Annotated in this window: 111 protein-coding genes and 2 tRNA genes (2 of these 113 only partly in view); 68 read left to right on the top strand and 45 right to left on the bottom strand. The window is 66.2% G+C overall.

Going from position 1 to position 112,768, the window contains the following annotated elements; genetic code table 11:
- Positions 1-67 carry the 3' end of a recombination mediator RecR gene (recR, locus tag CUREI_RS00570; protein WP_038609181.1) on the top strand. Its footprint begins 560 nt before the window's first position, so the window shows 67 of its 627 coding nt (coding positions 561-627); its start codon lies off the left edge, out of view; the stop codon is at positions 65-67.
- Here recR and CUREI_RS00575 read toward each other — a convergent pair.
- From CUREI_RS00575 to CUREI_RS00600, 6 genes are all read right to left on the bottom strand, one after another.
- On the bottom strand, positions 64-786 hold the full coding sequence (locus tag CUREI_RS00575; RefSeq protein ID WP_236627231.1) for a cyclase family protein: 723 nt from the start codon (positions 784-786) through the stop codon (positions 64-66). The two genes, recR and CUREI_RS00575, sit on opposite strands and share 4 nt — an antisense overlap.
- A gap of 21 nt (positions 787-807) precedes the next feature.
- A complete protein-coding gene (locus CUREI_RS00580) occupies positions 808-1,524 on the bottom strand; it encodes a type 1 glutamine amidotransferase (RefSeq protein ID WP_038609184.1) in 717 nt (238 codons plus the stop codon).
- The gene (locus tag CUREI_RS00585; RefSeq protein ID WP_038609186.1) at positions 1,517-2,803 is read right to left on the bottom strand and encodes a Mur ligase family protein; all 1,287 of its coding nucleotides are present in this window, start codon (positions 2,801-2,803) and stop codon (positions 1,517-1,519) included. The genes CUREI_RS00580 and CUREI_RS00585 overlap by 8 nt, the downstream gene beginning before the upstream one ends.
- A 10-nt stretch (positions 2,804-2,813) precedes the next feature.
- On the bottom strand, positions 2,814-3,788 hold the full coding sequence (locus CUREI_RS00590; RefSeq protein WP_038609188.1) for an exonuclease domain-containing protein: 975 nt from the start codon (positions 3,786-3,788) through the stop codon (positions 2,814-2,816).
- Between the two features lie 27 nt (positions 3,789-3,815).
- Positions 3,816-5,642 carry a 2-isopropylmalate synthase gene (leuA, locus tag CUREI_RS00595; protein WP_038609191.1) on the bottom strand — a complete coding sequence of 609 codons (1,827 nt, stop codon included), beginning with the start codon at positions 5,640-5,642 and terminating at the stop codon, positions 3,816-3,818.
- Between the two features lie 141 nt (positions 5,643-5,783).
- Positions 5,784-6,635, bottom strand: a complete 852-nt coding sequence (locus CUREI_RS00600; protein ID WP_069202871.1) for a DMT family transporter — start codon at positions 6,633-6,635, stop codon at positions 5,784-5,786.
- Between the two features lie 91 nt (positions 6,636-6,726).
- Between CUREI_RS00600 and CUREI_RS00605 the strand changes: the two genes are divergently transcribed.
- The 4 genes from CUREI_RS00605 to CUREI_RS00620 all read left to right on the top strand — a co-directional run bounded on the left by CUREI_RS00605 (position 6,727) and on the right by CUREI_RS00620 (position 11,104).
- Positions 6,727-7,992 (top strand): aspartate kinase, encoded by a 1,266-nt coding sequence (locus tag CUREI_RS00605; protein WP_038609197.1) that lies wholly within the window; start codon positions 6,727-6,729, stop codon positions 7,990-7,992.
- A gap of 13 nt (positions 7,993-8,005) precedes the next feature.
- Positions 8,006-9,031, top strand: coding sequence for an aspartate-semialdehyde dehydrogenase (locus CUREI_RS00610; RefSeq protein ID WP_038609200.1), 1,026 nt, complete (start codon positions 8,006-8,008; stop codon positions 9,029-9,031).
- Between the two features lie 139 nt (positions 9,032-9,170).
- Positions 9,171-10,088, top strand: a complete 918-nt coding sequence (locus CUREI_RS00615) for a hypothetical protein (protein WP_038609203.1) — start codon at positions 9,171-9,173, stop codon at positions 10,086-10,088.
- Positions 10,085-11,104 carry an IS3 family transposase gene (locus tag CUREI_RS00620; protein WP_236627269.1) on the top strand — a complete coding sequence of 340 codons (1,020 nt, stop codon included), beginning with the start codon at positions 10,085-10,087 and terminating at the stop codon, positions 11,102-11,104. The genes CUREI_RS00615 and CUREI_RS00620 overlap by 4 nt, the downstream gene beginning before the upstream one ends.
- Positions 11,105-11,180: 76 nt before the next feature.
- On the opposite strand, the gene CUREI_RS00625 is transcribed toward CUREI_RS00620, so the two are convergent.
- From CUREI_RS00625 to CUREI_RS00665, 9 genes are read right to left on the bottom strand one after another with little or no spacing between them, the layout of a single operon-like run.
- Positions 11,181-12,665, bottom strand: a complete 1,485-nt coding sequence (locus CUREI_RS00625; protein ID WP_069202872.1) for a YkvI family membrane protein — start codon at positions 12,663-12,665, stop codon at positions 11,181-11,183.
- Between the two features lie 25 nt (positions 12,666-12,690).
- Positions 12,691-13,248, bottom strand: a complete 558-nt coding sequence (locus CUREI_RS00630; protein WP_038609206.1) for a YdhK family protein — start codon at positions 13,246-13,248, stop codon at positions 12,691-12,693.
- A 24-nt stretch (positions 13,249-13,272) separates the two neighbouring features.
- Positions 13,273-13,812 carry an RNA polymerase sigma factor gene (locus CUREI_RS00635; protein ID WP_038609209.1) on the bottom strand — a complete coding sequence of 180 codons (540 nt, stop codon included), beginning with the start codon at positions 13,810-13,812 and terminating at the stop codon, positions 13,273-13,275.
- Positions 13,813-13,824: 12 nt separating this feature from the next.
- Positions 13,825-14,160 carry a Na+/H+ antiporter subunit G gene (locus CUREI_RS00640; RefSeq protein ID WP_038609212.1) on the bottom strand — a complete coding sequence of 112 codons (336 nt, stop codon included), beginning with the start codon at positions 14,158-14,160 and terminating at the stop codon, positions 13,825-13,827.
- 1 nt (position 14,161) lies between these two features.
- Positions 14,162-14,428: a cation:proton antiporter gene (locus CUREI_RS00645; RefSeq protein ID WP_038609214.1), complete on the bottom strand. Its 267-nt coding sequence runs from the start codon at positions 14,426-14,428 to the stop codon at positions 14,162-14,164.
- Between the two features lie 3 nt (positions 14,429-14,431).
- On the bottom strand, positions 14,432-14,869 hold the full coding sequence (locus CUREI_RS00650; RefSeq protein WP_051952102.1) for a monovalent cation/H+ antiporter subunit E: 438 nt from the start codon (positions 14,867-14,869) through the stop codon (positions 14,432-14,434).
- The gene (locus tag CUREI_RS00655; protein WP_038609220.1) at positions 14,869-16,401 is read right to left on the bottom strand and encodes a monovalent cation/H+ antiporter subunit D family protein; all 1,533 of its coding nucleotides are present in this window, start codon (positions 16,399-16,401) and stop codon (positions 14,869-14,871) included. Before CUREI_RS00655 ends, CUREI_RS00650 begins: the two co-directional genes overlap by 1 nt.
- A complete protein-coding gene (locus CUREI_RS00660; RefSeq protein WP_038613592.1) occupies positions 16,401-16,862 on the bottom strand; it encodes a sodium:proton antiporter in 462 nt (153 codons plus the stop codon). Before CUREI_RS00660 ends, CUREI_RS00655 begins: the two co-directional genes overlap by 1 nt.
- Positions 16,863-16,865: 3 nt before the next feature.
- Positions 16,866-19,775, bottom strand: coding sequence for a DUF4040 family protein (locus CUREI_RS00665; RefSeq protein ID WP_051952103.1), 2,910 nt, complete (start codon positions 19,773-19,775; stop codon positions 16,866-16,868).
- A gap of 138 nt (positions 19,776-19,913) precedes the next feature.
- Between CUREI_RS00665 and CUREI_RS00670 the strand changes: the two genes are divergently transcribed.
- Complete coding sequence (locus CUREI_RS00670) at positions 19,914-21,311, top strand: YhgE/Pip domain-containing protein (RefSeq protein ID WP_051952104.1); 1,398 nt, start codon at positions 19,914-19,916, stop codon at positions 21,309-21,311.
- An 85-nt stretch (positions 21,312-21,396) separates the two neighbouring features.
- On the top strand, positions 21,397-24,576 hold the full coding sequence (locus CUREI_RS00675; RefSeq protein ID WP_038609230.1) for an alkaline phosphatase: 3,180 nt from the start codon (positions 21,397-21,399) through the stop codon (positions 24,574-24,576).
- 330 nt (positions 24,577-24,906) lie between these two features.
- Here CUREI_RS00675 and CUREI_RS00680 read toward each other — a convergent pair.
- Both CUREI_RS00680 and CUREI_RS00685 read right to left on the bottom strand, forming a co-directional pair.
- Positions 24,907-24,983: transfer RNA gene (locus CUREI_RS00680), tRNA-Pro, on the bottom strand.
- 95 nt (positions 24,984-25,078) lie between these two features.
- Positions 25,079-25,981, bottom strand: a complete 903-nt coding sequence (locus CUREI_RS00685; protein WP_407919147.1) for a metallophosphoesterase — start codon at positions 25,979-25,981, stop codon at positions 25,079-25,081.
- Positions 25,982-25,996: 15 nt separating this feature from the next.
- Here CUREI_RS00685 and CUREI_RS00690 point away from each other — a divergent pair, with 15 nt between their 5' ends.
- On the top strand, positions 25,997-26,449 hold the full coding sequence (locus CUREI_RS00690; protein WP_038609242.1) for a GatB/YqeY domain-containing protein: 453 nt from the start codon (positions 25,997-25,999) through the stop codon (positions 26,447-26,449).
- Here the strand turns inward: CUREI_RS00690 and CUREI_RS00695 are convergent.
- Entirely contained in the window at positions 26,446-28,818 is a 2,373-nt protein-coding gene (locus tag CUREI_RS00695; RefSeq protein ID WP_038609246.1) for a penicillin-binding protein, read from the bottom strand. The genes CUREI_RS00690 and CUREI_RS00695 overlap by 4 nt on opposite strands.
- Before the next feature lie 151 nt (positions 28,819-28,969).
- Between CUREI_RS00695 and CUREI_RS00700 the strand changes: the two genes are divergently transcribed.
- The 4 genes from CUREI_RS00700 to CUREI_RS00710 are packed head-to-tail and all read left to right on the top strand — an operon-like array spanning position 28,970 to position 30,809.
- Positions 28,970-29,329 carry a WhiB family transcriptional regulator gene (locus CUREI_RS00700; protein ID WP_038609249.1) on the top strand — a complete coding sequence of 120 codons (360 nt, stop codon included), beginning with the start codon at positions 28,970-28,972 and terminating at the stop codon, positions 29,327-29,329.
- A 15-nt stretch (positions 29,330-29,344) separates the two neighbouring features.
- Complete coding sequence (locus CUREI_RS12150) at positions 29,345-29,500, top strand: DUF4177 domain-containing protein (RefSeq protein ID WP_162472647.1); 156 nt, start codon at positions 29,345-29,347, stop codon at positions 29,498-29,500.
- Positions 29,501-29,956, top strand: a complete 456-nt coding sequence (locus tag CUREI_RS00705; RefSeq protein WP_038609252.1) for a RidA family protein — start codon at positions 29,501-29,503, stop codon at positions 29,954-29,956. It abuts the gene before it with no gap.
- Between the two features lie 40 nt (positions 29,957-29,996).
- The gene (locus CUREI_RS00710) at positions 29,997-30,809 is read left to right on the top strand and encodes an MBL fold metallo-hydrolase (protein ID WP_038609254.1); all 813 of its coding nucleotides are present in this window, start codon (positions 29,997-29,999) and stop codon (positions 30,807-30,809) included.
- 1 nt (position 30,810) lies between these two features.
- On the opposite strand, the gene glxR is transcribed toward CUREI_RS00710, so the two are convergent.
- Positions 30,811-31,494 (bottom strand): CRP-like cAMP-activated global transcriptional regulator GlxR, encoded by a 684-nt coding sequence (glxR, locus tag CUREI_RS00715; RefSeq protein ID WP_038609260.1) that lies wholly within the window; start codon positions 31,492-31,494, stop codon positions 30,811-30,813.
- Positions 31,495-31,756: 262 nt separating this feature from the next.
- On the opposite strand from glxR, the gene nth reads away from it, so the two are divergent.
- From nth to CUREI_RS00735, 4 genes are read left to right on the top strand one after another with little or no spacing between them, the layout of a single operon-like run.
- A complete protein-coding gene (nth, locus tag CUREI_RS00720) occupies positions 31,757-32,530 on the top strand; it encodes an endonuclease III (RefSeq protein WP_084768400.1) in 774 nt (257 codons plus the stop codon).
- Positions 32,527-33,060, top strand: coding sequence for a TlpA family protein disulfide reductase (locus CUREI_RS12155; protein ID WP_038609270.1), 534 nt, complete (start codon positions 32,527-32,529; stop codon positions 33,058-33,060). The genes nth and CUREI_RS12155 overlap by 4 nt, the downstream gene beginning before the upstream one ends.
- A complete protein-coding gene (locus CUREI_RS12160; protein WP_038609275.1) occupies positions 33,061-33,759 on the top strand; it encodes an NUDIX hydrolase in 699 nt (232 codons plus the stop codon).
- A gap of 10 nt (positions 33,760-33,769) precedes the next feature.
- Entirely contained in the window at positions 33,770-34,957 is a 1,188-nt protein-coding gene (locus CUREI_RS00735) for a MarP family serine protease (protein WP_038609279.1), read from the top strand.
- On the opposite strand, the gene CUREI_RS00740 is transcribed toward CUREI_RS00735, so the two are convergent.
- Positions 34,947-35,504 (bottom strand): phage holin family protein, encoded by a 558-nt coding sequence (locus CUREI_RS00740; RefSeq protein WP_038609285.1) that lies wholly within the window; start codon positions 35,502-35,504, stop codon positions 34,947-34,949. The two genes, CUREI_RS00735 and CUREI_RS00740, sit on opposite strands and share 11 nt — an antisense overlap.
- A gap of 115 nt (positions 35,505-35,619) precedes the next feature.
- Positions 35,620-36,441 carry an HAD family hydrolase gene (locus CUREI_RS00745; protein ID WP_038609288.1) on the bottom strand — a complete coding sequence of 274 codons (822 nt, stop codon included), beginning with the start codon at positions 36,439-36,441 and terminating at the stop codon, positions 35,620-35,622.
- A 178-nt stretch (positions 36,442-36,619) separates the two neighbouring features.
- Here CUREI_RS00745 and ssd point away from each other — a divergent pair, with 178 nt between their 5' ends.
- The 7 genes from ssd (at position 36,620) to CUREI_RS00780 (ending at position 40,867) form a co-directional block, all read left to right on the top strand.
- Complete coding sequence (gene ssd / locus CUREI_RS00750) at positions 36,620-37,636, top strand: septum site-determining protein Ssd (protein WP_038609291.1); 1,017 nt, start codon at positions 36,620-36,622, stop codon at positions 37,634-37,636.
- Complete coding sequence (locus CUREI_RS00755) at positions 37,637-38,758, top strand: TadA family conjugal transfer-associated ATPase (protein ID WP_038609294.1); 1,122 nt, start codon at positions 37,637-37,639, stop codon at positions 38,756-38,758.
- Entirely contained in the window at positions 38,755-39,501 is a 747-nt protein-coding gene (locus CUREI_RS00760; RefSeq protein ID WP_038609297.1) for a type II secretion system F family protein, read from the top strand. The genes CUREI_RS00755 and CUREI_RS00760 overlap by 4 nt, the downstream gene beginning before the upstream one ends.
- The gene (locus CUREI_RS00765; protein WP_038609300.1) at positions 39,498-40,049 is read left to right on the top strand and encodes a type II secretion system F family protein; all 552 of its coding nucleotides are present in this window, start codon (positions 39,498-39,500) and stop codon (positions 40,047-40,049) included. The genes CUREI_RS00760 and CUREI_RS00765 overlap by 4 nt, the downstream gene beginning before the upstream one ends.
- Positions 40,050-40,116: 67 nt before the next feature.
- Positions 40,117-40,284 (top strand): DUF4244 domain-containing protein, encoded by a 168-nt coding sequence (locus tag CUREI_RS00770; RefSeq protein WP_038613594.1) that lies wholly within the window; start codon positions 40,117-40,119, stop codon positions 40,282-40,284.
- Positions 40,284-40,553: a hypothetical protein gene (locus tag CUREI_RS00775; RefSeq protein ID WP_038609303.1), complete on the top strand. Its 270-nt coding sequence runs from the start codon at positions 40,284-40,286 to the stop codon at positions 40,551-40,553. Before CUREI_RS00770 ends, CUREI_RS00775 begins: the two co-directional genes overlap by 1 nt.
- Positions 40,553-40,867, top strand: coding sequence for an Rv3654c family TadE-like protein (locus CUREI_RS00780; RefSeq protein WP_038609307.1), 315 nt, complete (start codon positions 40,553-40,555; stop codon positions 40,865-40,867). The genes CUREI_RS00775 and CUREI_RS00780 overlap by 1 nt, the downstream gene beginning before the upstream one ends.
- 3 nt (positions 40,868-40,870) lie before the next feature.
- Here CUREI_RS00780 and CUREI_RS00785 read toward each other — a convergent pair whose 3' ends face one another.
- Positions 40,871-43,216: a DEAD/DEAH box helicase gene (locus CUREI_RS00785; protein ID WP_038613596.1), complete on the bottom strand. Its 2,346-nt coding sequence runs from the start codon at positions 43,214-43,216 to the stop codon at positions 40,871-40,873.
- Between the two features lie 181 nt (positions 43,217-43,397).
- Between CUREI_RS00785 and CUREI_RS00790 the strand changes: the two genes are divergently transcribed.
- A complete protein-coding gene (locus tag CUREI_RS00790) occupies positions 43,398-43,601 on the top strand; it encodes a cold-shock protein (protein WP_038609309.1) in 204 nt (67 codons plus the stop codon).
- 54 nt (positions 43,602-43,655) lie between these two features.
- Here CUREI_RS00790 and CUREI_RS00795 read toward each other — a convergent pair whose 3' ends face one another.
- Positions 43,656-44,282, bottom strand: a complete 627-nt coding sequence (locus CUREI_RS00795) for a DedA family protein (protein WP_038609312.1) — start codon at positions 44,280-44,282, stop codon at positions 43,656-43,658.
- Between the two features lie 113 nt (positions 44,283-44,395).
- On the opposite strand from CUREI_RS00795, the gene topA reads away from it, so the two are divergent.
- A complete protein-coding gene (gene topA, locus CUREI_RS00800) occupies positions 44,396-47,302 on the top strand; it encodes a type I DNA topoisomerase (protein WP_236627232.1) in 2,907 nt (968 codons plus the stop codon).
- Here the strand turns inward: topA and CUREI_RS00805 are convergent.
- Entirely contained in the window at positions 47,299-48,822 is a 1,524-nt protein-coding gene (locus CUREI_RS00805; RefSeq protein ID WP_038609315.1) for an adenylate/guanylate cyclase domain-containing protein, read from the bottom strand. The two genes, topA and CUREI_RS00805, sit on opposite strands and share 4 nt — an antisense overlap.
- 37 nt (positions 48,823-48,859) lie before the next feature.
- On the opposite strand from CUREI_RS00805, the gene CUREI_RS00810 reads away from it, so the two are divergent.
- Both CUREI_RS00810 and CUREI_RS00815 read left to right on the top strand, forming a co-directional pair.
- The gene (locus tag CUREI_RS00810) at positions 48,860-50,059 is read left to right on the top strand and encodes a DNA polymerase III subunit delta' (protein WP_038609318.1); all 1,200 of its coding nucleotides are present in this window, start codon (positions 48,860-48,862) and stop codon (positions 50,057-50,059) included.
- A 65-nt stretch (positions 50,060-50,124) separates the two neighbouring features.
- Positions 50,125-50,197 (top strand) — tRNA-Thr (locus CUREI_RS00815).
- Here CUREI_RS00815 and CUREI_RS00820 read toward each other — a convergent pair.
- Entirely contained in the window at positions 50,197-51,837 is a 1,641-nt protein-coding gene (locus CUREI_RS00820; protein ID WP_038609321.1) for an AMP-binding protein, read from the bottom strand. The two genes, CUREI_RS00815 and CUREI_RS00820, sit on opposite strands and share 1 nt — an antisense overlap.
- A gap of 51 nt (positions 51,838-51,888) precedes the next feature.
- Between CUREI_RS00820 and CUREI_RS00825 the strand changes: the two genes are divergently transcribed.
- Both CUREI_RS00825 and CUREI_RS00830 read left to right on the top strand, forming a co-directional pair.
- A complete protein-coding gene (locus CUREI_RS00825) occupies positions 51,889-52,986 on the top strand; it encodes an S-(hydroxymethyl)mycothiol dehydrogenase (RefSeq protein WP_038609324.1) in 1,098 nt (365 codons plus the stop codon).
- Positions 52,986-53,606 (top strand): MBL fold metallo-hydrolase, encoded by a 621-nt coding sequence (locus CUREI_RS00830; protein WP_038609327.1) that lies wholly within the window; start codon positions 52,986-52,988, stop codon positions 53,604-53,606. The genes CUREI_RS00825 and CUREI_RS00830 overlap by 1 nt, the downstream gene beginning before the upstream one ends.
- On the opposite strand, the gene CUREI_RS00835 is transcribed toward CUREI_RS00830, so the two are convergent.
- The 10 genes from CUREI_RS00835 to CUREI_RS00880 all read right to left on the bottom strand — a co-directional run bounded on the left by CUREI_RS00835 (position 53,603) and on the right by CUREI_RS00880 (position 64,324).
- Positions 53,603-53,953: a DUF2304 domain-containing protein gene (locus CUREI_RS00835; RefSeq protein WP_038609330.1), complete on the bottom strand. Its 351-nt coding sequence runs from the start codon at positions 53,951-53,953 to the stop codon at positions 53,603-53,605. The genes CUREI_RS00830 and CUREI_RS00835 overlap by 4 nt on opposite strands.
- On the bottom strand, positions 53,950-54,639 hold the full coding sequence (locus tag CUREI_RS00840; RefSeq protein ID WP_038609333.1) for a glycosyltransferase family 2 protein: 690 nt from the start codon (positions 54,637-54,639) through the stop codon (positions 53,950-53,952). Before CUREI_RS00840 ends, CUREI_RS00835 begins: the two co-directional genes overlap by 4 nt.
- A 13-nt stretch (positions 54,640-54,652) precedes the next feature.
- A complete protein-coding gene (locus tag CUREI_RS00845) occupies positions 54,653-55,450 on the bottom strand; it encodes a glycosyltransferase (RefSeq protein WP_038609336.1) in 798 nt (265 codons plus the stop codon).
- Between the two features lie 3 nt (positions 55,451-55,453).
- Positions 55,454-56,317, bottom strand: a complete 864-nt coding sequence (gene rfbA, locus CUREI_RS00850; RefSeq protein WP_038609338.1) for a glucose-1-phosphate thymidylyltransferase RfbA — start codon at positions 56,315-56,317, stop codon at positions 55,454-55,456.
- A 112-nt stretch (positions 56,318-56,429) separates the two neighbouring features.
- On the bottom strand, positions 56,430-57,872 hold the full coding sequence (locus CUREI_RS00855; RefSeq protein ID WP_201773347.1) for an ATP-binding protein: 1,443 nt from the start codon (positions 57,870-57,872) through the stop codon (positions 56,430-56,432).
- Between the two features lie 62 nt (positions 57,873-57,934).
- Entirely contained in the window at positions 57,935-59,263 is a 1,329-nt protein-coding gene (locus CUREI_RS00860) for a sugar nucleotide-binding protein (protein ID WP_201773332.1), read from the bottom strand.
- 1 nt (position 59,264) lies between these two features.
- Positions 59,265-60,239, bottom strand: coding sequence for a dTDP-glucose 4,6-dehydratase (gene rfbB / locus CUREI_RS00865; protein WP_038609344.1), 975 nt, complete (start codon positions 60,237-60,239; stop codon positions 59,265-59,267).
- A 19-nt stretch (positions 60,240-60,258) separates the two neighbouring features.
- The gene (locus CUREI_RS00870) at positions 60,259-61,446 is read right to left on the bottom strand and encodes a hypothetical protein (protein WP_038613605.1); all 1,188 of its coding nucleotides are present in this window, start codon (positions 61,444-61,446) and stop codon (positions 60,259-60,261) included.
- Positions 61,443-62,690, bottom strand: coding sequence for a M1 family metallopeptidase (locus CUREI_RS00875; RefSeq protein WP_038609347.1), 1,248 nt, complete (start codon positions 62,688-62,690; stop codon positions 61,443-61,445). Before CUREI_RS00875 ends, CUREI_RS00870 begins: the two co-directional genes overlap by 4 nt.
- 431 nt (positions 62,691-63,121) lie before the next feature.
- Positions 63,122-64,324, bottom strand: coding sequence for an alpha/beta hydrolase (locus tag CUREI_RS00880; protein ID WP_038609349.1), 1,203 nt, complete (start codon positions 64,322-64,324; stop codon positions 63,122-63,124).
- A 79-nt stretch (positions 64,325-64,403) separates the two neighbouring features.
- Between CUREI_RS00880 and lpdA the strand changes: the two genes are divergently transcribed.
- Positions 64,404-65,816: a dihydrolipoyl dehydrogenase gene (gene lpdA / locus CUREI_RS00885; RefSeq protein ID WP_038609352.1), complete on the top strand. Its 1,413-nt coding sequence runs from the start codon at positions 64,404-64,406 to the stop codon at positions 65,814-65,816.
- 430 nt (positions 65,817-66,246) lie between these two features.
- On the opposite strand, the gene CUREI_RS00890 is transcribed toward lpdA, so the two are convergent.
- The gene (locus CUREI_RS00890; protein WP_038609355.1) at positions 66,247-66,711 is read right to left on the bottom strand and encodes an SRPBCC family protein; all 465 of its coding nucleotides are present in this window, start codon (positions 66,709-66,711) and stop codon (positions 66,247-66,249) included.
- 255 nt (positions 66,712-66,966) lie between these two features.
- On the opposite strand from CUREI_RS00890, the gene CUREI_RS00895 reads away from it, so the two are divergent.
- From CUREI_RS00895 to CUREI_RS00935, 8 genes are all read left to right on the top strand, one after another.
- The gene (locus tag CUREI_RS00895; RefSeq protein WP_038609358.1) at positions 66,967-67,740 is read left to right on the top strand and encodes a succinate dehydrogenase cytochrome b subunit; all 774 of its coding nucleotides are present in this window, start codon (positions 66,967-66,969) and stop codon (positions 67,738-67,740) included.
- Positions 67,741-67,761: 21 nt separating this feature from the next.
- Positions 67,762-69,840, top strand: a complete 2,079-nt coding sequence (locus tag CUREI_RS00900; protein WP_038609360.1) for a fumarate reductase/succinate dehydrogenase flavoprotein subunit — start codon at positions 67,762-67,764, stop codon at positions 69,838-69,840.
- Positions 69,840-70,589 carry a succinate dehydrogenase/fumarate reductase iron-sulfur subunit gene (locus CUREI_RS00905; RefSeq protein ID WP_038609363.1) on the top strand — a complete coding sequence of 250 codons (750 nt, stop codon included), beginning with the start codon at positions 69,840-69,842 and terminating at the stop codon, positions 70,587-70,589. Before CUREI_RS00900 ends, CUREI_RS00905 begins: the two co-directional genes overlap by 1 nt.
- 55 nt (positions 70,590-70,644) lie before the next feature.
- Complete coding sequence (locus CUREI_RS00910; RefSeq protein WP_038609365.1) at positions 70,645-71,013, top strand: hypothetical protein; 369 nt, start codon at positions 70,645-70,647, stop codon at positions 71,011-71,013.
- Between the two features lie 109 nt (positions 71,014-71,122).
- Positions 71,123-72,465 (top strand): IS3 family transposase gene (locus CUREI_RS11860; RefSeq protein ID WP_236627221.1). Its coding sequence is split into 2 segments (ribosomal slippage): positions 71,123-71,564 and positions 71,564-72,465, totalling 1,344 coding nucleotides; the frame shifts between segments, so codons are not numbered across the junction.
- 90 nt (positions 72,466-72,555) lie between these two features.
- Positions 72,556-73,839 (top strand): DUF445 domain-containing protein, encoded by a 1,284-nt coding sequence (locus CUREI_RS00925; protein ID WP_038609368.1) that lies wholly within the window; start codon positions 72,556-72,558, stop codon positions 73,837-73,839.
- Positions 73,840-73,854: 15 nt separating this feature from the next.
- Complete coding sequence (locus CUREI_RS00930; RefSeq protein WP_038609370.1) at positions 73,855-74,400, top strand: CGLAU_01105 family protein; 546 nt, start codon at positions 73,855-73,857, stop codon at positions 74,398-74,400.
- 41 nt (positions 74,401-74,441) lie between these two features.
- Positions 74,442-74,720 carry a DUF2516 family protein gene (locus CUREI_RS00935; protein ID WP_038613607.1) on the top strand — a complete coding sequence of 93 codons (279 nt, stop codon included), beginning with the start codon at positions 74,442-74,444 and terminating at the stop codon, positions 74,718-74,720.
- Here the strand turns inward: CUREI_RS00935 and CUREI_RS00940 are convergent.
- Genes CUREI_RS00940 through CUREI_RS00950 form a run of 3 tightly spaced genes read right to left on the bottom strand, consistent with a single transcriptional unit; the run spans position 74,708 to position 76,780 of the window.
- Positions 74,708-75,472, bottom strand: a complete 765-nt coding sequence (locus CUREI_RS00940; RefSeq protein ID WP_038609373.1) for an LmeA family phospholipid-binding protein — start codon at positions 75,470-75,472, stop codon at positions 74,708-74,710. The genes CUREI_RS00935 and CUREI_RS00940 overlap by 13 nt on opposite strands.
- 10 nt (positions 75,473-75,482) lie before the next feature.
- Complete coding sequence (locus CUREI_RS00945; RefSeq protein WP_236627233.1) at positions 75,483-76,235, bottom strand: class I SAM-dependent methyltransferase; 753 nt, start codon at positions 76,233-76,235, stop codon at positions 75,483-75,485.
- A 53-nt stretch (positions 76,236-76,288) separates the two neighbouring features.
- The gene (locus CUREI_RS00950; protein WP_038609379.1) at positions 76,289-76,780 is read right to left on the bottom strand and encodes a DUF2505 domain-containing protein; all 492 of its coding nucleotides are present in this window, start codon (positions 76,778-76,780) and stop codon (positions 76,289-76,291) included.
- Between CUREI_RS00950 and CUREI_RS00955 the strand changes: the two genes are divergently transcribed.
- A complete protein-coding gene (locus CUREI_RS00955) occupies positions 76,742-77,806 on the top strand; it encodes a UDP-N-acetylmuramate dehydrogenase (protein WP_051952368.1) in 1,065 nt (354 codons plus the stop codon). The genes CUREI_RS00950 and CUREI_RS00955 overlap by 39 nt on opposite strands.
- Positions 77,807-77,912: 106 nt before the next feature.
- Here CUREI_RS00955 and CUREI_RS00960 read toward each other — a convergent pair whose 3' ends face one another.
- Entirely contained in the window at positions 77,913-79,649 is a 1,737-nt protein-coding gene (locus tag CUREI_RS00960) for a long-chain-fatty-acid--CoA ligase (RefSeq protein WP_038609381.1), read from the bottom strand.
- Between the two features lie 39 nt (positions 79,650-79,688).
- Positions 79,689-81,377, bottom strand: coding sequence for a long-chain-fatty-acid--CoA ligase (locus CUREI_RS00965; RefSeq protein WP_038609384.1), 1,689 nt, complete (start codon positions 81,375-81,377; stop codon positions 79,689-79,691).
- Between the two features lie 157 nt (positions 81,378-81,534).
- Between CUREI_RS00965 and CUREI_RS00970 the strand changes: the two genes are divergently transcribed.
- Both CUREI_RS00970 and mshA read left to right on the top strand, forming a co-directional pair.
- Positions 81,535-82,536 (top strand): MinD/ParA family ATP-binding protein, encoded by a 1,002-nt coding sequence (locus CUREI_RS00970; protein ID WP_407919148.1) that lies wholly within the window; start codon positions 81,535-81,537, stop codon positions 82,534-82,536.
- Positions 82,537-82,579: 43 nt separating this feature from the next.
- Positions 82,580-83,842 carry a D-inositol-3-phosphate glycosyltransferase gene (gene mshA, locus CUREI_RS00975; protein ID WP_038609387.1) on the top strand — a complete coding sequence of 421 codons (1,263 nt, stop codon included), beginning with the start codon at positions 82,580-82,582 and terminating at the stop codon, positions 83,840-83,842.
- A gap of 11 nt (positions 83,843-83,853) precedes the next feature.
- Here mshA and CUREI_RS00980 read toward each other — a convergent pair whose 3' ends face one another.
- Entirely contained in the window at positions 83,854-85,002 is a 1,149-nt protein-coding gene (locus CUREI_RS00980) for a chymotrypsin family serine protease (RefSeq protein WP_051952106.1), read from the bottom strand.
- 123 nt (positions 85,003-85,125) lie between these two features.
- Here CUREI_RS00980 and CUREI_RS00985 point away from each other — a divergent pair, with 123 nt between their 5' ends.
- From CUREI_RS00985 to CUREI_RS00995, 3 genes are read left to right on the top strand one after another with little or no spacing between them, the layout of a single operon-like run.
- A complete protein-coding gene (locus CUREI_RS00985) occupies positions 85,126-85,872 on the top strand; it encodes a phosphoglyceromutase (RefSeq protein ID WP_038613615.1) in 747 nt (248 codons plus the stop codon).
- Between the two features lie 27 nt (positions 85,873-85,899).
- A complete protein-coding gene (locus CUREI_RS00990; RefSeq protein WP_038609390.1) occupies positions 85,900-87,069 on the top strand; it encodes a sensor histidine kinase in 1,170 nt (389 codons plus the stop codon).
- A gap of 1 nt (position 87,070) precedes the next feature.
- On the top strand, positions 87,071-87,760 hold the full coding sequence (locus CUREI_RS00995) for a response regulator transcription factor (protein WP_038609393.1): 690 nt from the start codon (positions 87,071-87,073) through the stop codon (positions 87,758-87,760).
- 6 nt (positions 87,761-87,766) lie between these two features.
- On the opposite strand, the gene CUREI_RS01000 is transcribed toward CUREI_RS00995, so the two are convergent.
- Positions 87,767-88,675, bottom strand: coding sequence for a hypothetical protein (locus CUREI_RS01000; RefSeq protein ID WP_038609396.1), 909 nt, complete (start codon positions 88,673-88,675; stop codon positions 87,767-87,769).
- A 33-nt stretch (positions 88,676-88,708) separates the two neighbouring features.
- Here CUREI_RS01000 and CUREI_RS01005 point away from each other — a divergent pair, with 33 nt between their 5' ends.
- The 6 genes from CUREI_RS01005 (at position 88,709) to CUREI_RS01025 (ending at position 92,643) form a co-directional block, all read left to right on the top strand.
- The gene (locus tag CUREI_RS01005) at positions 88,709-89,674 is read left to right on the top strand and encodes a Ppx/GppA phosphatase family protein (protein ID WP_038613617.1); all 966 of its coding nucleotides are present in this window, start codon (positions 88,709-88,711) and stop codon (positions 89,672-89,674) included.
- Positions 89,674-90,444, top strand: coding sequence for a hypothetical protein (locus CUREI_RS01010; protein ID WP_038609399.1), 771 nt, complete (start codon positions 89,674-89,676; stop codon positions 90,442-90,444). Before CUREI_RS01005 ends, CUREI_RS01010 begins: the two co-directional genes overlap by 1 nt.
- A 7-nt stretch (positions 90,445-90,451) precedes the next feature.
- Complete coding sequence (proC, locus tag CUREI_RS01015; protein ID WP_038609402.1) at positions 90,452-91,264, top strand: pyrroline-5-carboxylate reductase; 813 nt, start codon at positions 90,452-90,454, stop codon at positions 91,262-91,264.
- 172 nt (positions 91,265-91,436) lie between these two features.
- Positions 91,437-91,628, top strand: a complete 192-nt coding sequence (locus tag CUREI_RS01020; RefSeq protein ID WP_038609405.1) for a helix-turn-helix domain-containing protein — start codon at positions 91,437-91,439, stop codon at positions 91,626-91,628.
- A gap of 215 nt (positions 91,629-91,843) precedes the next feature.
- Complete coding sequence (locus CUREI_RS11865) at positions 91,844-91,945, top strand: 30S ribosomal protein bS22 (protein ID WP_003855542.1); 102 nt, start codon at positions 91,844-91,846, stop codon at positions 91,943-91,945.
- 227 nt (positions 91,946-92,172) lie between these two features.
- On the top strand, positions 92,173-92,643 hold the full coding sequence (locus tag CUREI_RS01025) for an ASCH domain-containing protein (RefSeq protein ID WP_038609408.1): 471 nt from the start codon (positions 92,173-92,175) through the stop codon (positions 92,641-92,643).
- A 27-nt stretch (positions 92,644-92,670) separates the two neighbouring features.
- Here the strand turns inward: CUREI_RS01025 and CUREI_RS01030 are convergent, their stop codons facing one another.
- A complete protein-coding gene (locus CUREI_RS01030; RefSeq protein WP_038609411.1) occupies positions 92,671-93,714 on the bottom strand; it encodes an HAD family hydrolase in 1,044 nt (347 codons plus the stop codon).
- A 102-nt stretch (positions 93,715-93,816) separates the two neighbouring features.
- Between CUREI_RS01030 and CUREI_RS01035 the strand changes: the two genes are divergently transcribed.
- From CUREI_RS01035 to CUREI_RS12405, 13 genes are all read left to right on the top strand, one after another.
- A complete protein-coding gene (locus CUREI_RS01035) occupies positions 93,817-94,053 on the top strand; it encodes a glutaredoxin family protein (protein WP_038609413.1) in 237 nt (78 codons plus the stop codon).
- 43 nt (positions 94,054-94,096) lie between these two features.
- The gene (locus tag CUREI_RS01040; RefSeq protein WP_269077727.1) at positions 94,097-95,422 is read left to right on the top strand and encodes a glutamyl-tRNA reductase; all 1,326 of its coding nucleotides are present in this window, start codon (positions 94,097-94,099) and stop codon (positions 95,420-95,422) included.
- Positions 95,423-96,304 (top strand): hydroxymethylbilane synthase, encoded by an 882-nt coding sequence (gene hemC / locus CUREI_RS01045; protein ID WP_038609419.1) that lies wholly within the window; start codon positions 95,423-95,425, stop codon positions 96,302-96,304.
- A gap of 211 nt (positions 96,305-96,515) precedes the next feature.
- Entirely contained in the window at positions 96,516-98,267 is a 1,752-nt protein-coding gene (locus CUREI_RS01050; RefSeq protein WP_038609423.1) for a uroporphyrinogen-III synthase, read from the top strand.
- A 49-nt stretch (positions 98,268-98,316) separates the two neighbouring features.
- Positions 98,317-99,318 (top strand): porphobilinogen synthase, encoded by a 1,002-nt coding sequence (gene hemB / locus CUREI_RS01055; RefSeq protein WP_038609426.1) that lies wholly within the window; start codon positions 98,317-98,319, stop codon positions 99,316-99,318.
- A complete protein-coding gene (locus tag CUREI_RS01060; protein ID WP_144242381.1) occupies positions 99,311-99,925 on the top strand; it encodes a hypothetical protein in 615 nt (204 codons plus the stop codon). The genes hemB and CUREI_RS01060 overlap by 8 nt, the downstream gene beginning before the upstream one ends.
- Before the next feature lie 12 nt (positions 99,926-99,937).
- Positions 99,938-100,450, top strand: coding sequence for a hypothetical protein (locus tag CUREI_RS01065; RefSeq protein WP_051952108.1), 513 nt, complete (start codon positions 99,938-99,940; stop codon positions 100,448-100,450).
- On the top strand, positions 100,447-103,038 hold the full coding sequence (locus CUREI_RS01070) for a heavy metal translocating P-type ATPase (protein WP_084768081.1): 2,592 nt from the start codon (positions 100,447-100,449) through the stop codon (positions 103,036-103,038). The genes CUREI_RS01065 and CUREI_RS01070 overlap by 4 nt, the downstream gene beginning before the upstream one ends.
- A 26-nt stretch (positions 103,039-103,064) precedes the next feature.
- Entirely contained in the window at positions 103,065-104,117 is a 1,053-nt protein-coding gene (hemE, locus tag CUREI_RS01075; RefSeq protein WP_038613627.1) for a uroporphyrinogen decarboxylase, read from the top strand.
- The gene (locus tag CUREI_RS01080; RefSeq protein ID WP_038609432.1) at positions 104,114-105,526 is read left to right on the top strand and encodes a protoporphyrinogen oxidase; all 1,413 of its coding nucleotides are present in this window, start codon (positions 104,114-104,116) and stop codon (positions 105,524-105,526) included. The genes hemE and CUREI_RS01080 overlap by 4 nt, the downstream gene beginning before the upstream one ends.
- A gap of 19 nt (positions 105,527-105,545) precedes the next feature.
- A complete protein-coding gene (locus tag CUREI_RS01085) occupies positions 105,546-106,292 on the top strand; it encodes a DedA family protein (protein WP_051952109.1) in 747 nt (248 codons plus the stop codon).
- A gap of 387 nt (positions 106,293-106,679) precedes the next feature.
- Entirely contained in the window at positions 106,680-106,844 is a 165-nt protein-coding gene (locus CUREI_RS12400) for a hypothetical protein (protein WP_158407436.1), read from the top strand.
- A 63-nt stretch (positions 106,845-106,907) separates the two neighbouring features.
- A complete protein-coding gene (locus tag CUREI_RS12405) occupies positions 106,908-107,069 on the top strand; it encodes a hypothetical protein (protein ID WP_158407437.1) in 162 nt (53 codons plus the stop codon).
- Between the two features lie 79 nt (positions 107,070-107,148).
- On the opposite strand, the gene CUREI_RS01090 is transcribed toward CUREI_RS12405, so the two are convergent.
- Positions 107,149-107,985 (bottom strand): NAD(P)-dependent oxidoreductase, encoded by an 837-nt coding sequence (locus tag CUREI_RS01090; RefSeq protein WP_038609435.1) that lies wholly within the window; start codon positions 107,983-107,985, stop codon positions 107,149-107,151.
- A gap of 20 nt (positions 107,986-108,005) precedes the next feature.
- On the opposite strand from CUREI_RS01090, the gene hemL reads away from it, so the two are divergent.
- The 5 genes in view from hemL to CUREI_RS01115 are tightly spaced (at most 8 nt apart) and all read left to right on the top strand, a layout consistent with a single transcriptional unit that may run on beyond the window.
- Positions 108,006-109,331 (top strand): glutamate-1-semialdehyde 2,1-aminomutase, encoded by a 1,326-nt coding sequence (hemL, locus tag CUREI_RS01095; protein WP_038609438.1) that lies wholly within the window; start codon positions 108,006-108,008, stop codon positions 109,329-109,331.
- Positions 109,332-109,934 carry a histidine phosphatase family protein gene (locus tag CUREI_RS01100; protein WP_038609440.1) on the top strand — a complete coding sequence of 201 codons (603 nt, stop codon included), beginning with the start codon at positions 109,332-109,334 and terminating at the stop codon, positions 109,932-109,934.
- A gap of 8 nt (positions 109,935-109,942) precedes the next feature.
- Positions 109,943-110,515 (top strand): TlpA family protein disulfide reductase, encoded by a 573-nt coding sequence (locus tag CUREI_RS01105; protein WP_038609443.1) that lies wholly within the window; start codon positions 109,943-109,945, stop codon positions 110,513-110,515.
- Positions 110,516-111,289, top strand: coding sequence for a cytochrome c biogenesis CcdA family protein (locus CUREI_RS01110; RefSeq protein WP_038609446.1), 774 nt, complete (start codon positions 110,516-110,518; stop codon positions 111,287-111,289).
- Positions 111,290-112,768 carry the 5' portion of a cytochrome c biogenesis protein ResB gene (locus CUREI_RS01115; RefSeq protein ID WP_038609449.1) on the top strand. The gene runs 186 nt beyond the window's last position, so only the first 1,479 of its 1,665 coding nucleotides appear in the window; the start codon lies at positions 111,290-111,292; its stop codon lies beyond the right edge, outside the window.

Below are 112,768 nucleotides of genomic sequence, written 5' to 3' on the forward strand. Positions count from 1 at the left end.
CGGGGACTTGGAGTTTGTGGACGAGCTGACGCTCTCCCGGGCGCTGACCGGCCGCCTGCGGCTTTAGGCGTTTTCGTCCTCATCCTCGTCGAGGAAGTCCAGGTCGTTGAGAAACGCCGTGACGTTCACCTGCGAGGAATCCACGCCCTTGATGCGCAGGCCGCCGAGGGTGAGAAAGTCGATCCACTTGTCGCCCACCGGTGCAAGCGACAGGTCCTCGATGGCAGTGATGAAGCGGTCGCGGTAGTAACCCAGCAGCTGGCGGTGCGCCTCGGTGCCGAGATCGTTCCACGGCGCGCCCACCGAGACCAAGTCCATGCCGACGCACTCCACGCCGGTCTCCTCGGCCAGCCAGCGGCACAGCTCCGGATCGAGGCAGGGCCCCTCGTTCATGTACGTCTCCGGATTCTCAGACCGGTAGCGCTCGAAACCGGTGCGGATGAGCAGGAGGCGGATGCCGGGGAGGTCGGGGGCGTAGCGCTGGACGTCGTCGAGCGTAACGAGCGTGCGGGGTTCCTTAGGCACGTCGATGAGCAGGATCTCGTCGCCGTCGAAGTTGAACCGCTCCACGGGCAGCTCCGCGAACGTCAGGCCGTTCGGCACGAAGTGCCGCGGGGCATCCATATGGGTGCCAAAGTGGTTGGGCAGACGGGAGATGCAGTCGTTGGAGTCGCTGCCCTGGCCGATGACGCTGTTGCGCTCGACGCTGAGCACGGGCGAAGTGGGGTAGTGGGGGCCGTCGGGGTCGAGAATGTGGCTGAGGTGCACGAACATGGTCGCCATCATGCCTTCCGACGGCACCCTGCGCTACCGCAGACGCTCTTGTCGCAGCTGGGTCACGACGTCGAGCTCCAGGGGCTCCAAATCTGCGAGCGGGATGTCTAACGCCCGCGCGATGAGCAGGTCCGCCAGCTGCGGGTTGCGGGCGAGCGCCGGGCCGTGCATGTAGGTGGCAATCACGCTGCCCTGCACGACGCCGTCGACGCGCTCGTTGCCGCCGTTACCCACGCCGCGGGTCACGCGCCCCAGGGCGGACGCGTCCGGGCCCAGCGCGGTCGCACCCATGTGGTTTTCAAAGCCGGTGAGGGGCTGAGACAGCTCGGCGGTCACTCCGGCGCGCGTGGGCTCGGAGACCAGCTCGCCCGTGGCGCGGCGCTCGAGCGGCGCGGTGGTCACGTCCAGAAGTCCGACACCCTCGACCTCGTTGCCGTGCGCCCGGAACGTGTGGCCGAGTACCTGCAGGCCGGCGCACACCGCGAAGATCGGTGCGCCGTCGGCGGCCGCGGCCTGCAGCCCCGGCGACGCGCTCAACCGGGCCGCGGCAATGAGCTGGGCGGAATCTTCGCCGCCTCCGAGGGTGTAGAGGTCGCAGGTGGACGGGACGTCGTCGTCAAGCAAGATGCGCTCGACGGCGACCTCGATGCCGCGGCGGCGCGCGCGTTCGCGCAGGACCAGCGCGTTGCCGTCGTCGCCGTACGTGCCCAGCACGTCGGGCAGGACCAGGCCGATCGTGAGCTTAGGCACGGTAGTCCTCCTCCTTGGTCAGCGCGCGGCGCAGGTTGAGCAGCGCGGTGTAGTTGGCCAGCACCTCCACCCGCCCGGGCGGGCAGGCGCGGATGGCGTCGATGGGGTCGTGGACACGTTCGTGCCCGATGTTTGCGTAGGTCAAGCGCACTGCGAGGTCGGTTGCTCGCTCGCCCGCGGCGACGACGTGGGTGTCTCCGAAGTCCTCGAATTTCACGTCCCAGAGCCAGGAGACGTCCTCGCCGTCGCCCTGCTGCGCGTTGACGGCGATGACGACGCCGTCGGCGTCGCGGTCCACCATGGAGAGCGCCTCTTGCCAACCCGCCGGGTTCTTGGCCAGCAGCAGGTGGACGTCGTGCTCGCCGAGGTGGACGGTGGTGTAGCGCCCGGCGACGTTGTCTACCTCGGACGTGGCGCGCACGGCCGCCTCGAGGGGGACATCGAACGCCTCCACGGCTGCGGCGATGGCCTGGGCAGCGTTGCCCAGGTTCGCCCGCCCCGGCAGCTTCAGCTCGAGCGGGACGGCGCCCTCCGGGCCGACCAGCGTCTCGCCCTCTACCGCGTAGGTGGGTGTGGGGCGGCGGAACTCGCGGCCGTCGGGGAGCGGCTCGACGGCGTACCAGTCCGTTTCTTCGTCGTGCGTGACGGAGGAACGCACGACGTGGCCACCGGAGCGGGGGTTGGTCACGGAATCGCCCAGCCAGCCGGCACCGGCAGCGACCCACACCACGTTGGGGTGGTCGTAGGCGATGGAGGTGATCAGCACGTCGTCGCAGTTCGCGATGACGGTGGCGTCCGGGTGCGCCATCACGGCGCCTCGCAGTGCGCGCTCGATGGAGTTGATCTCGCCCACGCGGTCGAGCTGATCGCGCGTGAGGTTGAGCAGGACGAACGCGGCGGGGTTCAAGCGCTCGGCGACCTTGGGCACGTGGAGTTCGTCGACCTCCAGCACGATCGCGTCGGCGTCCTTGCCGGCGAGGAGGGCGGAGATGATGCCGGCGTCCATGTTGTCGCCGCCGTCGTTGGTGGCCACGCGGTGCTTGGCGCCGACTGCGCCGGCGAGCATGCGGGTGGTGGTGGACTTGCCGTTGGTGCCGGTGACCAGCGCCACCGGTCGTCCGCCGCCGAGGTTGGCCATGATGTTCGGGTCGATCGCGCCAGCCACCAGGCCGCCGATCATGCCGCCGGCGCCGCGGCCGGTGGCGCGCGACGCGGTGGTGGCCAGGTTCGCGGCCGTCGTTGCTACCGCAGAGCGAATGCGGGAGATGGGTCCTTGCATGCGGACTAGGCTACTCCGCCGGCTCCATCCGGCCGACAAGCCGCGCGAACTCCTCACCGGAAACGACGGGGATGTTCTTACGGTGGGCGTGCATGGCCTTGCCCCGCAGTTGCGCGCCGCGCTCCACCGCGTCCGAGACGGCCACGGACGTCTCGCGGGTGAGCTTCTCGCGGTAGGTTAGGCCGGCGCGCACGCCGGCGTCGATGAGCTCGTCCGGGTCGAGGGCGATGTCGTCGGAAACCACAAACTCCATGCCGCGCAGCAACCCGCCCTTGCCCAGCAACCCCGGGTTGGCCGCGATCGCCGGCGCTTTCTCCGCGTCCACACGCAGCGCGGAGCGCTGCAGCCCGAACTGGTCCGGCGCGAGGTCCGCAGGATCGACCCGCGAGACGCCGCCGGGGGCGAGCTGCAGGTACATCGCCACCAGCTTGAGCGTCTGCCCACGGGAGAAATCCGCCTCGGCCTCGCCAATGCGCTCGGGCGAGGCGACTCCCACCAGGTTCGCGACCGCGTTGATGCGCGTGTCCGCCGGCACGTGCCCCTGCCGGCGCGCGCTGGCCAGCAGGTCCACGATCGCCTCCGGCTTGGGCACGTGGCCCACGCGTTGGCGGCGCTTGTTGCCGCGGCCGCGCCGGGAGCGGTTCGCGCGCGCCGCGGCGTTCATGGCCCGGCGCGCCTCTGAGACCACGAAGCCCCAGGTGACGGGGGAATCGTGGGTGACCAGTACGCGGCCGTCGATAAGCTTGTCCAGCGTGCGCAGGTACCGAGAGAACCGCGGGGCCTGCGCGAAGTCGTGCGGGGTCAGCCCGTGGGTGTGCGCGGGGCCGGGGTCGGTGCCGGGGTTGAGCACCGCGTGGAACTCCTCGCCCACGCGCCCGGCGGCGTCGAACGTGACCGCGTCGAGGGTGAGCAGCCGCCCCGTCGACGGGTGTATCCCCGTAGCCTGCGTAAACAGCGCCACGTAGGGGTAGTCGTTCTCAGTCATTACTCCAACGTAGCGTACGGGCTGCGCTTAGTTTGCTGCGGTGGAGCGGTTGACCGCGGAGACGATCGCCTCCAGCGACGCGCGCGTGGTCGAGCCCGCGATGCCCACGCCCCACGCGGACGTGCCGTCCACGTCGGCGTAGATGTAGCAGGCCGCGTCGGCATCGTCGCCCGCGGTGCGAGCGCGCTGGGAGTAGTCCTGCACCTCGAAGTCGATGCCGATCTGCTCGAGGGCGTTGGCGAACGCCGCGATCGGGCCGTTGCCCGCGCCTTCGATCTCCCGCTGGGTGCCCTCGTAGGTCACCGTCGCGGCGACGCGGGTGTCCTGGTCCTCGGCCTCGGCGGCGTCGATGTGGTAGTTGCCCAGCTCCAGCGGGGTATCCAGATCCAGGTAGGTGGAGGCGAAGATGTCCCACATGTTCTTGGAGTTGACCTCGCCGCCCTCGCTGTCGGTGATGTTCTGCACGACGGCGGAGAACTCCGGTTGCATGGCCTTGGGCATGTTGATGCCGTGGTCCGTCTTCATGATGTACGCCACGCCGCCCTTGCCGGACTGCGAGTTCACGCGGATCACGGCCTCGTAGGTGCGGCCGATGTCCTTCGGGTCGATGGGCAGGTAGGGCACCTCCCACGTGGTCTCGCGCAGCTCCTCCCAGGAGACCTCGGAGCTCACCGCGTCCGGGCGAACATTCTGCGCCAGCGCGTCCAGGCCCTTGTTGATCGCGTCCTGGTGCGAACCGGAGAACGCCGTGAACACCAGGTCGCCTCCGTAGGGGTGGCGCTCCGGCACACGCAGCTGGTTGCAGTACTCCACCACCTCGCGGATGCGGGTGATGTCAGAGAAGTCGATCTGCGGGTCCACGCCTTGAGTGAGCATGTTCAGCCCAAGGGTGACCAGGTCGACGTTGCCGGTGCGCTCGCCGTTGCCGAACAGGCATCCCTCGATGCGGTCGCCGCCGGCCAGGAAGCCCAGCTCCGCCGCCGCCACGCCCGTGCCGCGGTCGTTGTGCGGGTGCAGGGAGAGGATGATGCTCTCGCGGTTGTTCAGGTTGCGGTGCATCCACTCGATGGAGTCCGCGTAGACGTTCGGCGTGATCATTTCCACCGTTGCGGGCAGGTTGATGATGATCGGGTTGTCCGGCGTCGGCGCGACGACGTCCACGACCGCGTCGCAGACCTCCTTGGCAAACTCCAGCTCGGTGCCGGTGAAGGACTCCGGGGAGTACTCCCAGCGCCAGTTGGTGTCCGGGTAGTCTTGCGCAATGTCGGTGATCAGCTCCGCAGCGTCCGTGGCCAGCTTCTTAATCGCGTCGCGGTCCTTGCGGAACACCACGCGGCGCTGCAGCTTGGAGGTGGAGTTGTAGAAGTGCACGATCACGTTCTTCGCGCCCGCGCATGCCTCGAAGGTGCGACGGATCAGGTGCTCGCGCGCCTGCACCAGCACCTGGATGGTCACGTCGTCCGGGATCATGTCGTGTTCAATGATCTCGCGCACGAAGTCGAAGTCCGTCTGGGAGGCGGACGGGAAGCCGACCTCGATCTCCTTGAAGCCCATCTGCACCAGCAGGTTGAACATGCGGCGCTTGCGCTCGGGGCTCATCGGGTCGATCAGGGCCTGGTTGCCGTCGCGCAGGTCCACGGCGCACCACTGCGGCGCGTGTGTGATCTTCTTGTCGGGCCAGGTGCGGTCCGGCAGCTGGATGTTCTCCACCTCTTCGGCAAAGGTGAGGTAGCGCTCCACCGGCAGCTGCGAGCCGCGCTGCTTGTTCCACGCGGGTTGGCCGTCACGCCGCGGGCCGGAGGGGGTCTGGATCTCGCGGGGGGCGAAAAAGTCGGATTGCTTCTCGGGGCTCATCTGGGTTCTCCTTTGTGTAGCGGGGGTTCCACGGCCGGCCAACAGAAACTCCGCGACGGGGTGCCGGCCGTGTTAGTTGGCCTGATTCCCGCCGCGGCGTAGAAGGAGAAGCGCCCTGTGCGACATGTGGCACACCTTACATCACCGAACCGAGACGCGTGTGAGCATTGCCGCAGAAATAAGCATCGCGCCTATCGACGTCCCTACGGCTACCCACCCCAGCACCGATTCCACGCGGAACGTCTCGCCCAGCAGGAGGATGCCTAGCGCAAACGCCACCAGCGGCTCGACAATCTTCGAGGCGGGCAGCGACGTGGCCAGGTTGCCTGCGGCGAAGGCGTACTGCTGCACGAGCGTGCCGGCGGTGGCGGCGAGCAGCATGGCCCACAGCTGCCAGGAGGTGACAAGCCCGAGCACGCCGCCGCGGACGAAGTCGTCCACCGCAACCTTGGAAAACACGGCCTGGTAGCCGTACATGGCGCCGCAGGCGATGCCGAAGATGAGGGCTTTGCCGGCCGGAGGGCGTCGAGAGGCAAGGGCGAACGCCGCAGCGATGATGGCCACCGCGGTGGCCACGACGGTGACCCACTCCCAGGTGGCCGGGTCGCGCTCGCCGGGCAGCGGGTGGCCAAGGACCACGACCCCGCCCACGGAAGCGGTGAGCACGATGGCCCAAAACGCCTCCGCCGTCTGCATGTGGCGCTTCGCGGCCCACGCCGAAAACAGCAGCGTGAGCATCAGCGAGAGCGCTAGGACGGGCTGCACCACCAGCAGGGAACCGAACGCCAGCGCCGCAGCCTGGAAGCCGTACGCCACGAACGCCAGGCCCATCGATGCCCACCAGGCGGGCTGCTTGATGGAGCGCATCGGCGAATCGTTGTTCTCGCCTTCTGGGGCGCCGGCACGCATGATGCGGTGGCGCCACACGGTCCCCGCCGCCATGGTCGCGGCCGAGACGAGTGCGAACGCGACGGCGAGAAAATTGTTGTGCACGGTGAATGATATTAACGCGGGTGTCCATTTCAGCAGTTTTTGGACGCTATTCTTGACCGTTGGAATGCACGCAGATCCGCGGAGGTTTGAGATGGCACTGATCGTCCAGAAATATGGGGGATCGTCCCTGGAAAGCGCGGAGCGGATTCGGGCTGTGGCTCAGCGAGTGGTGGAAACCCGCAGGGCAGGCAACGACGTTGTGGTGGTCTGCTCGGCCATGGGCGACACCACCGACGAGCTGCTCGATCTTGCGGGTAAGGTCAACCCCACCCCGCCCGCGCGCGAGATGGACATGCTGCTCACGGCAGGCGAGCGCATCTCCAACTCGCTGGTGGCCATGGCGGTGCATGCGCTCGGCGAAGAGGTGCAGTCGTTCACCGGCTCGCAGGCAGGCGTGATCACCACCGAGCGCCACGGCAACGCGCGCATCCTGGAAGTCACCCCGGGGCGCGTGCAGGAGGCGGTGGACGCCGGCAAAATTGCCATCGTCGCCGGCTTCCAGGGCGTGAACCGTGAGACCAAAGACGTGACCACGCTCGGCCGCGGCGGCTCCGACACCACCGCGGTCGCGCTCGCGGCCGCGATGGGCGCCGACGAGTGCGAGATCTACTCCGACGTCGACGGCGTCTACACCGCCGACCCGCGCATCGTCCCGGACGCGAAGAAGCTGGACACCCTCTGCTTCGAGGAGATGCTGGAGCTGGCGGCAAGCGGTTCCAAGATCCTGGTCCTGCGCAGCGTGGAGTACGCCCGCGCGTTCAACGTCCCGCTGCGAGTCCGTTCGTCGTACAGCACAGAAACCGGCACCCTCGTTGCCGGAGCATTGGAGGATATCCCCATGGAAGAAGCAGTTCTCACCGGCGTTGCCACCGATGACTCGGAGGCCAAGATCACCATCTTGGGCATCACCGACTCTGTGGGCGAGGCCGCCAAGGTCTTCCGCGCACTGGCGGACGCGGAGGTGAACATCGACATGGTCATCCAGAACATCTCTAGCGCGGAGGACAACAAGACCGACATCACCTTCACCCTGCCCAAGGCTGACGGCGCACGCACGATGGAGAAGCTGCGCACCATGCAGGCCGCCGAGGGCTGGGACGACCTGACCTACGACGACGAGATTGGCAAGGTCTCCCTCGTCGGCGCCGGCATGAAGTCCCACCCGGGCGTGACCGCGGACTTCTGCGACGCGCTGCGCGACGCCGGCATCAACATCGAGATGATCACTACCTCTGAAATCCGCATCACCGCCGTGGTGCGCCAGGCAGACGTCGCGGAGGCGGCGCGCGCCATCCACACCAAGTTCGACCTTGGCGGCGACGAGCCGGCCGTGGTCTACGCAGGCACCGGACGCTAAAAGGAGGCACCCAATGACCACACTTGCAGTTGTCGGCGCCACCGGCCAGGTCGGCCGCGTGATGCGCGACATCCTCATCGAGCGCAACTTCCCGGCAGACAAGGTCCGCTTCTTCGCCTCCCCGCGCTCCGCCGGCACGCAGCTGGAGTTCCGCGGCGAGGCGATCGAGGTCGAGGATCTCACCCAGGTGACCGAGGAATCCGTCGCCGACGTGGACATCGCCCTGTTTTCCGCGGGCGGCTCCACCTCCCGCGAGTGGGCGCCGGTCTTCGCCGCCGCGGGCGCGACCGTGGTGGACAACTCCTCGGCGTGGCGCAAGGACGACGAGGTCCCGCTGATCGTCTCCGAGGTCAACCCGGAGGCCGCACGCAACCTGCCCAAGGGCATCATCGCCAACCCCAACTGCACCACTATGGCGGCGATGCCGGTGCTCAAGCCGCTTCACGACGCCTTCGGCCTGACCACCCTCCGGGTCGCCTCCTACCAGGCAGTCTCCGGCTCCGGCCTCGCCGGCGTTGAGGCGCTGGCCACCCAGGTGGAGCAGATCGAGGACCCGCGAGCGCTGGTCCGCGAGGACGTCGCGAAGCCCAGCGATCTGGGGCCGTACGTGGAGCCCATCGCGTTCAACGCGCTGCCGCTCGCAGGCTCGATTGTCGACGACGGCTCCGCCGAGACCGACGAAGAGCAGAAGCTGCGCAACGAGTCGCGCAAGATCCTGGGCATCCCCGAGCTGAAGGTGGCGGGCACCTGCGTGCGCGTGCCGGTGTTCACCGGCCACACGATGGTCGTTCACGCCGAATTCGCCGAGGCCGTGACCCCGGAGCGTGCCGAGGAGATCTTGGCCGCCGCGCCGGGCGTGCGCGTTGTCGACGTGCCCACGCCGCGCGCCGCAACCGGCATCGACGACTCGCTGGTGGGCCGCATCCGCCAAGACCAGACTGTCGACGGCGGCCGCGGCCTGGTGCTCGTGGTCTCGGGTGACAACCTGCGCAAGGGCGCGGCGCTCAACACGATCCAGATTGCCGAGCTGCTGGTCTAGCGGGTTCCGCGCCCCCGCGCGGGTGATCTTTGACAAATTCCGCCGCGGGCTTGCGGCCACCACGCGCAATGAAGCCCCTCTGACACATTCCCTTAGTGCCAGGGTGGTTGTGAACGACGAACCGTAGGAGGTTTTGTTCATGACCGATTCGCAGTTGCCTCAGTTGGTGCCGTCGGTGTTGACGTCGGCTCCGGCTGTTGAGGTCCCGGTGGTTGCCCGGAAGGTCAAGCCTAAGACGTCGCGTGAGGAAGTCGAGGAGATCTTGGCGATGCCGCCGCGTGTGCTGGCGGTGGGGGAAGTGCTCGATGATGAGACGTTAGCGTCGCCTGAGTCGGTGGCGTTCGTGTTCTCCCCGTACCGCACGACCGGTTCCGGTAGTTGGTTTCATCCAGCACAGCAGCGGCAGATGATCACGATTTACAACGTGTTGCCCTATGGGACGAAGGGCCTGTGGTGTGCTCGGCAGGGAATCCAATACCTCAATATCAAGCGTTGGGCCCGCGCATTGCAGAAATCGAAAACCACTGATGACGGCCTTGGCGGTGCCGAGCGTGCCAAACACTTGGCGGATGCTGCCTACCTGGGCAAACCTAGTGCGGAATACATCCGTGAGGTGGTTGTCGAGTACGGGTTAGTACCACATGGCCAGAAAGAAGCGTGGTTGGTTGCGCATGGACTTGGCTCTCACACCGTGCGACGCTGGACAGCAATGGTGGCGGACGGTGATCTGCCGACACGCACAAGGCCAAGGAGGGTTGGAACGTTGACGATGGATGAATGCGCTGAAATTCAGCAGCTGCGCAAGGAAATTTCCGCGCTAACGCAGGACAAGCGCAAGCTGGAACTCGACGCGAAACGCCGGGAAGAAGCAATGCAGCGTGCCCTGGATAAGGCGACGGAAAGGGCAGAGCGGGCTGAGTTGGCCACTGACGTGTTGGGAAAAGCTTTAGCGTCCATGCCAGGAGCACCTGGCGTGGACTCAGACGCGGAGGAAAAGTCCTCACCGACGCCCAACAACGCCTCTACGAGCAAGGACGGCAAGCGGAAGAAACGCTGATCAACCAGCTTGTTTCCGTCGGTTACTCCAAAACGAAAGCAATGGGCATTATCGGCGTGTCGCGCAGCCGGGTCTTCTACGAAACCAATCCGCGCCCACGCACCGACAACCCGATTCCGCATCACCAACGCCGGATCAACCGGTTGCCGGATGCCACTGTGAAACGCATCGTAGAAATACTAGATGGCAATCCGCATTGCGGGGTGGACCAGGTGTTTTACGCCGCGTTGAACAACGGGATCTATCTGGCGAGTCTGCGCAGCTTTTACCGAGTGGCCAAAGCCCATGGCAAACTGTTGCACCAACGCCACAACACCAAAGCCAGACAAGCTACACGCCGCCACACCGCCGCGCCGCCGCATGTGCACGCCACCGCCCCCGGACAGGTGTTGTGCTGGGACATTACGTTTTTGCCTGGCCAGTACTACGGGCAAACCTTCGCGTTGCACATGGTGATCGATCTGTACTCGCGTGCCATCGTCGGGTTCGTCGTCGCCGAACGAGAAAACAGCCAACTTGCAGCAGCGATGTTCGCCGACATCTTCACTCGTTTTCCCGATGTGCACACCGTGCACTCCGACAACGGTGCTGCGATGACCAGCAAACGACTCGGCAAACTGTTCGCCGAACACGGTGTGGCCCGCTCGTTGAACCGGCCGCACACCAGCAACGACAACCCGCACGCCGAGTCGGTGTTTCACACCCTAAAGACCAGGACTTACTATCCGAAAACCTTTACCACGCTGAGCGAAGCCAACGCCTGGGTCAGCGCTTGGGTGCCGGTCTACAACGCCACCCCGCACAGCGGGATCAACTACTACCCACCACAAGCAGTCCTCGACGGCACCTGGATACAACTGCAGCACAAACGTGAAGAAGCGATGCGAACCGCACTGAGCGAAGGCGCCATCACACAACTACCGGACACCAAAGCCAGCACAAGCCTTCCAACAGAAGTCAGCATCATCCGCACCACCACCCAAACCGCCCCACCCCCACAACCCATCACGATCTAACACCCAAACCCGTTCACAACCACTTGACACAAAGCGATTCTGGCGGAATCTGTCAGAGGGGCTTTGGGGTTGGCGGCTACAGCTTGGTGGATCCGGTGCCGTCGGTGGCGGTTTTGTCGCTGAGCGCGGTGGAGCCGCCCAGGCTGGTGTCCGGGCCCGCAGCGGCCTCCTCGGCCTCCTCTGCGGCGATGAGGTCGTCGACGGTGTGGTCGTTCCACGGCTCGTCGGGGTTTGCCGCGTACTCCTCGGCCGTCACCGGCTCGGTGTAGGAGACGTAAACCACCTCGGAGGGGTTCTCCAGATCCTCGAGCTCGAAATCGCTCTCCTCGTCCTCCGCGAGTTCCTGGGCGACCTCCTCTTCCAGCGCCTCTGACAGCTCCTCGTTGTCCACGTTGGACTTCTCGGTGATGTACTCCAGCTCGCGCTCGTCGTTCTTGGTGAAGCGCTCGGCGGGGTCCATCTTCTTGCGGGTCAGCTCCAGCGCGCGGCGCCGGCGGTCGCCCTCCTTGCGCAGCTTCGGAATGCCGCGGACCCACGCCAGCGTCATCACGACGATGAGCAGGATGCCCAAGTAACCCAGGATCGGGTATACGGTGGACACCAGCTGCTGGAAGCCGACGAAGGACAGCACAAAGCCGATCACGCAGGCGGCGATGAAGATCACGCGGAACTTGTCCTCGCGGCCGCGTGACAGGCGCTTGCCCAGGGCGAAAAACATACCCAGGGAGGTGGCGAAGATCATGCCGAAGATGACCAGGGACATGATCAGGCCCATGGTCGGGTTGATGTCCGTGATCAGGGTCAAAAGCGGCATGTCCTGGCCGGACACGGTGTCGATCTTCACCAGCAACGCCAGTGCCAGCAGCATCAGCATGACCAGGTAGCCCAGGCCGCCGAAGAGGCCGCCGAGGCCGGCCGCGCGGGTGTCCAGCTGGTTGCCGCCGATGACCAGCGCCATGGACACCACACACATGACGTTCAGGCCGGTGTAGTTCAGCGCCGAGATCCACCAGTTGGGCAGGGATGTCTCCACGTTCGCAGCCGCCGCGTTCAGCGCGTCCCAGTCCGGGTGCGCGTTGATCAGCGTCCAGCTGCAGCCGACGATGACAAAGACGAGCAGGAACGGCGTCAGCGCGCCAATTGCCCCGGTGACCTTGTCCACGTCCAGCATGCCGAAGCCGATGGTCAGGGCCAGCATGAGCACCGCGCCGATCCAGACGGGCAGCCCAAATTGCTGGTTCAGGTTGGCGCCCGCACCGGCGAACATGACAAAGCCGATGGAAAACAGGGTGACAATGGTGGCGATGTCCAGAACCCAGCCAATCACATTCGTCGAGATGGAGCCGAGCACTTCCATGTGCTCCTTGGCCTGGAAGAACGATCCAAGCTGCAGGATGGTCACGCCGGCGATGAGCATGAGGACCGAGCCGAGGACCGCGCCCCACATGCCCTGCGTGCCGAAGGCGGAGAAGTACAGCATGGCTTCCTGGCCGGAGGCGAAGCCTGCGCCCACAACGGTGCCGATAAAGGCAAACGAAATTAAGAGTGCATTTTTCAACATAACGAGATCAGTCTAATCCGGGAGCCTATTTCGGCTGGATTTCGCTTTCGACGACCCATTTGTGCCGCTTCATGGTCATGTCCGGCGAGTCGATGTCCACCATGTAGACCGTCTCATCGGTGGAAGCATCGACCGTTGCCTCCGCGCCCTGCATGCCGGGCATGTGGTCCGCAGTCATCACAGCGGTGTCGCCGGGGGCCAGCTCTTCGTCGCCGACGCCTTCGAGCTCTTCTTGCACGACCCACTTGTGGTTCGTCACCGGGTCGCCGCCGTCTGTCGGCGTGTAGGACACGGCGTACGCGGTGGTGTCGAAGGCGCCGGAGATGGTCGCGGTGGCGCCGTCCATGCCAGGCATGTGGTCGGCGGTGAGCGTGACCTCCGTACCCACGGGATAGGTCGGGTCCGTCGCCTCGGCGATGCCGGCGGGCGCGGGGCCGCCGTCGGCCGGGTGCTCGTGCTCGCTGCGCACAGCGTGGTCAGCGTGGTCGGCGGGGGCGTCGTCGCTTTCCGACGCGCACCCAGCCACCGCCAGCGCCGCTACAGCCGCAAGTGTGGTCAGGGCCAATGGTTGTGAAATACGCATGGGGACAACCTTAGCTTTACCGGCCTATTTACTCCCGGCAACAAGATCCCGCCGGGCCCGGGCCACGCGCGAACGGATGGTGCCCACGCGCACCCCGGCGATCTTCGCCGCTTCCTCGTAGGTGTAGCCCAGCACTTGGGTGAGGACGAGGGCTTCGCGGCGCTCGGGCGCCAGCTCGTCGAGAAGCGAGCGTGCGTCGATGACGTCGCTCCACGTGTTGGGGTTGTCCGGGCTCGGGTTCGCGGCGGCGACGTCTTCGTACTCGGCGGCGGACTTTCTGGGTCGCGCCATGTCGTGGCGCACGGAGTCGACCCAGGCGCGCCGCGCCAGCGACAGCAACCAGGTGCGGGCAGTGGAGCGGCCCTGGAAACGGGGCAGCGACCCGAGGACGCGCAGGTACGTCTCCTGCGCGAGGTCGTCGGCGTGTTGCGGCCCGGCCAGATGGGCGAGCAGGCGCCACACGTCGTCCTGGGTGAGGCGGATAAATTCGGTGAGCGCGCCCTTATCGCCGCGGCCCGCGCGCAGCGCCAGGTCGGTGACGTACGCGTCGTCGCTCCTGCTCACAAGCCCACTACGTTAGCGGTTACGTGGCTGGGCAAGCGGCGTTTTGTCGGAGACGGTCACGCCGTAGATGGAGCGGCCCATGATGAAGGACGCCACGGAGCCGACGATCCATACCGCGAGCACGGCGATGACGGCGCGGATGAAGTCGTTGAGGTCGAAGCCGGTGGTGGTCCAGGACCGGATCAGCTTCGCCACAATCAGGATGGGGAACGCGATGACCACCAGCGGGCCCAGCAGGTTCACCCGCGTAAGCGCGTCCGGCGCGCGCAACTGCAGGATGGTGGTGGCGACCACACAGATGGTGGCGAGCACCACGAGGACGGTAACGATGATTTCGGCGATGGTCATGTCAGCGGCGTCCTCTCGAGATGATGCGGGCCATGGAAATTGTCGGAATCACGCCGCACACAAGGCCGGCGAGGATCGGAATTTCGTAACCGATGGCGGACGAGTTCCACAGCGTCCACACCAGGAAGATCGCGACCATGCCGTAAAAAATCACGTCCGCCATCACGGCGCGGGACAGCTCGTCCTTGGTCAGGATCACTGCAGCGAGCGAGACGAGCAGGCTCACCGACATCACGATGATGCAGACCTGCATGACAGTGGTGAACATGCCTTAATCCATCCTTTCCGCTGGCGGCACGTGCGCGCCCTTGTTGTCCGGGCCGTAGTCGACGTAGGGTTCCCACGCCACTGTGGCTGTGTCAATGGGGCGTTCGCGTAACGACGGCCGAAGGTGTTCCTCCATATCCGCCAAGCCCGCGATCACGTCCTCCGGGTCCGAACCGAACGCTGCCTGCACTAACAGGGTGATCGGGCCGCCGGGTGTGACCGGGTGGCGCAGGCCCATGGACAAGGTGCCCGGGGTGGCGGTGATCGAGGTGGTAAACCAGAACACCTCCCAGTCCGTATGCACGCGTAGCGGGTAGTAGATGACGATAGGCTCAAGCTGCGCGCGTGGGTTGAATGCGGCGGCGACCGCGCCGAAGCCGGCCACGAAAATTTCCTTAATGATCCAGGCGGCGTAGCGCACGCCGTGGAAGAAGCCTCGCATTAGTTCTCCCCTCCGAAGGTGTCGCCGGGTGTGGGGACGCCGACGGGGTCATCGCCCAGGACAGCCGACGTGTACGCGTCCACGTTAAGCAGGTCGTCGACCGCAGTGGTGGTGATCTCCCACATTTCGCCCCCGAAGATGAACATGCACAGCGACATGACCATCAGCACCGCGGACGGCAGCATGAAGCCCACGCGCACGTTGAGTGCCTCGGGGTAGTTCTGCATCGGGCGGCCCCAGAACACGCGCTGCCACATGCGCATCATGGACAGCAGCGCGCCGAACGACGCCACGATGATGGCGGTAATCGCCACCCACGACCGCCAGTCGCCCGCCGTTGCCGCGGCCATCACCACGGTAACCTTGCCGAAGAGGCCAGAAAACGGCGGGAAGCCCACGATGGAGAACGCGCCGGCGACAAAGACGGCCGATGTCCACGGGTCGCGCCGGGCGATGCCGGACAGCTTGGCCATGGTGCCGGTGCCGTACGTCTCCTCGATCGCGCCGGAGTTCAGCACCAACGCGGCGATAGTGATCATGTGGTGCAGGGTGTAGAGCAGGCCCGCGGCGAGGGCGTAGCGGGCGTCGTCCTGTGTGAACGCGAGCATGATCAGGATGAACGGCATGCCGTTGACCATCTGGTAAGCAAGCACCCGGCGCATGGTGGATTCTGCCAGGCCCGCGTAGCCGCCGATGATCATGGAGATGACCATGACCACAATCAGCAAGGTGTTCCAGCGCGGATCCATGTCGAACAGAACCACCCAGATGCGGAACAGCATGTAGACCGCGACCTTGGTGTGTAGGCCGGAGAACAGGCCCATCACCGCGGCGGACGTGGACGGGTACGTGCGCGGCAGCCAGGTGTAGACGGGGAAGACACCCGCCTTGGCGGCGATGGCGATGACAACGATGCCGGCGGCCACGGTTGCAGGGCCCCCGCCGGCGGCGACGCCCTGCAATGCGGCGAGGTTCACCGCACCGGTGACGGCGTAGAGGTAGCCCACACCCAGCACGAGCATGGTGGATGCGGCGAGGTTGACCAGCACGAACATGCGCGCTGACAGGAGGCGGTGGCGGGTGCCCGTCATGGCGATCAGGCCGTAGGAGGGCAGGAGCATGACCTCGATCATGACGAAGAAGTTGAATAGATCCGCCGTGAGCAGCGCGCCGGAGACGCCGGTGACGAGCACGAGCGACAGCGGCGCGTAGTAGCGCGACTGCGTCTCGCCCACCACGATGGCGAACCAGTTAGACATCAGTGCCACGATCATGGTGGTCACGATCATCACAGCGGAGAACGCGTCCGCCACGAAGGAAATGCCTACGCCGCCCTGGTACAGGCCGATGACGTGGCTGATGGTGCCATTGTCGCGGGTGTACCCGTAGAGCCATACGCCCATGAGCAGGTTGATGGCGGGGATGATGACCGCGAGGGCATCATTGAGCCACTTCCACGGGCTCAGCGCGGTGACCGCCGAGACGATCAGCGGCAGCGCCACAAAGACGGGCAGGATTGCGTCTACAGCCATTAGTCGGTCACCTTCAGGCTTTCGTTGTCAACGTGGCTGATCTCGCGAGCGCGGATCTCCTCCAGCTTCTTCTGGTTCAGGCGCGCGTTGCGGCCCGCGGTGGACAGCGCGGAGGGGCTGAGCCACATCTTGGAGTAACCGGCGTCGGTGCCCGTGGGCTGCTCCGCGGTGTCGTCGTTGCGCCCGAGCGAGGACAGCATGAGCAGGATCGTCGTGGTCGCCATCGCGATCACGATCGCGGTGAGCACGAATGCCTGGGGCAGGGGATCTCCCATGTCTTCGAATGGCACGCGGGAGGGGAACGCCTCTCCGCGCCACGCACCCACACCGCCGGCCAGCAGGGTGAGGTTCGTGGCGTGGCCGAACAGCGACATGCCGAAGACGATGCGCACCATGCCGCGCTGCAACACCAGGTACACGGATCCCGCGACGAGAACCGCGATGGTAAGTGCCATGACCATGGGTTAAATCTCCTTCGTGATAACCGGTTGCGGGTCGTGCGCCGGGTTGATCGGCTCGGGGTGCGCGTCCACAGGATTCTCCGGCAACTCCGGCTCCGGGACGCTGGGCAGAGGGTTCTCCGCCTCATCGCGTGTGTAGTCCAAGTCGGACACGTCCATGCCCGGGCGCAGGTAGCCGCCGAGCGCGTTGATCGCGGCGGTGACCATGCCCAGCACGGCGAGGTAGATGCCGAAGTCGAAAATGAGCGAGGTGGTCAGGTGCTCGCCGGCGATTTCACCGTGGATGGCGTACATGAACCCGCCCTCGATGAAGCCGAGGAAGCCGGAGGAGATGGCGATGATGATGCCCCAGCCGGTGAGACGGATCGGGGTAAAGCTCTTCACCACCTCCGCGTCCGCACCGCGGGAGAGGTAATTGATGGCGAATGCCGTGGCCAACACCAAGGCCGCGACGAAGCCGCCGCCCGGGGCGGTGTGGCCGCGGAAGAAGATCAGCACGGACAGCACCACGAGGACCGGCGCTACCAGCGCGGCCGCCTTGCGCAGCGGGATAGAGTTGAGCTGCGACTGGCCAAACGGGCGCGGGCGGGTGCCGGCCTCGAAGAGGTGGCGCGGCATGGAGCTGACTACCGCGGCGATGACCACGGCCGCCATGCCGAGCACTGACAGCTCACCCAAGGTATCGAAGCCACGGAACTCGACGATGATCACGGCGACGATGTTGTCCGCGCCTGTGACATCGCCGCCCTCGGTGAGGTACCACTGCGCGAGCTCGGAACGCTCGCGCCGACCGGTCAGGCCGTAGACACCGAAGAAGGTGACCACGCTGGCGGCCAGGGCGAACACGGAGGCCAGCACCTTGCGGCGGCGCTTCGTTTCCGGGAACATCCGCGGCTGGAACCGCAGGACCACCAGGATGACCACCACTGTGAGCGCCTCAACCAGGAACTGCGTCAATGCGACGTCCGGGGCGCCCAGCATGAGCATCTGCAGCGTCATGCCCACGCCCACAGTGCCCAGCAGGACGGCGGACGCGAGGCGGGAGCGGGTGAATACCATGCCCAGCACGGACATGGCGATGATGGCGAACGGGATGAGGTCCCACCACACGTCGAGGCCCTCGGCACGCGGGGCCGGGGTGACGCCGTCGACGCCGTCGGTCAGCAGGATGACGGTCAGGCCCATGCCCACCACGGATGCGAGCAGCGGGAACAGGTGGCGCGACGGGTTGAAACCGTCGGCGAGTGAGCCGAGCTGTTTGCCAAAGTCGGACAGGCCGCGGGTGGTCCACGACAGCACCTCGGTGCCGTCTGCGGGCAACAATTCCTTGTTTCGCAGCGCGGCGAAGACCGGCTTGCGGAAGAACAGGACAAACACCACGCCGGCCGCCACCACGAGCATGGAGACAATGAACGGGGGCGTGACGCCGTGCCACAGGGCGAGGTGGGTGGCGAAGCTGTCGTCGCCAGTAATGGCCCGCACGCCTGCGGAAACCGGGCTGTCCACCCAGAACAGCACAAACGGCAGGACGGCAGACGCGAGGCCGGGCAACGCCGCCGGCAGCCAGAGGGCGACGGGAGCTTCGTGGACGTCGGGGAGGTCCCTCGGCCCGTCGATAAACGCCCCGAACACGATCTTCGCGGAGTACACGAAGGTGAGGAAGGCGGCGATGCCGGCGGTGACCAGCAGGAGCTTGCCGTACGGTGCCTCGTGGAGCGCATCCAGGATGGACTCCTTGGACACGAAGCCGAACAACGGCGGGATCGCAGCCATCGACGCCGCGGCGATGACGGTGGAGGCGAACGTGAACGGCATTTGGTTGTAGATGGGGCCGAGGCGGCGCATGTCGCGCGTGCCGGCTTCATGGTCCACAACGCCGATGAGCATGAACAGCGAGGATTTGAACAGCGCGTGCGCCAGGGTGTGCGTGAGCGCCGCGGCCATGGCGATGGGAGAGCCGACGCCGATGGCCGCCACGATCCATCCCAGGTGGGAGACGGTGGAGTAGGCGGTGAGGTGCTTCAAGTCCGTCTTCGTGATGGCGAACAGGCCAGACATGAGCGCCGTGAACAGCCCCGTGATCACCAGCAGGTAGTTCCACGCTGCGACGTCGCTGAAGATGGTGGAAAAACGCAGCAGCAGGTACACGCCGGCCTTGACCACGGCCGCCGCGTGCAGGAAGGCGGACACCGGCGTAGCCGCGGCCATGGCCTCCGGCAGCCAGAAGTGGAAGGGGAACTGCGCGGCCTTGGTAAACGCCGAGAATGCGATCAGCATGGCCACCACCACGGTGACGCGGTTGTCGCCCCACACGTCGGAGGCGAGGATTGCCTCCAGGCGCGTCGTGCCCGTCTGTACCGCGGCAACAGCCAGGCCAGCCAGCAGGGTCAGGCCGCCGAAGAAGGTGAGAATCAGGGTGCGGTAGGACCCGGCCTCACCCGAAGAGCCCGAGCGCGCGATGAGCAGGAACGACGCGATAGAGACGAGCTCCCAGGCGATGAACAGCAGCACGGCGTCGTCTGCGAGCACCAGCAGCAGCACGGACAGCGTGAACGCCGTCATGATGGTGTAGAAGCTCGTGTTGCCGTCCCGGTCTGGCAGGTAGGCGGCAGAGTAGAGGAACACCACCGCGCCGATGACCAGTGCAAGCAGCGCAAAGAAGATGCCCAGCCCGTCGGCGCGGAGCGCGAACTCGATTGACGTGCCCGACCCCATCACGTCGCGCGCCCACTGCCTCGACCACGTCAGGTCGGTGCCGCGGGAGACGTCGGTGAACTTGGAGCCCAGCACGGCCGCGGCGGCGAACAACAGGGCCGCGAGCGGGTAACCGGCCTTCTTGTCCATGACTCGCACCAGCGGTGGGGAGAGCACCACCGTTGCCGCTACGAGCCCAATGACAAGGGGAAGAGTCATGGTGAACCCATTTCAATGCATGGTTTTGGCAAGAACCCTTACGACAGTATCAATTCAACCGACACGGCTCTAACGGCGAGCTTTCACAGGCGGTGCGCCTCCCGCAGCCGGGTGGCGGCGGGTGCTATGAACAGTCCCATGAAATCGGGCAACGCTTTGCGGTTGATGTGTGCACTTTTGGCGCTGGTGGCGGGTGCGCTGTTGCCCATGAAACCTGCGGACACATGGGCAAACGTCGCTCGCGACTCGGAAGTCTCCGGCGCCCCGCAGGTTGGACCGGACAACCTTGGGGACGCGCGACGCGCCGCCGGTGAGGCGGGGCAGCAGGCCAAGGTGCTCGAGGAGGGCGCGGGCCAGCTTGCCGCCGGCATCGAAGGTGCGCAGGGACAAACGCAGCAGCTTATCGACGCCATCGCGGCCGCCCAGACCGGTTCCCAGCAGCTTTCGGACGGCATGGTCGAACTGCAGGCCGGCACGGGCCAACTCGGCGCAGGCGCCACGCAGTTGGCAGATTCCATCGGCGAGGTGGTGAACCAGGTCACCGGCTTCGAAGCAGTGCGCGGCCAAGTCGTCGCCGCCATCGACCGCACCTTGGAGGAGCTCAAAGACGCGAAAGAACCCGAGGTGGTGCAGGCCCGCGAATCGCTGCAGGGGCTGCGCGAGCAGGTGCAGACCGCCCAGTTGCCCTCGGATGTGGTGTCGAAGATGAACCAGCTGCGCGACGGGTCCCGGGACCTGGCCAACCAGCTCGCGGTGCCGGGCTACGGTTTCCACGACGGTATATATACAGCCACCAACGGCTCTGCCGAGCTGGCCCGCGGTCTCGCTGAGCTGCAGGCGCAGACCGGAGAGGCCACCGGCGGTATCGACGAGCTTGTCGAGGGTGTGGAGAAGATCAACCAGATGGCGGGTATGAACGCCGACAAGGTCGCTGCGGTGCGCGCGGCCCTGCCGGTGCCTGCGGTCGCGCCGGACGCGGACGCCGGCGAGTCTGCGCCTGCTGGCCCGACGCTTGCGCCCGTGGCCGCGATGTTGCTCGCTGCGATGTCGGTGCTGGGCGGGACAGCGCTCGCTGCAGCCGCGTGGTACGCCACCCGCGGACGGTGGTGGATCCTCGGTTTCGGCTCCGCCGCCCTCGCCGCAGCAGGCACGATTCTCGCCGGTGTCCTTGGCTCGGGCTTCGGGGCGCGGGAGTACGCGGTCGTGTTGCTTGGTCTGGTGTCGGGCACTGCCGCGTCGGCAGGCTTGGCCACCGTGCTCAGTCGTTGGCTCGGCGCCGGGTTCGGGTTCAGCGTGGCCGGGGCCCTCGCGGTGGCGCAGACCGGCTTGGTCGGCTGGGTGTGGCGCACCGCGACGACGGCGAGCGTGGACCCCGTGTGGGAAGCAGTATCGCAGGTAGCGCCCATGCACTGGGCGTCCACTGCGGTTTCTGCGGCCGGTAACGGCGGCGACTACCCGGGCATCGTGTCCGCCATTTTGCTCAGCGCGCTGCTGGCGGTGGCCGGTCTCGCAGGGGCGAGGAGAACCGCAACCTAAAATTCACCTGAGTGTCTCCTGCTGGAAACGTGGCGGGCGTAGCTTCCAAAATGGCAAACACCCGCTCGTTTTTAAGGAACCTCACATGCGTTTCCCATTTCAGGCAGCCGCCGCGGTGGTCAGCGTCTCGGCTCTGGCTCTGGCCAATCTGCCTACCGCTGCCGCCGACACCCCGGCGGAGCAGAACTTCAACGGCAAAGAGTCGTGCATCACGATCGACTCCGAGGGCAACGTGCGCGCTCCGCAGCCCGGCGACTGCACCCAGTTTGGCAAGGGGGGTCAGGGCAACACCGGCGCCCAGGCCCGCAACGTCATTTTCATCCTCGGCGACGGCATGGGCCACCAGGAAATCACCGCGGCCCGCAACTACCTCAAGGGCGCGAACGGCCGCTTCGAGGGCCTGGATGAGCTGACCGCGTCGGGCGCCTACACCACGTTCGCGGTGGGCAAGGATGGCAAGCGCCAGTACGTGACCGATTCGGCTGCGTCCGCGACCGGCTGGTCCACCGGTGCTAAGACCTACAATGGTGCGCTCTCCGTGGACATCGAGGGCAAGCCGCACGAGAACCTCCTGGAGATGGCCAAGAACGCCGGCATGCGCACCGGCAACGTGTCCACCGCGGAGATCCAGGACGCGACCCCCGGCGCGATGCACTCCCACATCTCCCAGCGCAGCTACTACGCGCCGTCGGGTACCGCAAAGCCGGTGGAGGGAGATGAAGCGCGCGAGAACGGCGGCCTAGGCTCCATCTCCGAACAGATCATCGACACCCGTGCCGACGTCACGCTCGGCGGCGGCCGCAAGTACTTCAACGCCAAGGTGCAGGAAGGCGGCGAGAACCGCAACCCGTTCCTGACCGACAAGAACGACGGGGGCGCCGACTGGGAGGCCGGCAAGTCCGTCCGCGAGAACGCCGAGGTCAAGGGCTACACGGTGGTGGACGATAAAGAGGGCCTGGACGGCATCACCAAGGCCGACCAGGAGCACCCAGTGCTGGGCCTGTTCAACGACGGCAACATGACGCGCCGCTACGAGCCCACCGTGCCGGGCCACGCTAAGGACCAGCAGCCGCAGAAGTGCGAGCTGCAGGACACCGGCGACGAGCCGACGGCCGCGGAGATGACCAAGAAGGCCATCGAGCTGCTGGATGACAAGAGCGCAGAGAAGGGCTTCTTCCTGCAGGTTGAGTCCGCCTCCATCGACAAGGCGGACCACGCCGCCGATGCCTGCGGCATGATCGGCGAGACCGAGCAGATCGACGAGGTGATCAAGGAGGCGCTTGACTTTGCCAAGGAGGACAAGAACACCTTGATCGTGGTCACCGCCGACCACGCTCACACCGCTGAGATCGTGCCGGATGGTGAAGAGTCTGTCTCCGCCATTACCCGTCTGGAGTCGCCCAAGGACGGCGGCGCGATCATGTCCGTGGGCTTCGGCACCCAGCCGTGGTCTATCGACGCGGAGGGCAATCTGCAAACCAAGTCCATGCAGCACACCGGCACCCAGGTGCGCATCGCGGGTTACGGCCCCGGCTCCGAAAACGTCAACGGCCAACTGGACCAGACCGACGCCTTCTACGTCATGGCCAACGCGCTGCGCCTCAACGGCGGCACCCAGGGCGGCCAGGAGCAGTGGGAGATCAACAAGGGCAACGAGGTGCAATCGCTGGCGAGCCGTCGTCAAGCAAAATCCGGCGACGAGTTGTGCTACCTGGTGTCCGAAGGGACCGCGCCCAAGGTGGGCGAGTGCGCCCAGTTCGGCACCGAGGGCCAGCAGGTGGACGAGGCGAAGGCCAAGAACGTCGTGCTGCTGATCGGTGACGGCACCGGTGACTCCGAGATCACCGCCGCCCGCAACTACCTCAAGGGCTCCGCCGGCCGCTTCGAGGGCCTGGACAACCTGGACTACACCGGCTACCAGACCACCTGGGCGCTGGATAAGGAGACCGGCCTACCTAACTACGTCACCGACTCCGCCGCCTCCGGCACCGGCTGGAACTCCGGCGTGAAGACGTACAACGGCGCCATCGGCGTCGACAACGCGGGCCAGCCGGTGGCCACGATCGGCGAGCTGGCCAAGGCCAAGGGCATGAAGATCGGTAACGTCTCCACCGCCGAGATCCAGGACGCCACCCCGGCCGCCTTCGCCGCGCACGCCCTGAACCGTTCCTACTACGCACCGTCCGGCGACGCTAAGCCGGCGAAGGGGGACCAGCTCCGCGAAAACGGCGGCCTTGGCTCCATCTCCGAGCAGATTGTCGACCTGCGCGCAGACGTCACCCTGGGTGGCGGCCGCAAGTACTTCGATGCCGAGGTGGTCAAGGGCGGCAAATGGGGCGAGGACGGCAACACCTGGACCGCAGGCAAGTCCGTGCTGGAGAACGCCAAGGACAACGGCTACCAGGTGGTCACCTCCGCTTCCGAGCTGGACGGCATCGCTGAGGCGAACGCGGACAAGCCGGTGCTGGGCCTGTTCTCTGAGGGAAACATGCCGCGTGTGTTGAACCAGACCATCCCGACCACCGACGGTGAGAAGGAGCCGGCGACGTGCGTGGCCAACCCTGAGTTCACCGCAGAGACCCCGCGCCTGGCGGCCATGACTACCAAGGCGCTGGAGTTGCTGCAAAACGATAACGGCTTCCTGCTCCAGGTCGAGTCCGCCTCCCCGGACAAAGCTGACCACCAGGCGGACGCCTGTGGCCTGATCGGTGAGGTAGGCCAGCTCGACGAGGCTGTCCAGGCCGTGCAGAATTGGGTGAACACGACTGGTGAGGAAACCCTCATCGTCGCCACCGCGGACCACGCCCACACCGCGCAGATTACGTACAATGACGCTCCTACCGCCGGCCGCACCACCAAGCTGACCACCGCCGACGGTTCGGAGATGACGGTGAACTTCGCCACCTCCAAGACCAACGAGGACGAGGACGCGCTGGGTGGCCAGGAGCACACCGGAGCCCAGCTGCGCGTTGCGGCGTCCGGCCCGGGTGCCGCCAACGTCACCGGCCAGATCGACCAGACGGACCTGTTCTTCCTGGTCAATAACGCTCTCGGCATCGACGGCATCAACCACGGCCTCACCTTCGAGAACAAGATGCAGCACGATGACGCTCCGGCTGACGGCTCTTCAAAGAGCTCCCTGATTGGTGACCTCGGGTTGGCCATGCTGCTGACGCTGGCGGGTGTCCTCGGCTTGATCTCCGTGATCGCCTTGGCCTTCCCGTTCGCAGTGGACTCCATCCTCGGGCCGCTGGCCAAGCTCTAGCAGTCTCGCGACGTCACGTCCCGCACTCCCAGCTCAACCGCAGGCCTGGAAGGTGCGGGATGTTCGCCGTTTCGGCGGGTGGGAGCCACGGCGCCGGCGGCGTTTGGAGACTTCTCGCGCGGGTTTGCCGGGCTCTGCCGCCCCAATTTACAAACCCCGATTTACAAACCCCGAGAAAGCAACCCCGAGGATGCGCGAATTTCTCGCATTCTCGGGGTTGCTTTCTCAGGGTTTGGGGCTGCGACGGCCCGGTCGGCCAGTCGCAGTGGGGCACTAGGGGCACTAGGGGCACAGAAACGAAAAAACCCGCCTGCAGAGGCGGGTTTTGATTGGTCGGGATAACAGGATTTGAACCTGCGACCTCTTCGTCCCGAACGAAGCGCGCTACCAAGCTGCGCCATATCCCGGTGATGTCGTTCGCGGTTGCCCGCGGTACTCGAAACACAATACCCCTGGCCAGCAGTACGAACAAAACGGCTGGCCAGAGGTGCTGCCGCCGTTCTTAGCGCCTCTCCACGACTCGGATCAGCGTCGCGGACGGCGGGCAGAACAGCCGCACCGGGGCGTACTTGGATTGGCCGAGGCCGTTGGAGACTTCCATCCACATCCGTCCGTAGCGGTGCAGACCCGAAGCACGGCGCCGGTCAATGTCCGCGTTGGTCACAATGGCGCGCTGCCCGGGCAAACAGATCTGGCCACCGTGGGTGTGGCCGGCGAGGGCGAGCTGGTAACCGTCGGCCTCGAACGCTTCCAAGACGCGGCGGTACGGTGCGTGCAACAACCCGACCGAAAGGTCGGCGTCGCGGTTCGGCTCACCCGCCACCTTGTCGTACTGGTCCAGGTTGTGGTGCGGGTCGTCCACGCCGGCGAGGGCGAGTCGGACGTCGGACGCCTTAAACTCCAGCCGCTGGTGGGTCGCGTCGCGCCAGCCTCGCTCGATGAACGCGGCGCGCATGCCCTCCCACGGCAGGTCCTCGTAGGACGGCTCCCGCTTCGCCCCGGTCAGGTACTTCAGCGGGTTGACGGGCCGGGGCGCCCAGTAGTCGTTGGTGCCGAAGACGAATGCGCCCGGGCGGTTCAGCAACGGGCCCAGAGCGTCCAACACCCAGGGCACGCCGGCCGCGTCGGAGAGGTTGTCGCCGGTGTTGACCACTAAATCCGGCTCCAACGCATCGAGGCCAGAGACGAACTCCACCTTCTTGCGCTGTCCCGGGATCATGTGCAGGTCGGAGACGTGCAGCACCCGGAACTCGCTCCGGCCTCGCAGCACGCCCGGCTCGAGCAGGGGCAGCTCGTACTCGCGCAGCCTGAAATCGTTGCGTTCCGTATACCCCCACGCCAGCGCAGCAACGCTCGTCGATAGGCCGAGTGCTCCTATTCCCGTCAACTTCTTCACCCGCACCACTGTAATCTCGCTGCCATGAGTACATTGAAAGAGCAGATCCGCGCTGACCTCAAGGAAGCTATGAAGGCGAAGGAGAAGGAGCGCACCGGCACCATCCGTATGCTGCTGGCGGCGATCCAGACCGCCGAGACCGAGGGCTCCAAGCATGAGGTGGACGACGCGGAGATTCAGAAGATCATCGCACGCGAGATCAAGAAGCGCCGCGAGTCCGCAGACATCTACACCACCAACGGCCGCGCAGACCTCGCGGAAACTGAGCTCGCTGAGGCGTCCATCCTCGAGGTGTACCAGCCGAAGCAACTGAGCGACGAGGAGCTCGCCACGCTTATCGACGAAGCTATCGCCGACACCGGCGCAGAATCCATGGCGCAGATGGGGCAGGTCATGAAGGCCGCCACGGCGAAGGCCGACGGCCGTGCCGACGGCAAGCGCATTTCCGAGGCGGTCAAGGCGCGTCTGGGCAGCTAGAAGTCGCCCAAGACATCGGCGATGGCATCGCGGGCCTCGTTGAGCGAACGCTCGAGGTCGTCGAGGCCCGCCGGGGGAGCGGTGCTCGTCGAGGGGGGCGAGACCGGCCACGAAGGGGTGGCCGAGGCTGCCCCGCCGGAGACGTTGAGCGTGACCGCGGCGCCATCTCGCGCTACCGACACCACGGTGCCGGCGGGCGCCCCGCCGCCGTCGACGGTTTGGAGTGAAACGGTGTAGCCCTGCGCCTCAAGCTGGGATTTGGCGGCGGAGGAGTATTGGCCCACGACCGAGTCAATGGCCGCGGGTGCGGCGTCGCGTTCCGAGGCGGGCTCGGCGACAGGCAGGCCGCCGTCGGCCGCGCCCGGCACACCCGCGGCAGCCTGGAACCACGTGTCCGCCGCCTCGTTGCCGCCGAAAAGGTTGCCGGACCGGCACTGCCGCACGGGAGCGGTGCACAGCGGGGTGGACTGGGTGCCGTCGTTGTAGATGTATGGCGCGGCCGCCATGCCCCGGGTGAATCCCAAGAACGCCGTGGACTGGTGCGACTCGGTCGTGCCGGTTTTCGCGGCCGCGGGAGCGGACCAGCCGTTGTTGCGGGCTGACGCGGCCGCGGTGCCGTCGGTGATGTCCTCGGACATGCCTCGGGACAGCGTGGCGGCGACATCCGAGCTAACAGCCTGCTCGCAGGCCGGGCGGTCGATGAAGACCTGTTGGCCGTGCTCGTCCAGCACTTCCTTAATCGGGTTCGGCTCGCACCAGCGCCCGTCGGAAGCGAGCGTCGCGCCGACGTTGGACAGCTCGAGCGCGTTGACCGGCAGCGGCCCGAGCGTGAACGCACCCATGTTCTCGTCTTTCGCGGCCTGCGCGATGGAGCGGCCGTCGCCGAAAGACTGCTCATCCGTGTAGGAGCGCAGGCCCAAGCGCACGGCGGTATCCACCACCGGCGCCACACCGGTCTTTTGAATCAACTCGACAAACGTGGTGTTCGGCGACTGCGCCAGCGCGTCCTGCAACGTCATGCGCGGGGCGTAGGAGCCAGCGTTTTCCACGCAGTACGCGCCCGACGGGCAGTTCGCCGCGCCGCCGTCGCCCATGCCGTAGACCACCGAGCGCTCCGGCGTGTCTAGCATGCTGTCCAAACCGTAACCCTGCTCGAGCGCGGCGGCGGCGGTGAAGATCTTGAACACCGAGCCCGCGCCCGCGCCCACGAGGGATGCGGGTTGGGGGAGGATGGTTTGGCTCTGGTCCAAGTCCAGGCCGTAAAAGCGGGACGAGGCCATGGCCAGGATGTCCCGGGAGTCGGCACCTGGGCGGATAATGTTCATCACTTCCGCAACCCCCGGGGTGTACGGGCTGACGTTGTTGCGCACCGCGTTGTTGGCCACCTCCTGCACGGCCGGATCCAGGGTGGTGGTGATGGTGTACGAGCCAGACTGGATCGTCTCCAAGTCGAGCCCCTTGTCCGCCAGGTAGCGCAGGGCGTAGTCGCACATGAAGCCCTTGTCGCCTGCAGTGATGCACCCTTCGGGCAGCGTGTTCGGGGCGTCCAGGATGCCGAGCGGGGTGCCCGCCATGCGGTCGGCCTCGGCCTGCTCCAGGTACCCCTCGGCCGCCATGTTGGTGAGCACCGTATTGCGGCGCTGCATCGCGCCCTCCGGGTTTGTGTACGGGTTCAGGCCCTCGACGGACTGGAGGATGCCCACCAGCAACGCCGCCTGCGCCGGGTCGAGCTCACGGGCTGGGATGCCGAAATAGGTGAGGGCAGCCGCTTCGATGCCGAAGGCGTGGTTGCCGAAGGAAACCAGGTTGAGATACCTGGTGAGAATCTCGTCCTTCTCCAGCGTCTTATCCAAATCGGAGGCCATCCGCATTTCCCGCAGCTTGCGGGGGATGGACTGCTCTGTAGCCGCGTTGGCTTCCTCCTCAGTCTCCGCGTCAACGAGCCACAGATAGTTCTTCACGTACTGCTGGTTGATGGTGGATGCGCCCTGCTCCACACCCCCGGCTAAGACGTTGGTCACCATGGCGCGGGCGAAGCCCTGCATATCCACGCCCTCGTGCTGGAAAAACCGGCGGTCCTCGGTGGAGACGAGGGCGTCTTTGGCGTACTGGGAAATCGCCTCGCTTGGCACCTCGTAGCGGCGCTGTTTGAAAATCCAGGCCATTGGCTCGCCGGATGCGTCAGTGACCGTGGTGACGCCGGGCACCCTGCCGTGAGTGAGGTCGGAGAGGTTGGACTGCATCGTCTCGTCGGTGCGTGCGAGGGCGGCGCCCCCCAGGCCCACGATGGGGGCAAGGCAGAGCGCAATGGCCAACGCAGCCGCGAGAAGGGCGACGAGCAGGCTTCCAAGGGATTTCAGTGCGGACACCCCCGTTACCTTAAATGACTCCGCACCGGCGGGTGAATAGGTGAGGCCCCCCAAAAATGTGACACACTCGACAGAGAAAATTTTGCTGTGATTACATTTACACGGAACCGCCGGAATGGCGGCGTACGCACACGGACAAAGGAGCACGGCTATGAGCACGGCTTTGGGTAACACCGCGCAACGCAACGCACAGCGGACAACCACACGCAAATGTGACGCATCCGGACATCTCGTTTTCGACCGTGGGGACTGGGTCACGCACGCGCGGTGCCGCGGCACTGACCCGGACGCGCTCTTCGTCCGCGGTGCGGAGCAGCGCAAGGCTGCTGCCATTTGCCGTTCGTGCCCGGTACTGACCGAGTGCCGTGCAGACGCACTGGACAACAAGGTGGAGTTCGGTGTCTGGGGCGGGCTGACGGAGCGGCAGCGGCGCGCCGTGCTGCGTAAGAACCCGCACGTGACGGATTGGGCAGAGCACCTCTCCGCCGGCGGCGAAGTTGTCGGGCTCTAGGTACTCTTGAGCGCCATGACGAAATGGGAGTACGCAACGGTTCCGTTGCTCACGCACGCTACGAAGCAGATTCTGGATACCTGGGGCGAGGATGGCTGGGAGCTCGTCGCCGTCACGCCTGGTCCGACGCAAGACAACGTGGTCGCCTATATGAAGCGCGAGGTCGAATAAATGTGGACTGAACGTCTGCAGGAGCTTGGCATCGAGCTTCCGCCTGTCGCCGCGCCCGTGGCTGCGTATGTGCCGGCGGTGCAGGTCGGTGACCAGGTGTGGACATCCGGCCAGCTGCCGTTCGTTGGTGGCGTACTGCCCGCCACGGGCAAGGTCGGTGCCGAGGTGTCCGGGGAGGACGCGTACGGCTACGCCCGCCAAGCGGCGCTCAATGCGATCGCAGCCGTCGATGCCCGTGTGGGCGTCGACAACGTCGCCCGCGTGCTCAAAATCGTTGGCTTCGTCGCCTCCGACCCGGGCTTCACCGGCCAGCCAGCAGTGATCAACGGCGCGTCCGAGCTGATCCAGGACATCTTCGGAGAGGCCGGTGCGCACGCCCGTTCCGCCGTTGGCGTGGCGGTGCTGCCGATGGACGCGCCTGTCGAGGTCGAGCTCGTCGTGGAACTGAAGCGCTAGTACGGCGAGTTCTGGCTGCTAAGCGGGTACGCTGGCAGGTATGGAACATCCCGCTTACAGCCAACTGCGTCCTGTGACCGCCAACGCCGCGGTGGTCTTGGCGCCGAACCCAAGCTATGCGGCGCTGGAGGGGACCAATTCTTGGGTGATCAAAGGGGAGGGAGATCAGCGAAGCATCGTCATTGATCCGGGCCCCGAGGATGAAGGTCACCTCAACGTGCTGCACTCCAAGGCTGGAGATGTGGGGCTCATTCTGCTGACCCACCGCCACCCTGATCACGCTGACGGCGCGAAGCGCTTCCGCCAGCTCACGAATGCGCCCGTGCGTGCGCTCGCCCCGCAATACTGCGCCGGTGCTGAGCAGCTCACGGATGGCGAAGTGATTGCTGTCGACGGCGTCACCCCGCAGTTGAAGGTGGTGGCTACCCCGGGCCACACCAGCGATTCCGTATGTTTCTTTGTCTATCCGGGCGCGCCGGATTCTTCCGAGCTGGAGGCCGTGGTCACCGGCGACACGATCGCGGGCCGCCATACCACCATGATCTCCGAGACCGACGGGGACCTTGGTGACTACCTGGATAGCCTGGAGCTACTGGAGGAACAGGGCAAGGACATCACCCTGTTGCCGGGCCACGGTCCTGAAGGAGCTGACCTGTCGGCTTACGCCCGCAAGTACATCGACCGGCGCAACCAGCGCCTCGATCAGATCCGTGAAGCACTGAAGACCTACGGAGACAATGTCGACATCAACACCCTGGTGGACGCGATTTACGACGACGTCGATCCCGTGCTACGCGGAGCTGCCGAGCAGTCCACCCGCGTGGCGTTGCGCTACCTGCAGGCGGCGCCGTAGCTTACCGCGCTCGGCGGGCGAGGTGCTCGGTGTCCACGATGAGCACGCTCTTGCCCTCTAGGCGGATCCACCCGCGGTGGGCGAAAGTGGCAAGCGCCTTGTTCACTGTCTCGCGGGAAGCGCCGACAAGCTGCGCGATCTCTTCCTGAGTAAGGTCGTGGTTGACGCGCAGCGCGCCGCCTTCGTGGGTGCCAAAGCGGTTGGCCAGCTGCAGCAGCGTCTTGGCCACGCGGCCGGGAACGTCGGTGAAGATGAGGTCCGCCAGTGATGCGTTGGTGCGCCGCAGGCGGCGGGCCAGCACGCGGAGCAGCTGCTGGGAGATCTCCGGGTGGGAGTCGATCCAGGTGCGCAGCATCTGGGAGTCCATGGACGCGCAGGTGACTTCGGTGACGCACACAGCGGAGGACGTGCGCGGGCCCGGGTCGAAGATGGACAGTTCGCCGAACATGTCGGATGGGCCCATCACGGACAGGAGGTTCTCGCGGCCGTCCGGAGCGTGGCGGGCGAGCTTAATCTTGCCCTCGATGATGATGTAGAGGCGGTCGCCCGGCTCACCCTCGTCGAAGATGGTGGTGCCCCTGGGAAAGGTCACCGTGTCCATCTCGCTGATCAGCGCGGCAACCGCATCAGGGTCCACGCCTTGGAATATGCCGGCGCGCGCGAGGGTGTCCTGTACGCCTTCCATGTGTCCTCCTCCGTTCGGGCAGCCGCAGTGAGTGGAAGTAATCACTCTCCACGCGGTTATGTGCGACCGTCACAATGCTTCACGCACTCTACCACTGTCTAGGAGTGCTGGGCGGACGGTTTCTCAACTCGGTCTAATCCACGGCTCGTGCTTCCAGCCGCTCCATCGCCAACGTGAACGCTCCGAGCACCAGCGGGATCAGCAGCACGAGAATGAGATTCATAGGTGTCATTCTACGAGACGGATCACTAGCATGTCCCTCATGCCGTCGACCACCCCGAACAAACACCGTCGCCCAGGGACCCACCCCGCGGCGAAAGGCAGGGAGACGGAGATCGGGCGCACCCGCCGCGCCCGCCGCATCAACCGCACCCTCGCGGAGACGTTCCCGGACGCGCACGCGGAACTGGACTTCACCAACCCGCTCGAGCTGCTGGTGGCCACCGTGCTCTCGGCGCAGACCACGGACGCGCGGGTGAACATGGTCACCCCCGCCCTGTTCGCCGCGTACCCCACTGCCGACGCCTACGCCGAGGCGGACCAGGCGGACGTGGAGGAGATCATCCGCTCCACGGGCTTCTTCCGTTCCAAGGCGAAGAACCTCATCGGTCTGGGCCAGCGCCTCGTGGCGGATTTCGGTGGGGAGGTGCCCACGAAGCTGGAGGATTTGGTGACGCTGCCGGGCGTGGGCCGCAAGACTGCGCACGTGGTGCGCGGCAACGCGTTCGGCATGCCGGGGCTGACGGTGGACACCCACTTCCAGCGGCTGGTGGGGCGCCTCATGCTCACCGATGCGACGGATCCGGTGAAAATCGAGCACGCCATCGCAGGCCTCATCGAGCGCAGCGAGTGGACCATGTTTTCCCACCGCATCATCTTCCATGGCCGCCGCATCTGCCACGCCCGCAAGCCCGCGTGCGGCGTGTGCCCAATCGCCTTCGACTGCCCCAGCTTCGGCGCCGGGCCCACCGACCCCGAGGCGGCGGCGGACCTTGTCACCGGTCCGGAGCGCGACCACATCTTGGGGATGGCATGAAGCGCGCTATCTGGATCAGCGTCGGCGCAATCATCGCAGTGACCCTGCTTGTGGTGGCGGGCGCGCGCAGTTTGCTTATGGACGATCAACCTTCGGGGGAACCTGTGGCCGTCGAGAAGCAGGTGGCCCAGCGGCCTGATTGCCCCGCTGGCCTGGATCTGCCCTGTTTGGGCGGCGAGGTCGCGGGCGAGGCGAAGGAGATCACCGTGGTCAACGTGTGGGCTTGGTGGTGCCAGCCGTGCCGCGCTGAGCTGCCCGTTGTGGAGGAGTTCGCGCGCGCCCACCCGGAATACACCGTGGTGGGCGTGCACGCGGACGGCAACGCCGCGAACGGGGCGTCGCTGCTCAACGAGCTTGGGGTGGGGCTGCCGAGCTACCAGGACGATTCGGGCGTGTTCGCGGCCGCGCAGGGCCTGCCGCCCGTTGTGCCGGTGACGGTGGTGCTGCGCGGCGGTGAGCAGGTGTCAGTGTTCGCCCGCGAGTTCACCTCCGCGAGCGAGCTCGCCGAGGCCGTGCAAGGGGCGATCTAGGTGGACGCGCAGTTGCGGCCCGACCGCGCTCCCGCGTGGCTCAAACCGCTGGTCGATGCGATCGACGGCGGCGGCGGTGCGATCCCGCGCAGGCTGCTGTCCCCGCGGGTGCGCCAGAAGGGCGGGGCGGACCAGGCGGCGGTGCTGATCCTCTTCGCGGGCGACCCGCGCGCCACTGCCTTGCCAGAGGACGCGCGGGTGCTGATTACACACCGCACACCGCACATGCGCAGCCACTCCGGGCAGATGGCGTTCCCGGGCGGACACATCGACGCAGCCGACGGCGGGCCGGTGGGCGCCGCCCTGCGCGAGGCGTGGGAGGAGACGGGGTTGGACCCGGCCGGGGTGATTCCGCTCGCCGTGCTCGACTCCGCCACCACCGGCGGCAGCAACCGGCGTGTGCGTCCCGTGGTGGCGTATGCCCCGGAGCCGGGCAACGTGCACCCGGCGAGCGAGGAGGAAACGGATGCCGTCTTCTTCATCCCGGTGCGCGAGCTGGTGGACCCGGTAAACCGGGCGATGCTGGGGATGCAGGGATGGTCCGGGCCTGCCTTCTGGGCCGGCGAGTACCTGGTGTGGGGGTTTACCGGGGTGCTGATGTCCGTGGTGTTGCAATTAGGGGGATGGGCCGTGCCGTGGGACGAGCGGCCGGGCGACTTGCGTGCTGCGCTGGCACGGTCCGCCAACCGCGAGCGGTAACATCACCGGAATGCACCTGGTTATCGACGTCCTGCTCGTGCTCGCCGTCGCCGGCGCCTTTGCCAGCGGCTGGCGCCAGGGGGCTGTCTCGGCGGTAGTTTCCACCGTGGGCATTGCCGCGGGCCTGGTTATCGGCCTGGCGGTCGCGCCGCACGCGCTGGAGCTTGCCGAGTCCCGTACAGCGCGCATTGTGCTGCTCATCGCGCTGATCGTCGTCTTCGTGGGTCTGGGCAACCTCGTCGGCGCCACGGTGGGCGGAAACGTGCGTGGCCGCATGCGCTCGCAGGTGGGCCGGGCACTGGATTCGGTGCTGGGCGCGGGTTTCCAGTCGGTCGCCGTGGCAGCGGTGCTGTGGTTCGTGTCCATCCCGCTGGCCGCCTCGGTGCCCGGCGAGCTGGGGGACGGCATCCGTTCCTCCCGCGTGCTCGGAGGGATCAACGCCGCCGTTCCAGACGCGGCGGCGAAGCTGCCGGCGCGGTTTGCGGCGCTACTCGACGAATCCGGGTTGCCGCCCCTGGTCTCACCCTTCGAATCGCCGCGCGGGGTCGAGGTGGCGGCGCCAAACGAAAAGGCGCTGCGGCCGGAGGTCGTCGAGAAGCTGCGGCCCAGCATTGTCCACGTAATGGGGGACGCGGAAAGCTGCCGGCGGCGCCTGATGGGCTCGGGGTTTGTCATCCAGGACGGCTACGTGCTCACCAACGCGCATGTGGTGGCTGGCACGGAGCGGGTGTCGCTGGACACGGTGGTGGGTGTTAAACCGGCGGAGGTTGTGCTCTACGACCCGGACGCGGACATCGCGGTGCTGCGCGCCGCGCAGCTGGGGCTGCCCGCGCTGCGCTGGGCGCAAGGCGAGCTCGCCGCAGGCGACGACGCTGTGGTGATGGGCTACCCGAAGTCGGGGCCGTTCGAGGCGTCGGCCGCGCGCGTCCGCGGCAAACTGGAGATCGCGGGGCCCGACATCTACACCACCGGGCGTGTGGAGCGCGAGACTTACACGATCCGCGGCAACATCCGCCAGGGAAACTCCGGTGGTCCGCTGCTCACCCCGTCGGGCGAGGTCGCAGGGATGATTTTCGGGGCGTCGTTAGACACCTCAGAAACGGGCTACGCGCTGACTGCACACCAGGTGCAGCAGCGCGTAGGGGACGTGCGGAGCCTGACCAGCCCCGCGGATACGCAAGCCTGCGTTAGCGGGTAACGGCGGTGGAGCCGGTACGCGGCAGGGAGGAACCGGTGCCGGAGGAGGTGTAAAGGCCAGCCTCGTCCTTGGTCAGGTTCTTCTGCGCCTGGCCCGGCTTGAGGTTCTTCAGCTCGTTGACGGACTCGATGGTCTTTTCCGGCGCCTTGATCTTCTTGATCTTCCTGAAGCCGACGAAGGCGAGCAGGCCAGCCAGCGCCAGCATGATCAGGAAGACAATCAGGAATGCCCAGCCGCGGTGCATCCAGGAGGCCAGCATTTCTGCCAGGGCGAAGAACAGGAAGAAGGAGGAGTACAGGGCGATCACGCCGGCGGCTGCGAACAGGCCGCCGCCGACGGCGCCCTTCTTCACCTCGCCGATAACCTCGGCCTTGGCAAGCTCGATCTCGCCGCGGACCAGGGTGGAGACCTGCTCGGACGCGTTGGAGATCAGGGTGCCGATGGAATCGTTGCCGGGCTGGGTTGCGTAGGTGTCGCGCAGTGGAATCGAATCCACCTTGGCGGACACGGCGGTCGAGCCGCTGGTGTAGAGGCCTTCGTTGCTCACTGTTGTTTCACCTTCCTGGGTGGCAATCACGCGGCACCCGTAAAGGTGCCTGGAAATTCTTCACACGATGTTAGCGACACGCGGGGGTGTTTGCCCGAATCGGGGTAAAAATCGCCTACGCGGAATGGCGCTTGTCGTCCGAGCCCTTGCCGCCGACGGCCCGGGCGATGAATACCCCCGCCACGGCCAGCGCGGTCACGCCCGCGATCACGCCCGCGCCGATGCCCACCTCGCGCGCGTTGGGCATCTGGAACAGCGGCTCCGGATTTTTGAAGGTGCGGGCCTGCCAGCCGTTGGCCAGCGCGTGCTTCTTCAGCGCCCGGTCCGGGTTGACGGCCACCGGGTTGCCCACCAGCTCCAGCATGGGGATGTCGGTGGCTGAGTCGGAGTAGGCGTAGCTGTTGGTTAGGTCGAAGTCGTGCTCGGCAGCGAACTGGCGCACCGCCTCAGCCTTCGCCCCGCCTTTGAGGTAGCGGGTCACTTCGCCGGTGAGCCTGCCGTCCTTGACAGCCATCTCGGTGGCGACCACGGTGTCCACCCCGAGCTCTTGGGCTATGGGTTCCACCAGGATTCTCGCCGAGGCGGAGATAATGATGACGTGGTGGCCGGCGTTTTTGTGGGCGGCAATGAGCTCGCGCGCTTCCGCGTAAATGGCGGGTGCGACGACTTCGCGCAGCGTCTCGCGGGTGATGCGCTGAATGTCTTCCACCTCCCAGCCGGCGACCATCTGCGCGAGTGTGTCGCGGGTGGTGTCCATCTTCTCGCTGGACTGCCCGACCAGCATGTACTGCGCCTTGCTGAGGGAGATTTCCCAGGCCTCCTGGCGGGTGATCATGCCGCCCTTGAAGAACTCTTTGCCAAAAGCGAATGCGGACGACGTGGCAATGATGGTCTTATCCAGGTCGAAGAAGGCCGCTACCGGCGCGTGCGCAAACATAGTGTGCAGTGTAGACCGCAGATCCTACGGTTACGTAGCCCTTCTCTGTGAAACTGGTGTGACGGATGGGGCAACTTATCCACACATGAATTGTTGCGGCGTACGCGACCTGGGTGGGTTATCCACAGGATCTGTGGCACCTATTGTTTCGCTTGCGTTGCGGTTGCACGCTACGGGTATGAATCACGCGAATACAGGTCCCGTCGTCGTCGCGGTGGCCGATCCCGCACTGCACGCCGAAGCCGTCCACATCGCCGCCGCCACAGGCCACCAGGTCATCGACGTGGTCGACGACACCCAACTCACCCGCCACGCCGCCAAGGCGCTCGCCGTGCTTGTCGACGACCTCCGGGCCGCCGCACTCGGTCCCAGCACGCGCGCGCCAAACGTATTCACCGTGGTGGCGGACACCGCGTCAGCGGCACTGCGCGAGGACTACTACGCGCTTCCGGCACAGGCCGTGGACGTGCTGCGGGGGATCGGCGCGCTCTCGCTCGCCTTTCCGGCGACGGCGGCGGACGCGAGCGTGATTGCGGTGCTGGGCGCGTGCGGCGGGGCTGGGGCGTCGGTGCTGGCCGCATCGGTGTGCCGCGCCGCCGGGGACGCCACGCTCGTCGACGCCCACCGGTGTTCCGGCGGGCTCGACTTGCTGCTGGGCCTGGAGCACACGCCCGGCGCGCGCTGGGGCGAAATCGACTTCGGCGCTGAAGGGGCGGTCTCGCGTACGCAGCTGCGCGCTGCGCTGCCCGCCACGGATGACGGGGTGGCGCTGCTGACGTTTCCGCGCACCCAGGTGGCGGATCCGTTCCGGCTGGAGGCAGAAGAGGTCAATGCGGTTGTCGCGGCTGCCTCGTCTGCGGGGGTGACGGTGGTAGACGCGCCGCTTGCGCTGCTGCCGGACCGCTGCGACCTCGCAGTCATTGTGCTGCGGCCTGAGCTGCGCGCCGCCGCGGCGGCTGCGCGGGTGGTGGCCGAATGTAACGCGGCCGGGGTGGCCAACGCGCTGGTGCTGCGCCAGGGTGCGTGGGCGTCGCTCGGGCAGGAGGAAGTGGAGCACACCGCGAAGGCCTCCGTCATCGCTCAGGTGGCCGGGGTGCGGGGGCTGACTAAGCAGCTGGACCAGTCCGGGCTGCCTGAGCGGTTGCCGCGCCCCCTCGCCCGCGCGGCGGAAACCGTGCTGAGGGAGGCGGCGTAGATGGACGACGTGCTCGCCCGCGTCAAGCGACGTTTGGCCGACGAGCCGGGGCAGCCGGACCCTGCGCGTATCGCCGCGATCATCCGCGAAGAGGCGGTGGTGATCAGTGATATCGGGGTACTGGACATCATGCGCAAGCTCCGCGACGACACCACCGGCGCTGGCCCGCTGGAGACACTGCTAGCAGACCCGGACGTGACCGATATCTGCGTCAATAGCCCCGACGAGGTGTACGTGGACCGCGGGCAGGGGCTACAGCGGTCTGGGCTGACCTTTGATTCCGAAAGCGCGGTACGGCGGCTGGCCACCCGCCTCGCGGTCAGCTGTGGGCGCCGCCTGGACGACGCGCAGCCGTTCTGCGACGGCCACATCCGCCGCGACAACGGCACCCTGCTTCGCTTCCACGCCGTGCTGGCGCCGACCTCCCAAGCCGGCACCTGTATTTCTCTGCGCGTGCTGCGCACCGCCTCCGCCACGCTGGACGATCTGGTTGCGCGTGGGTCGCTGGATCACGAGCGCGCCGAGGTGCTGCGCGCGGTCGTCGCGGCGCGCAAGGCGTTCATGGTGGTCGGCGGCACCGGTTCCGGCAAGACCACGCTGCTCTCCGCGTTGCTGGCGGAGGTCGACCGGCACGAGCGCATCATCGCCATCGAGGACACGTTGGAGCTCACACCGGACCACCCGCACGTGGTCAACCTGACCAGCCGCGGCGCAAACGCGGAGGGGGCCGGCGAGATCACCATCGCGGACCTGGTGCGCCAGTCGCTGCGCATGCGTCCGGACCGGATTGTGGTGGGTGAGATCCGCGGCGGGGAGGTCGTGGACCTGCTCGCGGCGCTCAATACCGGCCACGACGGCGGCGCCGGTACCCTGCACGCCAACCCCATTGAGGAGGTGCCCGCCCGTTTCGAAGCGCTGGCCGCGCTGGGTGGGTTGGACCGCGCCGGCTTGCACGCCCAGCTTGCGGCGGCAATCGATGTGGTGCTGGTGGTGAAACGCTGCCGCGACGGCACCCGCTACCTGCAACAGATCGGCGTGCTCGAGGGCGAGCCGGTTCGCGCAAGGGTGGTCTGGGACGCCGAACGGGGCGCACTGGCCGGGTATGAGGAGCTGGCCCCATGATCGCGGCACTTCTCGTTGCCGGTGCTGCCGCGCTCGCCGAGCCAGCCCCGGCCCGCCGCGTCGCCGAGCGCGGCCGCACACTTGTATCACACCGCATCCCCGTCACCGCGGCGTGCGCAGCTGCGGGGGCCGTAGTGTTGGGCCGAGTCACCTTGGCCGTCGCCGGGGCGATGGCGGGGGCGACCGCGATTCACATGCTGCGTGCCCGGCGGGCGGCCAGCGCAGAGCGGCGGCGCAGAGCGGCTGTGGCGGCGTATCTGGGCGCCGTGTCCACCAACCTGCAGGCAGGTGCGACGCTGCCGGACGCGTTGGCGCGGGCGGGCGAGCAGGTGGGGGAGGCGCAGGTGCGCGCAGACGCGATGCGCATCGCCCACCAAGCCCGCACAGGCGCCCGGCTGGAGCCGCGCGTGCCTGAGCTCGAGCGCCTGGGAGTGTTGTGGACGCTCTCCGTCTCGCGCGGGGTGCCGCTGGCGAAACTCATCGCCGCGCTGCGTGACGATATCGATCACGCTAACCGCCACCGGGACGCCACCCGTGCCGCGCTCGCCGGCCCGCAAACCACAGCGGCGGTGCTTGCCGCGCTGCCTGCGGCTGGGGTCCTGATGGGCACGGCGATGGGGGCATCGCCCATAGCGTTTCTCACCGGCGGCGGGCTGGGCGGGGTGCTGCTGGTGGCGGGAACCGCGCTCGTGTGCGCCGGGGTGCTGGTCTCTGGCCGGATTATCCAGGGGGCGGGCGCATGATCGGCGTACTGCCCGCCCTCCTCATCGCCGGAGCACTAGCGGTTGCCCCGGCCGGACCGGCGGGCCGGGTCACCACCCCCACCCCGAAGGCTCCGCGCGACGGCCCCTTCGCCGTCGACCCGGAGCGCTGCGCGAGCGACATCGAGCTCTTCGCGGCCTGTGTCTCAGCGGGCCTGCCTGCCGGCGCCGCGGCCGCCGCAGTTGCCGACACCTACGTCGGTGGCCGCGGCCCGTGGCACACCGTGGCCTCGCTGACGGCGCTGGGGGTTGAGCCTCAGCGCGCCTGGGCCGAGCTTCGCCACCTTCCCGGCGGCGAGGACTTGGCAGGGCTTGTGACCTTATCCGCCACCTCCGGGACTTCGCTCGCCGAGGGCTGCAGGCGCATCGCCGCCCAGCTCCGGGCGACCGCGGGGGACCGAGCTAAAGCCAAAGCGGAACGCGCGGGCGTGCTCATCGCCATCCCGCTCACCGCATGCTTCCTGCCGGCGTTTTTCGTCCTCGGGCTCGCACCCGCGGTGATCAGCCTCGGCCAAACACTCATCCACTAGAAGGAGATTTCCCATGCACCACCTGAACTCTGCACTCACATCCGCCTCCCTGTACGCTGCGTCTCGCATGCGAAAAATGCGCTCTGAGCAGGGCATGAGCACCATCGAGTACGCCTTTGGGAGCCTCGCGGCCGCCGCGCTTGCGGGTGTGCTCTACCTGGTCGTCAACGGCGACGCCGTCACCAACGCCATCGAGGGCGTCATCACCGACGCCTTGAGCAACACGCCCGGCTAATGAACACCGTTGAAACCGCGCTGTCGCTGTCCTCCCTCGTGGTCGTCACCGCGGCCATTGTGGGTGGCATCGCTACCGTCGCCGCCTACATCACGGCCGTCGATGTCGCCGGCGCGGCAGCCCGCGCGTACGCCCTCGGCGTCGATTACTCGGCGCCGCGGGGCGCGGTCGAGGTCACCGAGCGCGCCGGGCTCGCCACAGCCGAGGCTGCCGTCCCCGCCCCGATCGGCACCATGCGCGCCACCGCAGTGTTCCCCGTGGAGTTCTGATGCCGCTGCGTGACGACGAAGGCTCCGCCACCGTCACCGCGAGCGGCATCATCACCGCCGTCGTCTCGCTGGCGCTTGCGGTGGTGGCGCTCGGGATGCAGGTGGCGGACACCCACCGGGTGCGTGTGGCGGCCGACCTCGCGGCGGTGGCAGGCGCGAGCGCCTTGTACCGGGGCGCTGATGCCTGCACGGCGGCGCGGCGAACGGCTGAACTCAACAGCGCGGGTCTGGCGTCCTGCGAATTCACCGCGGGCGACATTGTGGTCACTGCCACCCGACGCCGGGCGGAGGCCGCCGCACGCGCCGGGCCTTAAGCCCTAGCGTTGCGCCTGGCCCGCCGTCATGGTCACAAGTGCGCCGAGCAGCTTCAGCGCGGCGTGCTTGTCCAGCGGTTGGTTGCCGTTGCCGCACTTCGGCGACTGCACACACGACGGGCAACCGTCCTCGCAGCCGCAGGAGCGCACGGTCTCCCAGGTGGCCTCGATCCATTCGTGGAAGCGGGCGAAGCCTTCGTCGGCGAAGCCCGCGCCGCCCGGGTGGCCGTCGTAGACGAACACGGTGGGCAACATCGTGTCCGGGTGCAGGGCGGTGGAGACACCGCCGATGTCCCAGCGGTCGCAGGTGGCCAACAGCGGCAGCAGGCCGATGGCGGCGTGCTCGGCGGCGTGCAGTGCGCCCGGGGTCTCGCCGGCGGTGATCCCGAGCTCGTCCAGCACCATCGGGTCAATGGTGTAGGCCACGGCGCGGGTGACCAAGCGCTGCTCTGGAAGGTCGAGCGGGATGTGCTCGCTGACGGTGCCGTCGGCAAGCCGCACCACGTAGCCGGTGACCCGGTCGAGCACCTCGACGTCGATACTTGCCACCCACAGGCCCGGCGACGGGTTCACCAGCTCGTGGGGTGTGCCCAAGATGGTGATGTCCGTGGTTGATCGCGCCTGCGTGGAGTAGTCCGGCCGCTCCGGCACCACCAGCGCGACGTAATCATCCAAGTCCAGGGACTGCACCACGAAGTACTCGCCCTGGTGGATGTACACCGCGCCGTCGTGGACCTGGCTCATCGCCCGGGCGGCATCTACCGTGCCGAGCAGGCGCCCGTCGGTGACGTCCACGATCATCACCTGCTCGCCCACGCCGCCACGGAGGGACACCGAAGCGTGCGCGGTTTCCGGGGTGAGCTCGCCGTCCAGCTGCGGCACCGCGAACCAGCCCTTGGGGCGGCGGCGCAGCAGACCCGCTGCCGTGAGGTCGTCCACGACGTCGCGGGCGCCGAACGCGTCGACGTCCGCCTCGGTCAGCGGCCGCTCGACCGCGGCGCAGAACATATGCCCGCGCAAGATATACGGATTGGAGGGATCGAACACGCTGTTTTCCACCGGTTTGCCCAACAAAGCGGCGGGGTGGTGCACCAAATAGGTGTCCATCGGTTCGTCGCGCGCCACCAGCACCGCCACCGAGCCCTGGCCGCGCCTGCCCGCGCGCCCGGCCTGCTGGCGGAAGGACGCCACCGTCCCCGGGAAGCCGGCCATCACCACCGCGTCCAGCCCGCCCACGTCAATGCCCAGCTCCAGCGCATTGGTGGAGGCCACGCCGAGTAGCTCGCCTTCGTCCAGACGGCGCTCCAACTCGCGGCGGTCCTCGGCCAGGTAGCCCGCGCGGTACGGTGCCACGCGGTCAGCCATGTCCGCTCGGCCCGCCACCACGAGGTGCTCCTGCGTGCGCATGGCCACCGTCTCCGCGGCGCGCCGGGAGCGCACGAACGTGAGCGTGCGCGCGCCTTGGAGCAGAAGCTGGGCGGATACGGAGGCCGCCTCGGTCGTGGCTGGGTAGCGCACTGGTGCGCCTCCCTCGCCCTCGGCGCCTTCAATAAAGCCGGGCTCCCACAGCACGATGGTGCGCTCGCCGGCGGGCGCGGCGTCGTCGGTCACGGCCACAGCCTCACGTCCGCTGAGCCGCAGCGCCTGCCCGGCCGGGTCCGCCGCGGTGGCGGAGGCGTAGATCAACGTCGGCGACGACCCGTAGGCTGACGCGATGCGCAGCAGCCGCCGCAGCACCAGCGCCACGTTTGCGCCGAACACGCCGCGGTACGTGTGGCACTCGTCCACAACGATGTATTTCAGGTGCCGCAGCAGCCGCGCCCACCGCGCGTGCGAACCCAGCATGCCCGCGTGGAGCATGTCGGGGTTGGTAAACACGTAGCGAGAATGCTCGCGGATGCCGGCGCGGGATTCCACCGGCGTGTCCCCGTCGTACGGGGCCGGGTGGATGCCCTCCAGCCCCGCGCCTTGCGTCATCCGCAGCGTGGCCTGCAGCTGGTCGGAGCCCAGGGCTTTGGTGGGGGTGAGGTACACCGCGCACGCCGTGGGGTCCTGGGCAAGTGCCGTGAGTACCGGTAACTGGTAGCCCAGGGACTTGCCGGACGAGGTCCCCGTGGACACCACCACGTCGCGCCCCTGCCACGCAAGCTCCGCGCACCGGGCTTGGTGGAGGTAGGGCGAGGCGACGCCTGCGTCGGTAAGCACGCGCCGCAGCCTCGGCTCCACCCACTCGGGCCACGCGGCGTAGCGCGCCAGACGTGCAGGCACATGCTCGACGTGGGTGATGGTGGCCGACGGGTGGCTGCGCTCGAGTGCGCCGACGAGCTCGGCGCCGAAGGGGGAGACCATGATGACTGGGAAGTATGCCACTCGCCAGTGCTAAAGCCCGCAATTCATGGCAGACTGGGTGGCGGTCACAGATTTTGTGTGCGCCCGAAGAGGTGCTCGCGAGGATTGTGCACGCGGGCACCAGGACCCGATTAGGCCCTGGTGGACGACATCATCACTCAATTTTTTGAAAGGCTTCACCATGGCAACCGGAACTGTTAAGTGGTTCAACGCAGAAAAGGGCTTCGGCTTCATCGCTCCGGACGACGGCTCCTCCGACGTCTTCGTCCACTACTCCGAGATCCAGGGCTCCGGCTTCCGCACCCTGGAAGAAAACCAGCAGGTCGAGTTCGAGGTCGGCGAGGGCGCAAAGGGCCCGCAGGCCCAGCAGGTGCGCGCAATCTAGCGCGTTCTGCGTATCGACGGGGTTTCGCTCGAAGCCCCGTTTTTTATGCGGCTTTTATACGGCGCTGACGCCTTGGCGCACGTCGCGCCACTCCGCGAGGCGGTTTTGCGCCTTCTGAATGAGGTAGCCGACGGTGGAACCCAGCACGACGCCGAGCAGCATGGCGAGCAGCGGGTAGTCCTGCAGGATGCGCCCGCCCAGGTATCCCACGCCGACGCTTAAGAAGGCCCAGAGGATCACGCCGAGGGTGTCGAAGAAGACGAACTTGAACCAGTTGTAGCGCACCGATCCGAGCACGATCGTGGCCACCCAGCGCGCCCACGGGATGAAGCGGGCGACGATGATGGTCGCGCCCGCCCCGCGGTTCATGTTCCGGCGCACCCACTGGATGGCCTGGCCGGCCTTCGACTCCGGGTCCAGGCTGTCCACGCGGTGGATGAGCTTGCCGCCGAGGGCAAAGCAGATGTTGTCGCCGATGATCCCGCCGATAATGGCTGCGAGGATGACGCCCCAGGGGTTGGGCACCCCGCGCGAGGCGGAAAACGCGCCGGCGAGGTTCAGTACGGTCTCCGACGGCACGACCGGCGCGAGGGCGTCTGCGATGATGAGCACAACGACGATCGGATAGAACACGGGCATCGCCATGAGGGTGTGCAAGAAATCGATGAGGGAATCGACCACGAAGACGCATCCTTTCCGTCCCCGATTCGGGCGGAAGCGGGGCACCCGAGCAGTGTAGCTGTATTACCTGGGTGCACAATCGTGTGCTAGTTGTCTCTAAGGGAATAACTTCTGTGCGAAACGAGGTGTCAGTCAACGTGGCTGCAGGCGGCAAGACTCTGGTCATCGTGGAGTCCGCAACGAAGGCGAAGAAGATACAGAAGTATCTGGGCGACGACTTCATCGTCGAGGCCTCCGTCGGCCACATCCGCGACCTGCCCGGCCGCGCCGCCGACATCCCCGCGAAGTACAAGAAGGAGCCGTGGGCCAAACTCGGGGTGAACCCAGAGGACGGCTTCACCCCTATCTACGTAGTGGACGGCGACAAAAAGAAGAAGGTCTCCGACCTCAAAGCCAAGCTCAAGCAGGCGGACAAGCTCCTGCTGGCAACAGACCCGGACCGCGAGGGCGAGGCCATCGCCTGGCATCTGCTGGAGACGCTGAACCCCAAGGTGCCGGTGGAGCGCATGGTGTTCAACGAGATCACGGAGTCCGCCATCCGCGACGCCGCGGCGAACACCCGCGAGCTGGACATGGACCTCGTGGACGCGCAGGAGACCCGCCGCATCTTGGACCGTCTCTACGGCTACGAGGTCTCCCCCGTGCTGTGGAAGAAGGTCATGCCGCGCCTGTCCGCAGGACGCGTGCAGTCTGTGGCCACCCGCGTCATCGTCGAGCGAGAGCGCGAGCGCATGGCGTTCATCTCCGCGGAGTACTGGGACTTGGTTGCGTCTCTCGTTCCTCAAGATGCATCCAAGGAGACCCCGACCGAATTCGACGCCAAGCTCGTCGCCGTGGACGGCAAGCGCATCGCCCAGGGCCGCGACTTCGACGACCGGGGGCGGCTGAAGGGCGAAGCGGTCGTCGTCGATAAGCAAAAGGCGCATGCGCTCGCCGACGCCCTGGGCACCGCGCCGATGCAGGTCACGGCGGTGGAGGAGAAGCCGTACTCGCGCAAGCCGTACGCGCCGTTTATGACTTCGACGCTGCAGCAGGAAGCCGGACGTAAGCTGCACTTCACCTCGGCGCGCACGATGCGCATTGCGCAGCGCTTGTACGAAAACGGCCACATCACGTATATGCGTACAGACTCGACCTCGCTGTCGCAGCAGGGCCTGGACGCGGCGCGTTCGGCCGCGCGTGAGCTGTACGGCGCAAATTACGTCACCGACAGCCCGCGCATCTACGACCGCAAGGTGAAGAACTCGCAGGAGGCCCACGAGGCGATCCGCCCGGCCGGCGAGCGGTTTGTCACCCCCGGCCAGCTCGCCGGCGCACTCGACGCGGAGGAGTTCAAACTCTACGAGCTGATCTGGGCGCGCACCGTGGCCTCCCAGATGCAGGACGCGCGCGGTACATCGATGAAGGTCACCGTGCTCGGCGACGCCGCGGGGGAGGCGTGCGAGTTCGCGGCGACGGGCCGCAGCGTGACGTTCCCCGGCTGGCTGCGCGCGTACTCCGACCGCCAAGACAACGAGACCCGCCTGCCGCAGCTTGCGAAGGGCGACGAGCTGAACACGGAAAAAGTCACGGCGGACGGCCACTCCACCAACCCGCCGGCGCGCTACACCGAGGCGTCGCTGGTGAAGAAGATGGAGGACCTGGGCATTGGGCGCCCGTCCACCTACGCCTCCATCATCAAGACCATCCAGGACCGCGGGTACGTGGTCGCCCGCGGCAACGCGCTCGTCCCGTCGTGGGTGGCGTTTTCCGTGGTGGGGCTGTTGGAGAACAACTTCGACGCCCTGGTGGACTACGACTTCACCTCGTCCATGGAAGACGAGCTGGACGAGATCGCGCACGGCAACCAGGACCGCACCCGGTGGCTGTCCGGCTTCTACTTCGGCGACGCGGACGCGAAGGAATCCATGGCGCAGGCGCTGGCGCGCCGCGGGGGCTTGAAGCACATGATCGAGGACAACCTCGAATCCATCGACGCGCGCCAGGCGAACTCGCTGACGCTCTTCGACGACGCTGAGGGCCGCCCCGTCGTGGTCCGCGTCGGCCGCTACGGGCCGTACATCGAGCGCGTCGTCGGCACCACCGCCGACGGCGAGCCCGAGTACCAGCGCGCCAACCTGCCCGAATCTGCCACGCCCGACGAGATCACGCTGGAGATGGCGGAGAAGCTCTTCGCCACCCCGCAGTCGGGCCGCGAGCTGGGCGTGAACCCCGACAACGGCCGCACCATCGTGGCCAAGGAGGGCCGCTTCGGCCCGTACGTCACCGAGCTCGTTCGCGACGACGAGCGCGAGCGCGCCGAGTCCCGCGCCGAAGAGATCATCGCCGCGGAGCGCGCCGAGGAAGACGCCCAGCGGGCCGAGGAAGGCAAGCGAGCAAAGAACTGGGAGACCAAGACCGCGGCCGCGCAGAAGGAAAAACGCATGGCGCAGCTCGTGGACGAGCAGCTCAAGCCCGCCACCGCGTCGCTGTTTTCCTCGATGGAACCCGCGACCGTCACCTTCGACGAGGCGATGCAGCTGCTCTCACTGCCGCGTGAGGTGGGCGTGGACCCGGCCGATGACGAGCTGATCACGGCGCAAAACGGCCGCTACGGCCCGTACCTGAAGAAGGGCAACGACTCCCGCTCGCTGGCCTCCGAAGACCAGATCTTCTCCATCACCCTGGATGAGGCGCGCCGCATCTACGCCGAGCCGAAGCGCCGCGGCCGCGCCGCCGCCAAGCCGCCGCTGAAGATGCTCGGCGACAACGACGTCTCCGGGAAGCCCATGAGCATTAAGGACGGCCGCTTCGGCCCCTACGTCACCGACGGCGAGACCAACGCGTCCCTACAGCGCGGCGACACCCCGGAAACGATGACCGACCAGCGGGCGAACGAGCTACTCTCCGCCCGCCGCGCCCGCGAGGCCGAGGACGGCGGCAAGAAAGCCACCAAGAAGGCAGCAAAGAAGAAAGCGACTAAGAAGGCCACCAAGCCGAAGAAGACCACCAAGCGCGTGGTCAAGGCCCGCAAGCGCTAGTAGCGGTCCGCCAGCGTGGAGCGCACCGGGCGGGCCAGCTGGGTCATTTTGCCGCGGCCGCGCAGCTCCACCGACTTCATCAACGTCCAGCGCTGCTGCTCCACTTCGTTGGCTGTGCGCAGGGTGGCGGCGTTGGTGAGCACCATGCCCGGGGTGTCCTTCGCCAGGTCAGTCAGGCGCGCGGCGCCGTTGACGGCGTCACCGATGACGGTGTATTCGAAGCGGTCCGCGCCGCCGACGTGGCCCGCCACCACGTGGCCGGCGGCTACGCCGATGCCGGCTTTAAGCTCAAGCCCAGCCAGGTCGCGTTGTAGCTCGCGGGCGGCTTGGAGGGCGTGCGAAGCTGCGTCGTGAAGCGAGACGGGTGCCCCGAACACGGCCAACGCCGCGTCGCCCTGGAATTTGTTGATCACGCCCTTGTTGCGGTGCACGACGTGTACGACCACGTCGAAGAAGTCGTTGAGCGCCGCAACCACTTCCTCCGGCGTGTGATCGACGGCGTAGGAGGTGGAGCCGACCACGTCGATGAACAGCACGGCGACTTTGCGCTCCTCGCCGCCGAGCTCCGGTACCTCCTCAAGCGCCTTCTGCGCCACCTCCGCGCCCACGTAGTGGCCGAAGATGTCGCGCACTCGCTGGCGGTCGCGAAGACCGCGCATCATCTCGTTGAACCCGGCCTGCAGCACGCCGATCTCGGAGCCGTCGTAGATGTCTACCAGCGTGTTCTGCTCGCCGCGGCGCACGCGGTTGATTGCGGTCTGCAGCTCCTTGATCGGGTCGACCACGCTCATGATCACCAGCGCCGTGCCCACGAACCCCGTGACCATGCCTGCCGTGGTCAGCGCGACGATGGCGGAGGTGAGCTCGCCGACGGTGCCGGTGAAGTAGTCGTAGCGCTGCGCGATGGTCAGCAGCAGCACACCCACCATCGGCACGGCGGAGGTGGTGAACCACGTTAGGTACAGCTGCCACTTGATCGGCGGCTGCAGCGTGGAATCCTCGAACCGGCGGGCCAGCACGGACGCGGCGATGGGGCGCACGAGGCGCTCCGCTTGCAGGTACGTCAGCACGGCGGTGACAAACGCGGTGAGCAACGCGGTGGCAAGGACGACGGAGGCAAGCTGGACGTCGACGCGCCACGCCGCAACTGTCACGATCGCGATGCCGATGCCCCACACCGCCACCACGATGATGGTTTGCGCCACTGGCAGGCGCATGACCAAGTGGCGCACCATGTTCGGGTCGTGCCCGTCGGGGTGGCGCTGCCACTCCAGCACCGGGCGGAACAGGTACAGCGTGACCACTCCGCCGAGCACCACGGCCACGACCGCGTAAATCACGCCGATCGCGCCGAGCTGCCCGCCGAGGCCCAGTTCGAGCACCTCAGGCATGGGGATGAGGTAGCGCACGAACAGCATGGAGCCGATTGCGGAAATGACGTTCGTTCCCAGCACAGTCGCTGCGTACAGGGGCCATGACGTGCCCCAAAGCCACCGCAGCTCGCGCCAGAATCGTTCCATGGTGTATCACCTTAGCGCGCGGGTACGCTGATCATCCGTGACTACCCGCAGCGTCAGCGAGCGCCTCGCCGGCACCCCGTCGGTGCGCGACACCATCATGTCTGCAGCGCAGGCCGCCAGGCTTGGCGACGGCTACGCCATGACCCACGCGTGGCTCTTCACCGGCCCTCCCGGGGCGGGCCGCTCGCAGGCGGCGTTGGCGTTTGCGGCGGCGCTGATGTGCACCAACCCGGACGAGATCGGGTGCGGCCGCTGCGAGAACTGCCGGCAGGCGTTGGCGGGCACGCACACGGACCTGCTGCACGTGGTGCCGCAGCGGGTGAACATCCCGGTGGCGTACGTGCGCGACACGATCGTGCCGCAAGCGTCGCGGCTGCCGACGGTGGCGGACTGGCGCGTCATCGTCATCGAAAACGCCGACCGGCTCAACACCGACGCCGCCGACGCCCTGTTGAAGACCGTGGAGGAGCCGCCGGAGCACACCGTGATCATTATGTGCGCGCCGTCGACGGACCCGCGGGACTTCCCGCAGACACTGCGCTCGCGCTGCCGGCACCTCTACGTCCCCGCGCCTGCGGAGGACGAGGTCGTGCGCATCCTGGTGGAGGAAGAGGGCGCGACAGAGCACGACGCGCGCCTCGCCGCCGCGGCAACCATGCGGCATGTGGGCCGCGCGCGCCTTCTGGTCCGCTCGGACAAGGTGCAGCAGCGCCGCTCGATGGCGATCAACTTGGCGGAGCTGGTGTTCCACGGGGCGCAGGCGTTCCAGGCCGTCGGCGCACTGGTCAAGGCGGCCGAGAGCGAGGCGGTGGAGGCCCACAAGGCCGAGGACGAGGCCGAGCGGGCGAAACTGGAAAACGCGCTGGGCATGGGTGCGAAGGGCAAAGGCTCGGCGAAGGCGTTGGGCGGGGCGGCGGCGTCGATAAAAGCGCTCGAAGAGGAGCAGAAAAAGCGCGGCACCCGCCGCAAGCGCGACATGTTCGACCTCGTGCTGGTGGATCTGGCGGGCGTGTACCGCGACGCGATGATGCTCCAATCCGGCGCGGACCTGCCGCTGATCCACCCCGACTACGAGGGTCTGGCGCGCGAGATCGCCGAGCGTGTCTCCCCGGAGGGCCTCGTCGCCTGCCAGGAGGCGATCGCGCAATGCCGCCTCCGCCTCACGCAGCAGGTGCAGCCGGCAGTGGCGTTCAACGGCATGCTGGGCCACCTGCGCCTTGCGTGTAACGTGTCCTAACCTGCGGGTTTCGCGCACCGCGCGGGCTGCGATACACTCCTTCGACGGAGCAGCATTGCTGCCCGGCCACTATAGCTCAGTCGGTAGAGCATCTCACTCGTAATGAGAAGGTCGCGAGTTCGATTCTCGCTGGTGGCTCAATTTTTTTGCCCCAAACCGGGCAGGAAACGCGGCACGACTTTGCCCACCGCGTTGCGCGGCAGCTCGTCTACGAAGTGCACGTCGCGGGGGATGGAGTGGTCGGCCAGCCGCGCCCGCACCCAGTCGCGCACCGCATCGGCGGTCAGCACGGGCTGCTCGGCCGCACGCACGACCCACACGGCGATGCGTTTGAAGGTGTCGTCGTCGTCCACGCCGTGCGCGTACACCTCGCTGACACCCGGCATGTCCTCGAGCACCTCCACCACGGACTGCGGGTGGACGTTTTCGCCGCCGACGATGATCATGTCGTCGGAGCGCGACTGCACGTGCAGGTACCCGTCGGCGTCGAAGCAGCCGAGGTCGCCCATCTCGATCAGCCCGTCGATCTCCACCGTCTGCGTTGCCGGGTTGGTGTAGCCGCGCAGCGCCGTTTCGTTGTATAGGAAGATGCGCCCGGTCTCGCCGGTGGGGACTTCGCGGCCGGCGTCGTCGTACAGCCTGAGCACCGTGCCAGGCGGCACCGTGCCCACCATCGTCGGGTCCGCCTGCATCTGTGCGGGCGAGGCGGCCGCGGCCAGCGCGAGCTCGGTGGAGCCGTAGATGTTGGCCAGGATCGGCCCGAAGCGCTCGGTGGTGCGCCGGAGCAGCGACGGCGTTACCGCGTTGCCCGCGGAGGCGAGGTAGCGCAGGGAGGACGTGTCGTAGGTGTCCTCCACATCCAGCATCTGTTTGAAGAAGATGGGCGAGGAGATCAGGCCGTCGCAGCGGTACGTCTCGATCTGCTGCAGGCACGCCTGTGCGTCGAAGACGCGGCGGGTGACGATGGTGGAGCGCGTCGCCAACGCCACCTGCAGCGCGGACCACCCCCAGGTGTGGAAGATCGAGGCGGTCAGCTGCACCGTGTCGCCTGCGCGCCAGGGAATCGCCTCGAGGTAGCCGGCCACCACGAACGGCAGGCGCGGCTCGGGGCGCACGATGCCCTTGGGGATGCCGGTGGTGCCGGAGCTCATGAGCACCAGGTTGCCGTGCTTGGGCCAGCGGGGCAGTTGCCTATCGACGTCCCTCCGGACCACCTCCGCCAGGGCCAGGCCGCGGCCCCCGTCTTCGTGGGCCCGAACCACCGTGATGCCGGCCGTGTCGGGGAGGCGGTCTGCGAACTCGTCGTCGATGAACAGCACGTTGATGTCGTTCTCGGCGAAGATGCCGGCGAGCTGTTCCGGCGACGACCCGATGTTGAGCAGGAAAATGTCCGCGCCCGCGTAGCCCTTGGCGGCTAGGGGGAGGATGATGCCGCGGCCGTTGCGGGCCATCACGCCGATGCGCAACCCGTCGAGGTCGCGTTCCTCTTTGAGGCTGAGCAGCCACTGAGCCAGCCCGCGCGAGTCGTCGCGGAGTTGGCGGTAGGTGAGGACGCCGGTGTCGTCGATAAGCGCGATGCGGTCCGGCACCGCGGCGGCGCCCTGTTCGACCTCGCGGGCGGTGGTGAACCAGTAGCGCGCTAAGTTGGGCGCAACCGAGAGCGCCGCGCGTGGCCCGCCTTCGCCGCTGACCATGCCGGAGCGTGTGACGGCGCGCGCGAAGCGGGCGAACGAACGCATGAGAAACAGCGGGCGGTGGGTGGGACGCGAAAATGCCATTGCAGCACCGTATCGTGGCGGATGTTTTCGCGCGCTCGTAGACTTGTAGACATGACACAAACTGTGCAAGGAGTAATCGCCCGCGAGAAGGGCGCCCCGGTCGAGGTCGTGGACATTCTGATCCCCGAGCCCGGCCCCAACGACGTTGTGGTCAAGGTCCAGGCCACCGGCGTGTGCCACACCGACTTGGCTTACCGCGACGGCGACATCGCCGACGAGTTCCCGTTCCTGCTCGGCCACGAAACTGCCGGCATCGTGGACACCGTGGGCGAAGATGTCACCCACGTAAAGCCCGGCGACTTCGTGGTGCTGAACTGGCGTGCGGTGTGCGGCGAGTGCCGCGCCTGCCGCAAGGGCGACATCAAGAACTGCTTCAACACTCACAACGCCTCAAAGCCCATGACGCTTGAAGACGGCACGGAGCTGACCGCCGCCCTGGGCATCGGTTCCTTCGCCGAGAAGACCCTCGTACACGAAAAGCAGTGCACGAAGGTCGACCCGGAGGCGGATCCTGCCGCCGCTGGCCTCCTCGGCTGCGGGATCATGGCCGGCCTGGGCGCCGCGGTAAACACCGGTGACGTGCAGCGTGGCGAGTCCGTGGTCGTGTTCGGGCTCGGCGGCGTCGGCTTGGCGGCCGTCGCTGGTGCGGCGCTGGCTGGCGCGACCACGGTGATCGCCGTCGACGTCGACGAGCGCAAGTGCGACGCGGCGACCGAGACCTTCGGCGCCACCCACGCCATCTGCGCGAAGGACATGAGCGAGGACGAGGTGATCGAGGCCGTGCGCGAACTGACCGGCGGTTTCGGCACCGACGTGGCCATCGACGCCGTGGGCATCCAGCCCACCTGGCGCCAGGCGTTCTACTCGCGCGACCTCGCCGGGCGCATGGTGATGGTGGGCGTGCCCAACCAGACCGACCACGTGGACATCCCCGCGATCGACCTCTACGCCCGCGGCGGCTCCATCAAGCCGGCCTGGTACGGCGACTGCCTGCCGGAGCGCGACTTCCCGGCATACGTCGAGCTGTACCAGCAGGGCCGGTTCCCGCTGGGCGAGTTCGTCTCCGAGCGCATCGGTGTCGGCGACATCGAGGATGCGTTTGCGAAGATGAAGCGCGGCGACGTGCTGCGAAGCGTGGTGGAGTTCTAGTGCGCATCGACAACGTCGTCACCTCCGGCCTGTTCAAGCTGGACGGTGGCGAATGGGAGGTAGACAACAACGTCTGGATCGTCGGCGACGACTCGGAGGTCTACATCATCGACGCCGCCCACAACGCCGAGGCCATCGCTGAGGCCGTGGGGGATAGGCGCGTGAAGGGTATCCTCGCCACGCACGGCCACTCCGACCACATCGACGCCGCCCCCGAGCTGTCGCGACTGGTGGACGCTCCGGTGTACCTGCACCCCACCGACGGGTTCCTCTGGCAGCGTCAGAACCCGGGCGCGCACTACCGCCAGCTTGTCGACGGCGCCACGTTCGGCATCGCCGGCACCGAGCTGCGCGTCCTGTCCACCCCGGGGCACTCCCCGGGCTCGGTGGTCATCTACGCCCAGGAGGCCGGCGAGCTCTTCTCCGGCGACACCCTGTTCCAGGGCGGCCCGGGCGCGACCGGCCGGTCCTTCTCCTCCTTCGACACCATCATCCACTCCCTGCAGAAGTCGGTGCTGGACCTGCCGGCGGAGACGGTGGTGCGCACCGGCCACGGCGACCACACCACCATCGGTTCGGAAGCGCCGCACTTGGAGGAGTGGATCCGGCGCGGTTACTAGCGCCGCTCGTCTGCAGCCGCGCTCGGGGGCTGCGCGTTCTGCAGTGCCACCGCGCGGGCGAGGCGGGCGTAGCGCAACTCCTGCTCGCGGAAGCGGGTCCACGTGGAGATGGTGACGAAGAAGAACGCGACCACCAGCACGTACAGCATCAAATCGGTGCCGCGGTCCACGCCGAGCCAGTTGGCTAGGACGGTCACGTCGTCGGGGCGGGCGATCGCCCAGATCGCGGCGACCATCATGAGCACGAAGCCGATCTTGACCCAGGCTTTGGCGTTAGCGTTGCGTCGATTGGCAAAGAAGTACCAGGCCAGCGCCACGACGGCGAGCAATAGTAGCGCTTGAATCATGGCAGCCTCCTTGCAACGAGCCCGTCGGCGAGGATGTTCACGCCGTTGATCAGGCTCTGGCCTTTGGACATGGAGTACTCGGTGTAGAGGATGTCCACCGGTTCCTCGTCGACGCGCCAGCCGTTGTTGTCGATCATGGTCACGATCTCGGAGGCGTGCGACATCCCGTTCATACGGATGTTCATCTCGTCTGCGACCTTGCGGTTGAAGGCGCGCAGGCCGTTGTGGGCATCGGACAGCCCCAGCTTCTTCGTGCGGGGGGAGAGCAGCACCACCGCTTTCAGCACGGCGCGCTTGATCCAGGGAACCTGGGAGTTGTCCTGGCCCGCGAAGCGCGTGCCGACGATGATGTCAACCGGCTCGGCGCGCAGCCGCTCCACCATGCGCACAACGTCTTTGACCTGGTGCTGGCCGTCGGCGTCGAAGGTGACAAAATACCGCGCGCCTGGCTGGGAGCGGGCGTACTCCACGCCGGTCTGGATCGCGGCACCCTGCCCCAGGTTCACCGGGTGGTTGACCAAATGGGCACCTGCGGCCCGGATCTGCGCAGCGGAGTCGTCGCGGGAGCCGTCGTTGACCGCAACGATGTTGGGGAATGTCTTGCGCGCATGCGTGAGCACGTCGAAAATGACCGTGCCCTCGTTGTAACAGGGCACGATCAGCCAGGTGTCGTCGAATCCGCTCATGTCGCCCGTTAGATTACTCTCCGCGGTGGAACAACACGGCGTACACGCGCCGGAGCAAACCTGTGGGAAGCGCGCGGTAGGCGGAGCGCGCCGCCACGTTGAACGCCGCGCGCGGTCGCGAGATCAGGCCGTAGGACACCAGGTTGCGCTGCATCCGCAGCTCGGCGGCGAGCATCTCGCGGCCCGTGCGGCGTGAAAACTGCGCGTCGGTGACCTGAAAATCCGTCAGCGCCTCAGGTATGTTGCGCACCTGCCAACCGCCGGCGATCAGCCGCGCGTAGAGGTCGTAGTCCTCCATGAAGTGCACGTCCTTGTACCCGCCGACGTCTACCGCCGCGCGAGTGCGCAGCATCACCGAGGGGTTGTTCACCGGCGAGTTGATCTTCGCGTAGGCGTGGGGGTTCTCAGGCAGGGCGCGCACCTTGCCCGTGTCGCCCGGTGTTTCCGTGAACTCCTCCACGGCGCTTCCCAGCGCGCCCACCTCCGGATGAGCCTCCAGGTACTCCAGCTGCCGGGCGAAACGCGCGGGCTTCGCCGCGTCGTCGGAGTCGAGGCGCGCGGTGTATTCGGAATCGATCGTCGCCAAGCCAGCCTGCGACGCCGGGCCCGCCCCCACATTCTCCGGCAGCCAGATCACGCGGGCGTCCTGCCTCTCGACGACCTTCCGGACCCCCTCGCTCACCGGGCCATCAGCCACAATGACCAGCTCGTCCGCGGGCCGCGTCTGCGCCCGCAGGGAATCGAGGGCGCGCTCGAGATCGTGTGCGTTCGTGCCGTGGTAGACGGTCACCAGTGCCGTAATGCTTGCCACGTGTCAGTCCCTTGCCGCGTCGATGAGGTAGCGGCCGTAGCCGGATTTCAGCACCTGCCCGCCGAGCGCCTCAAGCTGGGCGGCGTCGATGAAGCCCTCGCGGTAGGCGGCCACCTCCGGCGAGCCGATGACGGTGCCGGTGCGCTTCTGCAACACCTCCACGTAGGAGCTGGCCTCGCTCATCGAGTCGACGGTGCCCGTATCCAGCCACACGTCCCCGCGGTGCAGGCGGTGGACCTTCAAGTCGCCGCGGCGCAGGTAGGCCTCGTTGACGGAGGTGATTTCCAGCTCGCCGCGCGCGGACGGCTCGATGGATTTGGCGATCTCCACTACGTCGTTGTCGTAGAAGTACAACCCGACCACCGCGAAGTTAGACTTCGGCGCGTCCGGCTTTTCCTCGATGGAGAGCGCTGTGCCGTCGGCGTCGAACTCCACCACGCCGTAGCGCTGAGGGTCGGACACCTCGTAGGCGAAGATGGCCCCGCCGTCGATGCCGCGGATCTGGCCGAGCACTTCGGAGATGCCGCTGCCGTCGAAGATGTTGTCGCCGAGCACCAGCGCCACCGAGTCGCCGGCGATGAATTCCTCGCCGATCAAAAACGCCTGCGCCAAGCCCTCCGGCTTCGGCTGCTCGGCGTAGTGGAGCATGATGCCGAAGCGTGAGCCGTCGCCAAGCAACCGCTCGAAGCTCGGGCGGTCCTCGGGCGTGGTGATGACCAGGATCTCCCGGATTCCCGCACTGATCAGCGTGGACAGCGGGTAGTAGATCATCGGCTTGTCGTAGATGGGCATGAGTTGCTTCGAAATGCCCTGGGTGATCGGGTACAAACGCGTGCCCGAGCCGCCGGCGAGGATGATGCCCTTCATGTCAGGGAAGTGTAGTTGGCGCATCCGGAACCAGGGGGCGTGCCTTCTTCCCACCTACTTATCACCCAACTTCCCACAGTGTTAAGTAGGTGGGAAGTTGGGTGTTATGTTGCTATCGGGTTCTCCGGTAGCGCTGCCGCGGACTCCTTAGGGGCTCTGTCACCTCTGCGACTCCTTCAGTTAGCAGTTGATTCAGGCTCTTCTGGACCGCGGTACGGCTGAGTCCGGTAGCTTCCTTCAGCTCTGTCGTCGACCAGGAGGTCCGCTCCTGGAGAAGCCGAGAGACCTTCTCGTAGGCGGTTTCATGAGTTTCCGTAGAAGCAACCTTTCGCTTGTGAAACGTCACTGTAAAGTGCGTCAATGTGTTGCTGAACTCGGGAGGCGGCATGAGAGCGCTTGCAGTTGCGGACCGCATGACAGCGATTCCAGTTCCACGGTTTTCGGCGACGGTGCCGCCGCTGGAAAAGCTCAGATCCTCCAGGAACGTGGAGAGTAACTGGTTTCGGGATGTGGAAACACCCGGCTGGCCAAGATTCTCCGCCGTTACTCCGCCGAAAAGCCCGCCAGGGTTAGATATCTGGAGTCTGTCCACATACATGTCGATTTGGACGGGATTACCCAGGGCCGACGGGGAGTAGTCGCGGTGCATTAAGGCGTTCACCAGCGCTTCTCGGATAGCTACCGGCGGGTAGTCAGGCACATCTTTCCTGAACACCCCTTCGATCAAACCCGCGGTGCGCATGTTCTTCTCAACTAGACGCACACCTTCCTCAACCATTTCGGGGATGGGGCCGGTAATTCGTGCGCTGTCGAGCAGCCGGAATCCTTCAGTTACGTCTCCCTTACCGGTCCCCGGATAAAGCGCGAATGTAACCGCAAGCCGGGGGTAAAACTGCTGTGGATAGTCGCCCATTGTGAGTAGAGACGCAAGGGTGGGGTTGTCGTCGCGTAAGACTTGGAGGCGGCGCAAAGCAGTCGGCATACCGTCCGCAAACGTTTTCTCTCGGGCGGCCTGTTGCTTCTCGGCGTAGTGCGAAAGGGTGGCTACGTCGAGATCTTCTAGCGACGCATCTGGTACCGGCTCGCGGTCCCAGGATGGCTGGCCCTTGTTCTCTACGATTCGGTCTACCTCATAGGGAGTGAGCCTGCGTTCACTGTCGCCTGCGCGAATGTAGCTGCCCTTGTATAGGCCGCGTTCAGTGACATAACAGGGCTTGTCTTGCGGCTCCATTTCGGGAATTTCCGCAACAAGTACCTGTCCAGATTCAAACGGCACGATTGAGATTTCTGGTCGGGCTGGGGGAGAGAGCTGATCGCAGAAACTGGTCAACGCGTCTCGGGCAGCTTTTGGGTTGAAATCTTGCACGACTGTGAAACCATCGTTTTCACTCACGCCGACAATCAGGATGCCGCCGCCATGGTTGGAGAATGCGCTCAAAGTTTCCAGCACAGCTCGTCCGACCCCGGTTTTTGCCTCAATGCTGGAGCTTTCAGCACCAACAGTACGAAGTTGGTTGATCATCTCCGCGAGCTCGTGCCCTAACATAACACCCAACTTAACACCCAACTTCCCACAGTGTTAAGTAGGTGGGAAGTTGAGTGTTATGTTGCCCCTAGCTACCGCGAGGCAACGTACAGCGCGAGCGCCGCGCGCCAATTCGTCGGGCTGAAACCTGTGGCCTTGATCTTGTCCAGCGCGAGGGTGGATTCGCGCGGGCGGGGCGCCTCTGTGCCAAACTCTGCGCCGTACTCCTCGGTGGTCACGGGGTGGACGTCCGCGGGGTCGCCGCCGACCGCAATGAACACGGCCATGGCGATCTCGTCGCGCGTGGCCGCATCCCCGTCGGAGGTGATGTTGTACACGCCGTAGTCCGCGCCCGAGGCCAGAAGGTGCGCGATGCCCTTTGCCAGGTCCTCGGCCCACGTGGGTCGGCCGCGCTGGTCGTTCACCACCTTCGGCGTCGCCCCCTTCGCGGCCAGGTCGGCCATGACGGACATGAAGTTGCGCCCGTCGCCGAACACCCAGCTCGTGCGCACCACGTAATGCTTGCGCGCCACCTGCGAGGCTGTCTCGCCCGCGGCCTTCGACGCGCCGTACGCGCTCAGCGGGGACGGACCCTCGGCCTCGTCGTGCACCTCGACGGTGCCGTCGAAGATGTAGTCCGAGGAGACGTGCACCAGCGTGAGATCGTGTTCATTGCTTATCGACGCTAGCTTCGCCGGCGCCTCCGCATTCACCCGCCATGCCCCTGCTCGGTCGTCTTCCGCGCCGTTGACGTCGTTGTAGGCGGCGCAGTTGACGATGGCCCAGTAGTTTTCCCACTCGAGGTGGGGCGGCTCGGCGATGTCGAACTCGTCGTGGTCCACAAAATGCGCCTGCGTGTCCGACCAGACCTGGCGCAGTGCGCGTCCCAGCTGGCCGTTCGCGCCGGTGACGAGGATGCGGCGTGGGGGCAGCGGAGCGGCGTCGGCAAGCATGGGGTGCTCGAGGTCCTTGGCCGAGAGCTCGGTGGGCTCCAGCGGCCAGTCGATCTCCTTGTAGGAGCAGAACGCGCCGCCGGGGGAGTAGCGCTGGTTGACCAGGTAGATGTATGTGGTGTCGTCCTCGAGCGCCTGGAAGCCGTTGGCGACGCCGCGGGGGACGAACACGGCGGTGTCCGGCCCGATCTCGCAGGTGAACTTCTCGCCGAAGGTGGCGGAGCCTTCGCGCATGTCCACCCACGCGCCGAAGACGCGGCCTGTGGCCACAGAGACCCACTTGTCCCACGGCTCGGCGTGCATGCCGCGCGTGGCGCCGGCCTTCGCGTTGAAGCTGACGTTGTGCTGCTTCGGGGTGAGCTTTTGCCCCGACCAGTTCTCCTTGAACCAGCCGCGGTTGTCCTCGTGGACGGTGAGCCGGTGGACCTCGAGGCCCTCGATAGTGGTTGCCATGTCGCTGTCCGCCATGTCACTGTCTCCTCTCCGCGTACTTCTGCTCGATTGTTGCCTTGTCCGCCTCCCACCACCAGCGGTTGTCGGTGTACCAGGCGATGGTCTGCTCGAGGCCGCTGCGCAAGTCCGTGTGCTGCGGCGCCCAGCCGAGCTCCCGGCGGATCTTGGTGGCGTCCATGGTGTAGCGCTGGTCGTGGCCCGGGCGGTCCGCGACGTGCTCGTAGGTGCCGCCCATGAGCTCGCAGATGGTCTCGATGACCTCTTTGTTCGTCACATGCTTCCCACCGGCGCCGATGTTGTAGGTCTCGCCGATGCGCCCGCGCTCCAGGATGGCGAGCACGGCGGCGTTGTGGTCGTCCACGTGGATCCAGTCGCGCACCTGCGCGCCGGTGCCGTAGAGCTTGGCGGGCTGGCCGGTGAGGATGTTGGTGATCTGGCGGGGGATGAACTTCTCCACGTGCTGGTACGGCCCGTAATTGTTGGAGCAGTTCGAGATCGTCGCCCGCACGCCGAAGGAGCGCACCCACGCGCGCACGAGGTGGTCGGAGCCGGCCTTCGTGGCCGAGTACGGCGAGGACGGGTTGTACGGCGTGGTCTCCGTGAACGCGTCGGTGCCGCCGAGCTTGAGGTCGCCGAAAACCTCGTCGGTAGAGACGTGGTGCAGGCGTGTGCCGTGCTTCCGCACCGCCTCCAGCAGGGCAAACGTGCCCACGACGTTGCTGTGCACGAACGCGGATGGGTCGCGTAGCGAGTTGTCGTTGTGCGATTCGGCGGCGAAGTGGACGACGGCGTCGGCGGCGGACACGAGCTCGTCGATAAGCGGTTGCTCGCAGATGTCCCCCTGCACAAACTCGATGCCCTCCGGCACGTTCGCGCGGTTGCCGGCGTAGGTGAGTTTGTCCACGACGGTCACGCGGTAGCTTCTCGACGCCTGACGGACAAAGTTCGCCCCAATGAAGCCCGCGCCCCCGGTGACCAGCAAGTGTTTCATGGCCCGCTACCTTACCCAGCTAACGCGTGAGCCCCGCCAAATGCACGAGCGTGCCCACGACCGGGCCGGCGAAGAGCGCCGTCGCGACGGTCGCCGTGACCCCCCACGGGGCGAGGAAGAGCACGGCAAACGCGGTGGCGGTGGCGGCGAGCCAGCCGGCGACGTAGAACCCGTGGCGCTCCAGGGCGAGCACGGCCACGCCGGTGATCATGAGCATGCCCATGAATGCGGAGGCGAACGTGAGCAGGCCGAGCGTGAGGCCGTCAACAAACAGCTCCGGCTTGTACGCCACCCGCAAGATCCAGGGGCCAACCGCCCAGGCGGCGACGAAGCCGGCTAGGCCCACGCCGAGGATGGCCGCCACGGGGGCGGCGAGCGCCTGGTACACACGGCCGCGTTGCTGGACAAAGCGCACCACCAGCGCCGATTGGAAGCGTTGCAGCGGCACGAGGACGGGCGCGCGGGTGAGCATGACCGCGTTGTTGATGGCCGCGACCGCCGCGCCCCCTGTGGCCGTAGTCGCCGCCGGGAAGGCCGCGGAGGCGGCGGTGGGGAAGCCGGTGATCAACGCCGCCGACGCGCCTGAGGCAACCATGGCGGAGGCGACGCGGCGCACGAACGTGGCGCGGTCCACGTCCAGGGTCACGCGCACGGGGGACAGCGCGAGGATGAGGATCCAGCTCAGCGCGCCGATGACGGTGATGACCAAAAACTCCACCAGCCCGCCGCCGAGCGCCCACACCACCACAGCCAGCACAAGACGGACGCCGGAGTCCATCGCAACTAGCGCCGCGTAACGGCTCCACAGGCCTGAGCCGCTCAAGATGCCCGAAAGCACGGCCTGGAATGCGTAGCTGAGCAGGCCGAACGCGAGCAGCCCGGTGGCGGCGCCGGGGTTGCTGGGCACGATTCGGCCCATGCCCACGACGCCGACGGCGAGCGCAGCCCCGGCTAGCACGGCGCCAATAGCCCCGCCGAGTTTCCACGGGTTCGCGGTGCCGCGCGCTTTGGTCTCCCACGACGCGGCGACGGCGCGGGTGGTTTCCTGCGTGATGCCGTCGATCAGCCCCGTGGCCGCGAAGAACAAGCCCCAGAAGGCGAGGAAGTAGTTGTAGCCAGATTCCGCGTCGAGTGCCCAGCTGGCAATCCACATGACCACAAAGCCGCTGGCGGCGGCGAATACGGTGGCCAGGGAGAGGTATTTCACGGGCACTCCGGCAGCTCGGGGTGGTTGACCCACGCGTCGATGACGTCGTCGACGGCCACGCCCTGGCGAGCAAACGCGTTGACCAGGTCGAACGGCTCCACCACGCCGTGGGCGCCGCGGGCGGTGTAGTCGCGCACGGCCGCGAAGAAGGCCGGGTCGCCTGCTTTCCGCCGCAGCGCGTGCAGCGTGATCGCGCCGCGCTTGTACACGCGGTCGTCGAACATGTCGCGCGCGCCCGGGTCCTTCAGGTTGAAACCCATCGGCGTGAGCTTGGCGTAGTGGGTGCGCACGGAGGCGTCGATAGGCATCTGCCCGGAAACATCCGCCCACAGCCACTCCGCGTAGCAAGCGAACCCCTCGTTGAGCCAGATGTCCTCCCACTGCGCGATGCCGAGCGAGTTGCCGAACCACTGGTGCGCCAGCTCGTGCGCGATGAGCCGCTCGTTGCCCTGCAGGTGGTTCACGCCGAAAATGGACAGGGCCTGCGCCTCCAGGGGAATTTCCAGCTCGTCCTCGTGCACGACCACCTGGTAGTCCTCGAAGGGGTAGGGGCCGAAGACGGTTTCGAAGTAGTCCAGCATGGCCTGCTGCTTGTTCAGATCGCCCACCTGCGTGCGCGGCGGCAGCCACGCGACGGTGTTGCGGCCGAGCGCGACCCGGTGGAACTGGCCCACCTGCACCGTGGCCAGGTACGTCGCCATGGGGCGCGCGGTGGTGTTCGTCACCGCCACGAAGCCGCGGTCCGCGCGCACGTTGAAGGAGTACGTCGCTTTCTCGTCCGGGGTGTCGTCGCACGGGAACCACGACGGGGCGCCGTTGGGCTGGTTCGCGGTCAGCGCCCCGTTGTCAAGCTCCTCCCAGCCCAGCAAGCCCCAGGCCGTGCGGCGCGGGCGCGGGGAGCCGCCGTAGCGGATTGTCAGTTGCAGTTCCGTGTCCACCGGGACGAACTGGTCGAAGGTGACGTGCAGCTTGCCGCCGTGGTGGCGGTAGCGCTTGATACCAAAGCCGTTTGAAGCCTCCACCCGGCGCACCGTGAGACCCGAGGTGAGATCCAGCGAGAGGTGATTCAGCTCGCGCCAGGTGGACAGCGTCAGCGTCGCTGTCGCCTCGAGGCGGTTCGGCGCCACCTTGTAGTCGAAATCCAGGTCGTAGTGCGTGACGTGGAAGCCGAGGTTGAACTCCACGCCGGTGTAACGGTCGCGGGTGCCGGGAATGGGGGTGGAGCGCAGCCTGAGGTTTCTCATCGCCGGGAAGTCTACGCCAGGTGGTGCCCGATCTTGTGGTCTATCCACTGGTAGATCAGCGCCTCAACCCGGACCACCTGCTTGACCCATTCCCTGTGGTTCTTCAAGTCGAGCGCGGGGTCGACGTTGACAGGTAATGCTGCGCGTTCTTCGCGGACATTAGATAGTGTAGTGGCCGCTGTTACGTGACGCCCTCCGTCACATGCCCGTTACATACCAGATCATCCCCGAAAGGACTTCACAATGAACCCCGTCGAAGCCATTCAGCTGCAGATCAACCAAGTGCTGGGTGGGCTCGTCCACGCCGGCTCCTCCACGTCGTCGACCATCGCGTACGGGCTCGGTTTGTTCTAAGAGTCCTAGAACGCATATACGGCGCCGCCCTGTTCGGGCGGCGCCGTATTCATGTGCCGGCGCGGTCGGTTTACCCGCTACAGCTCGGGGCTGAGTGCCTTCTTGAACACGGTGTCGTAGGAGAGCTGCAGGTCGTCGCGCCACGTGCCCCAGCTGTGGGTACCGACGTTGCGGAGCTCGGCGTGGCCGACCTCCACGCCCTCCGCAGCCAGCTTTACCAGCAAGTCGTGGGTGCAGGCGTTCGTGGCGGCCTCGATGGCGCCGCCCTCGACCTGCAGCGTCAGCGCGTTGGACCCAGCGACCACGGATGCCACGGCCGGGTCCTCGCCGGCGTTGATCAGACGCTCTTTCAGCGTGCCCGCCATGTCGCCTTCACCTGCCAGGCCCGTGCCGTTGGAGATGTACACGGCGGTGCCCTTCAGTTTCCCGGCGTTGACCAGCGCGTCCTTTGAGCGGTTCTCCTCTGAGCCGCGTTCGCCGAAGATGGGCTCCGGCGTCATCACACCCGGCGCGGCGCGCCTGACGGTCAGGCCTACGAACTCCCACGGCACCGGCGTCGACGTGGCTGCACAGCCGGAGAAGGACCCGACCGCGTCGTATTTTTCCGGGTAGTGCTCCGCTAGCAACAGTGAGGATGTCGCCGCCATAGACAGTCCTGCCACCGCGCGACGCCCGTTCGCGCCCAGGTATGGCTCAACTGAGCCGGGCAGCTCCTCAGCGAGGAAGGTCGACCACATCTGCTTGCCCTTGTAGTACGTGTTCACCACCGGCGGCTCGTCGGCCCAGTCCACGTAGTACGAAAACGCGCCCTCCATCGGCACGACCACGTTCACGCCCGCGCGGCCGTAGGTCGCATACATCTGGTCGAATGCCTGCGCCACCCAGTCGGTGTTCTGCTCGGAGCCGCCGGCACCGTTGAGCAGGTAGACAGTAGGGGCTCCCTGCACGGGCTGGCCGTTTTCGTCGGTCGCGCGGAACAACGCCACCGGGATGTCACGGCCCATCGATTCCGAGCGGACGCGGACGGCCTCGTTCGGCCACCGTTGCTGGTTACTCTCCAGGATGCCGACCCACTTTTGGTCCTGGCCATTCGTTGTTTTGGGTGCCTCGCCGAGCGGCTTGACGCTGTCCGCCTCGCTCGGGGAGTTGGTGGCAGCCACAGCTTGCTCGCCTGTTGTGGCCGTTTCGTCGATCTGGGCAGCGTGGGTAGCAGTGGGCACGGAACCTGCGGCTACCAGTGCCGCGGCCGCAACGGCGATAGCAGGTCGTCGGAGTTTCACGGAATTCGCTCACTTTCGGGGCAGAAATCAACTGGGTGCTCGGGAACATTTTGCCAGACGGGCACGTACCATATACATCGTGAGTAAAGAACATTTTGACGTTGTTGTCCTCGGCGCTGGCCCCGGTGGCTATGTCGCCGCCATCCGTGCAGCTCAGCTGGGTAAGAAAGTTGCTGTCATTGAGAAGCAGTACTGGGGCGGCGTCTGCCTCAACGTAGGCTGCATCCCTTCGAAGTCGCTAATCAAGAACGCCGAAGTGGCCGAGATTTTCAACCACGAGGCAAAGACGTTCGGCATCAAGGGCGACGTGGAGTTCGACTACACGGACGCCCAAAAGCGCTCCCGTAAGGTCTCCGAGAAGATCGTCGGTGGCGTGCACTACTTGATGAAGAAGAACAAGATCAAGGAGATCAACGGCCTGGGCTCGTTCAAGGACGCCAAGACCATCGAGATCACCGACGGCGACGACAAGGGCATGACCGTCACCTTCGACGACTGCATCATCGCCACCGGCGCTGTAGTGCGCACCCTGCCGGGCATCGAGCTGTCCGACAACGTGGTTTCCTACGAGGAGCAGATCCTCAACCCCGAGGCACCGGAGAAGATGGTCATCGTCGGCGGCGGCGCCATCGGCATGGAGTTCGCCTACGTGCTGTCCAACTACGGCGTGGACGTCACCGTCATCGAGTACATGGACCGCGTCCTGCCCAACGAGGACAAGGACGTGTCCAAGGAGATCGCCAAGGCCTACAAGAAGCTCGGCGTGAAGCTGCTCACCGGCCACGCCACCACCGAGGTGCGCGACAATGGCGACTCCGTCGAGGTCGACGTGAAGAAGAACGGCTCCGACGACGTTCAGACCCTCACCGCGGACCGTGTGATGATTTCCGTGGGCTTCGCCCCGCGCACCGAGGGCTACGGCCTGGAGAACACAGGCGTGGAGCTCACCGAGCGTGGCGCGATTGCTATCGACGAGCGCATGCGCACCAACGTCGACGGCATCTACGCCATCGGCGACGTCACCGCGAAGCTCCAGCTCGCCCACCTGGCTGAGGCCCAGGGCATCATCGCCGCCGAGACCATCGCGGACGCGGAGACCCTCGAAATCGAGGACTACATGATGACCCCGCGCGCCACCTTCTGCAACCCGCAGGTCGCCTCCATGGGCTACACCGAGGAGCAGGCGAAGGAGAAGTGGCCGGACAAGGACATCAAGGTTGCCACCTTCCCGTTCTCCGCGAACGGCAAGGCAGTGGGCTTGGCGGAGACCGCTGGCTTTGGCAAGCTCGTCGCGGACGCCGAGTTCGGCGAGATCTTGGGCTGCCACCTCGTCGGCGCAAATGTCTCCGAGCTCGTGCCAGAGGTTGTGCTGGCGCAGCGCTTCGACCTCACCGCAGGCGAGATCGCGCGCTCCATCCACATCCACCCGACTCTGCCGGAGGTGATCAAGGAGATCGCGCACGGCATCGAAGGCCACATGATCAACCTGTAAGCCTTCGCTTTACGACGCACCAAAGGCGGGCCCCGCTTTCTGGCAGGGCCCGCCTTTTTGCGTGCCGTGGCAGCCGCCCGCGCGAATCCGCGGATCGTCTAGCGGCGCGCGCGAGCGTGCTAGACGATCAGCGCAGGGCCGGAGTGGGACCAGCCCCGGCGGCGAGGGTGGCACGGCTGGGCTGCTTCAGCGGCAGATCTGCTAGTTCCCCGCCCCGCCTTCCTCCGGGCAACTAGCAGATCAGGCTCGTAGTGAAAGTCGTTGCCGATATCAACTGCGGAAACGAAAAGTTGGACAGTTGATCTGCTAGTTCGCAAATTTGGGAAACTAGCAGATTAGGAGAGCGGGCGGGGAGGGCGGGCATGCGAAAGGCGGCCGGCCGGGCGCTGGGCCCGGCGGGCCGCCTTTGGTGACGTCGTAAAGCTAGGGCTTACGCGCCTGCTACTGCCTCGGCGAGGGAGTCGAGGGACTTTGCCAGGAACTCGTCGTCGAAGGTCTCGGACATGGACAGCAGGTTCTCCTCCAGCTCGTCGCGCTGGTAGGTGAGGGTGACGTTGGTGTTGTCGGCATCGATGGGCTCGAGCTCGTAGAGCCACTTCGCGCCGACGGTCACCTCAGAGGTGGTGTTCTTCAGGTTCTTCCAGCCGATGATGCGGTCCCCCTGGAAAGCGAAGACCTCGTTTTTGGTCTGGTAGTCACCGTCTTTGTTGGTCATGTTCATCGTGAAGATGTCGCCGACCTTCTCCAGGCGCTCGCCTTGGTCAGCGGAGACGACCATGCCGGAATCGTCGGTCTCGGCGTGGCGCTGCGGGTTGGAAAGGATGTCGAAGATCGCGGCCGCGGGGGCGTCGATCTGGCGGGTTGCGGAGCTTTCAGTGTTCTTGTCAATAGCCATGCCGTTCAGCGTACCGATTTTTGGCCGCTCGGGTCGGCGAGCGGGTTAGGACGTACTAACAACCAAAAGATTGACACTGAAAGGGGTGGGGGCTGTGGATTCGCAAGCCGCGGGGCAAACAAGTGTCGAATGTCACAAATGCGCCGGATTGCTGCATGTGGGGCTCAAGGTGGGGTTGGGGCTCGGTCACGCCTGCGAATCCGGTGTGAATGGGCGGGGCCGATCTCCTAGAGTGTTACCGACACTGGAGGTGCCATGACTGTACAAAACGCAGACCGTGAAGCCATTCGTCACGGAAAAATCACTGAAAAGCCGCTGCGCGAGCGGCCGTCCTACCCCACCTGGGCAATCAAGCTGACCATGGCCATTACCGGCCTCATCTTCGGTCTCTTCGTGCTGGGCCACATGGTGGGAAACCTGAAGATTTTCATGCCGCTGAACATCGACGGCTCCGCGCCGATCGACGACTACGGCGAGTTCCTGCGCACAATCGGCGAGCCGCTGTTCCCGCGCTCCGGTTTCCTGTGGATCGTCCGTATCGTCCTGCTGGCCTGCTTGGTGCTGCACGTGTGGGGCGCATTCGCACTGCGCGCGCGTTCCTCTAAGTCCCGCGGGCGTTTCCAGCGCACCAATCTGATGGGCGGCTGGCAGTCCACCGCCACCCGGGCAATGCTGGTCACCGGCGTCATTTTGCTGCTGTTCATCATCTTCCACCTGTTGGACCTCACCTTCGGTCAGGCAGTCGCCTCTGACGAGTTCGTCCACGGCGCGGTGCGCAACAACATGCTCGCCACCTTCGCCCCCGGCCGCTGGTGGGTCACCCTCGTGTACGTCATTGCCAACCTGGCGCTGCTGCTGCACCTGACCCACGGCATTTACCTCGCAGTGTCCGACCTGGGTTGGCTGGGCAAGCGCGGCGCGGGCCTGATGATCGTCCTCGCGTACATCCTCCCGTTCATCGTTGTCGCAGGCAACGTTGTTATGCCGCTCGCCATCGCGTTCGGCTGGGTCCCGGGTTTTTCCCGGTAACGGCTTTTTAGGAGAACAACTATGACTACCTCTATTTCCGGTCTTTCCGGGGCCCAGGGGGCCAACGGCGGGGAACAGAACTCCGCCGAGGCCGCGGGCCAGCAGCGCACCGGCGGTTTCCGCCAGCCCGAGTCCGCCGCCGCTGGCGTGACCCCGGGTAACGTCCTCGAGGCCAACGAGCCGAACCGCGACGAGGTTCGCATGAAGGACATGTGGCAGTACCAGAAAGACCACATGAACCTGGTGTCGCCGCTGAACCGCCGCAAGTTCACCGTGCTGGTCGTCGGTACCGGCCTGTCCGGCGGCGCAGCCGCCGCAGCCCTGGGCGAGCTGGGCTACAACGTCAAGGCCTTCACCTACCACGACGCGCCGCGCCGCGCCCACTCGATCGCAGCTCAGGGCGGCGTGAACTCCGCCCGTGGCAAGAAGGTGGACAACGACAGCGCGTACCGCCACACCAAGGACACCGTCAAGGGCGGCGATTACCGCTGCCGCGAATCCGACTGCTGGCGCCTGGCTATCGAGTCCGTCCGCGTGATCGACCACATGAACGCCATCGGCGCCCCGTTCGCCCGCGAGTACGGCGGTACCCTCGCCACGCGTTCGTTCGGCGGCGTGCAGGTTTCGCGCACGTACTACACCCGCGGCCAAACAGGCCAGCAGCTGCAGCTGTCCACCGCATCGTCGTTGCAGCGCCAGATCCACCTGGGCAACGTGGAGATCTTCACCCACCACGACCTGATGGATTTGATCGTCACCGAAAAGGACGGCAAGCAGCACTGCGACGGCATTGTCACCCGTAACCTGATCACGGGTGAGATCGCGCCGTTCACCGGCCACGCCGTCATCCTCGCCACCGGCGGTTACGGCAACGTGTACCACAAGACCACGTTGGCGAAGAACTCCAACGCCTCCGCCATGATGCGGGCGTACGAGCGCGGCGCGTACCTCGCATCCCCGTGCTTCGTGCAGTTCCACCCGACCGGCCTGCCGGTCAACGCGAAGTGGCAGGCGAAGACGACGCTGATGTCGGAATCCCTGCGCAACGACGGCCGCATCTGGACCCCGAAGGAAAAGGGCGACGACCGCGACCCGAACGAGATTCCGGAAGAGGACCGCGACTACTTCCTGGAGCGTCGCTACCCGGCCTTCGGCAACCTCGTGCCCCGCGACGTGGCGTCGCGAGCAATCTCCCAGCAGCTCAACGCCGGCTACGGTGTGGGCCCGCTGCACAACTCGGCGTACCTCGACTTCTCCGACGCCATCGAGCGCCTCGGTGAGGACACCATCCGCGAGCGTTACTCCAACCTCTTCGAGATGTACGAAGACTCCACGGGCGACGACCCGTACAAGGCCCCGATGCGTATCGCCCCGACCGTCCACTTCACCATGGGCGGCCTGTGGACGGACTTCAACGAGATGACCTCCATCGACGGCCTCTTCGCCGCAGGCGAGTGCTCCTGGACCTACCACGGTGCAAACCGTTTGGGTGCCAACTCGCTGCTGTCCGCCTCTGTCGACGGCTGGTTCACCCTGCCGTTCACGGTGCCGAACTACCTCGCCGGTCACCTCGGCGAGGAGGCGCTGCCCGAGGACTCCCGCGAGGCGCAGGATGTGGTGGCCGAGGTCACCGAGCGCATTGAGCGCATCATGTCCATCCGCGGCCCGGAGCCGCACGGCCCGGAGCACTTCCACGAGCAGCTCGGCGAGATCCTCTACGAGCACTGCGGCGTGTCCCGCACCGTGGAGGGCTTGGAAGAAGGCATCCGGAAGATCCGCGCGCTGCGCGAAGACTTCTGGGCCAACATCTCCGTCCCGGGCTCCCCGAATGACATGAACCAGACGCTCGAGGCGGCACTACGCCTCGTCGACTACATCAACCTCGGTGAGCTGATGTGCATCGACGCTCTGGACCGCGACGAGTCGTGCGGTGCGCACTACCGCATGGACCACCTCACCGACGACGGCGAGGCCGAGCGTGACGACGAGAACTGGTGCTTCGTGTCGGCCTGGGAGCCGGCCGGCGAAGGCCAGTTCATCCGCCACGCAGAACCCCTGCACTTTGATTCGATCCCGCTGATGGCAAGGAACTACAAGTAATGAAACTGACACTTGAAATCTGGCGCCAGGCTGGTCCTGACACCGAGGGCAGCTTCGAGACCGTCCAGGTCGACGACGCTGTGGAGCAGATGTCCATTCTGGAGCTGCTCGACCACGTGAACGAGACCTACGTCGAGCAGGGCAAGGAGCCGTTCGTCTTCGCCTCCGACTGCCGCGAAGGCATCTGCGGCACCTGTGGCCTGACCGTCAACGGCCGCCCGCACGGGGCAGGCCAGAACACCACGGCCTGCTTGCAGCGCCTGCACAACTACAACGACGGCGACACCTTGAAGATCGAGCCGTTCCGCTCCGGCGCGTTCCCGGTGATCAAGGACCTGGCCGTGGACCGTTCCGCGTTGGACCGCGTGATGCAGCAGGGCGGCTACGTCTCCATCAACGCCGGTACCGCCCCTGACGCGGACACGCTAGCCGTCAACCACCACGACGCGGAGACCGCGCTGGACTACGCCGCCTGCATCGGCTGCGGCGCCTGCGTGGCGGCGTGCCCGAACGGTGCCGCGCACCTGTTCACCGGCGCGAAGCTGAAGCACCTCAAGCTCCTCCCGCTGGGCAAGCAGGAGCGCTCCCGCCGCGCGCGCAAGATGGTCGACGAGCTGGAGACCAACTTCGGCCACTGCTCGCTCTACGGCGAGTGTGCCGACGTGTGCCCGGCCGGCATCCCGCTCGATGCCGTCGGCGCCATCAACGCCGAGCGCGCCCGTGCTGCCTTCAAGGGCGGCGACGACTAGGGCTGTCGTATACTCGTACCAGTAGCTCCAGACGCTGAAGAAGGAAACAGAAACAATGGGTTCCACCGCAGTTGCAGACATTCGCAACGAGTCCTACCCGGAGTACACCGGCCGCATTGAGGACACCTATATCGAGGGCTATGACCCGGTCTCCCTCGGTGCGCCGCACGCTTCGCTGTCTCGCACTAAGACGTGGGTTGCCATGGGCCTGCTTCTGTCCACGCTCTTCGGCATCGGCTTGGCCGTGTGGGGCGCCGGCGCAATGGCCTTCGGCTTCGGCTCCCAGACCCACGACTTGGCTGAACGCCTGCTCATCTTGGGCATCGCTGAGGCCGTAATCACCGGTGTGGCTGGCGGCGTGCTGATCTCCATGGGCCGCAAGGACTACAAGGAGTACCGTAAGCGCACCGGCCGCCGAAACTAGACCGGCAACTGGCGCACCACGCCCGTTCAAAATGCCCCCTCCACCTGTGAACTGCTCCCCATTAGTTGGACTGAGAAATCAGTTACCGACTAGTGGGGAGTAGTTTTCTTTGAGAGCGCGAAGTTCGCTGAGTGAAGAGCAGCGTGAGCAGTTGGTGGAGTGTTTCGAGCGGGGCATGGGATACCGAGCAGCTGCGAACATCGTCGGGGGTTCGACAAGCGCAATACGCAACCTCTATCGGCGGTTTCAGCTGCGTGGCAGGCTATGTCTTGTGGAGAAACCGACTAAGCAGCAGTATTCGTTCGAGATCAAGAAGGAAGTTGTCCAACGCCACCTTGCCGGCGAGACAAGGATGGATCTTGCACGTGAGTTTGGCCTGTCGTCAGACCAACTCGTCAAAGATTGGTCCTGGAAATGGCGCAAAGGCGGCGATGAGGCGCTAATGCCGAAGCCGAAGGGCAGACCCAAAGGCTCGACCGCACTGAAGCGGCTTACAGAAGAAGAGAAGCTGCGCCGTCAGATCGCACGGTTGGAAGCGGAAAACGCTTATCTAAAAAAATTGCGGGACTTGAGGAATCAGGGACGCGCCTGAAAGTTCAAGCGATCGTCATCCTCAAGTCGCACCACCGCTTGGAGTACCTCCTAGACGCCGCTGGCATCCCACGGTCGACATTCTTCTACCACCAGAAACGACTCAACGAGCCAGATAAACATGCTGTGCTCAAAGACGCGATCCGGGAAAGCTTCGAACGCAACAAGCATCGCTATGGCTACCGGCGGGTGCTGCTGGACCTGCGTAACCAGGGCTGGGTGGTCAACCACAAACTCGTCTACAAACTCATGTGCGAGATGGGTCTTCGAGCCAAGATCCGCCAACGCAGGCCGTATGTTTCCTACGCTGGGACGATCAGCCACATCGCTGACAACACACTTGACCGCAAGTTCACCCCGGATAAGCCGAATACCGTCTTTGTCAGCGACGTCACCGAGTTCAGGGTCGCAGGCCGCAAGATATACCTGTCACCGGTGATGGACTTGTTCGACCGCTCCATCGTCGCTCACACCGTTGCCACATCGCCGTCGATAGCCTTTACCGCCGATTCTTTATCCAAGGCAATCGCGGCGTGTGCGCCTGAACCCGGGTGGATGATGCACACCGATCAAGGCTTCCAGTACCAGCATGCCTCCTGGCGTGACCTGATCGGCGACAACGGTGGTGTTCAGTCGATGTCGCGAAAAGCCAACTGCTACGACAACGCGGTCATGGAGAACTTCTTTGGACACTTGAAGACAGAGATGTACCACGGTGAAGTCTTCGACACCGTCGAGGAGTTCAACCAAGCGATCGACGAGTACATCGGGTGGTACAACACCGAACGCGTCCAACAACGACTCAAGGGCCTGACCCCGATGCAATATCGGAATCAGACCCTTGAAGCCCTCACCGCCTAGAATTAAACCAGTCCAACTTTCGGGGGCTAGTTCACCTGCGAAGGGGGCATGTTTCGTGGCCGTGTCGGGGCGCCTGCTTTAATCATGGGCATGAGCCAGCAGCATGCGATGATGCCCACTCCGACCAACGAGGCGGAGCGGCGCCGTATTTTGCGCACCCACAAGATCGCGGTGACGAGCCTGCTGGCCTTGATGGCGGTAATTTTTATCGCGTGCTCCTGGGCCCAGTCCCGGGGCAATGACGCAGCGTGGATCGGCTACGTTCGCGCCGCCGCGGAGGCTGGCATGGTGGGCGGGCTGGCGGACTGGTTCGCGGTCACAGCGCTCTTCCGGTATCCCATGGGCATCCCCATCCCGCACACCGCCATCATTCCGAACAAGAAGGACCAGGTCGCCGGGGTGCTCAGCGAATTCGTGAGCGAGAACTTTCTCAACGCGCGCACCATCACAGACAAGGTGATGGGTGCGGGCATCCCGGAGCGGGTCGGCAGGTGGTTGGCGCAGCCGGAGAACGCAGCGCGCGTGAGCGAGAAAGCTGGCACATTCACGGTCCGGATGGTGCAGGGGATCGACCCGGCCGGGGCGGAAGCGTTCATTCGCACCCAGCTCGTGGACAGGCTGGCGGAGCCGATTTGGGCGCCGCCGCTGGGCAGGGTGCTGGAGGGTCTCATCGCCGACGGCAAGGTGGACCCGGTAGTGGACGATATTGTGGCCTGGGGCCGCCGGAAGGTCGATGGCATGGAGGCAACCGTCGTCACCATGATCGACGAACGGATGCCGCGGTGGGCGCCGCGATTTGCGAAGGAGCTGGTGGGCCAGCGCGTCTACGACGAAATGGTCGCGTTCATGGAGGACGTGGACACGAACAAACACCACGAGGCCCGCCGCGCAATCCGTCGCCAGATGCACCAGTTCGCCCACGACCTGCAATTCGATGGTGACATGATCTCGCGTGTGGAGGCGCTCAAAGCGGACGTTATGGGCTCCGCCGCTGTCAGCTCGGCCGCGGGCGGGATTTGGGAGCAGCTCTCGTCGTCAATCGTCTCCCAGGCGTCCGATGAAAAAAGCGCGTTGCGCCGGAAGGCGGCCGCATCTGCGCGCGAGTGGGGCCGAAAGCTTGTGGACGACCCTTCGGTGCGCGCCGACGCCGAGCGTGCCCTGGAAAAAGCCACGCACTTCGCGGCGGAGAACGGCGCGGACCAGATCGTTGGCATCATCGCGGAGACCATCGAGCGCTGGGACGGGGAGGAGGCGGCCGACAAGATCGAGCTCATGGTGGGCAAGGACCTGCAGTTCATCCGCCTGAACGGCACGATCGTCGGTGCGCTCGCCGGGTTAGCTATTTACACTGTGTCGCAACTGCTTTTTTACTAACGCAAGGAGTGCACCATGACTGACCAGACCTCTGACAACACGAACGGCAAGGACAGCGAGATTCGTTCCAACCTCCGCGAGGCCGGGGACGCGCTGCTCGCGGCGGGTTCCTCCATCGGCGCCGCGTTCAGCAAGGCCACCGGCGAGCTGTCGGACAAGTTCAAGATGGCCACCGAGGAAGCGCGCCAGAACCTCAGCTCCGCCTCGACCGAGGGTGAAGTCCGCGGCGCGGCTACCAACTTCGCCGACGAGGCGGAGAAGCTGTTCAACAACTTCCGCGAGCGCGACATCCAGTTCACCGACGATGTGAAAGCGAAGCTGCGCGGCACCATCAACGACGCACGAGCGACGTTCAACGAGCGTCTGGAAAACACGCAGACCGACGGCATCGAGGGCGCGGTCGAAGACCTGCGCTCCCGCTTCGACGGCCTGGTCGGGCGAATTCAGGACCAGTTCACGGGTGGGAAATCGGACGACGATATCATCGACGGCGAGATCATCGACGACGCCGATGCCGGCAAAGACAACGGTGAGACCGTGAATGTCGAGGACCTGAAGTAGGAGTTATGGATACCGCCACCGTCAGCCAAATTCACCAGATCATGTTGATTCCCTCGCGCGTGGGCGTGGTGCTCATGCTCGCGGTGGGCATCGCGGGCATCGTCGGGGCTGTCATGGCAGGCACCACCCGCGCCGACGCGTTTGACGCGGCGAACCGCCAGTCCAAGGGTGCCTGGGTGGGCATCCTCGTTCTGGCCGCCCTCGCGTGCCTGTTGCGCTTCCCGTTCATCGCCTGGTTCGGTGCGGTGGCGATTGGTATTTACTTCTTCGACGTGCGCCCGCAGATCAAGCGCATTGTGGGCGGCAGCTACGACTGGTAGCTCGGCTGCCCGTCCTGCTGGAGCTGCTCGGTTTGCTGCAGCTGCTCCAGCTCCGAGAACTTGATGTCGCTGCCGGCGACGCTGACCCGGAGGCCACCGGGGATGACCGTGAAGTCCTCCACGTTCATCCCGCCGGTGGCCTCTTGCGCGACGCCCTCGGACATGGCGGAGCTAATGGCCTGGGCGACGTCGTCGGGAAGCGCGAAGCCGAACAGTTCGGTGCTGCGCGCCTGGAACGTCAGCTGGCCGTCCTGCATCACAGGCTGGAGCTCGATACCGGCCGCACCGGAGGTGAACACGATGGTGAACGTGCCGGCATCGGGGTTCGACACCACGTCGGAAACGGTGATCACGTCGGCCAGGAAGCTGTCTCCCATTTGCTCCTTGAGCTGCTGGTTCAGTATGGCGCGGACAAAATCGTTGGGCAGCTCGGTGGTCAGGTGCAGGGATTCCGCCACCGGGTCGCCGTCGTTGAGCTGGACGTTGTCCATGTCCACCACGGCTGCCGGGGTGCCGGAAAAGTGATCGCCGTCGATTACCAGGTCGGATTGCTGGTCCACCGTCATGTGGGGAAATTTTCCGCCCAAGAGGCCGAGGGTCACCGGGCTTGCGCCGAAGGAGACCGAAGTGCCCTCCGGCGCCTCGGAGGTGACTTGCTTCGCCACAAAGGTGCGGATGCCCACTTCCGCTACGGCGAAGAGCAGCAGGACCGCCGCAACGATTGAGAGGGCTACTTTCCATGCGGTTTTCATGCAGGCCAGTTTACGAAGCGGGGGCGATTGCTCGCCAGTCTACGGTGACGGTGTTGTCCTGCAGCCGGCGACGCTGGGGTGCGATTGGCCAGTGGGCGGCGAGGTCCTCCAAGGCGTGGCGCCACCGCACGCGGGGCCCGTGCGGGTCCCAGCCGCTGGCACGGTCCCAGGCCGCGTCGGCATCGGTGAGGAACTGGTGGATGGGTTCGCCGGGCACGTTGCGGTGGATCAGGGCCTTGGGCAGGCGTTCCGCCACATCGGAGGGTTTGGCCGTGTGGTGCGGGTCCCAGCTCAGGGTGAGGGTTTGGGGGCCGGAGGCGTCGATAAGCAACCAAGCGCAGCGTCTGCCCAGCTCGTCGCAGGTGCCCTCGATGAACACGCCGCCGCTGGCCAGGCGCGAGCGGACGGTGTCCCAGACGTCGGGGACCTGGTCGACGTCGTACTGGCGCAGCACATTGAACGCGCGCACGAGGTGCGGGCGGTAGTCGGCGAGCTCGAAGCCGCCGAGCTCGAAGCGCACGCCATCGCGGGGCGGGAGCACGCGCGCTGGGTCGATCTCTAAGCCCACGACCTCGACGTCGGGGCGGATCTGGCGCAGCCACCGAGCCCACTCAACAGTGGTGGTGTGCGACGCGCCGTAGCCCACGTCGACCGCCAGCGGCGAGTCAGCGGCGCGCAACAGGGACTGGACCCGCGGGTGATAGCGGGTCCAGCGGTCTGACCTGCGGAGTCGGTTCACGCCGGTGGTGCCGCGGGTGATCACCCCGTACGGCTTGCCGGCGGAGGCCGAGGCGCGCAGGTTGTGGTAGTGGGGAATTAGAGGTTCTCGCTAATCCACTGCTCGGTGAGCTTCGCCTCGTTTTCCACGATCTCTTCGAGCGCGTCGGCCACCTTCGGCTCGATCGCGGCGCCCATGAACGGGATGTTCACCTTGGCCTCGAGCTCGTAGTTCAGCGTGGTGTTGTCGCCGTCGCGGGTGGCGGTGTACTCCGCGCCCAGGTCCACGGGGGTGCCCTTCACGTCGCCGGTCATGGTGTGCTTGGCGGTGTCGCCCTCAAGCGCGCCGACGTTTACCACGCGCTTGAGCTTGAGGTCCTGGGACACCATCGCCTGGGCGGCCTCGGGGAGGATGGACTTGGGCAGGATCTCAAACAGGGTCGCGGTGTTGTCCGCGAACTCGTGGAGCTCGCCGGGCTCCGGGGAGAGCTTTTCCGCGATGAACTCCCAGTACTCGCGGGTGCTGTAGGCCTGCGCGACCTTCTCGATGGGCTGGTTGATGGTCACAGTGATCTCACTACGTGCAGTCATGGGGCACAGACTACCGTTGACGGGGTGACTGCCCCATCATTCGCCTCCCTGACCACGCTGCGCATCGGCGGCACCCCGGCCGCGGTTTACGAGTGCACGACCGCAGAGCAGCTCGCTGAGGCCGTGGCCGAACTAGACCGCAGCGGCACGCCCCTGCTGGTCGTCGGTGGCGGCTCCAACCTCGTTGTCGCGGACGGCGAGCTCGACCTCGCTGCGGTGCTCGTGCGCAACGAGGGCATCGCGCTTGACGACGACCTTCGGCTCCGCGTCCAAGCCGGCACCGAATGGGACGCGGTGGTGTCCTACGCCGTCGACCGCGGGCTGGGCGGCATCGAGGCGCTGTCCGGCATCCCCGGCTCCGCGGGCGCGACACCGGTGCAGAATGTGGGCGCGTACGGGTCCGAGATCGCCGACGTGCTCACGCGGGTGCGGCTGTGGAACCGGCAGACGGGGGTGGACGAGTGGGTTCCCGCAGAGGCCTTGGACCTGGCGTACCGCTACTCCAACCTCAAGTTCACTGCCCGCGCGGTCGTGCTGGAAATTGAGCTGCAGCTGCACGACACCGACCTGTCCATCCCGCTGCGCCACCTGGGTGGCCAGCGCGTTCCGCTCGCCCAGGCGCGAGCATCCGTGTTGGAGACCCGCCGGGCGAAGGGCATGGTCTTGGACGGCGCAGACCACGACACGTGGTCCGCCGGCTCCTTTTTCACCAACCCCGTGGTGCCGTTGGCGGTGGCCGACGCAATCGAGGCGCAGGTGGGGGAGGAGGCAATGCCGCGCTTCGCCGCCGGCGACGGCAAGGAAAAACTCTCAGCGGCGTGGCTCATCGAGCGCGCGGGTTGTCACCGCGGCTTTCCCGGTGAGGACGCCCCGGCACGCCTGTCCACCAAGCACACCCTCGCGTTGACGAACCGCGGCGGGGCACGTGCCGCCGACATCGTCGACCTTGCCCACCGCGTGCAGGCGCAGGTGCGCGAGGCGTTCGGGGTGGAGCTGCACCCCGAGCCGGTCTGGGTCGGGTTCTAGCCCGCTGCAGCCGCGGCGGGCCCGCAAATGGTGAAAACCGCATGGTGAGAACGCGAAAATTTGGCCGGATTCACCATCTGGTTTTCACCATATGAGGGGCGAGGCCCTAGCGCTCGGCGAGCTTCGCCAGCAGGTCGTCGCGGACCTCGCGGCGGCGGATCTTGCCCATCGGGTCCTTCGCCAGCTCGTCGAAGTGGTAGAAGGTACGGGGCACCTTGTAGCGGGTGAGCCGCTCGCGGGCGAAGTCCTTCAGGCCGTCGGGGTCGAGGGCGGAGCCGTCGTTAAGCACGATGCACGCGACGACATCCTCCGAGCCGTCCTCGCGCGGGCGGCCAACGACGGCGACGTCGGCGACGTCCGGGTGGGTGCGAATGACGTCCTCCACCTCGGCCGGGTACACGTTGAATCCGCCGGTGATGATGAGCTCCTTGATGCGCGAGACGAGCTTGATAAAGCCGTCTTCCTCCATGATGCCCATGTCTCCGGTGCGGAACCAGCCGTCGTGGAAGACCTTCTCGGTGGCCTCGGGGTTGTTGAAGTAGCCGGAGAAGACCTGCGGGCCCTTGGCCAGGATCTCGCCCGCTTCGCCGAACGGCATGTCCTCGTCGGGGTTGTCGGGGTTGACGATGCGTATTTGGGTGTCCGGGAACGGAATACCGATGTAGCCGGGGCGACGCTCAGCGGATTCGGGGTTGCCCACGATGATGGGCGAGGTCTCGGTGAGCCCGTAACCTTCCACGAGGTGGCCGCCGGTGGCGCGCTCCCAGTCCTCGATCACGCTGGCGGGCAGCGAGGAAGCGCCGGAGAAGCCGATCTTCACGTCGGAAAGGTCCACGCGCTTGTCCCTGGCGGTCTTCACAATGCGTTCGAACACGGTGGGCACGCCCGGCACGAAGGTGGGCGGCGTGACGCGGATGGCCTTCATGATCAGGTCCATCTTCGGCGCGGGGAGGAGCACGAGCTCGGAGCCGATGAGCATGGTCAGCGTCAGGGAGAACGTCAGGCCGTAGGCGTGGAAAAACGGCAGCGTGGCCAGCATGCGCTGGTTGCCCTCCTGCAGTTCCTTTACCCATGCTTGGCCCTGCAGCGGGTTGGCAATGAGGTTGCGGTGGGACAAGGCAGCGCCCTTGGGGGTGCCGGTGGTGCCGGAGGTGTAGAGGATCACGGCGGGGGAGTCCGTGGTGACGCCTTCCGGGGCGCGCAGGTCTGCACCCAGCCCACCGATGGCGGAGCTGATCAACGATTCCCACGGCACGGTGTGCAGCGAGGTGTTCTTGCTGGTGGCGGTGAGCGCCGAGCGGGCTTCCATGATCTTCGGCAGCGGGATGCGCAGGGCCGCCTGTTGCGTGCGCGGCATGGCCTTGGTCATGTTCACGCTCACCACCGTCTCCAGCGCGGTGTCGGCGCGCAGCTGCTCCAGCGTGTCGGCGGCCTTGTCCCACGCGATGGCAACGCGTGCGCCGTGGTCCAAGAACTGGGGGCGCAGCTCGTGCGCGGTGTAGAGCGGGTTGTGCTCCACCACCACGCCGCCGATGAGCTGTACGGCGAAGAAGGCCGCCACGTGTTGGGGGCAGTTGGGCAGCATGACGGCCACGCGGTCTCCGGGGCGCACGCCGAAGGCTTTCAGGCCGGCGGCGGCCCGGCGCACCTCTCGGTCGAGCTCACCGAACGTCTGGGTGCGCCCGAAAAAGCGGGTGGCAATGCGCGAGACGTTCTTGGACAGGTTGTTCAGGTAGAGATCGCGCAAGGTGTGATCCTCGTACTCCAGTGAGTGGGCGGTCCACTCCGGGTAGTACTGCAACCAGGGCTTTTCTTCGTTGACGTTGGATGGGGTGAGAGCCATGCGCAACAGCTTACGCCCACATCGCCCGTAAACCTACGGTTACGTAAGGAGGGTGAGTAGTGTGTTGCGCACCTCGCGCCGGCGGATCTTCCCGGTCTGGTCGCGCTGCAGCTGCTCAAAGTGGTAGAAGTCGCGCGGCACTTTGTAGCGGGTCAGACGCTCGCGCGCGTACGCCTTGAGCCCTCCGGGGTCTAGGGCGGAGCCGTCGGTAAGCGTGACGCAGGCAACGACATCCTCGGAGCCGTCTGCGCGCGGGCGCCCGACCACCGCGACGTCCTCGATGTCCGGGTGGCTGCGCAGGATGGCTTCCACCTCATCGGGGTAGACGTTGAAGCCGCCGGTGATGATCATTTCCTTGATGCGTGCGACCAGTCGGATCCAGCCGTCTGCCTCCATCACGGCCATGTCGCCGGTGCGGAACCAGCCGTCGTGGAACGCGCGCTCGTTTGCCTCGGGGTTGCCCAGGTAACCCGAGAAGACCTGCGGGCCGCGGGCGAGCAGCTCGCCGGGCTCGCCGTCGGGCATAGTCCGCGCGGGGTTGTCGGGGTCCGCGATGCGGATTTCCGTGTTGGGGAAGGGTAGACCGATGTAGCCGGGGCGGCGTGTGCCGTCGAGGGGGTTGCCGGCCAGGATCGGCGAGGTCTCGGTGAGCCCGTAGCCCTCGATGAGGCGCCCGCCGGTTGCGGTTTCCCAGCGCTCGATGGTTTCCGCCGGCAGGGTGGAGGCGCCGGAGATGGAGGTGTGGATCGACGAAAGGTCCGCCTTGGTCTTTAGCGCCCACTCGATGATGGCGTCGTAGAGCGTGGGCACGCCCGGCAGCACCGTCGGCCGGGTTTTCGTGATCGCGGCCTGGTAAAGCTTCGGCTTCGGGGCCGGGACGAGGACCATCTGAGCACCGATGGTCAGCGGCATCGCGTAGTTCAACGCTAAGCCGTAAATATGGAACATGGGCAGCAGGCCGAGGACCTTCTCGCGCACCGCGCCCCAGTTTTCCAGCCACTGCAAGCCTGCGGTGAGCACCGCGACGATGTTGCCGTGCGTCAGCGGGGCGCCCTTGGGCCTTCCGGAGGTGCCGGAGGTGTACAGGATGAACGCCGGGGTGTCCTGCGTGACGCGCGGAAAATGCACCGTACGCGGGCGCTGCCGCATGAATTTGCGCCACGGGAGCGTGCCTTGCGCGGGTCGGGACAGCTCGGCGCGCATCTTCTTCACCCGGGGCAGCGGCAGCGCGAGCGCGGCGCGCAGGTGCAGCGGGACCTCCTCGAGCATGTTCACGGCGACCACAGTGCCCAGCGGTGTGCGTGTGCTTATGGACGTAAACGTGCCCGCCACCCTGTCCAGGACTATCGCTACCCGCGCCCCGTGGTCGTTGAACTGCGGTTCGAGCTCGGCTGCGGTGTAGAGCGGGTTGTGCTCCACCACGGTGGCCCCCAGACGGAGGATGGCGGTGACCGCCACGACGTGCTGCGGGCAGTTCGGCAGTGCCACGGCAACACGGTCGCCCGGGCCCACGCCCAGCTTGGTCAGCGCTGCGGCCGCGCGCCCGACTTGCTCGTTGAGCTGGCCGTACGTGAGCGTCTTGCCCATGAACCAGGTGGCGGTGCTGTTGGGCTGCGTGGCTACGGCCTGGTTGAACAGGCTGACCAGCGTCTCGGTGCCGGTGTCTGGGTTGGGGTCTGTCCACGGTGCGTAGTGGCCGATCCAGGCTCGGTTTTCACATGCTCCCACTGGGTTCCTCCGATGGTGTGTGGCGGGCAGAATAATGTGGCGGCAAGTCTAACCTACGGTTGCGTAAGTTGTGGGCGAGGCATTCACGCTGCGCGCCGCGCGGGGGTGCTCTAGGCTGTGCGGCGGAACATCAACGGGGGATTTTCTGGGGGATGTAGTGACGACCTTTTTCAAGCCGTCCGGCGCAACACGAGAGTCCGGGAGGGTGCCTGAGCTTGAGCTCACGCCGCCCGCGGTGCTGGACCAATCCAATCTGGTGGACCCAGTGAAGTCGCCGCCGAAACAGGGCTGGCGCAAACTCGTGCACACCGCCACGCGCGGGCGCATTAACCCTGGCGGCTCCAGGCAGGAGCTGGAAGAGCAGCAGCTTTTCGACGCCATCCGGGCACCCCTGCGCGGCGACTACCGCATCGCGGTGATGAGCCTGAAAGGCGGCGTGGGCAAAACCACCACCACGGTCGCACTCGGCGGCGTGTTCGCGCAGACCCGCGGCGACCGCGTCATCGCCATCGACGCCAACCCGGACTTGGGCACCCTCGCCCAGCGCGCCGCCACCGCCCCGCCGGCGACCATTCGCGACCTCCTGTGCGCGCCGGGCACGGACCGCTACCCGCAGGTGCGCGCCTACACCAACCAGGCGCTGTCGCGGCTGGAGGTCATCGGCTCTGAACGCGACCCGGCGGTGAGCGAGGCGTTTTCTGAAAGCGACTACCGCCGGGCCATCGACATCTTGCAGCACCACTACAACGTCATTCTCACCGACTGCGGCACGGGGCTCATGCACTCCGCCATGGCCGGAGTGCTCGACCTAGCCAACACGCTCGTCCTCGTCACCTCGCCCGCCCTCGACGGCGCCCAGTCGGCTTCCGCCACCTTGGACTGGCTCAACCTCCACGGCTACGACCAGCTGGCTGCCAACGCCGTCGTGGTGGTCTCCGCGGGCGCGCCGGGCAAACCGACAATTGACATGGCGAAGGTCACCGACCACTTCGCCTCCCGCACCCGCGCCGTGCACGCGATTCCGTACGACCGCCACCTGGCGGAGGGGGCGGTGGTGGACCTCGAGCGCATGGCGCCCGCGACCCTGTCGGCCTACCAGCACCTTGCGGCCACAGTCGCCGCCGACTTCGGCTCCTGGCACCGTCACGCCGCGCACTGACGTGCACTGACGCGCACGAACGCGGCGCGCTACTCTTGCCCGCATGCGCGTCGCCATGATCTCCATGCACACTTCCCCGCTGGAACAGCCGGGGATTGGCGACGCGGGCGGTATGAACGTCTACGTCCACAACACCGCCGCCCAGCTCGCGCGCAAGGGCGTGCAGGTGGACGTGTTCACGCGCGCTACCCGCCCCAGCCAGGGCGAGGTGGTGCAGGTCGCGCCCGGCTACCGGGTGATCAATATCGTGGCCGGGCCGTACGAGGGGCTGGAAAAAGGCGATCTGCCCACCCAGCTCGCCGCGTTCTCCGGCGGGGTGGTGCAGTTTGTCCGCGCGAACGGGCTCTCCTACGACCTGATCCACTCCCACTACTGGCTCTCCGGACAGGTGGGGTGGCTGCTGGCGGATCTTGCCGGCATTCCGCTGGTGCACACGGGGCACACGTGGGCCGCGGTGAAGAACGCGTCCGGCGCGGATTCCCCCGAGTCTGAGGCGCGTCGGATCTGCGAGCAGCAGTTGGTGGACAACGCCGAGGTACTGGTGGTCAACACCCCGGAAGAAACGAGCGAGCTCGCGCGCTTTTACGACGTGGACCCGGCGAAGATTTCCGTTGTCAGCCCCGGCGCGGACACGGAGTTGTTCACCCCGGGCACGAACCGCAACACGGAGCTGGCTCGCCGCCATCTGGGCATTCCCCTGCACGCGAAGGTGGTGGCCTTTGTTGGGCGGCTGCAGGATTTCAAAGGGCCGCAGGTACTCATCCGCGCGATGGGTGAGGTGGTGCGGCGGGGCCGTGTCGGCGGCCCGCTGCGGGTCATTCTCTGTGGCGGGGCCAGCGGGGCAGGCTCCTCCGTCGAGCGGTACCGGGAGCTCGCCGCCGAGGAAGGGGTCGGGGGCTGCACGCGTTTCCTCGGGCCCAGGCCCCCGGAGGAACTGGTCAGCATCTACCAGGCGGCGGACATCGTCGCTGTGCCCAGCTACAACGAGAGCTTCGGCCTCGTCGCCGTGGAGGCCCAGGCCGCGGGCACGCCGGTGATCGCCGCGCGGGCGGGCGGGCTGCCGCTCGCTGTCGCGGACGGCGAGACCGGTGTGCTCGTTCAGGGCCACAGCACCGAGGCGTGGGCGGCCGCGTTGGAGCAGCTGCTTATCGACGACCCCGTGCGCGTCCGCATGGGCGAACAGGCCGTCGCCCACGCGCGGGCATTTAGCTGGTCCGCGTCGGCGGAGAAATTACTGGAGGTCTACGCCGACACGCTGGATGGGTACGTCCCAGGTGTGGCCACCCGGAACGCCGGCGGGATGTAAGCGGGCGGAACTTAGGGTAGAGCTTTAGTGATCTCGTCAGCGATGAAGGCGCCTCCCCAGTAGCCGATCCTTTCTGAGTGGTGGGACACGGCCTGGTTTACCTCGGCTGGATCAAACTCGCCCCGCGCGGCCTGTTGTGCAAAGTTCACGGCCTCGTGTTGTGCCTCGCCGACGGCTTTGCGGAGCTCGTCGCGAGGCACTGGTGGCGTCACGTCAGGATTGAGACGCTCGATCTCCGCCTCGACGCGCTGCTCCTCCGCACCAGAAGTGGTGAAATCCGCGCGCGGGGCGGTTGAGTCGGTGACGCTAAACACATCATTGACGTGTCCGTCGGGGATGCCGTAGGCGTCTTCAATAATGCGGTCCGCAGGCTGGGCCTTGCCCAGCGGGCCGAGAACCATGGAGGTTACGCCGATAACTGCGCCGTCATTCGGGTCGAAGTTCACGCCACCTGAATCCCCCTGCACGTAGTTCAGCCCCCAGCTGTACACGCCATTGCGGGTCCGTCCGATCTGCGTGCCGCAGCTGCGGCCGGTGGTCGCGCCATCCTTGCAGATGGGCTGGCCGAAGTTATCAGCGGAAACCTCGCCAGGTGACAGGGTGCGGAAGTCTCGGATGTGCGTGAGCTGTACCGGCTCACCGGTGACGGCGCCGTCATAGGCGCGGGAGTGTGTGAGGCTGGTGTCGGTTAATTCCGCGTCGATGCTGATAACGCCCCAATCGGCGGTGCGAATGGTTTCCATGGGTGCGCTGAGATTCATCGCCTCGGGTTTGACGTGGTTCGATGCCACGCGCTCGCCGATACGCCGATACTCCGAGCCGACCGGCACGAGGAATTCGTTTTTGATCTCCGGCAGGTTCGGCATCGTGTTCACGCAGTGGGATGCCGTGAGCATCACACGTTGCGGCGCCTGACCTGGCAGGTGCAGTGTGCCGGTGGGGCCCTGTGAACATGTGGAGGCCCAGGCGTCGTGCGGCACCGTCAGCGTTTGCCCGGTGAGAAGCTCCAGGGTTTCAGGCGCCTCCACTGGGAACGCGCGCATGGGCGCGCCGGGTGCTACCAACGCGGGCTGGGCGACCGCGGTTGTGGACAACGGTTGAGAGGCCATGGCGGCGGCCACGGTGAAGACGACGGCGGATTTACGAAGACGCGAACGCATGAAAATTATCTTATAGCAAACATGGGCAGGAATTATGGGACTCACGACGGCCCGCACACTTTGTTTTCATGTTCGGGCGAGCAACCTCCGACGCGCGTTCCTATCCGTGGCATGCTTGAGGCTATGGGTAACGGAAAGCTGATTCTCGTCCGCCACGGGCAGAGCGAGTGGAATAAGTCGAACCAGTTCACCGGCTGGGTGGACGTGGACCTGACCGAGCAGGGCGAGGCCGAGGCGGTCAACGCCGGCAAGCTGCTCGTCGAAAAGCAAGTCCTGCCGGACGTGCTGTTTACCTCGTTGCTGCGCCGCGCCATCCGCACCGCGAACATCGCGCTCGACGCGGCAGACCGCCACTGGATCCCGGTGGAGCGCAGCTGGCGCCTCAACGAGCGCCACTACGGCAAGCTGCAGGGGCTGAACAAGGCGGAGATCCGCGAGGAGTTCGGCGAGGAGCAGTTCATGGAGTGGCGCCGCTCCTACGACACCCCGCCGCCGGAGATCGACACGGACAACCAGTACGCGCAGACCCACGACCCGCGCTACGCGTTCCTGCCGGAGGTGCCGCGCACCGAGTGCCTGAAGGACGTTGTCGAGCGCTTCCTGCCGTACTACATCGACGTCATTGCGCCGCAGGCGATGGCGGGCAAGAACGTCATGATCGCCGCGCACGGCAACTCCCTGCGCGCGCTGGTGAAGTACCTGGACAACATCTCCGACGAGGACATCGCCGGCCTGAATATTCCCACTGGCATGCCGTTGGTCTACGAGATCGATGCCGACGGCTCGGTACTCAACCCCGGTGGCACCTACCTGGACCCGGAGGCCGCCGAGGCCGGCGCCGCCGCGGTGGCGAACCAGGGCCAGAAGTAGGGACCTGCGGGAAGCCTCGAAGCACACGTGACACCGATACTCGCTTTTCTCATCGGTGCCGTGCTGACGGTGCCCGCTGTGCTGCTCGGCCAGCGGGCGCTGCGCTGGCGCGCCCGCAATCGGGCGGATAACGGCGGAGAGGACACCACGGTCAACACGGTGAGCCAGGTGCTGCACTTGGTCACGCAGGGCTCGCCGACCGGCATCGCGGTGATCAACCGCGCCGGAAACGTAGTGCTGTCAAACGCTCGTGCCCACGACATGTCGTTGGTCCACGACGGCAGCGTCAACCCCCGCGTGCTTGAGGTCGCGGCCCGGGTTTTCGAGGACCAGGAAGAGCACGTGCTCGACTTGGATCTGCCGCAGCGCACAACCGGCAGCCGCATCCGCAACGTGCGCGCGCTGGTGGCCCCGCTGACGCTGACGGACAACTCCTACGCCATCGTCTACGGCTCCGACGAGTCTGAGAACGTACGCATGGAAAGCGCCAGACGCGACTTCGTGGCCAACGTTTCCCACGAGCTGAAAACACCGGTTGGCGGCATCTCCCTGCTGGCGGAGGCGATGCTGCAAGATCCCACCGACCCGGAGATGGTGGAGTACTTCGGCACCAAGCTGCACAAAGAGGCCCAGCGCATGGGGGAGATGATCACGGACCTCATCTCCCTATCCAAGCTGCAGGGCGCGGAAGCGCTGCCGGATATGGCGCCGGTGCGGGTGGACGACATCGTTGACGACGCGGTGGGCCGCAACCTGGTCACCGCCGAGAACCGCGGCATCGAGTTGACCCGCGGGCAACGCACGGGCCTGCGCGTGATGGCGGATAAGGCCCTGCTCACCGTCGCGGTGTCCAACTTGATCGCCAACGCCGTCAACTACTCCCCGAGCGGGCAGCCGGTGAGCGTGACGCAGAAGCTGGTGCGCGACAACGTCGTGCTGATCCGGGTCACAGACCGCGGCATCGGTATCGCCCCGGAGGACCAAAAGCGCGTGTTCGAGCGCTTTTACCGCGTGGACAAGGCCCGCTCGCGCTCCACGGGCGGTACGGGCTTGGGTTTGGCCATCGTGAAGCATGTGGTGGCGAACCATGGCGGTAGCATTACGTTGTGGTCCAGGCTGGGAACGGGATCCACGTTCACCATCGAGCTGCCCGTGTATGACCCGGAGGCCTCCAGCAGAACAGAAAGGGAAGAGTGAAGTGACGACCATTCTTATCGTTGAAGACGAGGAGTCCCTGTCCGACCCCCTGGCTTACCTGCTGCGCAAGGAGGGCTTCGAGGCGGTTGTGGCCGCCGACGGCCAAGCGGGTCTGGACCTGTTCGCGTCCGAGGACATCGACCTCGTGCTGCTAGACCTCATGCTGCCCGGCATGAGCGGCACCGAGGTGTGCAAAAAGCTGCGCGCAGTATCGTCCGTGCCCATCATTATGGTCACCGCGCGCGACAGCGAGATTGACAAGGTCGTGGGCCTAGAGCTGGGCGCGGACGACTACGTCACCAAACCCTATTCCACCCGCGAGCTGGTCGCCCGCATCCGCGCGGTGCTGCGCCGCGGACCCGAAACTGAAGTGGTCGAAGAAGTCGACGACCAGCTGCTGCAGGGAGGCCGCGTCACCATGGACGTGGAGCGCCACACTGTGCTTGTGGACGGCCAGCCGGTGCCCATGCCGCTCAAAGAGTTCGATCTGCTGGAGTACCTCCTGCGCAATGCTGGCCGGGTGCTTACCCGCGGCCAGCTCATCGACAGGATCTGGGGCGCAGACTACGTCGGCGACACCAAAACCTTGGACGTCCACGTCAAGCGCCTGCGCACGAAGATCGAGGCGCAGCCGTCGCGCCCCACCCAGCTGGTCACCGTCCGCGGGCTGGGCTACAAGTTCGAGGCGTAACGGCGCCTACTCGTGCGCGGCCTTGGTTGCTGGGTGGACGGCCCGAAGGTCGTCGTCAAGCGTCGCCCGCTTTTCGCAGTGCTTGGCGACGATCGCGTACGGCTTTTCCCCGATCAGGGCAATGAGCTCGTCTTTCATGGACTGCCAGATGGGCGTGCCGCCAGTGTGGCAGGCGGGCGCTGAGGTGCACCACCAGTCGAAGTCCTCACCGCCGCCGCCCCACTGGCGCCGGTGGTACTCGCCGATGGTGGTGCGCAGGATTTCCTGGCCGTCGGTGCGCTCCTCCCACGCGTCCTCGCGTGAGAACGGAACCTGCCAGCACACTTCCGGCTTTGTGCCCACGATGTTGCGCCCCTCCGCCATGGCGAACTGGTGGAATGCACAGCCCGCGCCGGTGGGGTGGCCGGGCCGGTTGGCAAAGATGCAGGCGCCGTCCACGACCTTGGTCTTAATGTGGGGGCCGGCGTCTTCATCCTCGGTGTCGGGATCGAGCGCGTCTTCCTCCTCGTCCCACTCCAGCCACGGCTCAAGCCACGTTGGGTCGTTCGCCACGAAGTAGGCGTCCGTTTCCGCCGGGCGCAGCTGCCAGTATTTCGCCGGCATGTCCTTGACTGCGTTATAGACAGTGTCGCGGTCCTCCTCGTCCGCAATGTATGCGCCGTGGATGCAGCAGCCGACGGACGGGTTGGACTCGTCGATGCCGTGGCACTCCGGGGTGCCAAAGCGGCACGACCAGGTGGCCTCGGCCCAAGTCAGGTCGATGGAGAAGATGTGGTGCGGGTCGTCCGGGTGGACAAACTCGAACCATTCGCGGGGGAAATCGGGGCGGGTCTCACGGCCGGCGAGGATGGAACGGCCTGCGGGCGAGTCCGCAGGGAAGCCGAGAAAAACGGGTTTCGGGGCTGGTTGATTCACACCTGGACACGGTAGACCCGTTACCCTGTGGTGGTGCGATTAGGTGTATTAGACGTCGGCTCCAACACGATCCATCTCGTGGCGGTCGATGCGTACAGTGGCGGCCGCCCGACCCCGATGAGCGACTGGAAGCAGCCGCTGCGGCTGGTTGAGCTGCTGGACAAGAAGGGCAACATCGAGGACAAGGGCGTGGACAAGCTCGTCGACGCTGTCCAGGAGGCCTCCGACCTCGCGGCCAACCTCAAGTGCGAGGAGCTGCTCGCCTTCGCCACCTCCGCGGTGCGTTCAGCGACCAACTCGGACGAGGTGCTCAAGCGCGTGGAGAAGAAGACCGGCGTGAAGCTGAACATTCTCTCCGGAGAAGAAGAGGCGCAGTTGACCTTCCTTGCCGCGCGCCGCTGGCACGGCTGGTCCGCCGGGCGCATCACCAACTTCGACATCGGCGGCGGCTCGCTGGAAATCTCCACCGGCACCGAGGAGATGCCGGACTTGGCGGTCTCGCTCGACCTGGGCGCTGGCCGCCTCACACACGAATGGTTCGACACCGACCCGCCAGAGCGCAAGAAGATCAATATGCTGCGCGACTACATCGACGCTGAGCTGGCCGGCCCCGCCGAGCAGTTCAAGGCGCTGGGAGAGGCCGGCCTAGCCGTGGGCACCTCGAAGACGTTCCGCTCGCTGGCTCGCCTGACCGGCGCCGCGCCGTCATCGGCCGGCCCGTTTGTCCAGCGCACGCTCACCGCGCCGGGTCTGCGCCAGCTCATCGCGTTCATCTCCCGCATGACGGCCGCGGACCGTGCGGAGCTCGAGGGCATTAACGCTGACCGCTCGCACCAGATTGTCGCAGGTGCGCTGGTTGCCGAAGCCGCGATGCGGGCGCTGAATGTTGATAAGTTAGAAATCTGTCCGTGGGCGCTGCGCGAGGGCGTCATCTTGAAGCGCATTGACCAGGGTGCCCTGGAAGCCCACACCAAAGCCGATAAAGGAGACGACAACTGATGGCCGACAAACAGCTCACTGTCGCCGAACTCCTCGCGCGCGCTGAAAACGGCAACTCGGACACCAACCGTCGCCCGCGCCGCCGCCGCAGCCTGGAAGATGGCGGCGTCTCCGTCGCGGAACTGACCGACTCCTTCAAGAAGGTCGACGTCAAACCGGTCGAGGTGAAGCACTCCAGCGTGCCTATCGACGCACCTTCGGACACCCCCACACCGGCCGAGGCCGAGGCGCCGGAGGACAAGCCCGCCAAGGAACCGGCGCCGTCTCCGAAGCCCCAGCCCTCCAACGAGGAGACGACGGTGCTGCGGAAGGTCACGGCGGAGCCCGCCGCGAAGCCGGCGCCTGCACAGCCGGACGACACCAGCGAGATCCGCGCGGTGCAGGCACCCGAGCCGCAGAACAAGGAGGCTGAGGTCGAACGGGTTGAACGGGTTGAACGGGTCGAGCAGGGCGACAGGACCGAGCCCGCTAAGGCGCAGGCCGACGAGCTCGAGCCGGTCAAATCCACCGAAGTGGAAGATGCGTCGGTGAACCCGATCCTTCTGGTGTTGCTCGTATTCGCCGGCGTCCTGCTCGGCGTGCTGGGCTTCCTGGCCTTCTCCTGGCTGTGGGCGAACACGGCCTCAGTCGTGGCGGCGCTGCTGGGCGTCGCGGCAGTCGCAGCCGTGGTCGCCGCCGTCGGCGCAATGGCTACGGGCCGCGACAAGCTGACCATGGTGTTTGCTGGCCTGGCAGCGGCTGTCATGGCGTTCGGCCCGGCGCTGCTGTAGGCGCGAAATGGAACGCATTGCCGTTATCGGGGCAGGCAACATCGGCGAGGCGCTGATCTCTGGGCTGGTGGCCTCCGGCGTCGACCCGGCCGCTATTACGGCCACCAGCCGGTCGCAGGAGCGGAGCGCCGAGCTCGCCAAACGCTACGGCGTGCGCACGACCGCCGATAACCGGGAAGCCGTCCGCGACGCGGACGTTGCCCTGCTGTGCGTGAAACCTGGGCAGGTGCTCGACGTGATCGCGGACGTGGGCGAGGAGCTCATCAACTCAGGCTCGTCCACCGTGCTCGTGTCGCTGGCCGCCGGTATCACCCTCGCCGCGATGGACGGTGCTGTCTCTGCCGCAGGCACCCCGACCGTGCGGGTGATGCCGAATACGCCCATGGTGGTGGGCAAAGGTGTTCTAGCCGTCGCGTGCGGGCGGTTTGTGGACGGGAACCAGCGAAGCGACGTCGTTAAGTTGCTGTCCGCCGTGGGGCAAGTCGTCGAAGTGAGCGAATCGCAGATGGACGCGGTGACCGCTATCTCCGGCTCCGGGCCGGCCTACTTTTTCCTGGTGGCCGAGGCGCTCACCGACGCTGGCGTGTCCCTTGGTCTCCCACGCGACATGGCCGAGCAGCTGGCGTGCGCAACCGCTGCAGGAGCGGGCGCGATGCTGGAGGGCGGTGACAGTCCGGTGCAGCTGCGTGCGAACGTGTCGTCGCCCGCGGGCACGACTGTCCGCGCAATCCGGGAGCTGGAGGAGTCGGGATTGCGCGGCGCGTTCTACCGGGCGACAGAAATCTGCGCGAGGCGCTCGGAGGAACTGGGCAAGGCGTGACCCCAACTTTCACAAACGTTTCTGTATGTGTACTGCCAGCACATTGAAAAATTTCCAGCACATAAGTCGCACTTGGCGCTGAATTCACGTTAGTGTGGTGCAAGCACGTGCGTGTTCGTCCTGCGGGAGGGGAAGCCTGCAGCGCGTTTGCGTGCCGAGAGGTAAGAATTCAGTGGTTAATGAAGATAAAGGAGAGTTTCTGACGGTCGCCGAGGTCGCCGAGATCATGCGCGTTTCCAAGATGACCGTCTACCGCCTCGTTCACTCCGGAGAGCTGCCCGCCGTGCGCGTGGGTCGCTCGTTCCGCGTGAACGAAACGGCAGTGAGCGAGTACCTGGAGTCCTCCGTCTACGACGTGGGATAGTCGCTCCGGGTCCGTTCGCAGGATCTACCGCCCGCCCGCCGCCGCCAGTTTCAGGCGGGGCGGGCTTTTCGTTTTTGGCCTTGAACTGCCCTGCCGGTATGCTTTGCATGTTCAGGTCGGCCACTTTCTGTGGGAGTGTGCACCTTCCACGAGCCGCGGAAGCGGTTGCGCCGGCCGCGTACGTACGTACTTAAACGCAGAAAAGAGGTAACCCCATGGGTTCAGTGATTAAGAAGCGCCGCAAGCGCATGTCCAAGAAGAAGCACCGCAAGATGCTGCGCCGCACCCGTGTGCAGCGCCGCAAGCTCGGCAAGTAAGCCGTGTGTCGCCCGCCTCCATTTACGGAGGCGGGCTTTGTGTTGTCTTGTCCCGGCCCTGCAAAGCGATTCGGTGGTAGCGGAGGCTGACGCGTTGCTGAATAATCTGGGCGCGGAAGGGCTTCGCCAGCCTGATGCGCTAACCGGCTTACACCCAACCAGACGGTCAGGAACCAGGGCCTGGACACGCGCACGGGGCGCCGCCTTTGGCTACGTAAAATGGCCGTATGACTCAGGACGCGTTGGAACCCGTTTCGGAGCTGCCTCGTGGCGAGTTTGCTTTCCCGGGCCCGCTTCGGGACGCTCTTGTCCAAGCAATCTTGGACGGCACTAAAACCGCGACGGCATCGTTGCTGATTGAATATCCCAAGGACTACCAGTTCGACGAGGAAGTGGGCTCTCTCGAGGCCGTCCTTGATTCACATGACAACGTCGTGTGCATCATCCGTACGACCGACATGCAGGTTTGTCGGCTGGCGGACGTGGGTGACGAGCATGCCATCGCCGAGGGAGAGGGCTACGCCGACGCCAACGAATGGCGAATTGGGCATGAACGGTATTGGCGGTCACCAGAATTCGTGCAGTACATCGGAGAGCTTGATATCAACGATGACACTCAAGTGGTGTGCCAACGCTTTACCGTTGATGAGCGCTACCCGACCCGGCCACTGGAGCCGTGGCCCAGCACCCGTCGCTGAGCCGTATATCCCATAGGTGCGGGACGCTCAACAAAATCGTCCATGGTGAGTCCGTACCTGCCGCTTGCTCAACAAACGCCACAGAGAGAAGGCACCCGCGGCACCTAACACCGGCAGGGTAGACAAGCGAACGGCCCGGCGCACGGAGCGGTAGTCGCGGATGTCCCAGCCCTGCGCTTTGGCGTGCTTGCGCAACGCCCGGTCTGGGTTGATCGCCACCGGGGAGCCCACCATCTCCAGCATGGGGAGGTCGTTGATGCTGTCGGAATACGCCGTGCACTGGGACAGGTCCAGCTGCTGGAGCGCGGCTAAGGCGGCCACGGCGTGCTTCTTGCCCGGGCCGTGCAGGATGTCGCCGACGAGGCGGCCGGTGAACTTGCCGTCGTCTTCCTCGGCCACCGTGCCCAAGGCGCCGGTGAACCCCAGCGTTTCCGCGAGCGCTTGGCCGATCTGCACCGGGGTCGCGGACACCAGCCACACCTGCTGGCCGGCGGCCAGGTGCATGGAGGCCAGCTCGATGGTGTCGGCGTACGACTTCTGCAGCATGCGGCTGTCCACGATCTCCCGGCACGCCGCTTTGAGCTCCGCCACGCTCTTGCCCTTCACCACCGCCAACGCCTGCTCGCGGCCCTCGGCGATGTCACCGGCGTTTTCGGAGCCGGAGACGCGGTAGCGGATCTGCTTCCACAGGGCGGGGGCGAGCTCGGAAAGCGAGATGAAGCGTTTTCGGAACAACCCTTGGGCCAGCAGGATCAGCGAGGACCCCTGGATCAGGGTGTTGTCCACGTCGAAGAAGGCGGCCGCTTCGGTGTCTTGGGGGACCTCGGGGTCAGGCGGGGTGATCTTGTGGCGCCCGGCGGTTTCGAACGCCCCGCCGACGGAATCCACCCCGAGCGCGAAATCGTCGATGTCGATGCCGAAGGTCTCTTCCACCGCGGCGGCTGCGGCGGCGCGGCCGGCGGCGCGCTGCGCGGCGTCGTCAAGCGGAGGCAGCGCGCGGTCTTCGAGGAAACGGCGCAGGTTGCCCTGCGACTGGGACCACTGCGCGAGCAGTTCGCGCTGATCAGACATGAGGCAAAAGGCCCTTTCGGGTGGGGGTGTTAGCGTGTGCAATCGTACAACGCCGGCGCGTGCTGAACGCGCCGGGCGAAGGCAGTTGGTGAAGGAGCGGGGATGAAGACGGTGGAGCTGATGGTCCGGGCTACCTGCGGCTCGTGCGAGCGGGTGGCGGGCCAGATCGCGCCTGTCGTTAAGAGGCACGACGCTCGCCTGGTGCTTGTGGACGTCGACGGCGACGAGGACTTGGCCGCGGAATACGGCGACCGGGTGCCCGTTGTAGTGATCGACGGCGATGAATTCGCGTGCTGGGAAGTGGACAACGACGACCTTGAGGCGGAGCTGTCCAACTAAAGGACTATCCTTGTGGTGGTTTCGAACGGACTGGAGGGTTTGCGTGAGTGTTCTGCTTGTGGGGATGTCGCACAGGTCTGCGCCTGTGGCCCTGCTGGAACGGCTCAGCATGGACGCTAACGTCCAGCACGGAGCAGCGACGGCACTGATCAAACAACCGTCCTTGTCGGAGGCGATGATCATCTCCACGTGCAACCGCCTGGAGGTCTACACCGTGACCAACGCTTTCCACTCCGGGGTGGAAGACGTGATGCGTGTGCTGGGTGAGGTCTCCGGCATCGATGTGGCCGAACTGCGCCGCTACCTCTACGTGCGTTACTCGGACGCCGCCGCAGAGCACATCTTCACGGTCGCCTCTGGCCTGGATTCGATGGTGGTGGGCGAGCAGCAGATCATCGGCCAGGTGCGCACGGCGTACGTCGACGCGGCGGAGCGCGGGACTGTCGGGCCGAACCTCCACTCGCTCGCCCAGGCGGCCCTGCGCACCGGCAAGCGCGTGCATTCCGAGACCGGCATCGACGATTCAGGTGCCTCCATGGTCACCGTCGCGCTCGAGCAAGCGATGGAGCTGATGCGTGTCGACGACCTCCGGGGCAAAACCGCGCTGGTCCTCGGCGCTGGCGCGATGAGCTCGCTTGCCGCGACGCACCTAGGCAAAAACGGCATTGATTCGCTCGTGCTGGCCAACCGCACCCGCGACCGGGCCGAGCGTTTGGCCGAGCACTCCCGCGAGGCAGGTGTGCCCGCGGAGGTAGTGGACTTTTCGGACCGGGCGTCGGTGCTCAGCCGCGTGGACTTGGTCGTCTCCGCCACCGCGTCCGACGAGTTCACGATCACCCCGGGCGACATCCCGGGCCCGCTCATGTTGGCGGACTTATCGCTGCCGCGCGACATCGACGACGCGGTCACGGAGATCGAGGGCGTGCGTCTGGTCAACATCGAGTCGCTGCACGAGACGATGCGGCGCAGCGACACCGAGGATTCCCGCGCGCTGCGCCGCGCAGAAGACATCGTGGCCGAAGAGGTTGCGACGTTTGGTTCCCAGCAACGCGTGCGCGAGGTGGCCCCGGCCGTGACACGCCTGCGCCGCAACGCGGCCGAGATATCGGGCCAGGAGCTGCAGCGCTTGCGTGCCCGCATGCCGGACATGGCCGACGCCGACTTCGAGCAGGTCAGCCGCATGGTCAAGCGCGTGGTGGACAAGCTGCTGCACGCGCCGACGGTGAAGATTAAGGAGCTTGCCGCGGCGGCGGAGACTGTCAGCGTGGAAGAAGCGGTCACCGAGCTGTTTGGGCTGGATAGCCTCTCGGTGGCCGTGGATGCGCAGCACCTCCCGCTTCCGGACGAGCTGCACGGGAAGGAAAAATAGATGTTCAGCATTGGTACCCGCGGTTCCCACCTGGCCACCACCCAGTCCGGCCACGTGCGCGACGCCCTCGGGGAGGTCGGCCACCCGGCCGAGCTGCAGATCGTGACCACATCGGGCGACCTCTCCCAAGCCCCCGTGGAACGCATCGGCGTGGGGGTATTCACCTCGGCGCTGCGCGATGCCCTGTTCACCGGCGAGGTGGATATCGCCGTGCACTCCTTCAAGGACCTGCCCACGGCCTACGAGCCACGTGCCCACATGGTGGTCCCGGCGCGCGCGGACAGCCGCGAGGCGCTCATCGCCCGCGACGGCCTCACCCTGGCTGAACTGCCGCAAGGCGCGCGTGTGGGCACTTCGGCCCCGCGGCGCATTTCCCAGTTGAAGGCGATCCGCCCCGACCTGGATATCCGCCCCCTGCGCGGCAACATCGAGCGCCGAATGTCGTACGTGGAAAACGGCGAGCTTGACGCGATCATCCTCGCGTACGCGGGGCTCGTGCGCGGTGGCTACGGCGACAGGCCCACCGAAGTCTTCGACCCGCAGGTTTTCATGCCTGCTCCAGCCCAGGGCGCCCTGGCGGTCGAGTGCCGCACCGACGATGCGGCAGCCCGCGCCGCCATCGACAAGCTTGCCGACGCCTCCGCCACCGCCGAGTCCACTGCCGAGCGCTCCGTGCTGGCCACGCTCGAGGCTGGCTGCACCGCGCCGGTCGCCGCGACCGCCGTGCGCAACGGCGACACGGTGGCCCTGCGCGCCGGGGTGTTCGCTCTGGACGGATCCCGCCAGCTGGTGGAGGAGGCGGAGGGAACTGACCCCGCCGAGCTGGGGCGCCGGGTTGCGGAAGCGCTGCTGGAGCGCGGCGCTGCCGCCCTGATGGATTAGCGACTGTATTCCTTTACGGATCTGCTAGTTCGCGGCGGAGAGCCCGCCGAGGACACTGGTCTTCAGCGGTGGTTTTGTTCTCACGCGTCAGCCTTTTATGGTGGAGATACCATACGTTCAATACCCTCCGTGCAATCGGGTCGGCGGGGCGGAAAACGCCCGCACCCAGCCGCGCGGGGGCGGTTTATTTGTGCCTAGAAGAGATTTCTCCATGACAGAGCCCACGCACGCCCCCCAGCCGGGGAAGGTGATCTTCGTTGGCGCTGGACCGGGCAACCCAGAGTTGCTTACTGTCCGCGCTCGCGAGGTAATGGAATCCAACTCTATCGCCCTCGTGGATCCGGAGGTGTCAACGGGGGTCCGAAGTGTCGTCGCGGCGGCGCTGCCAGTGCCGCAAGCCAAGGTAGATGAGGCCAACGCGCGCTACGAGCAGATGTGCGCCGAGGCGAAAGAAGCTGGCGCGAGGCGTAAACCGCCGCGTCCCGAAGCCCCGACGGCAGCGGAGATCGAGGTTGTGGGGTTGGAGGGCGACGCGATCGTCGAGAAGCTGAAGCGGGCGTTGAAGGATGCGGCGGATGCGCTGGAGCGCGGTGAGGCTGGCGACGGCGACGTGATCCGCGTCGTGTGCGGTAACCCGCTGACGCGCGATTCGGTGATGGAGGAGATCTCCGCGGTCGCTGCGGCCGGGATGGAGTTCCAGGTGGTGCCGGGGATGTCGCTGCCCTCGACGGTGCCCTCCTTTGCCGGCATCGCGCTCGGCTCCACATACACCGAGACGGACCTGAACAACGGCCCGGTGAACTGGGACCAGCTGGCCAGCGCCCCGCAGCCGCTGGTGTTCCAGGCCAACCAGGAGCACTTGGCGGAGATGGTGGAGCAGCTCACGCAGCGCGGATTCCAGGGCGCCACGCCGGTGACCGTGACCACGCGCGGAACCACGCGTCTGCAGCGCACGTTCGACGCCACGCTGGAGACCATGGGCAAGCTCGACGCGGACCTGGAAGGCCCGCTTGTGGTCACGCTGGGCACCGCCGCCGACGACCGTTCCAAGTACTCGTGGTGGGAGAACCGCCCGCTGTACGGCTGGCGCGTCCTTGTGCCGCGCGCGAAGGAGCAGGCTGGTCCGATGAACGCCCGCTTGTCCCAGCACGGCGCGATCCCGCAGTCGGTGCCCACGATCTCGCTGGAGCCGCCGCGCAACCCGGCGCAGATGGACCGCGCGATTAAGGGCATCGTGGAGGGCCGCTACCAGTGGGTCTTGTTCACCTCGGTAAACGCGGTGAACGCGGTGTGGGGCAAGTTTGAAGAGCTGGGTTTGGACGCGCGCTCGTTCGCAGGCGTGCACTTGGGCGCAGTGGGGCAGAAGACTGCCGGCGCCCTGCGCGACCGCGGCATGCAGGCCGAGCTGGTGCCGCACCGCACCAAGCAAAACGCCGCCGGGCTGGCGGAGGCATTCCCCGAGTACGTCGAGGACATCGACCCCGTCTCGCGCGTGCTCCTTCCGCGGGCGGACCTGGGCTCCGACGTGCTGGTGGACGGCCTGAAGGAGAAGGGCTGGGAAGTCGACGACGTGGTGGCCTACCGCACCGTGCGCGCCGCCCCGCCGCCGCCGGAGACGCGCGACATGATCAAGACCGGCGGCTTCGACGCGGTGTGCTTCACCTCTCCGTCGACGGTGAAGAACCTCGTGGGCATCGCGGGCAAGCCGCACCCGCGCACGATCATCGCCTGCATCGGCCCGGTTACGGAGGCGGAGGCGCGTGAGCAGGGGCTGCGTGTCGACGTCGTTCCGGAAGTCGCCGACATCCCCAACTTAGTGGACGCGTTGGCGGACCACGTGGCGGGTTTGCGAGCGGCTGGGCAGCTGCCGCCGCCGCGCAAGAAGCGCCGCAAAACTGCCCCTGCGGCCACGGGTGCGAAGGCAGACGACGCGGATGGGGATGCGCCGTCGGCCGACAACTGAGCGCTGCACCGGCTGGGGCGTGTCGGGGCTGCGTTCTAAGATGTGGCGCATGACGAATCTTGAGCTGAACCGACGCCCCCGCCGCTTGCGGCAAAACCCGGCCATCCGCGAGTTTGTCGCGGAAACGCGGCTGCACCCGGCGGACCTTATCCTGCCGCTGTTCATCGCCGACGGCATCGACGCCCCGCGCGAGATCCCGTCCATGCCGGGTGTGTACCAGCACACTCCCGAATCGTTGGTGGAGATTTGCCGCGAAGCGCTCGATGCCGGCGTGAAGTGCATCGACCTTTTCGGTGTCCCCCGTGAAGAGGACAAGGATGCGACCGGTTCCGTTGCGGTCGCCGAGGACGGGGTGCTCAACCGAGGCATTGCGTTGCTGCGCAAGGAGTTCGGCAACGAGCTGATCATCATGGCGGACACGTGCCTGGACGAATTCACCGACCACGGCCACTGCGGCGTGCTGACCACGGATGCCCACGGCAACGAGGTCGTGGACAACGACCCCACAGTGGAGATCTACTGCGACATGGCGGTTGCCCAGGCCCGTGCTGGCGCCCACATTGTCAGCCCGTCCGGAATGATGGACGGCCAGATCGAGCAGATCCGCAAGGCGCTTGACCGCGAAGGGTTTACCGAGGTGGCCATCATGGCTTACTCCGCTAAGTACGCATCCAAGTTCTTCGGGCCGTTCCGCGACGCGGTGGGGTCTTCCCTCAAGGGCGATCGCCGCACCTACCAGCAGGATCCGGCGAACGTCCGCGAATCTTTGCTCGAGGCCGAGTTGGACATCGCCGAAGGCGCGGACTTTGTGATGGTCAAGCCCGCCCTGCCGTACTTGGATGTGCTGGCGAAGATCGCGGAGGTCTCGCCGGTACCGGTGGCCGCCTACCAAGTTTCGGGCGAGTACGCCATGCTCAACGCGGCTGGCCAGAACGGCTGGATTGACTACGAGGAGACAATGATGGAATCGCTCGTGTCCATCAAACGCGCGGGCGCGGATCAGATTTTCACCTACTACGCCATCGAGGCAGCGAAGAGGCTCAATGGTTAGCTTGCCGCCGATGAATCCGGGCTCGCCGAAGCGGGTGAGCCCGGAGGCCGTGGAGAAGCGAGGCGGGTCCGGGATGCCGGAAGCCGTGCGCTATATGCTCACCTGCTGGGCCGTCATGATCGGCGGTGAATTGCTCCACCAGATCATGACTGTGATTGCCAGCGTGCTCGACCCGTCCGCCCTGCGTGAGGTGGCGCGGGAGCGCGCGAAAAACAGCGACGGGGAAGTCTCCGACGCACTCGTGAACGCCAGTGTGTACGGCTCCATCTTCCTCATGGCGGTGCTCGAGCTCGGCATCATTGTGCTGTTCGTCTTTGCGCTGCGCGCGGTGAAGCAGCAGGCGAAGTGGGCGCCGAACGCACGCAGGTTGCTGCAGGTTTTCTCCGGGTACTTCGCCTTGCGCATGCTTGCTCTCTTCATGGTGGCGCCCGCCTCCACCGCCGTACCCGAGGCGTTCTTCGGCGCGGACGGGGTCATCCAGATCATCCTTGGCGTCGCGGGCATCTTGGGCATCGTCTACTCAATGGACAAATCCGCGGTTGCGTGGACCAAGGACGGTCCCGGTAAGCAAGGCGCCGGGGGCGCACAGGAGAAGAAGGGAAACTAAGCGGTGGCAGGGATGTTCCCGACCATGGTGTCGGACCCGGACGACAGAAACCGGCGCTACACCGGCGAGGTTGGGTCGCAGTGGCCGCGGCCGCTGCAGATCGGCTATTACCTGTGCCTGATCGCGGCAGTGCTGATGTTTGTCATTGCGTTTTTGACCATGGTCAACGGGGTGCCGGACCGCTTGCCGGATTCGTGGATGATCGAGGGGGCCGACGAAGAGCTCATTGATACCTTCGCGCGCAACCTGCGGGTCTACACTTGGGGCAGCATCATCCTCGGCTCCCTGATCACCTCGTGCTGCGCCTACCTGTCAAAAGGCTCGAAGGTGGCGCGTCGCTGGCTGGCCGGGTTCATCGGCCTGGCGGTGTTTTTACAGCTGGCCAGCTTCTTCGTCGGCGTGGCCGGCTGGGCCGCGTTAGTTGTGGTGGGACTTTTGGTCTTCGCCTTGTTCTTCATGTTCCGTCCAGCCGCCAACGCATATGTGGACAAGCGCAGCGGCGACGTATGGGAAGGCGTGGAATGACGCAATTCGAAGGCGACAACGCGCGCAGCATCCGAGGCTCCGGGAGTGAGGGCTCACCGCTGGCGGAGGCCGGGCAGGCCGAGTTAGAGGAATGCATCGAGGCAGCCCGCGACGCGGCACGCCAGGCAGGTATTGATCCGGCCACCGCCAGACGCGACCTCGACGGCGAGCTCGTGCGCCCAAACGCCTCGTACGCCTTCGAGCTCCACGGCGTTGAGGACGGCCCGCAATTGCAGGAGATTGAGGACGCCCTCGAATCCCTCGACGGCGTGTCCGCTCGACTGGTGTATCCCACCAGGATGGCGTGGGTGACCGCACCGGCGAGCATGCCGCTGCCGCAGCTGGTAAAGACTATCGAGGACTTCGGGGTCGGCGCGGTGGTCACCGACTCCACCCTCCAGCGCCGCGCCCACGGCAGGTATTGGACGGAACACCCGATGCCGCGCCGCGCCAAGCACCGCCACAACGAGGAAGCGGCCCACTTGCTCGCCCGCGCGCAAGGGTTCGTGAAGAACGCGACCCGCTCGGAGCGACGCAGCGGCGACGTGCTGTTCACGGCGCGTGACTTGGTCACCCCGGCGAGGCTGTGGACCGCGTTTGCGCTGACTATCCCGGTGCTGCTGCTGACGTATCTGCCGGGGCTCGGCTTTCCCGGGTGGCAGTGGGTAGCGTTCGCGCTGACCACCCCGGTGGTGCTGTGGTGCGCCTCCCCGTTCCACCGCGCGATGGCGGGTGGCGTGCGCCGCGGACTGTCAGCGTTGGATGGGGCGAGCTCTATTGCCATCCTCGCGTCGTATCTGTGGTCCTTGGCCGTGCTGCTGTTCACCGACGCCGGCCGCATCGGCTACGAATCCAGTGGGAACTGGGTCCCGCTGGAGATCGGGGACGGGCCGGAGCTCTACCTCGAGGTGGCCTGCACCGTTACAACGCTGCTGCTGCTGGGCCGGTACTTCTCCATGCGCGTGCGCTCGAACCTGCTGGATGAGCTGGAGGCGCGCCGCCCAGGGACGGAGTCGTTGTACGAGGTGTGCCACAGAGCAAAGAGTGGCGCCTTCGAGCAGCGGCCCGCAACGGAGATCACGCGCGGCGACGACGTCATCGTGCGCGCCGGCCAGGTCATTCCCGTGGACGGGGAAGTGGTGGGCGGCTCAGGCGCCATCGGTTGGGAGCTGATCAACACCCACGACAGCCCGCAGCTGAAGGTGGGTAAGCGGGTTGTGGCCGGCTCGGTAGTGCGTGAGGGTGAGATCAAAGTCCGCGCCACCCGCGTGGGCCACACCACGCTGCTCACGGCGGTGCAGCGGTGGCTGGAGGAGGCGTTGCGCCAGCAGAACGCCGCCACGATGGTCTCGACGCGCTCCGCGGGCATGCTCATCCCCGCGGCGTACGCCTTGGCCGTGCTGGATTTCGGCCTCTGGCTGCTGTTTACCGGCAACATCAACACCGCTGCCTCGACCGCGCTCGCCATTTTGATTGTGGTCGCGCCGTTTAGTTTGGCTATCTCGCCGGCACTGGCCATCCGGCAGGGCATCGAGGCCGCGGTGCGAAACGGTGTGCTCGTCCGGGACGGCAACGCGCTGCGGGTGCTGTCCAAGGTGGACATGATCGTGTTCAACCGCGTCGGCACCTTGGTGCTGCCGCAAATGCGCGTGGAGACAGTCACCGCCGACAGCGGGGAAAGCAGCGATCTGGTGGTCCGCATCGCCGGCGTGCTCTCCGCGGACTCGGACCACCCTGCCTCCCGTGCGATTGTCAAAGCGGCGCGCGAGGTGCGCGACGCCCGCTCGGAAGACCCTCGTTTGCCGGACTGGCTCGAGGTCAGCGACGACATCATCACCCCAGACGGTGAGTTCGGCGGGAGGGTCACTGCCACCTGGGGCTCGGGCGAAGATGCGCGCACGCAGACGTTCGACGCGTCCCTGTGGCGCCCCACGAACCTCTCGCAGCTGCGGGGAAACTTGCTCACGGCGGCCACGACAGGAGGTACCCCGGTCGTGGTGCGCTGGGACGGCAAAGACCGAGGCGTGATCACGCTGTACGACCCGGCCAAGGAAGACGCCATCGAGGCAGTGGACGCGCTGGAATCCATGGGTGTGGAGACGGTGATGCTCTCCCGCGACACGTACCCGGTGGCCCGGCGCTTCGCCGACTTCCTCGGAATCTCGCAGGTCCTGGCGGGCATCCGCTCCCAGGAAAAGCCCGGCGCGGTGCGAACGCTACACTCCCAGGGCGCGATCGTGGCCATGGTGTGCGACGCCAGCGTGCTGCCGGTGCTGCGGGTGGCGGACTCGGGCATCCTCTACGCGGGAGAGGATCTCTACAGCACCAAGACACCGAACTGGAACAGCGTGTGCGACGTGGTGCTGCTGCGTAACGACGTCATGGCCGTGCCCCAGCTGGTGGAGCACGCTCGACGCGTCAACCGCATCGCCAACCGCAACCTGTGGTTCGCGGGCACGTATAACGCCATGGCCATTGTGCTGGCCGCCGCGGGCGTGCTCCCGCCGGTGGGTGCGACCCTGCTCATGCTGGGCAGTTCCTTGCTTGTGGAATACGGCTCGCGGCGCGCCGGCCGGTTCCGGGTTTAGGGTCTGCGTCGGTAGGCTTGGGCATCATGACCAGACGCAATCTCTCCCATGCCCCGCTGCTCGAGGCGGCTCATGGCCGCAAACCCTCGCGTACCCCGGTGTGGTTCATGCGCCAGGCCGGGCGGTCCCTGCCCGAGTACCGCGAGGTTCGCGAGGGCATCGCCATGCTGGATTCGTGCTTTATGCCGGAGCTGCTCGCGGAGATCACGCTGCAGCCGGTGCGCCGCCACGACGTGGACGCGGCGATCCTCTTTTCCGACATCGTCGTGCCTTTGAAGGCCGCAGGCGTCGAGGTGGAGATTGTTCCCGGCCGCGGCCCGGTGATGGCGGAGGCGGTGAGGACGCGAAGCGACGTCGATAAGCTGCCGCTCCTTGACCACGAAGTGTCTGAGGTGGCGGACGGCATCCGCATCATCCTGGACGAGCTCAGCGACACCCAGGCGCTGATCGGGTTTGTTGGCGCCCCGTTTACGCTGGCCAGCTACCTCATCGAGGGCGGGCCGAGCAAGAACCATGAGAAGACGAAGGCGATGATGCACGCCGAGCCCGAGACGTGGCACGCACTCATGCGGCGCCTGGTGCCCACGATCGTGGCGTTTCTGCGCACGCAGGTGGAGGCCGGCATCGACGCGATGCAGCTGTTTGACTCGTGGGCGGGCTTTCTCACCGAGCGCGACTACCGCGAGTTTGTGTTGCCTTACTCCACAGAGATCCTGGAATCTGTCGCTGGGGAGATCCCGCGCATTCATTTCGGCGTGACAACCGGTGAGCTGCTCGGTGCGATGTCCGAGGCAGGCAGCGAGGTTATGGGTGTGGACTGGCGCGTGCCGCTGGACGTCGCGGCGACACGCTTTTCGTCCCCGCGGGTGCTGCAGGGCAACTTGGACCCGGCGATGCTGTTCGCCGGGGCGGACGTGGTGCGCGATGAGGTTGCGCGCATCAAGGCTGAGGCCGCGCGCGCTATTGAGGCGGGCGACGCCACCGGCCACATTTTCAACCTGGGCCACGGCGTGCTGCCTACCACCGACGCAGACGCGGTGACTGAGGCCGTGCGCATCATCCACGAGGAGAATGCATGAATATCGCCATCATCGGCGCGGGTCTAGCGGGTCTGACCGCCGCATATGAGTTGCGAAAGCTCAGCGCCGATACGGAGCTCAAGGTCGACGTCTACGAAGCTACCGACCGCGTCGGCGGCAAACTCCACACCGTTGCGTTTGAGGCCGGGCCCACCGACATGGGCGCAGAGGCCTTCATGGCACGCCGCCAGGATGCCGTGGACTTATTCACCGAGCTCGGCCTGGCCGACTCCTTGGTGGAACCGTCCGGGCTACGGTCGCTGGTGTGGGTGGACGGCGAGGCACGTGACCTCCCTACAGGGGGCGTGATGGGTATCCCGTCGTCCTCCGAGCCGGTGCGGCACCTGGTCAGCGCCGAAACCGCCGAGCGTATCGACACCGAGGCCAGCCGCGAGGGCTTCGCGTGGGACATCGGCGGCGACGTCAACGTCGGCGCGCTCGTCCGGGAGCGCTACGGCGACGAGGTGGCGGATACCATCGTCTCCTCCCTGCTGGGTGGGGTGTACTCGTGCACCGCGGACGACCTCGGTGTGCGCGCGACCGTCCCGCAGCTGGCGGAGGAGCTCGACCGTCTGGCGGGCGAGGGCAACGGCACGGTGCACTTGTCTACCGCAGTGGCCAACCTGGAGCGCTCCCGCCGGGAGATGCCCACGGGCCAAGGGGCGGTGTTCAAGACCTTCCGCGACGGATACCAGGAGCTTTACGAGGCGCTTGCGGAGCGCTCGGGCGCCGACATCTACATCGACGCGTTTATTTCCGGCATTGAGCGCGACGGCGACGGCTACCGCCTCACCGGCGGCGAGGATACGGTCTACAACCGCGTGATCCTCGCCGTTCCCGCGCCCACTGCGGCGCTGTTGCTCACGAACGTCGCCCCGGAGGCTGCGCAGGCGCTCAAGACCGTGAAGCTGGCCAACTCCGCTGTGGTGGGCATGAGGTTCGCCAACGACGAGGGCCTGCCGCAGAACTCCGGTGTTTTGGTGGCGAATGGTGCCGAGGACGTCCACGCGAAGGCGTTCACCTTCTCCTCCCGCAAGTGGCCCCACCTCGCCGAGCGCGGCGGGGCGCTGGTGCGCGCCAGCTTCGGCCGCTTCGGGGACACCGTGGCGTTCGCGGCCACCGAGGATGACCTGGTGGATTGGGCGCTCGACGATTTGCAGACCATCACCGGCTTCGACGGTCGTGCCGCCGGCCTGGAGGAAATCTACGTCCAGCGCTGGCTCGGCGGCCTGCCCCGCTTCGACGAAGACCACCTCGCCACTGTTGCCGAGGTGCGCCGTCTGCTTCACGACGAACCGAAGGCCGTCGGCGTTTCCGTCACCGGCGCCTGGGCCGGTGGTGTCGGCGTCCCGGCAGTGATTGCCGATGCGCGGGCCACAGCGGCAGCCGTCAATAGTCCCGCACAGTAGCCGCAGAGGTTGAGACGATATGACGGAACGCGCAAACGCGCCGACTGAGCAGCAGTGGTGGGAAGACGACGGCCTGCCCTGGAACGGTAAGCCCACGAAGGCGGACTACTGGTGCCTGGGGTGGTTCGGCTTCGTCGGCATTTTCGGCCTGGCCATGATCCCGCTGCGGGCGTGGCTCCTGGGCCTGGACCCGCCGATTTTGCTGGCTGTGACGGGTTCGCGGGTTGGTGCGGCGTCGACAGGCGCGCTTGCGGCGGTGGGGGAGGCGCCGCACTGGCTGCTCTTCCTGCTCATCGGCTCGGTTGTGAGCATCAAGTTCGACTGGATCTACTGGTGGGCCGGCAAGCTGTGGGGCCGCGGGATCCTCGACGTGCAGGCCGCCAATTCTCCCCGCACCGGGAGAAACATCGCCCGCGTGGAACAGTGGGCCGTCAAACTTGGGTGGCTGGGCATATTCCTGGCGTACGTGCCCATCCCGCTGCCGATCGCGTTCGTGGTGTTCGTGCTGATGGGTATGACGGGCATGCCGCTGTGGAAGTTCATGGTCCTCGACTTCGTGTCGAAGACGATCTGGTCCTTCCTCTACCTGGGCTTGGGCTGGTGGATCGGTGAGCCCGTGGTCGATGTGCTGGACGGGTACGCCAAGGTGGCGAACTGGGTCGCCATCGCGCTACTAGCTGTGGTGTTCGCCGGCATCTTCCGCAACCAATCCAAGAAGGAGCCTGCGGCCAAGGTCGTGGGCAACGAGGTCGAAGCGGGGCACTGACCGTTGCGGATTTCCCTCGGAGCATCTCCCCGGAAGTGAACTCTTGGTAAACCGCGCGGCAACGGAGGCTGCAACTAACCAGCCGCGCGTTGGTGCCACGCGCGCTCAACATATGGTGGGGCGCAGCCATGGTTTACCGCGTTAAAGTGGCGCAATGGAGGCGGTAGCCCGCGCTGCAGCAACGTCACATTGGAGTTTCCTGCATGTACCTTCAAAAACAGACCCAGTGCTGCAAGGTAAACAGATAGAAAACTCTGGAAACTACGGTTGACACCGTAGTTTCGGGGCTTATGATGAAGGGGCCTGAAGAGTTAGGCGTTCCCCTTCAACACTCAAGCTAGCCAGCGCACCGCCACAGCTTGAGCCGGATTTTGTAAAGGTTATCTCATGGGTCTGAACGACATTCTGAGCAACATCGATCTGAACACCGTCATCCTGCACCTGGACAACTTCGTCGACACCTGGAAAGGCTGGGGCAAGATCATCGAGGGTCTTGTCGACCTGACCGAAATTCCCGCTAACCTCGCCGAGGTCCTCTCCAGCGACGCATAAGTTCTGGGTGCCTGCGCGCCCGCCCCACTAACACCCTCGTTTTCCTCACTTCAAGGAGTCAACATGGACGCTATCAAGACCATCATCGAAATTGCTGGAAAGATCGCCGGAGCAAAGGGCGCCGGCGAGACCGGCTCCACTGCGTACGATCTGGCGTATGTCTTCGTCGGCCCGTGGGTCAACATCGCTGACGGCGCTTCCCAGCTGCTGGGCATGTTCGCCTAACCCGACGCTCACTGCAGCGTAGACCCCACCACACGGTGGGGTCTTTTTTGCTTCAGGGGTGGCCTTTTCCCACCGAGACCTACCGGTTGACTATCACGGTGGAGAAGTCCTCGTCGCCGCGGCCGGCTTCCTGCTGCTGTTCCAGTGACGCCAGTGCGGCGGAGACGGCGGGCAGGTCCTTGTCGGTGGATGCGAGCATCAAGCGGGCATCCTTGGCAATGGCGTCGGCGGTGAAGTCTCCGGGCGAAGTGGAGCGCTCACCGAGGAGGAACGGCGACTTCATGTTCACGATGAACTCCAGGCCGGTGGAGCCGAGCATGTCCACTACCTGCTCCGGCGTCACACCCTGGGATTCGCCCAGCAGCAGCGCTTCCTTGAACCCTTCGATGGTCACGGCCAAGGCGAGGTTGGCAAGTAGTTTGCCCACGGCGGCCCCGGCGGCGGTGTCCACCTTTTTCAGCCGCTCAGGGTTGGCGGCGGCCCAGGGGGCGACGACGTTGGCGACGGAACGGCGTCGAGAAGCATCCGCGCCTCCGACGTAGACGCCGAGCTTGCCGGCGCGCGCGGGCGGCAGGGAGCCAACGACCGGGGTGTGCACGTAGCCGGGCACGGCGTCGGCGAACGCGGCGGCGTCCGCGGGCGAGATGGTGGTGGCGTCGGCCCAGGTCACGCCGTCGGGGATCAGCCCCGGCTCGATCACCACCTCGCGCACCGTATCCGGGCCGAACAGGGAGGTAATGACCAGCTCGGCGCCGTCGACCGCCTCCTCGGGTGTCGCTGCGGCCGACGCCCCGCGTTCCACCAGCGGCTCCGTCCTTTCCGCGGTGCGGTTCCATACGGTCAGTTCGTGGTCGTCGACCAGCTTGAGGGCGAGCTCAGTGCCCATGCGACCGAGGCCTAAAAACGCGATTTTCATATGGCCTAGGATAGACAACCATGACTGCGGAAAAGGCGACTTCAGCTAACACCCAGCGCTCCCGCGAGCTGTTTGAGCGGGCGCAAAAAACTACCCCCGGCGGCGTGAACTCACCGGTGCGCGGCTTCGGGTCGGTGGGCGGGCAGACCCGCTTCATCCAGAGCGCGCACGGCTCCCAACTCATCGACGTGGACGGCAACTCGTACGTGGACCTGGTGTGCTCCTGGGGCCCGATGGTGCACGGCAACGCCCACCCGAAGATCGTCGAAGCCGTGGAGAAAGCCCTGCGCAACGGCCTGAGCTTCGGTGCACCCACGGAGGCGGAGATCCAGATCGCGGAGCACATTGTCAAGCGCACGTCGGTGGAGGAGGTGCGCATGGTCAACTCCGGCACGGAGGCCACCATGTCCGCCGTCCGCCTGGCGCGCGGGTTCACGGGTCGGCCGAAAATCATCAAGTTCGAGGGCTGCTACCACGGCCACGTGGACGCGCTGCTGGCGTCCGCGGGCTCCGGCATCGCCACGTTCTCCCTGCCGGATTCCCCGGGTGTCACCGGCGCGCAGGCGCAGGACACCATCGTGGTGCCGTACAACGACATCGAGGCCGTCGAGCGCGCGTTCCGCGAGAACGAGGGCGAGATCGCCGCGGTGATCGCGGAGGCGGCCGCGGGCAACATGGGCACCGTCGCCCCGCAGAACGACTTCAACGCGAAGCTCAAGGAGCTCGCGCACCTCAACGGCGCGCTGCTGATCCTCGATGAGGTGATGACCGGCTTCCGCACCTCCTACGCCGGCTGGTACGGCGTGGACAACGTCGCGGGTGACCTGACCACCTTTGGCAAGGTCGTCTCCGGCGGCCTGCCGGCTGCGGCGTTCGGCGGCCGCCGCGACATCATGGAGCACCTCGCGCCGAACGGCCCCGTCTACCAGGCGGGCACCCTGTCCGGTAACCCGGTGGCGATGGCGTCCGGCCTGGCCTCGCTCGAGCTGGCCACCGAGGACATCTACCCGACGCTGAACAAGAACGCCGACCTTCTGGAGCGTTTGCTTCACGACGCCCTCACGGCCGAAGGCGTCACCCACCACATCCAACGCGCGGCGACCATGCTCTCCATCCGGTTCGGGGAGGACGAGGGACGCAACTTCGCCGACATGCAGGCCGCCGACACGTTCCGCTACGCCCCGTTCTTCCACGCCCTGCTGGACGCCGGCGTGTACGCGCCGCCGAGCGCGTTTGAGACCTGGTTTGTCTCTACCGCGCTGACGGACGAGGACTTCGGTCGCATCGAGGACGCGCTGCGCGGCGCCGCGAAGGCCGCCGCCGCGGCGAAACCCGCGGAGGCCTAGATGACGAAGACGACGGTGCACCTGGTGCGCCACGGCGAGGTGTACAACCCGAAGAAGATCCTCTACGGGCGCATGCCGGGCTACCACCTGTCTTCCCGCGGCAACTCCATGGCCGTGGCCACCTCGAAGTTCTTCCGCGGCCGCGACGTGGTCTACCTGGCGGCGAGCCCGCTGGAGCGTGCGCAGGAGACGGCGCGTCCGATCGCGGAGGTCACCGGCTGCGAGGTGGACACGCGCGAGGACATCCTGGAGGCGGGCAACACCTTCGAGGGCCTGCGCACGAAGGGGTGGCGCTCGCAGCTGATCAACCCGATCCGCTGGCGGCACATGACTAATCCGTTCGAGCCGAGCTGGGGCGAGCCCTACCAGGAGATCTTCGAGCGCATGTGGGGCGCGGTGGAAGATGCCCGCGACAAGGCCGAGGGCCACGAGGCAGCGCTGGTCAGCCACCAGCTGCCGATTGTCACCGTGCAGCGCCATCTGCAGGGCAAGCGCCTGGCGCACGCGAGCCGCAACTGCGACCTGGCCAGTGTGACCTCACTTGTGTTTGACGGCGACAGTGTTGTTGACTGGGCCTACAACACCCCAGCCCAGCACATTTGAGAGGTATTATGCGCAAGCTTTTCGCCGCGCCGCTTTGCGCGGCCGCGCTGTTGCTGGCTGCCTGCTCCGGCGCGGACAACGGCGGCACCTTCGCGTTCCATTCGCCGGGCGGGCAGACTGAAATCCTCTACGACGAGGCGGACCGCAAGCCCTTGGCCGGCTTCGAGGGCGAGTCGCTTCTCGACGACAGCCAGACCATTGCCCTGAGCGATTTCGACGGCGAGATCGTCGTGCTCAACGCTTGGGGCCAGTGGTGCGCGCCGTGCCGCGCGGAGGTGGACGACCTGGAGCAGACCCACGAGCACCTCCAAGAACAGGGAAACGGCACCGTGCTGGGCATCAACGTCCGCGACCCGAACCCGCAGATCGCGCGGGATTTCCTGGCGGATAACGGCGTGACCTACCCGTCCATCTACGACCCGCCGTTTAAGACCGCCGCGCACCTCGGCGGCGTGCCAAGCTCCGTCATCCCGACCACCATCGTGCTGGACAAGCAGCACCGCCCGGCCGCGGTGTTTTTGCGCGCGGTGACCGCGGACGAGCTGATCGAGCTCACCGACCGCCTGGCCGAGGAGGCGTAGGTGGGGTTTGCGGAACTGGCGGCGGACGGCCCGCTGCTGCTGGGCCTGCTCGCGGCGGCGATCGCCGGCCTGGTGTCTTTCGCCTCCCCGTGCGTGATCCCGCTGGTGCCGGGCTACATCTCGTATTTGACCGGCGTGGTCGGCGGGGAGATGACGCTGGATGAAAAGGGCGCGCGCGTGTCCCGCAAGCACTGGGCTGTGGCGGGCGCGGCGGCGCTGTTCATCGCCGGGTTCACCGTCGTGTTCGTGCTGGCCACCGTCACCGTCTTCGGAGCGGTGCGCGCGATCGCGCTCAACGCCGAAACACTCATGCGTATTGGCGGGGTGGTGACCATCCTCATGGGCGTGGTGTTCATGGGCGCAGTCCCCGTCCTGCAGAAGGACACCCGCTTCCAACCGAAGAAGTGGACCACTATCCTCGGCGCGCCCCTGCTCGGCGGAGTGTTCGCGCTCGGCTGGACGCCGTGCTTGGGCCCGACGCTGGCGTCCATTGTCTCGGTGTCTGTGGGCACCCAGGGCTTCACGGCCGCGCGCGGCGTGCTGCTTGTCATCGCGTACTGCTTGGGCCTCGGCTTGCCGTTTTTGCTGGTGGCGCTGGGCTCCTCGTTCGCGGTGCGCGGCATCGACGTGCTGCGCCGCCACTCGCGGGCCATCCAGATCGCCGGTGGCATCGCCATGATCCTCGTCGGGCTGATGTTGCTCACCGGCGCGTGGAACGGCTTCATCGGCTGGACCCGCCAGCTCGTTGACGGATTCGGAGGGACGATCATCTAAATGCGCACCGCTTCGACTTGGCTGAAAAAGGCGTGGCACTGGCTCACCAGCATGCGCACCGCCTTGATGCTGCTGTTCGTGCTGGCCGTCGCGTCCATCCCAGGCGCGCTTTTGCCGCAGCGCACCGTGTCGTCCTCGCTGGTGGACGACTACCTCAAGGCCAACCCCACCACCGGCCCGATCTACGACAAGCTGCAGCTTTTCGACGTCTTCCAGTCCACGTGGTTCCTCGCCATCATCGTGCTGTTGACCATCTCCCTGGTCGGCTGCATCATCCCGCGCTCCATCGACCACTGGCGCGCCTACAAGGCCAAGCCGACGCGCGCGCCCAAGTACTTGGGACGCATGCCGCACCACGTGGAGGGGGAGGTTGCGGGGGCGCCGGAGGACGTCGAGAAGCAGTTGCGTAAGCAGCTGAAACGCTGGCACGTGGCGTCCTACACCCCGGACGAGGACCGCGCCGGGGCGTACTCCATTTCGGCCGAGCGCGGCTACACCCGCGAGCTGATGAACCTGATTTTCCACATCGGCATCGTCGCCATGATCCTCACCTTCATGGCCGGCCGCATGGTGTTTTATGAAGGCCAGGTCATCGTGGTCACCAACTCGGAGGCCGAATCCGCGGTGCCGGTGGAGCAATCGCGGGTGTTCTGCAACACTTCGCCCGCCAACTTCGACGTCTTCCGGGCAGGCCCGCTTTTCGACGGCACCGGCCTGACCCCGTTTTGCTTCGAATCCCAGAACTCCTCGGCCACCTACCTGAATAACGGGCAGGCCAACGAGTTCTCCTCCGACATCACCTACACCGACGACCTGTCTGTCCCGCAGGAGGAGTGGACGCCCACGAGCCTGGCGGTGAACCACCCGCTGCGCGTGGGCGGCGACCGTGTCTACCTGCAGGGCCACGGCTTCGCCCCGCAGGTGACGCTGACGTGGCCGAACGGGGAGACCCGCACCCAGATGGTGCAGTTCCGGCCCACTGACGTGTTCACGTTCCTGTCCTCCGGCGTGATGCGCTTCGACCCGCCCGCCGGCATGTACCCGGACCTAACGGAGCGCCGCCAGCACCAGATCGCCATCGAGGGCAACTTCGCGCCCACCGCCCGCTGGGCCGGGCCGAACGGCGACCAGCTGCAGTCCGCGTTCCCCTCCATGGACGACCCGGCAGTGTCCGTGGACGTCTACGTCGGCGACGCCGGCTTGGACACCGGCCGGCCGCAAAACATCTTCGTGCTGGACCAGTCCCTGGTCGCCGACGGACGCCTGGAAAAAGTCTCCCGCGTCCAGCTCACACCTGGCTCCGTCGCCACCGTGGACACCGGCGACGGCGAGGTGAAGGTGCGTTTCGACGGCGCCGCCGAATACGCCAACTACCAAATCTCCCGCGACCCGACGCAGGTGTGGGCGCTGGTGGCATCCGCGGTGATGCTCGCGGGCCTGGCGGGCTCGCTGGCGATTAAGCGCCGCCGTATCTGGGTC

This window comes from Corynebacterium ureicelerivorans (assembly GCF_000747315.1).
Lineage (GTDB): Bacteria > Actinomycetota > Actinomycetes > Mycobacteriales > Mycobacteriaceae > Corynebacterium > Corynebacterium mucifaciens.

Excerpts from the sequence above, each read along its gene's own strand:
- CUREI_RS00575 (WP_236627231.1), bottom strand. The coding sequence starts at position 786 with ATGATGGCGACCATGTTCGTGCACCTCAGCCACATTCTCGACCCCGAC.
- CUREI_RS00585 (WP_038609186.1), bottom strand. The coding sequence starts at position 2,803 with ATGCAAGGACCCATCTCCCGCATTCGCTCTGCGGTAGCAACGACGGCC.
- CUREI_RS00590 (WP_038609188.1), bottom strand. The coding sequence starts at position 3,788 with ATGACTGAGAACGACTACCCCTACGTGGCGCTGTTTACGCAGGCTACG.
- leuA (WP_038609191.1), bottom strand. The coding sequence starts at position 5,642 with ATGAGCCCCGAGAAGCAATCCGACTTTTTCGCCCCCCGCGAGATCCAG.
- CUREI_RS00605 (WP_038609197.1), top strand. The coding sequence starts at position 6,727 with ATGGCACTGATCGTCCAGAAATATGGGGGATCGTCCCTGGAAAGCGCG.
- CUREI_RS00610 (WP_038609200.1), top strand. The coding sequence starts at position 8,006 with ATGACCACACTTGCAGTTGTCGGCGCCACCGGCCAGGTCGGCCGCGTG.
- CUREI_RS00615 (WP_038609203.1), top strand. The coding sequence starts at position 9,171 with ATGACCGATTCGCAGTTGCCTCAGTTGGTGCCGTCGGTGTTGACGTCG.
- CUREI_RS00625 (WP_069202872.1), bottom strand. The coding sequence starts at position 12,665 with ATGTTGAAAAATGCACTCTTAATTTCGTTTGCCTTTATCGGCACCGTT.
- CUREI_RS00630 (WP_038609206.1), bottom strand. The coding sequence starts at position 13,248 with ATGCGTATTTCACAACCATTGGCCCTGACCACACTTGCGGCTGTAGCG.
- CUREI_RS00640 (WP_038609212.1), bottom strand. The coding sequence starts at position 14,160 with ATGACCATCGCCGAAATCATCGTTACCGTCCTCGTGGTGCTCGCCACC.
- CUREI_RS00645 (WP_038609214.1), bottom strand. The coding sequence starts at position 14,428 with ATGTTCACCACTGTCATGCAGGTCTGCATCATCGTGATGTCGGTGAGC.
- CUREI_RS00650 (WP_051952102.1), bottom strand. The coding sequence starts at position 14,869 with ATGCGAGGCTTCTTCCACGGCGTGCGCTACGCCGCCTGGATCATTAAG.
- CUREI_RS00655 (WP_038609220.1), bottom strand. The coding sequence starts at position 16,401 with ATGGCTGTAGACGCAATCCTGCCCGTCTTTGTGGCGCTGCCGCTGATC.
- CUREI_RS00660 (WP_038613592.1), bottom strand. The coding sequence starts at position 16,862 with ATGGTCATGGCACTTACCATCGCGGTTCTCGTCGCGGGATCCGTGTAC.
- CUREI_RS00665 (WP_051952103.1), bottom strand. The coding sequence starts at position 19,775 with ATGACTCTTCCCCTTGTCATTGGGCTCGTAGCGGCAACGGTGGTGCTC.
- CUREI_RS00670 (WP_051952104.1), top strand. The coding sequence starts at position 19,914 with ATGAAATCGGGCAACGCTTTGCGGTTGATGTGTGCACTTTTGGCGCTG.
- CUREI_RS00675 (WP_038609230.1), top strand. The coding sequence starts at position 21,397 with ATGCGTTTCCCATTTCAGGCAGCCGCCGCGGTGGTCAGCGTCTCGGCT.
- CUREI_RS00690 (WP_038609242.1), top strand. The coding sequence starts at position 25,997 with ATGAGTACATTGAAAGAGCAGATCCGCGCTGACCTCAAGGAAGCTATG.
- CUREI_RS00700 (WP_038609249.1), top strand. The coding sequence starts at position 28,970 with ATGAGCACGGCTTTGGGTAACACCGCGCAACGCAACGCACAGCGGACA.
- CUREI_RS12150 (WP_162472647.1), top strand. The coding sequence starts at position 29,345 with ATGACGAAATGGGAGTACGCAACGGTTCCGTTGCTCACGCACGCTACG.
- CUREI_RS00705 (WP_038609252.1), top strand. The coding sequence starts at position 29,501 with ATGTGGACTGAACGTCTGCAGGAGCTTGGCATCGAGCTTCCGCCTGTC.
- CUREI_RS00710 (WP_038609254.1), top strand. The coding sequence starts at position 29,997 with ATGGAACATCCCGCTTACAGCCAACTGCGTCCTGTGACCGCCAACGCC.
- glxR (WP_038609260.1), bottom strand. The coding sequence starts at position 31,494 with ATGGAAGGCGTACAGGACACCCTCGCGCGCGCCGGCATATTCCAAGGC.
- nth (WP_084768400.1), top strand. The coding sequence starts at position 31,757 with ATGCCGTCGACCACCCCGAACAAACACCGTCGCCCAGGGACCCACCCC.
- CUREI_RS12155 (WP_038609270.1), top strand. The coding sequence starts at position 32,527 with ATGAAGCGCGCTATCTGGATCAGCGTCGGCGCAATCATCGCAGTGACC.
- CUREI_RS00735 (WP_038609279.1), top strand. The coding sequence starts at position 33,770 with ATGCACCTGGTTATCGACGTCCTGCTCGTGCTCGCCGTCGCCGGCGCC.
- CUREI_RS00745 (WP_038609288.1), bottom strand. The coding sequence starts at position 36,441 with ATGTTTGCGCACGCGCCGGTAGCGGCCTTCTTCGACCTGGATAAGACC.
- ssd (WP_038609291.1), top strand. The coding sequence starts at position 36,620 with ATGAATCACGCGAATACAGGTCCCGTCGTCGTCGCGGTGGCCGATCCC.
- CUREI_RS00755 (WP_038609294.1), top strand. The coding sequence starts at position 37,637 with ATGGACGACGTGCTCGCCCGCGTCAAGCGACGTTTGGCCGACGAGCCG.
- CUREI_RS00760 (WP_038609297.1), top strand. The coding sequence starts at position 38,755 with ATGATCGCGGCACTTCTCGTTGCCGGTGCTGCCGCGCTCGCCGAGCCA.
- CUREI_RS00765 (WP_038609300.1), top strand. The coding sequence starts at position 39,498 with ATGATCGGCGTACTGCCCGCCCTCCTCATCGCCGGAGCACTAGCGGTT.
- CUREI_RS00770 (WP_038613594.1), top strand. The coding sequence starts at position 40,117 with ATGCGAAAAATGCGCTCTGAGCAGGGCATGAGCACCATCGAGTACGCC.
- CUREI_RS00775 (WP_038609303.1), top strand. The coding sequence starts at position 40,284 with ATGAACACCGTTGAAACCGCGCTGTCGCTGTCCTCCCTCGTGGTCGTC.
- CUREI_RS00780 (WP_038609307.1), top strand. The coding sequence starts at position 40,553 with ATGCCGCTGCGTGACGACGAAGGCTCCGCCACCGTCACCGCGAGCGGC.
- CUREI_RS00785 (WP_038613596.1), bottom strand. The coding sequence starts at position 43,216 with ATGGTCTCCCCCTTCGGCGCCGAGCTCGTCGGCGCACTCGAGCGCAGC.
- CUREI_RS00790 (WP_038609309.1), top strand. The coding sequence starts at position 43,398 with ATGGCAACCGGAACTGTTAAGTGGTTCAACGCAGAAAAGGGCTTCGGC.
- CUREI_RS00805 (WP_038609315.1), bottom strand. The coding sequence starts at position 48,822 with ATGGAACGATTCTGGCGCGAGCTGCGGTGGCTTTGGGGCACGTCATGG.
- CUREI_RS00820 (WP_038609321.1), bottom strand. The coding sequence starts at position 51,837 with ATGGCATTTTCGCGTCCCACCCACCGCCCGCTGTTTCTCATGCGTTCG.
- CUREI_RS00825 (WP_038609324.1), top strand. The coding sequence starts at position 51,889 with ATGACACAAACTGTGCAAGGAGTAATCGCCCGCGAGAAGGGCGCCCCG.
- CUREI_RS00835 (WP_038609330.1), bottom strand. The coding sequence starts at position 53,953 with ATGATTCAAGCGCTACTATTGCTCGCCGTCGTGGCGCTGGCCTGGTAC.
- CUREI_RS00840 (WP_038609333.1), bottom strand. The coding sequence starts at position 54,639 with ATGAGCGGATTCGACGACACCTGGCTGATCGTGCCCTGTTACAACGAG.
- rfbA (WP_038609338.1), bottom strand. The coding sequence starts at position 56,317 with ATGAAGGGCATCATCCTCGCCGGCGGCTCGGGCACGCGTTTGTACCCG.
- CUREI_RS00860 (WP_201773332.1), bottom strand. The coding sequence starts at position 59,263 with ATGGCGGACAGCGACATGGCAACCACTATCGAGGGCCTCGAGGTCCAC.
- rfbB (WP_038609344.1), bottom strand. The coding sequence starts at position 60,239 with ATGAAACACTTGCTGGTCACCGGGGGCGCGGGCTTCATTGGGGCGAAC.
- CUREI_RS00875 (WP_038609347.1), bottom strand. The coding sequence starts at position 62,690 with ATGAGAAACCTCAGGCTGCGCTCCACCCCCATTCCCGGCACCCGCGAC.
- CUREI_RS00890 (WP_038609355.1), bottom strand. The coding sequence starts at position 66,711 with ATGGCTATTGACAAGAACACTGAAAGCTCCGCAACCCGCCAGATCGAC.
- CUREI_RS00895 (WP_038609358.1), top strand. The coding sequence starts at position 66,967 with ATGACTGTACAAAACGCAGACCGTGAAGCCATTCGTCACGGAAAAATC.
- CUREI_RS00900 (WP_038609360.1), top strand. The coding sequence starts at position 67,762 with ATGACTACCTCTATTTCCGGTCTTTCCGGGGCCCAGGGGGCCAACGGC.
- CUREI_RS00905 (WP_038609363.1), top strand. The coding sequence starts at position 69,840 with ATGAAACTGACACTTGAAATCTGGCGCCAGGCTGGTCCTGACACCGAG.
- CUREI_RS00910 (WP_038609365.1), top strand. The coding sequence starts at position 70,645 with ATGGGTTCCACCGCAGTTGCAGACATTCGCAACGAGTCCTACCCGGAG.
- CUREI_RS00925 (WP_038609368.1), top strand. The coding sequence starts at position 72,556 with ATGAGCCAGCAGCATGCGATGATGCCCACTCCGACCAACGAGGCGGAG.
- CUREI_RS00930 (WP_038609370.1), top strand. The coding sequence starts at position 73,855 with ATGACTGACCAGACCTCTGACAACACGAACGGCAAGGACAGCGAGATT.
- CUREI_RS00935 (WP_038613607.1), top strand. The coding sequence starts at position 74,442 with ATGTTGATTCCCTCGCGCGTGGGCGTGGTGCTCATGCTCGCGGTGGGC.
- CUREI_RS00940 (WP_038609373.1), bottom strand. The coding sequence starts at position 75,472 with ATGAAAACCGCATGGAAAGTAGCCCTCTCAATCGTTGCGGCGGTCCTG.
- CUREI_RS00950 (WP_038609379.1), bottom strand. The coding sequence starts at position 76,780 with ATGACTGCACGTAGTGAGATCACTGTGACCATCAACCAGCCCATCGAG.
- CUREI_RS00960 (WP_038609381.1), bottom strand. The coding sequence starts at position 79,649 with ATGGCTCTCACCCCATCCAACGTCAACGAAGAAAAGCCCTGGTTGCAG.
- mshA (WP_038609387.1), top strand. The coding sequence starts at position 82,580 with ATGCGCGTCGCCATGATCTCCATGCACACTTCCCCGCTGGAACAGCCG.
- CUREI_RS00980 (WP_051952106.1), bottom strand. The coding sequence starts at position 85,002 with ATGCGTTCGCGTCTTCGTAAATCCGCCGTCGTCTTCACCGTGGCCGCC.
- CUREI_RS00985 (WP_038613615.1), top strand. The coding sequence starts at position 85,126 with ATGGGTAACGGAAAGCTGATTCTCGTCCGCCACGGGCAGAGCGAGTGG.
- CUREI_RS01010 (WP_038609399.1), top strand. The coding sequence starts at position 89,674 with ATGGCCGACAAACAGCTCACTGTCGCCGAACTCCTCGCGCGCGCTGAA.
- proC (WP_038609402.1), top strand. The coding sequence starts at position 90,452 with ATGGAACGCATTGCCGTTATCGGGGCAGGCAACATCGGCGAGGCGCTG.
- CUREI_RS11865 (WP_003855542.1), top strand. The coding sequence starts at position 91,844 with ATGGGTTCAGTGATTAAGAAGCGCCGCAAGCGCATGTCCAAGAAGAAG.
- CUREI_RS01025 (WP_038609408.1), top strand. The coding sequence starts at position 92,173 with ATGACTCAGGACGCGTTGGAACCCGTTTCGGAGCTGCCTCGTGGCGAG.
- CUREI_RS01030 (WP_038609411.1), bottom strand. The coding sequence starts at position 93,714 with ATGTCTGATCAGCGCGAACTGCTCGCGCAGTGGTCCCAGTCGCAGGGC.
- CUREI_RS01035 (WP_038609413.1), top strand. The coding sequence starts at position 93,817 with ATGAAGACGGTGGAGCTGATGGTCCGGGCTACCTGCGGCTCGTGCGAG.
- hemC (WP_038609419.1), top strand. The coding sequence starts at position 95,423 with ATGTTCAGCATTGGTACCCGCGGTTCCCACCTGGCCACCACCCAGTCC.
- CUREI_RS01050 (WP_038609423.1), top strand. The coding sequence starts at position 96,516 with ATGACAGAGCCCACGCACGCCCCCCAGCCGGGGAAGGTGATCTTCGTT.
- hemB (WP_038609426.1), top strand. The coding sequence starts at position 98,317 with ATGACGAATCTTGAGCTGAACCGACGCCCCCGCCGCTTGCGGCAAAAC.
- CUREI_RS01060 (WP_144242381.1), top strand. The coding sequence starts at position 99,311 with ATGGTTAGCTTGCCGCCGATGAATCCGGGCTCGCCGAAGCGGGTGAGC.
- CUREI_RS01065 (WP_051952108.1), top strand. The coding sequence starts at position 99,938 with ATGTTCCCGACCATGGTGTCGGACCCGGACGACAGAAACCGGCGCTAC.
- CUREI_RS01070 (WP_084768081.1), top strand. The coding sequence starts at position 100,447 with ATGACGCAATTCGAAGGCGACAACGCGCGCAGCATCCGAGGCTCCGGG.
- hemE (WP_038613627.1), top strand. The coding sequence starts at position 103,065 with ATGACCAGACGCAATCTCTCCCATGCCCCGCTGCTCGAGGCGGCTCAT.
- CUREI_RS01080 (WP_038609432.1), top strand. The coding sequence starts at position 104,114 with ATGAATATCGCCATCATCGGCGCGGGTCTAGCGGGTCTGACCGCCGCA.
- CUREI_RS01085 (WP_051952109.1), top strand. The coding sequence starts at position 105,546 with ATGACGGAACGCGCAAACGCGCCGACTGAGCAGCAGTGGTGGGAAGAC.
- CUREI_RS12400 (WP_158407436.1), top strand. The coding sequence starts at position 106,680 with ATGGGTCTGAACGACATTCTGAGCAACATCGATCTGAACACCGTCATC.
- CUREI_RS12405 (WP_158407437.1), top strand. The coding sequence starts at position 106,908 with ATGGACGCTATCAAGACCATCATCGAAATTGCTGGAAAGATCGCCGGA.
- CUREI_RS01090 (WP_038609435.1), bottom strand. The coding sequence starts at position 107,985 with ATGAAAATCGCGTTTTTAGGCCTCGGTCGCATGGGCACTGAGCTCGCC.
- hemL (WP_038609438.1), top strand. The coding sequence starts at position 108,006 with ATGACTGCGGAAAAGGCGACTTCAGCTAACACCCAGCGCTCCCGCGAG.
- CUREI_RS01100 (WP_038609440.1), top strand. The coding sequence starts at position 109,332 with ATGACGAAGACGACGGTGCACCTGGTGCGCCACGGCGAGGTGTACAAC.
- CUREI_RS01105 (WP_038609443.1), top strand. The coding sequence starts at position 109,943 with ATGCGCAAGCTTTTCGCCGCGCCGCTTTGCGCGGCCGCGCTGTTGCTG.